Annotated in this window: 91 protein-coding genes and 2 tRNA genes (2 of these 93 cut by a window edge); 47 read left to right on the top strand and 46 right to left on the bottom strand. The window is 66.2% G+C overall.

The features are described from left to right. Both AB4Z32_RS05150 and AB4Z32_RS05145 read left to right on the top strand, forming a co-directional pair. On the top strand, positions 1-1,506 hold the 3' portion of the coding sequence (locus AB4Z32_RS05150; protein WP_441934834.1) for a TonB-dependent receptor. It extends 558 nt beyond the left edge of the window; 1,506 of the gene's 2,064 nt are visible here — the last part of the coding sequence; its start codon lies beyond the left edge, outside the window; its stop codon occupies positions 1,504-1,506. A gap of 23 nt (positions 1,507-1,529) precedes the next feature. After that, positions 1,530-2,282, top strand: a complete 753-nt coding sequence (locus AB4Z32_RS05145; protein ID WP_441934833.1) for a 2OG-Fe dioxygenase family protein — start codon at positions 1,530-1,532, stop codon at positions 2,280-2,282. 301 nt (positions 2,283-2,583) lie between these two features. Here the strand turns inward: AB4Z32_RS05145 and AB4Z32_RS05140 are convergent, their stop codons facing one another. Next, a complete protein-coding gene (locus tag AB4Z32_RS05140) occupies positions 2,584-3,831 on the bottom strand; it encodes a DUF1501 domain-containing protein (RefSeq protein ID WP_441934832.1) in 1,248 nt (415 codons plus the stop codon). Between the two features lie 22 nt (positions 3,832-3,853). Next, a complete protein-coding gene (locus AB4Z32_RS05135) occupies positions 3,854-5,422 on the bottom strand; it encodes a DUF1800 domain-containing protein (RefSeq protein WP_441934831.1) in 1,569 nt (522 codons plus the stop codon). Positions 5,423-5,571: 149 nt separating this feature from the next. On the opposite strand from AB4Z32_RS05135, the gene AB4Z32_RS05130 reads away from it, so the two are divergent. Together AB4Z32_RS05130 and AB4Z32_RS05125 are read left to right on the top strand one after the other, a co-directional pair. Next, complete coding sequence (locus AB4Z32_RS05130; protein WP_441934830.1) at positions 5,572-6,693, top strand: efflux RND transporter periplasmic adaptor subunit; 1,122 nt, start codon at positions 5,572-5,574, stop codon at positions 6,691-6,693. A 10-nt stretch (positions 6,694-6,703) separates the two neighbouring features. Further along, the gene (locus AB4Z32_RS05125) at positions 6,704-9,817 is read left to right on the top strand and encodes an efflux RND transporter permease subunit (protein ID WP_441934829.1); all 3,114 of its coding nucleotides are present in this window, start codon (positions 6,704-6,706) and stop codon (positions 9,815-9,817) included. Positions 9,818-9,970: 153 nt separating this feature from the next. Here AB4Z32_RS05125 and AB4Z32_RS05120 read toward each other — a convergent pair whose 3' ends face one another. The 4 genes from AB4Z32_RS05120 to pepN form a co-directional block, all read right to left on the bottom strand. After that, a complete protein-coding gene (locus tag AB4Z32_RS05120) occupies positions 9,971-10,753 on the bottom strand; it encodes a DUF883 family protein (protein ID WP_441934828.1) in 783 nt (260 codons plus the stop codon). A gap of 291 nt (positions 10,754-11,044) precedes the next feature. Further along, positions 11,045-11,120, bottom strand: a tRNA-Thr gene (locus AB4Z32_RS05115). Positions 11,121-11,184: 64 nt separating this feature from the next. Then, a complete protein-coding gene (locus tag AB4Z32_RS05110; protein ID WP_441934827.1) occupies positions 11,185-12,186 on the bottom strand; it encodes a class 1 fructose-bisphosphatase in 1,002 nt (333 codons plus the stop codon). Between the two features lie 23 nt (positions 12,187-12,209). After that, the gene (pepN, locus tag AB4Z32_RS05105; RefSeq protein ID WP_441934826.1) at positions 12,210-14,864 is read right to left on the bottom strand and encodes an aminopeptidase N; all 2,655 of its coding nucleotides are present in this window, start codon (positions 14,862-14,864) and stop codon (positions 12,210-12,212) included. A gap of 211 nt (positions 14,865-15,075) precedes the next feature. Here pepN and AB4Z32_RS05100 point away from each other — a divergent pair, with 211 nt between their 5' ends. Then, the gene (locus AB4Z32_RS05100; RefSeq protein ID WP_441934825.1) at positions 15,076-15,717 is read left to right on the top strand and encodes a DUF4136 domain-containing protein; all 642 of its coding nucleotides are present in this window, start codon (positions 15,076-15,078) and stop codon (positions 15,715-15,717) included. 163 nt (positions 15,718-15,880) lie between these two features. Here the strand turns inward: AB4Z32_RS05100 and AB4Z32_RS05095 are convergent, their stop codons facing one another. Genes AB4Z32_RS05095 through AB4Z32_RS05080 form a run of 4 tightly spaced genes read right to left on the bottom strand, consistent with a single transcriptional unit; the run spans position 15,881 to position 18,338 of the window. Further along, positions 15,881-16,027, bottom strand: a complete 147-nt coding sequence (locus AB4Z32_RS05095; RefSeq protein ID WP_441934824.1) for a hypothetical protein — start codon at positions 16,025-16,027, stop codon at positions 15,881-15,883. Between the two features lie 5 nt (positions 16,028-16,032). Then, positions 16,033-17,007, bottom strand: coding sequence for a quinone oxidoreductase family protein (locus AB4Z32_RS05090; RefSeq protein ID WP_441934847.1), 975 nt, complete (start codon positions 17,005-17,007; stop codon positions 16,033-16,035). Positions 17,008-17,028: 21 nt separating this feature from the next. Further along, positions 17,029-17,406: a methylglyoxal synthase gene (locus tag AB4Z32_RS05085; protein ID WP_441934823.1), complete on the bottom strand. Its 378-nt coding sequence runs from the start codon at positions 17,404-17,406 to the stop codon at positions 17,029-17,031. Positions 17,407-17,414: 8 nt separating this feature from the next. Beyond that, positions 17,415-18,338 carry a DMT family transporter gene (locus AB4Z32_RS05080; RefSeq protein WP_441934822.1) on the bottom strand — a complete coding sequence of 308 codons (924 nt, stop codon included), beginning with the start codon at positions 18,336-18,338 and terminating at the stop codon, positions 17,415-17,417. A gap of 108 nt (positions 18,339-18,446) precedes the next feature. Here AB4Z32_RS05080 and AB4Z32_RS05075 point away from each other — a divergent pair, with 108 nt between their 5' ends. From AB4Z32_RS05075 to purD, 3 genes are all read left to right on the top strand, one after another. Further along, a complete protein-coding gene (locus AB4Z32_RS05075; protein ID WP_441934821.1) occupies positions 18,447-19,217 on the top strand; it encodes a DUF2182 domain-containing protein in 771 nt (256 codons plus the stop codon). 73 nt (positions 19,218-19,290) lie between these two features. After that, positions 19,291-20,016, top strand: a complete 726-nt coding sequence (locus AB4Z32_RS05070; RefSeq protein ID WP_441934820.1) for a YebC/PmpR family DNA-binding transcriptional regulator — start codon at positions 19,291-19,293, stop codon at positions 20,014-20,016. Between the two features lie 23 nt (positions 20,017-20,039). After that, positions 20,040-21,308 (top strand): phosphoribosylamine--glycine ligase, encoded by a 1,269-nt coding sequence (purD, locus tag AB4Z32_RS05065; protein ID WP_441934819.1) that lies wholly within the window; start codon positions 20,040-20,042, stop codon positions 21,306-21,308. Positions 21,309-21,411: 103 nt separating this feature from the next. Here purD and AB4Z32_RS05060 read toward each other — a convergent pair whose 3' ends face one another. Continuing rightward, the gene (locus AB4Z32_RS05060) at positions 21,412-21,720 is read right to left on the bottom strand and encodes a GIY-YIG nuclease family protein (protein ID WP_441934818.1); all 309 of its coding nucleotides are present in this window, start codon (positions 21,718-21,720) and stop codon (positions 21,412-21,414) included. A 169-nt stretch (positions 21,721-21,889) separates the two neighbouring features. Here AB4Z32_RS05060 and hemF point away from each other — a divergent pair, with 169 nt between their 5' ends. The 7 genes from hemF to AB4Z32_RS05025 all read left to right on the top strand — a co-directional run bounded on the left by hemF (position 21,890) and on the right by AB4Z32_RS05025 (position 28,311). After that, entirely contained in the window at positions 21,890-22,801 is a 912-nt protein-coding gene (gene hemF, locus AB4Z32_RS05055) for an oxygen-dependent coproporphyrinogen oxidase (protein WP_441934817.1), read from the top strand. Next, the gene (locus AB4Z32_RS05050; RefSeq protein WP_441934816.1) at positions 22,798-23,457 is read left to right on the top strand and encodes a nicotinate-nucleotide adenylyltransferase; all 660 of its coding nucleotides are present in this window, start codon (positions 22,798-22,800) and stop codon (positions 23,455-23,457) included. Before hemF ends, AB4Z32_RS05050 begins: the two co-directional genes overlap by 4 nt. After that, entirely contained in the window at positions 23,457-24,182 is a 726-nt protein-coding gene (gene rsfS, locus AB4Z32_RS05045; RefSeq protein ID WP_441934815.1) for a ribosome silencing factor, read from the top strand. Before AB4Z32_RS05050 ends, rsfS begins: the two co-directional genes overlap by 1 nt. 22 nt (positions 24,183-24,204) lie before the next feature. Next, complete coding sequence (gene rlmH, locus AB4Z32_RS05040; protein WP_075793150.1) at positions 24,205-24,675, top strand: 23S rRNA (pseudouridine(1915)-N(3))-methyltransferase RlmH; 471 nt, start codon at positions 24,205-24,207, stop codon at positions 24,673-24,675. A 23-nt stretch (positions 24,676-24,698) separates the two neighbouring features. After that, the gene (locus tag AB4Z32_RS05035; protein WP_441934814.1) at positions 24,699-25,319 is read left to right on the top strand and encodes a Maf family protein; all 621 of its coding nucleotides are present in this window, start codon (positions 24,699-24,701) and stop codon (positions 25,317-25,319) included. A 101-nt stretch (positions 25,320-25,420) separates the two neighbouring features. After that, positions 25,421-26,899, top strand: a complete 1,479-nt coding sequence (gene rng / locus AB4Z32_RS05030; RefSeq protein ID WP_441934813.1) for a ribonuclease G — start codon at positions 25,421-25,423, stop codon at positions 26,897-26,899. Between the two features lie 308 nt (positions 26,900-27,207). Beyond that, a complete protein-coding gene (locus tag AB4Z32_RS05025) occupies positions 27,208-28,311 on the top strand; it encodes a glycosyltransferase family 9 protein (protein WP_441934812.1) in 1,104 nt (367 codons plus the stop codon). 6 nt (positions 28,312-28,317) lie between these two features. Here the strand turns inward: AB4Z32_RS05025 and AB4Z32_RS05020 are convergent, their stop codons facing one another. The 7 genes from AB4Z32_RS05020 to AB4Z32_RS04990 form a co-directional block, all read right to left on the bottom strand. Further along, positions 28,318-29,136, bottom strand: coding sequence for a substrate-binding domain-containing protein (locus AB4Z32_RS05020; RefSeq protein WP_441934811.1), 819 nt, complete (start codon positions 29,134-29,136; stop codon positions 28,318-28,320). 16 nt (positions 29,137-29,152) lie between these two features. After that, on the bottom strand, positions 29,153-29,845 hold the full coding sequence (locus AB4Z32_RS05015; protein WP_441934846.1) for an energy-coupling factor ABC transporter ATP-binding protein: 693 nt from the start codon (positions 29,843-29,845) through the stop codon (positions 29,153-29,155). A 23-nt stretch (positions 29,846-29,868) separates the two neighbouring features. Then, on the bottom strand, positions 29,869-30,570 hold the full coding sequence (locus AB4Z32_RS05010) for an ABC transporter permease (RefSeq protein ID WP_441934810.1): 702 nt from the start codon (positions 30,568-30,570) through the stop codon (positions 29,869-29,871). Between the two features lie 125 nt (positions 30,571-30,695). After that, positions 30,696-31,565, bottom strand: a complete 870-nt coding sequence (locus tag AB4Z32_RS05005) for a formate dehydrogenase accessory sulfurtransferase FdhD (protein ID WP_441934809.1) — start codon at positions 31,563-31,565, stop codon at positions 30,696-30,698. A 4-nt stretch (positions 31,566-31,569) separates the two neighbouring features. Further along, positions 31,570-34,374: a formate dehydrogenase subunit alpha gene (gene fdhF, locus AB4Z32_RS05000; protein WP_441934808.1), complete on the bottom strand. Its 2,805-nt coding sequence runs from the start codon at positions 34,372-34,374 to the stop codon at positions 31,570-31,572. Next, complete coding sequence (locus tag AB4Z32_RS04995) at positions 34,371-36,095, bottom strand: NAD(P)H-dependent oxidoreductase subunit E (RefSeq protein WP_441934807.1); 1,725 nt, start codon at positions 36,093-36,095, stop codon at positions 34,371-34,373. Before AB4Z32_RS04995 ends, fdhF begins: the two co-directional genes overlap by 4 nt. 135 nt (positions 36,096-36,230) lie before the next feature. After that, complete coding sequence (locus tag AB4Z32_RS04990; RefSeq protein WP_441934806.1) at positions 36,231-37,925, bottom strand: OFA family MFS transporter; 1,695 nt, start codon at positions 37,923-37,925, stop codon at positions 36,231-36,233. Positions 37,926-38,055: 130 nt separating this feature from the next. On the opposite strand from AB4Z32_RS04990, the gene AB4Z32_RS04985 reads away from it, so the two are divergent. Both AB4Z32_RS04985 and AB4Z32_RS04980 read left to right on the top strand, forming a co-directional pair. Then, positions 38,056-39,177: a substrate-binding domain-containing protein gene (locus AB4Z32_RS04985; RefSeq protein WP_441934805.1), complete on the top strand. Its 1,122-nt coding sequence runs from the start codon at positions 38,056-38,058 to the stop codon at positions 39,175-39,177. Next, positions 39,174-40,685, top strand: a complete 1,512-nt coding sequence (locus AB4Z32_RS04980) for a class I adenylate-forming enzyme family protein (RefSeq protein ID WP_441934804.1) — start codon at positions 39,174-39,176, stop codon at positions 40,683-40,685. Before AB4Z32_RS04985 ends, AB4Z32_RS04980 begins: the two co-directional genes overlap by 4 nt. Here the strand turns inward: AB4Z32_RS04980 and AB4Z32_RS04975 are convergent. Next, on the bottom strand, positions 40,682-40,918 hold the full coding sequence (locus AB4Z32_RS04975; RefSeq protein ID WP_441934803.1) for a hypothetical protein: 237 nt from the start codon (positions 40,916-40,918) through the stop codon (positions 40,682-40,684). The two genes, AB4Z32_RS04980 and AB4Z32_RS04975, sit on opposite strands and share 4 nt — an antisense overlap. A 165-nt stretch (positions 40,919-41,083) precedes the next feature. On the opposite strand from AB4Z32_RS04975, the gene AB4Z32_RS04970 reads away from it, so the two are divergent. Both AB4Z32_RS04970 and AB4Z32_RS04965 read left to right on the top strand, forming a co-directional pair. Continuing rightward, positions 41,084-43,336, top strand: a complete 2,253-nt coding sequence (locus tag AB4Z32_RS04970) for a family 1 glycosylhydrolase (protein ID WP_441934802.1) — start codon at positions 41,084-41,086, stop codon at positions 43,334-43,336. A 212-nt stretch (positions 43,337-43,548) separates the two neighbouring features. Further along, the gene (locus AB4Z32_RS04965) at positions 43,549-44,493 is read left to right on the top strand and encodes a VirK/YbjX family protein (protein WP_441934801.1); all 945 of its coding nucleotides are present in this window, start codon (positions 43,549-43,551) and stop codon (positions 44,491-44,493) included. A 219-nt stretch (positions 44,494-44,712) separates the two neighbouring features. Here the strand turns inward: AB4Z32_RS04965 and waaF are convergent, their stop codons facing one another. From waaF to AB4Z32_RS04950, 3 genes are read right to left on the bottom strand one after another with little or no spacing between them, the layout of a single operon-like run. Further along, the gene (gene waaF / locus AB4Z32_RS04960) at positions 44,713-45,750 is read right to left on the bottom strand and encodes a lipopolysaccharide heptosyltransferase II (RefSeq protein ID WP_441934800.1); all 1,038 of its coding nucleotides are present in this window, start codon (positions 45,748-45,750) and stop codon (positions 44,713-44,715) included. Next, complete coding sequence (gene msbA / locus AB4Z32_RS04955; RefSeq protein WP_441934799.1) at positions 45,747-47,477, bottom strand: lipid A export permease/ATP-binding protein MsbA; 1,731 nt, start codon at positions 47,475-47,477, stop codon at positions 45,747-45,749. Before msbA ends, waaF begins: the two co-directional genes overlap by 4 nt. After that, a complete protein-coding gene (locus tag AB4Z32_RS04950) occupies positions 47,470-48,450 on the bottom strand; it encodes an O-antigen ligase family protein (protein ID WP_441934798.1) in 981 nt (326 codons plus the stop codon). The genes msbA and AB4Z32_RS04950 overlap by 8 nt, the downstream gene beginning before the upstream one ends. Positions 48,451-48,766: 316 nt before the next feature. Between AB4Z32_RS04950 and AB4Z32_RS04945 the strand changes: the two genes are divergently transcribed. Continuing rightward, the gene (locus AB4Z32_RS04945; protein WP_441934797.1) at positions 48,767-49,588 is read left to right on the top strand and encodes a glycosyltransferase family 2 protein; all 822 of its coding nucleotides are present in this window, start codon (positions 48,767-48,769) and stop codon (positions 49,586-49,588) included. A 221-nt stretch (positions 49,589-49,809) separates the two neighbouring features. On the opposite strand, the gene AB4Z32_RS04940 is transcribed toward AB4Z32_RS04945, so the two are convergent. The 3 genes from AB4Z32_RS04940 to AB4Z32_RS04930 form a co-directional block, all read right to left on the bottom strand. Continuing rightward, positions 49,810-51,360 (bottom strand): methyl-accepting chemotaxis protein, encoded by a 1,551-nt coding sequence (locus AB4Z32_RS04940; RefSeq protein WP_441934796.1) that lies wholly within the window; start codon positions 51,358-51,360, stop codon positions 49,810-49,812. 178 nt (positions 51,361-51,538) lie between these two features. After that, positions 51,539-55,033 (bottom strand): DNA polymerase III subunit alpha, encoded by a 3,495-nt coding sequence (gene dnaE / locus AB4Z32_RS04935; protein ID WP_441934795.1) that lies wholly within the window; start codon positions 55,031-55,033, stop codon positions 51,539-51,541. Between the two features lie 52 nt (positions 55,034-55,085). Continuing rightward, on the bottom strand, positions 55,086-56,210 hold the full coding sequence (locus AB4Z32_RS04930; protein WP_441934794.1) for an acyltransferase family protein: 1,125 nt from the start codon (positions 56,208-56,210) through the stop codon (positions 55,086-55,088). 136 nt (positions 56,211-56,346) lie between these two features. Between AB4Z32_RS04930 and AB4Z32_RS04925 the strand changes: the two genes are divergently transcribed. Beyond that, positions 56,347-57,219 (top strand): sulfurtransferase, encoded by an 873-nt coding sequence (locus AB4Z32_RS04925; protein ID WP_441934793.1) that lies wholly within the window; start codon positions 56,347-56,349, stop codon positions 57,217-57,219. Between the two features lie 77 nt (positions 57,220-57,296). On the opposite strand, the gene AB4Z32_RS04920 is transcribed toward AB4Z32_RS04925, so the two are convergent. The 6 genes from AB4Z32_RS04920 to AB4Z32_RS04895 all read right to left on the bottom strand — a co-directional run bounded on the left by AB4Z32_RS04920 (position 57,297) and on the right by AB4Z32_RS04895 (position 66,703). Then, positions 57,297-57,911, bottom strand: a complete 615-nt coding sequence (locus AB4Z32_RS04920; protein ID WP_441934792.1) for a DUF4214 domain-containing protein — start codon at positions 57,909-57,911, stop codon at positions 57,297-57,299. Between the two features lie 217 nt (positions 57,912-58,128). Beyond that, positions 58,129-59,517, bottom strand: a complete 1,389-nt coding sequence (locus AB4Z32_RS04915; RefSeq protein WP_441934791.1) for a TolC family outer membrane protein — start codon at positions 59,515-59,517, stop codon at positions 58,129-58,131. A 2-nt stretch (positions 59,518-59,519) separates the two neighbouring features. After that, positions 59,520-60,872, bottom strand: a complete 1,353-nt coding sequence (locus tag AB4Z32_RS04910; protein ID WP_441934790.1) for an HlyD family type I secretion periplasmic adaptor subunit — start codon at positions 60,870-60,872, stop codon at positions 59,520-59,522. Positions 60,873-60,875: 3 nt separating this feature from the next. Next, positions 60,876-62,714 carry a type I secretion system permease/ATPase gene (locus AB4Z32_RS04905; RefSeq protein ID WP_441934789.1) on the bottom strand — a complete coding sequence of 613 codons (1,839 nt, stop codon included), beginning with the start codon at positions 62,712-62,714 and terminating at the stop codon, positions 60,876-60,878. Between the two features lie 249 nt (positions 62,715-62,963). Further along, positions 62,964-64,976: a DUF4214 domain-containing protein gene (locus AB4Z32_RS04900; protein WP_441934788.1), complete on the bottom strand. Its 2,013-nt coding sequence runs from the start codon at positions 64,974-64,976 to the stop codon at positions 62,964-62,966. Between the two features lie 371 nt (positions 64,977-65,347). Then, positions 65,348-66,703, bottom strand: coding sequence for a FecR family protein (locus AB4Z32_RS04895; protein ID WP_441934787.1), 1,356 nt, complete (start codon positions 66,701-66,703; stop codon positions 65,348-65,350). A 197-nt stretch (positions 66,704-66,900) separates the two neighbouring features. Between AB4Z32_RS04895 and AB4Z32_RS04890 the strand changes: the two genes are divergently transcribed. The 14 genes from AB4Z32_RS04890 (at position 66,901) to AB4Z32_RS04825 (ending at position 87,505) form a co-directional block, all read left to right on the top strand. Then, a complete protein-coding gene (locus tag AB4Z32_RS04890; RefSeq protein ID WP_441934786.1) occupies positions 66,901-68,820 on the top strand; it encodes a CHASE2 domain-containing protein in 1,920 nt (639 codons plus the stop codon). Then, a complete protein-coding gene (locus tag AB4Z32_RS04885; protein WP_441934785.1) occupies positions 68,817-70,067 on the top strand; it encodes a tetratricopeptide repeat protein in 1,251 nt (416 codons plus the stop codon). The genes AB4Z32_RS04890 and AB4Z32_RS04885 overlap by 4 nt, the downstream gene beginning before the upstream one ends. A 16-nt stretch (positions 70,068-70,083) precedes the next feature. Further along, the gene (locus tag AB4Z32_RS04880) at positions 70,084-70,827 is read left to right on the top strand and encodes a Crp/Fnr family transcriptional regulator (RefSeq protein ID WP_441934784.1); all 744 of its coding nucleotides are present in this window, start codon (positions 70,084-70,086) and stop codon (positions 70,825-70,827) included. 135 nt (positions 70,828-70,962) lie between these two features. Next, positions 70,963-71,769 (top strand): ABC transporter permease, encoded by an 807-nt coding sequence (locus AB4Z32_RS04875; RefSeq protein WP_441934783.1) that lies wholly within the window; start codon positions 70,963-70,965, stop codon positions 71,767-71,769. Continuing rightward, the gene (locus tag AB4Z32_RS04870) at positions 71,769-72,992 is read left to right on the top strand and encodes an ABC transporter ATP-binding protein (protein ID WP_441934782.1); all 1,224 of its coding nucleotides are present in this window, start codon (positions 71,769-71,771) and stop codon (positions 72,990-72,992) included. Before AB4Z32_RS04875 ends, AB4Z32_RS04870 begins: the two co-directional genes overlap by 1 nt. Further along, a complete protein-coding gene (locus AB4Z32_RS04865) occupies positions 72,989-74,260 on the top strand; it encodes an FkbM family methyltransferase (protein WP_441934781.1) in 1,272 nt (423 codons plus the stop codon). The genes AB4Z32_RS04870 and AB4Z32_RS04865 overlap by 4 nt, the downstream gene beginning before the upstream one ends. A gap of 2 nt (positions 74,261-74,262) precedes the next feature. Then, a complete protein-coding gene (locus AB4Z32_RS04860; RefSeq protein WP_441934780.1) occupies positions 74,263-78,381 on the top strand; it encodes a glycosyltransferase in 4,119 nt (1,372 codons plus the stop codon). Positions 78,382-78,430: 49 nt separating this feature from the next. Then, the gene (locus AB4Z32_RS04855) at positions 78,431-79,462 is read left to right on the top strand and encodes a glycosyltransferase family 2 protein (protein WP_441934845.1); all 1,032 of its coding nucleotides are present in this window, start codon (positions 78,431-78,433) and stop codon (positions 79,460-79,462) included. After that, the gene (locus tag AB4Z32_RS04850) at positions 79,459-79,836 is read left to right on the top strand and encodes a GtrA family protein (protein ID WP_441934779.1); all 378 of its coding nucleotides are present in this window, start codon (positions 79,459-79,461) and stop codon (positions 79,834-79,836) included. Before AB4Z32_RS04855 ends, AB4Z32_RS04850 begins: the two co-directional genes overlap by 4 nt. After that, positions 79,833-80,711: a GNAT family N-acetyltransferase gene (locus AB4Z32_RS04845; RefSeq protein WP_441934778.1), complete on the top strand. Its 879-nt coding sequence runs from the start codon at positions 79,833-79,835 to the stop codon at positions 80,709-80,711. The genes AB4Z32_RS04850 and AB4Z32_RS04845 overlap by 4 nt, the downstream gene beginning before the upstream one ends. Further along, positions 80,701-81,492 carry a PIG-L deacetylase family protein gene (locus AB4Z32_RS04840; protein WP_441934777.1) on the top strand — a complete coding sequence of 264 codons (792 nt, stop codon included), beginning with the start codon at positions 80,701-80,703 and terminating at the stop codon, positions 81,490-81,492. Before AB4Z32_RS04845 ends, AB4Z32_RS04840 begins: the two co-directional genes overlap by 11 nt. Next, complete coding sequence (locus AB4Z32_RS04835) at positions 81,489-83,570, top strand: DUF7024 domain-containing protein (protein ID WP_441934776.1); 2,082 nt, start codon at positions 81,489-81,491, stop codon at positions 83,568-83,570. Before AB4Z32_RS04840 ends, AB4Z32_RS04835 begins: the two co-directional genes overlap by 4 nt. Positions 83,571-83,572: 2 nt before the next feature. Then, positions 83,573-85,678 carry a DUF7024 domain-containing protein gene (locus AB4Z32_RS04830; protein WP_441934775.1) on the top strand — a complete coding sequence of 702 codons (2,106 nt, stop codon included), beginning with the start codon at positions 83,573-83,575 and terminating at the stop codon, positions 85,676-85,678. Positions 85,679-85,810: 132 nt separating this feature from the next. Beyond that, positions 85,811-87,505 (top strand): histidine kinase famiy protein, encoded by a 1,695-nt coding sequence (locus AB4Z32_RS04825; RefSeq protein WP_441934774.1) that lies wholly within the window; start codon positions 85,811-85,813, stop codon positions 87,503-87,505. A 140-nt stretch (positions 87,506-87,645) separates the two neighbouring features. Here AB4Z32_RS04825 and AB4Z32_RS04820 read toward each other — a convergent pair whose 3' ends face one another. Then, positions 87,646-89,124, bottom strand: a complete 1,479-nt coding sequence (locus AB4Z32_RS04820) for a DEAD/DEAH box helicase (RefSeq protein ID WP_441934773.1) — start codon at positions 89,122-89,124, stop codon at positions 87,646-87,648. Between the two features lie 314 nt (positions 89,125-89,438). Between AB4Z32_RS04820 and AB4Z32_RS04815 the strand changes: the two genes are divergently transcribed. Beyond that, a complete protein-coding gene (locus AB4Z32_RS04815) occupies positions 89,439-90,122 on the top strand; it encodes an EF-hand domain-containing protein (RefSeq protein WP_441934772.1) in 684 nt (227 codons plus the stop codon). Between the two features lie 2 nt (positions 90,123-90,124). Here AB4Z32_RS04815 and AB4Z32_RS04810 read toward each other — a convergent pair whose 3' ends face one another. Together AB4Z32_RS04810 and AB4Z32_RS04805 are read right to left on the bottom strand one after the other, a co-directional pair. Next, complete coding sequence (locus tag AB4Z32_RS04810; protein WP_441934771.1) at positions 90,125-90,862, bottom strand: anti-sigma factor family protein; 738 nt, start codon at positions 90,860-90,862, stop codon at positions 90,125-90,127. After that, on the bottom strand, positions 90,859-91,380 hold the full coding sequence (locus AB4Z32_RS04805; RefSeq protein ID WP_441934770.1) for an RNA polymerase sigma factor: 522 nt from the start codon (positions 91,378-91,380) through the stop codon (positions 90,859-90,861). Before AB4Z32_RS04805 ends, AB4Z32_RS04810 begins: the two co-directional genes overlap by 4 nt. 69 nt (positions 91,381-91,449) lie before the next feature. Between AB4Z32_RS04805 and AB4Z32_RS04800 the strand changes: the two genes are divergently transcribed. Then, a complete protein-coding gene (locus AB4Z32_RS04800) occupies positions 91,450-92,739 on the top strand; it encodes a S8 family serine peptidase (RefSeq protein ID WP_441934769.1) in 1,290 nt (429 codons plus the stop codon). Positions 92,740-92,850: 111 nt separating this feature from the next. Further along, positions 92,851-93,900 carry a hypothetical protein gene (locus AB4Z32_RS04795; protein ID WP_441934768.1) on the top strand — a complete coding sequence of 350 codons (1,050 nt, stop codon included), beginning with the start codon at positions 92,851-92,853 and terminating at the stop codon, positions 93,898-93,900. Between the two features lie 29 nt (positions 93,901-93,929). Here AB4Z32_RS04795 and AB4Z32_RS04790 read toward each other — a convergent pair whose 3' ends face one another. Together AB4Z32_RS04790 and AB4Z32_RS04785 are read right to left on the bottom strand one after the other, a co-directional pair. Continuing rightward, a complete protein-coding gene (locus AB4Z32_RS04790) occupies positions 93,930-94,547 on the bottom strand; it encodes an LON peptidase substrate-binding domain-containing protein (protein ID WP_441934767.1) in 618 nt (205 codons plus the stop codon). Positions 94,548-94,589: 42 nt separating this feature from the next. Beyond that, positions 94,590-95,066: a cupredoxin domain-containing protein gene (locus AB4Z32_RS04785; protein ID WP_441934766.1), complete on the bottom strand. Its 477-nt coding sequence runs from the start codon at positions 95,064-95,066 to the stop codon at positions 94,590-94,592. Positions 95,067-95,174: 108 nt separating this feature from the next. On the opposite strand from AB4Z32_RS04785, the gene AB4Z32_RS04780 reads away from it, so the two are divergent. After that, positions 95,175-97,451 (top strand): CHASE domain-containing protein, encoded by a 2,277-nt coding sequence (locus AB4Z32_RS04780; protein WP_441934765.1) that lies wholly within the window; start codon positions 95,175-95,177, stop codon positions 97,449-97,451. A 14-nt stretch (positions 97,452-97,465) separates the two neighbouring features. Beyond that, a complete protein-coding gene (locus AB4Z32_RS04775) occupies positions 97,466-98,725 on the top strand; it encodes a cytochrome P450 (RefSeq protein ID WP_441934764.1) in 1,260 nt (419 codons plus the stop codon). A gap of 8 nt (positions 98,726-98,733) precedes the next feature. Here AB4Z32_RS04775 and AB4Z32_RS04770 read toward each other — a convergent pair whose 3' ends face one another. Continuing rightward, entirely contained in the window at positions 98,734-99,183 is a 450-nt protein-coding gene (locus AB4Z32_RS04770; protein WP_441934763.1) for a glycine zipper 2TM domain-containing protein, read from the bottom strand. 190 nt (positions 99,184-99,373) lie between these two features. On the opposite strand from AB4Z32_RS04770, the gene AB4Z32_RS04765 reads away from it, so the two are divergent. Further along, entirely contained in the window at positions 99,374-100,039 is a 666-nt protein-coding gene (locus AB4Z32_RS04765; protein ID WP_441934762.1) for an endonuclease III domain-containing protein, read from the top strand. Between the two features lie 61 nt (positions 100,040-100,100). Here the strand turns inward: AB4Z32_RS04765 and AB4Z32_RS04760 are convergent, their stop codons facing one another. Further along, positions 100,101-100,559 carry a nuclear transport factor 2 family protein gene (locus AB4Z32_RS04760; protein ID WP_441934761.1) on the bottom strand — a complete coding sequence of 153 codons (459 nt, stop codon included), beginning with the start codon at positions 100,557-100,559 and terminating at the stop codon, positions 100,101-100,103. A 181-nt stretch (positions 100,560-100,740) separates the two neighbouring features. On the opposite strand from AB4Z32_RS04760, the gene AB4Z32_RS04755 reads away from it, so the two are divergent. Beyond that, positions 100,741-101,820 carry an RNA-guided endonuclease InsQ/TnpB family protein gene (locus AB4Z32_RS04755; RefSeq protein ID WP_441934760.1) on the top strand — a complete coding sequence of 360 codons (1,080 nt, stop codon included), beginning with the start codon at positions 100,741-100,743 and terminating at the stop codon, positions 101,818-101,820. Beyond that, positions 101,784-102,125, top strand: coding sequence for a zinc ribbon domain-containing protein (locus tag AB4Z32_RS04750; protein ID WP_441934844.1), 342 nt, complete (start codon positions 101,784-101,786; stop codon positions 102,123-102,125). The genes AB4Z32_RS04755 and AB4Z32_RS04750 overlap by 37 nt, the downstream gene beginning before the upstream one ends. Positions 102,126-102,290: 165 nt before the next feature. Here the strand turns inward: AB4Z32_RS04750 and AB4Z32_RS04745 are convergent. From AB4Z32_RS04745 to AB4Z32_RS04720, 6 genes are all read right to left on the bottom strand, one after another. Continuing rightward, a tRNA-Ile gene (locus AB4Z32_RS04745) sits at positions 102,291-102,369 on the bottom strand. Positions 102,370-102,489: 120 nt separating this feature from the next. After that, on the bottom strand, positions 102,490-104,697 hold the full coding sequence (gene rpoD / locus AB4Z32_RS04740) for an RNA polymerase sigma factor RpoD (RefSeq protein ID WP_441934843.1): 2,208 nt from the start codon (positions 104,695-104,697) through the stop codon (positions 102,490-102,492). Between the two features lie 249 nt (positions 104,698-104,946). Further along, a complete protein-coding gene (dnaG, locus tag AB4Z32_RS04735; protein ID WP_441934759.1) occupies positions 104,947-106,749 on the bottom strand; it encodes a DNA primase in 1,803 nt (600 codons plus the stop codon). Between the two features lie 163 nt (positions 106,750-106,912). Further along, positions 106,913-107,362: a GatB/YqeY domain-containing protein gene (locus AB4Z32_RS04730; protein ID WP_441934758.1), complete on the bottom strand. Its 450-nt coding sequence runs from the start codon at positions 107,360-107,362 to the stop codon at positions 106,913-106,915. Between the two features lie 136 nt (positions 107,363-107,498). Continuing rightward, on the bottom strand, positions 107,499-107,711 hold the full coding sequence (gene rpsU / locus AB4Z32_RS04725; protein WP_005665410.1) for a 30S ribosomal protein S21: 213 nt from the start codon (positions 107,709-107,711) through the stop codon (positions 107,499-107,501). Between the two features lie 117 nt (positions 107,712-107,828). After that, positions 107,829-109,055 (bottom strand): NAD(P)/FAD-dependent oxidoreductase, encoded by a 1,227-nt coding sequence (locus tag AB4Z32_RS04720; RefSeq protein ID WP_441934757.1) that lies wholly within the window; start codon positions 109,053-109,055, stop codon positions 107,829-107,831. Between the two features lie 113 nt (positions 109,056-109,168). Here AB4Z32_RS04720 and AB4Z32_RS04715 point away from each other — a divergent pair, with 113 nt between their 5' ends. Beyond that, positions 109,169-110,623 carry a hypothetical protein gene (locus AB4Z32_RS04715; protein WP_441934756.1) on the top strand — a complete coding sequence of 485 codons (1,455 nt, stop codon included), beginning with the start codon at positions 109,169-109,171 and terminating at the stop codon, positions 110,621-110,623. Positions 110,624-110,625: 2 nt separating this feature from the next. Here AB4Z32_RS04715 and ybiB read toward each other — a convergent pair whose 3' ends face one another. Then, the gene (gene ybiB / locus AB4Z32_RS04710) at positions 110,626-111,600 is read right to left on the bottom strand and encodes a DNA-binding protein YbiB (protein ID WP_441934755.1); all 975 of its coding nucleotides are present in this window, start codon (positions 111,598-111,600) and stop codon (positions 110,626-110,628) included. A 142-nt stretch (positions 111,601-111,742) separates the two neighbouring features. Between ybiB and AB4Z32_RS04705 the strand changes: the two genes are divergently transcribed. The 3 genes from AB4Z32_RS04705 to AB4Z32_RS04695 all read left to right on the top strand — a co-directional run bounded on the left by AB4Z32_RS04705 (position 111,743) and on the right by AB4Z32_RS04695 (position 114,885). After that, positions 111,743-112,801 (top strand): 3-deoxy-7-phosphoheptulonate synthase, encoded by a 1,059-nt coding sequence (locus AB4Z32_RS04705; RefSeq protein ID WP_441934842.1) that lies wholly within the window; start codon positions 111,743-111,745, stop codon positions 112,799-112,801. Between the two features lie 102 nt (positions 112,802-112,903). Then, positions 112,904-113,941, top strand: coding sequence for a tRNA (adenosine(37)-N6)-threonylcarbamoyltransferase complex transferase subunit TsaD (tsaD, locus tag AB4Z32_RS04700; protein WP_441934754.1), 1,038 nt, complete (start codon positions 112,904-112,906; stop codon positions 113,939-113,941). 98 nt (positions 113,942-114,039) lie between these two features. Then, positions 114,040-114,885, top strand: coding sequence for an endonuclease/exonuclease/phosphatase family protein (locus AB4Z32_RS04695; RefSeq protein ID WP_441934753.1), 846 nt, complete (start codon positions 114,040-114,042; stop codon positions 114,883-114,885). Here AB4Z32_RS04695 and AB4Z32_RS04690 read toward each other — a convergent pair. Further along, on the bottom strand, positions 114,882-115,343 hold the 3' portion of the coding sequence (locus AB4Z32_RS04690; RefSeq protein WP_441934752.1) for a DsbA family oxidoreductase. 189 nt of this gene lie beyond the right edge of the window; the window shows 462 of its 651 coding nt (coding positions 190-651); the start codon falls outside the window, past its right edge; its stop codon occupies positions 114,882-114,884. The two genes, AB4Z32_RS04695 and AB4Z32_RS04690, sit on opposite strands and share 4 nt — an antisense overlap.

Raw genomic sequence — 115,343 nt, 5'->3', positions numbered from 1 at the left:
GCGTCCAGCGATGCGGCCGGCGGCGCCCTCACCTATGCGCTGGAACTGCTGCACAACGATGGTCCCTTCACCCATCCGGACGATTACCAGAAGGTGAACGGCGTGCTGCGCTACAGCCGCGGCTATGCGAACAATGGCTGGAGCGTCACCGCGATGGCCTATCGCGGCCGCTGGAATTCCACCGACCAGATCCCCGAACGCGCGGTGGACGACGGCCGCATCGGCCGCTTCGACCTGGTCGACGATACCGACGGCGGCGAGGCGCGCCGCTACAGCCTGTCCGGCGTGTGGCGCCAGACCTCGGCCGACTCGATGTCGAAGGTGAGCGCCTACCTGATCCGCAACCAGCTCGACCTGTGGTCGAACTTCACCTACTACATGGAAGACCCGCTGCATGGCGACCAGTTCGCCCAGCCGGACCGCCGCGTGACCGGCGGCTTCAACGCCCTGCACACCTGGCATGCGCACCGCACCGACACGGTCACCTCGGACCTGAGCGTCGGCCTGCAGGCCCAGAGCGACAATATCTTCAACGGCTTGCAGCACACCCAGGGGCGCCAGACCTTGGAGACCACGCGCCAGGACCACATCGTCGAGACCAGCCGCGCCGCCTGGATCGAGAGCGCCACGCGCTGGGGCGAGTTCTTCCGCGCCATCGTCGGCCTGCGCGCCGATCACTACCGCTTCCGCGTGAAGAGCGATTTGGCCGCCAACTCCGGCAGCGCCGGCGACACCCTGGTCAGTCCGTCGATGAACCTGGTGTTCGGCCCGTGGAAGAGCAGCGAGCTGTATCTGAACTATGGCCAGGGCTTCCACAGCAACGATGCGCGCGGCACGGTCGCCACCATCGATCCGAAGACATTGGCGGCGCTCGGCCAGTCGCCGGGCCTGGTGCGCTCGCGCGGCATGGAGATCGGCCTGCGCCTTGATGCGATTCCGAAGATGCAGACCGCGCTGTCGCTGTACCGCCTGGATTTCGATTCGGAGCTGAGCTATGTCGGCGACGAAGGCACCACCGAGGCCGGCTCACCCAGCCGCCGCTACGGCATCGAATTCTCGAACTACTACAAGCCGGTGAAGTGGCTGTCGATCGACTTCGACGCCGCCTTCGCGCGGGCCCGCACGCGCGACGTGGAGCCGGGCGAGGACCGCATTCCGGGCGCGGTCGAAGGCGTGGGCCAGCTGGCCATCACCGCCAGCCAGCTCGGCAAGAACGGCGCCTGGGAAGGCGCGCTGCGCCTGCGCTACTTCGGCCCGCGTCCCCTCATCGAGGACAACAGCGTGCGCTCGCATGCCAGCACCACGCTGAACGGCCGCATCGGCTATCGCATCGCCAGGGACCTGCGGCTGGAGCTGGAAGGCTTCAACCTGGCCAACAAGAAGGTCTCGGCGATCGACTACTACTATGCGTCGCAGCTGCGCGGCGAGAGCGAGCCGCGCGAGGACATCCACTTCCATCCGCTCGAATCGCGCTCCTTCCGCCTTACCCTCATCAAGAATTGGTAGGCAAAAAGTGCTACGCTAGCGGGATGACTACACCGCAACCACCCTATACCGACCCGTCGCGCATCGCCGATGCGCTGCGCACGGACGGCTATGCGCTGCTGCGTCCGCAAGACGTGGCAAGCCTGGCCGGCTGCTCCCTCGACGAACTGCAGGCCCTCGCGCCGAGCTGGGACCGGCTGGAACTCGACAACTACCTGAAGGACGGCGGCCGCTACCGGCGCCGGCGCCACTCCTGCTTCGTCGACGACGGCGGCGCGCTCACGCAGAGTCCCCACCGCGCCCACTGGCAGCCGGTCGAATACAACGCCCTGCACGGCGGCATGCACCGCCTGTTCGTACCGATCGAACCCGGCACCGCCGAGCAGCCGGCCTGGAACAAGCTGCTGCGCTCACTCGGCGCGGTGTGCTCGACGGTGAAGGGCGAGCAGACCTGGTATGTCGAGGCGCACCAGTTCCGCATCGACACCGCCGACGGCATCGGCCGCCCGACGCCGGAAGGCGCCCACCGCGATGGCGTCGACTTCGTGGCCGTGATCCTGATCGGCCGCGAAAACATCAAGGGCGGCGAGACCCGCGTGTTCGAAGCCGAGGGCCCGAAAGGCCAGCGCTTCACCATGCTGGAACCCTGGACCATGCTGCTGCTCGACGACGCAGCCGTGATCCACGAATCGACGCCGATCCAGCCGCTGGGGGAGCATGGACATCGGGATACCCTGGTGCTGACCTGGCGGGCCGGGGCGTTCCAGGGCGATGATGTGGAGACCACGGGAGCGTAAGCCACCACGAAACGCAAGACCGTCGTTCCCGCGCAGGCGGGAACCCAAGTTCTGTCCGCGCTGACGATACGCATGCAAACTTGGATCCCCGCCTTCGCGGGGACGACGGTTTGAATCGCGGGGACGTCGTCTTTAAAGCTACGGGCAAAAAAAACCCGCTACCTTGCGGAGCGGGCGGAATCCAGATTCCGGAGAAAACTGGAGGAGACGGTTCAACTATAGCGCCATTTATTGTGCACCGCAATACGGTAAAACTACGATAGCGCGTTGACCTCGTCCTCCAGTGGGACCGCTCCTACAATCAGGCCTTGAGCACGCGGAAGGACGCCGCTTTTTGCGGCATTGCGGGAAAGACCTGGCTCAGCTGCTTATCGCTCAAAAGTAAATGCTGTTCGGCGATTTGCGCCAGGACCGAACGGAAATCGGTCGTCACCGGCAAATCGCGGCCTTCGTTCAGCGCAGCCTCTTCCAGGCCCTGCCAGTCGCCGTAGACCCGGCCGCCGCTGACCTTCCCTCCCATTACCCACATCACGTTCCCGTGGCCATGGTCGGTGCCGCCGGTGCCGTTCTCGCGCGCGGTGCGGCCGAACTCCGACATCACGACCACCACGGTATCGTCGAACAGGCTGCCCAGGCGTTCGGCCAGCACCGCCAGGCCCTGGCCCAGCGGCGCCAGGCGGTTCGCCAGCTGGCCGGTGCCGGCGCCCTGCGCCACGTGGGTATCCCAGCCGCCCAGCGCGACGAAGGCCATCTGGATCTTCGGATCGTTGCGCATCAGCGTCGCCAGGCGCGCGGCATCGTCGGGGAAGCCGTTCGGCAGCGGCGCGCCGCGATCGGCCGCCTGCATCTGCGGCGTCTCGGCGGCGGCCATCATCACTTCGCGGTGGGCCTTGCGGCCATCCTCGTAGGCGCGGCCGAAGCGCGGGTGGCCGGCGTAGAGCTGGTCGAAGGCGGCGCCGATGGCCGGGCGGTCGAGGATGTCGGCACGGGTAGCCGAGGCCACGTTCGGCAGGTTGACGGCCGCGGCCTGGCCGGCCAGGATGCGCGGCATGACGGGGCCGATGCCCAGCAGGCGGCTCGGCGTGGCGGTCCCCGGCAGGGCCGTGACCAGGCGGTTCATCCAGCCATCCGGCGTGCTCTTGCGGCCGGGCGTGGCCGATTCCATGTAGTCCTGGGCGTCGAAGTGCGAGCGGGTGGCGTCGGGCGAGCCGCTGGCATGCACGAAGGCCAGCTTCTTCTGCTGCCACAGCGGCTGCAGGCTGGCCAGCGCCGGATGCAGGCCGAAGTAGCCGTCCAGGTCGAGCGCACCATTCTCCATACCGGGGCTGGCCAGGCCGATGCCGGGACGCAGGCGCAGGTAGTTCTCGTCGCCCACCGGCGCCACCACGTTCAGGCCGTCCACCGCCCCACGCAGCATCACCACCACCAGCTTCCTGCGGGTCGGGCTGTCGGCGGTGCCGCTGCCTGTGACCGCCCAGGCGTGGCGGCCCAGCGGCAGCATGATGCCGGCGCCCAGCGCCAGCGTGTTCAGGAAATCCCTGCGTTGCATGGTCGTTCTCCAGGTATCGAGGTTAGTGCTGCATGAAGTCGGGACTGCCCAGCAGCATGGCCGCGCGCAGATTGTCCGGGCTACGCGCGATGGTGTCGGCGGTGCGCGGCGACAGCGAACCCGCCAGCGTGGCCCGCAGACTGGCCGCATCCAGCGGCACCGGCGGTGCGGGCGGCGTCGGCGGGGGCGGCGCGAACATCGCCGGGGAGGCGTCGCTGCCGGCCAGGTTCTGCATCGGCGGGGCCGGCGGCGGCGGCGCCAGCAGYGGCCTGGTCGCCAGCGGCAGCCGGCCCTGGGCCAGCGCGGTGGCGAAGGCGATGCGGCGCGTCAGGGCGTCCGGGTTCAGCCAGGCCTCCTGGGTATTCTTGTAGCCGTCCGGGGTCTGGCAGCCGTACAGCGGCATGCCGAGCTGGTTCATGGTGTTCACCAGCGGACCGACGTTGACCAGCGGCGCACTGCCGGCGCGCGCGGCCGAGACCACGAACTGGTAGGGCGTCTTGAACTTGGCGCCGGCGGCCTCGCTGTCCATGAACTCGCTGCTGGAGAACAGGGTCTTCAGCACGGCGCGAATATCGCCCTGGCTGGCCAGCCAGGTCCGGCTCATGCGCTCGACCAGGGCCGGCGGCGGCGTATCGCTGACGAAGTACTGGGCCAGCTGGAAGCTGATGTGGCGCGCGGTGGCCGGGTGCATGGCCAGCACGTCGAGCGCGTATTCGCCTTCGTCCTGGCCAGTAGGCAGAATCTCGTGCCCGAGCCAGGTCTTGGCGCCCTTGTCGTGGCGGCCGGCGTCGAAGCGGAAGGTTTCACCCATGCGCACCAGGCGGCGCTGGTCGAAGGTCCAGCCGGTCAGCATGCGCGCCAGCTCGGTCACGTCGCGCTGGGTATAGCCGGCGTCCACGCCCAGCGTGTGCAGCTCCATCAGTTCGCGCGCATAGTTCTCGTTCAGGCCTTGCGCTCTGCCTTTCGCATTCGGCCGCGGCGTCGAGGAGACCACGTTATCGAGGTAGAACAGCATTGCCGGGTGCTTGGCGGTGGCGCCCAGCAGGGCGCGGAAGGAACCCAGTGCGTAGGGACGGATAGCGTCGCGCTCATAGCTGGCCACCAGGGCGCGGTCGATGCCCTTGCCGGCGAAGACGTTGAAATGGTTGAACCAGAAGTCGACCATCACCTCCTCGAGCTGGCGCGGACTCTCGACCGCGCGCAGCAGGCGCGCCTCGGCTTCCTCGCGGGTGGCGCGTCCCTGCTCGATGCGGCGGCGCTGCTTGGCGCCTTCTTCCTCGTTGCGCACTTCCTTGCGCAGCTCGATGTAGTCGCCCAGGGCCGTGCCGGCGCTGCGCTTGACGGTCTCCAGCGCATCCAGGCGCGCCGACAATTCCGGCGGCATCGGGATGCTCTCGGGGTGCAGCTGCTCATCGATGTACTGCTGCGCACCCATGCGCTGGACGCGCTCGATGTCGCCCGGACGCGGACCGAAGGCCAGGCGGTTCAGCACATGCACCGCCTGCTGGTCGGGCGCGAGCGGCGCCGCGTGGAGCGCCGGTGTGAAAAGCAGGCTTGCTGCGAGGATGGCGAGCAAAGGACGGCTGGTCATGGTGAACGCTCCGGAGGTTTATCGAACAATCATCTCTACCAGGAAGTGTAGATAGGACTGCCTCTTTGCAAAAGTAAGGATTTGTAACCGCAGTCGCCGTACATACACGAGGCGCCGCGCCGCCTTCCTTTTGCTACACTGTCGTGACCATGACCAGACTCCGCCCCCTCCTCGTTCTCCTTCCGGTGGTCGTGCTGGCCGGCCTGGCCGGCGTCCTCGCCACCGGCCGCGCCGCCGACGACAAGAAGGCGGCGGCACCCCGTCCGGCGCTGACCGTCACCACGGCGCGCCCCGCCAGCGCACGCCTGCCGCTGCGCCTCGCCGCCAACGGCAACGTCGCCGCCTGGCAGGAAGCCGTGATCGGCAGCGAGTCGAACGGCCTGCGCCTGCGCGAGGTGCGCGTCAACGTCGGCGACGTCGTCAGGAAGGGCCAGGTGCTGGCCGTGTTCGACGCCGACGTCGTCAACGCCGACCTGGCCCAGGCCAGGGCCGCCCTGCAGGAAACCGAAGCAAATGCCGCCGCCGCTCAGGCGGACGCCGAGCGCGCGCGCGCCCTGCAAAGCTCGGGCGCGATGAGCGCGCAGCAGGTCACCCAGTACATCACCGCCGAGCGCACCGCCAACGCACGGGTGGCAGCCGCGCGCGCCACCCTGTCGCAACAGCAGCTGCGCCTGAAGTACACCCAGGTGGTGGCGCCGGACAGCGGCGTCATCTCGGCGCGCAGCGCCACCGTGGGCGCCGTCGCCGGCGTGGGCACGGAACTGTTCCGCATGATCCGCCAGGGCCGGCTGGAGTGGCGGGCCGAGGTCACGGCGGCCGAACTGCCGCGCATGAAGCCTGGCCTGAAGGCCGAGGTCAGGACCGCCGGCGGCGCCGTCGTCAAGGGCACGGTGCGCACGGTGGCCCCGACCGTCGATCCGCAGACCCGCGTGGCCCTGGTCTACGTCGACCTGCCGCCCAGCCTGTCGCCTGACGCGCCATTGAAGGCCGGGATGTTCGCCGGCGGCCGGTTCGAACTGGGCGAGTCCGATGCGCTGACGGTGCCGCAGCAGGCGGTCGCGGTGCGCGACGGTTTCGCCTATGTGTTCCGCCTGAATCCGGACAACCGCGTCAGCCAGGTCAAGGTCACCACCGGACGCCGCCTTGGCGAGCGGGTCGAGGTGGTGGCCGGGCTGCCGGCGGATGCGCTGGTGGTGATCAGCGGCGCCGGCTTCCTCAACGATGGGGATTTGGTGCGCAACGTGGTGCCGGTCGCCATGCCGGCGCGCTGAAGGGACGGCGATGAATTTCTCGGCCCTTTCGATCCGCAACCCGATCCCGGCGATCATGCTGTTCGTCCTGCTCACGCTGGCCGGCATCCTCGCCTTCCGCGCCAACAAGGTGCAGGACTTCCCGGACATCGAGCTGCCCATCGTGACCGTCACCGCCACCCTCGACGGCGCCGCCCCGGCCCAGCTCGAGACCGAGGTCGCGCGCAAGATCGAAGACTCGGTGGCGACCCTGCAAGGCGTCAAGAACATCTACACGCGGGTGCTGGACGGCGTGGCCACCGTCACCGTCGAATTCATCCTCGAGAAGGACTTGTCGGACGCCGTCAACGACGTGCGCGACGCCGTCTCGCGGGTGCGCGCCGACCTGCCGGCCGAGATGCGCGACCCCAGCGTGACCAAGACCATCACCGCCGGCCGCGTGGTGCTGACCTTCACCGCCGAGGCGGCGCAAGCCAACGGCAAGCCGGCGCTGGATGCGCCCGACCTCAGCTGGTTCATCGACAATACCGTCTCCAAGCGCCTGCTCAGCGTGCCGGGCGTGGGCGCGGTCAAGCGCGTCGGCGGCGTGTTCCGCGAAGTGCGGGTCGAACTCATTGAAGCGCGGATGGCGGCGCTGCGGGTATCGGCCCTGGACGTCTCGCGCCAGCTGCGCAACGTGCAGCGCGAAGAGCCTGGCGGACGCGGCGACGTCAGCGGCGCCGAGCAGTCGGTGCGCACCCTGGCCACGGTGCGGACGGCCCAGGAGCTGGCTCGCATGGAGATCCCGCTGCCGGACGGCCGCCATGTGCGCCTGAACGACATCGCCACGGTATCGGACAGCATCGCCGAGCCGCGCGCCCTGGCCGAGCAGGATGGCCACACCGTGGTCGGCTTCGAGATCTTCCGCACCCGCGGCGCCGGCGAGACCGAGGTCGCGGAGGGCGTGCGCGCCGCCGTGCGCGAGCTGCAGGCGAAACATGGCAACGTGGTGCTGCGCGAAGTGATCGACAATGCCCGGCCGGTGCAGGAAAACTTCGACGCTTCGATGGAGATGCTGTACGAGGGCGCGATCCTGGCCGTGCTGGTGGTGCTGTGGTTCCTGCGCGACTGGCGCGCCACCATCGTCGCCGCCACCGCCCTGCCGCTGTCGGTGATCCCGGCCTTCCTCGGCCAGTACCTGTTCGGCTACACCCTGAACATGGTGACCCTGCTGTCGCTGGCGCTGGTGGTGGGCGTGCTGGTCGACGACGCCATCGTCGAGATCGAGAACATCTCGCGCCACCTCCGCATGGGCAAGACGCCGATGCAGGCCGCGCTTGAAGCGGCCGACGAGATCGGCATGGCGGTGATCGCGACGACCTTCTCGCTGGTCGCGGTGTTCCTGCCGACCGCCTTCATGAGCGGCATCCCCGGCAAGTTCTTCAAGCAGTTCGGCTGGACCGCGGTGCTGGCCATCCTGGCCTCGCTGCTGGTGGCGCGCCTGCTGACGCCGATGATGGCGGCCTACTTCCTGAAGCCGGCCAGGCAAACGGAAGAGAAGGACGGCCCCATCATGCGCCGCTACATGCGCGCCATGCAGTGGTGCCTGCGCCACCGTGGCCTGACCATGCTGGCGGCGGCCGCGTTCTTCGCCGCCTCGATCTCGCTGGTGCCGCTGCTGCCGACCGGCTTCATCCCGGCCGGCGACCGCGCCCAGACCCAGATCAAGGTCGAGCTGCCGCCCGGCGCGACCCTGGAGCAGACGCGCGCGGTAACCGAGCAGGTGCGCCAACTGGCCCTGCGCGACCCGCTCATCAAGACCGTGTTCAGCTCCGTCGGCGGCGGCTCCAGCGGCGACGTGTTCGCACCGGGCGCCGCGGCCGAAGCGCGCCGCGCCGTGCTGACCGTCACCACCGTGCACCGCGACGACCGCAAGGAATCGCTGGCCCGGATCGAATCCCGCCTGCGTGCAAGACTCATGGACATCCCGGGCGCACGCTTCACGGTCGGCCCGCCGGAATCCGGCGTCAAGATGCAGCTGGTGCTGCGCAGCGAGGATCCGGTGGCCTTGACGGCCGCCGCGCGCCAGGCCGAACGCGAACTGCGCACCCTGCACGGCATCGGCAACGTCAGCTCGAGCGCGTCGCTGGTGCGGCCGGAGATCATCGTGCGTCCGGACTTCGCGCGCGCCGCCGACCTGGGCGTGACCGCGGCCAGCATCGGCGAGACCGTGCGCGTGGCCACCGCCGGCGACTACGAGCAGGTGCTGGCGAAAATGAACCTGTCCGAGCGCCAGGTGCCGATCCGCGTGAAGCTGCCGGACGCGGTGCGCGCCGACCTCGATGCCATCGGACGATTGACGGTGCCGGGCAAGAACGGCCCGGTCCTGCTGGCCAACGTCGCGGACATCACGATGGAAAGCGGCCCGGCCCAGATCGACCGCCTGAACCGCAGCCGCAACGTGACCCTGGAAGTGGAGCTGAACGGCCGCTCGCTGGGCGAGGTGAACACCGAGGCGCGCGCCCTGCCCGCCCTGCGCAAGCTGCCGGCCTCGGTGACGATCGCCGAGCTGGGCGACGCCGAAGAGATGCGCAAGCTGTTCGCCAGCTTCGGCACGGCGATGCTGATCGGCGTGCTGTGCATCTACGGCGTGCTGGTGCTGCTGTTCACCGACTTCCTGCAGCCGGTGACGATCCTGGCCGCGCTGCCGCTGTCGATCGGCGGCGCCTTCGTGGCCCTGCTCCTGACCCACGATGCGCTGTCGATGCCGACCATGATCGGCCTGATCATGCTGATGGGGATCGTGACCAAGAACTCGATCCTGCTGGTCGACTACGCGATCCTGGCGCGGAAGGCGGGCATGAACCGCTTCGACGCCCTGGTGGACGCCTGCCACAAGCGCTCGCGCCCGATCGTCATGACCACGATCGCGATGGGCGCCGGCATGCTGCCGCTGGCCCTCGGCCTGTCCGGCGACCCGAGCTTCCGCTCGCCGATGGCGGTGGCCGTGATCGGCGGCCTGATCACCTCGACCCTGTTGAGCCTGCTGGTGGTGCCGGCGGTGTTCACCTATGTGGACGATGCCGAGCACTGGTTCGGACGGATGGGGAGGAAGTTGCGGAAGCAGCCGCGGCAGCGGGCGCGTGAGGAAAGCGCGGTCAAATGAACGTCGCTCCCGCGCAGGCGGGGGCCCAAGTTGGCCGGCGCTACCGAAACGCGTGCAAGACTTGGGTCCCCGCCTCCGCGGGGACGACGTTCTGAAGCCAACAAAAAAGCCGGCCCACGGGCCGGCTTGCTCACCTACCAATCGATCTAACGATCAATAATCGCGACGGCCACCACCCAGGATCTTGGCCAGCAGGAAGCCCACACCCGCAGCAATCGCCACGGCGGTACCCGGGTTCTGGCGCACGTATTCGCGGCCCTGGTCCATGTACTGGCCATAGGCGTCGGTCAGCTGTTCCTTGCGCTGACCCAGGCTGTCGCCCGCGCCGCTCAGCATGCCCTGCAGCTTGTCCACGCCGGCGTGGGCGGTCGTTGCCAGGCGGTCGACCACCGGCTGCACGCTGTTGACGGCCTTGTCGACCATCGGCTTGGCGGCGTCCGCGGCCTGGTCGATCTTGCCGTGCAGGTCCTGGGCCTTCTGGTCGACCAGGTTTTGTGCCTTGTTCGCCATGTCCTTCATGTCGCCGCCGGTGCCGGAACCGGTGGCCGAGCCGGTGCCCATGCCGCTCTGGCTGCTGCCCGACGAACCAGTGGGACCCATGCTGGAGCCGCCGCGGTTGAGGTTGGACGAGCCGGTCGAACCGGTCGAACCGGTCGAGCTGTTGGTGCCGCTGGCGGTCGAGCCGCTGGCGCTCATCGCACCCATCGAGCCGACGCCCTGCGACGAGGTCGAGGTCGACGACGAGCCGGCATTGCTGATGCCGCCCACGGCGCCGGTGCTCGACGCGGTCGCGCCGCCGGTGCTCGAGCCGGTCGAACCCATCTGGTCCTTGCCCTGGTTCGGCTGGCTGCTCTTGTTCAGGCTACCCGAGCTGTTCGAGCTGCCCTGATTACCTGCATTGCTACCTTTTGCTTCGCTCGGCTTTTGATTATCCATGATGTATTCCTCGTAAAATTTTGACGAACGCGGAGTAGACCGATACTCGACCATCAACACATTGACCCTGAACACTTTCAGGAGTTCCGCGCATAGGGATGATCCATTTCGGGTTTCGCTGGGTAGGGCCGCGATGCCGGTTCGACACCGGTTGCGCAGCGTCGCGATAGAAAAAATACAACTTACGGTCGATGGGGACTGTGCGCTGACTAACAGAGCTGTTGGATCGTGGAGAAAGGGAGCGTTGGAAAGCAAAAAGGCACCCCGATGGGATGCCTTTTACGCCAAAACTGGTGCCGCTGACCGGAATCGAACTGGTGACCTTCGCATTACGAATGCGCTGCTCTACCGACTGAGCTACAGCGGCGGGAGCCGTATTCTAACAAACAACTTCGTCAACTGGCTAGCCCGGCTCGGCAATTTTGTCCAGCTTACTCCTGGTGGTAACTGGTCACGCGCTCGACCTCGCTCTTCGAGCCGAGGAAAACCGGCACGCGCTGGTGCAGCTTGGTCGGCGGAATGTCGAGGATGCGCTGGCGGCCGTCCGTAGCGGCGCCGCCGGCCTGCTCGACGATGAAGGCCATCGGATTGGCTTCGTACATCAGGCGCAGCTTGCCCGGCTGGCTGGAATCGCGCAGGTCAGCGGGGTACATGAAGATGCCGCCGCGGTTCAGGATGCGGTGCACGTCGGCCACCATGGAGGCGATCCAGCGCATGTTGAAGTCCTTGCCGCGCGGACCGGTTTTACCGGCCAGCATTTCGGAGACGTAGCGCTGCACCGGCGGATGCCAGTGGCGCTGGTTCGACATATTGATCGCGAATTCCTTGGTCTCTTCCGGAATCTGCATGTCCTTCTGGGTCAGGACCCAGGAACCCATCTCGCGGTCCAGGGTGAAGCAGTTGACGCCGTCGCCGGTGGTCAGCACCAGCATGGTCTGGGGGCCGTAGACGGCGTAGCCGGCCGCTACCTGCTTGGTGCCCGGCTGCATGAAGTCGGCTTCGGTCGGGGCGGTCATGCCTTCCGGCGCCTTCAGGACCGAGAAGATGGTGCCGATCGAGACGTTGACGTCGATGTTCGAGGACCCGTCCAGCGGATCGAACAGCAGCATGTATTCGCCCATCGGGTAGCGGTTCGGGATCGGGTGGATCGATTCCATCTCTTCCGAGGCCATGGCCGCCAGGTGGCCGCCCCATTCGTTGGCTTCGAGCAGGATCTCGTTCGATATGACGTCGAGCTTCTTCTGCACCTCGCCCTGGATGTTCTCAGTGTTGGCGCTGCCCAGGATGTCGCCGAGGGCGCCCTTGCCGACCGAGTGGCTGATGGTCTTGCAGGCGCGCGCGACCACCTCGATCAGGAGGCGCAGCGAGGCCGGGATGTTGTTGTGGAGGCGCTGCTCCTCAACCAGGTATTGGGTCAGGCTGACACGTTTCATGGACTTCCTTTGGTTTGTAATAGTTAATTGGCGAGTGCTTTGCTGACGACTTCACGCACGTCGTTCGACAGCTTGCCCTGGCCGGCCACCTGCTGCAGCGCCTTCTTCATGTGCGCCTGCAGGGCCGGCGAAAAGCGGCGCCAGCGGTCCATGGCGCGCGACAGGCGGCTGGCCACCTGCGGGTTGAGCGCATCCAGGGCGATCACCTGCTCGGCCCAGAAGGCGTAGCCGCTGCCGTCCGGGGCGTGGAACTGCACCGGGTTGTTGACGCAGAAGGCGGCGACCAGGCTGCGCGCGCGGTTCGGGTTGCGCAGCGTGAAGGCCGGGTGCTTCATCAGCTCGCGCACGGCCGCCACGTCGGTGGTCGGGGCCGATGCCTGCATCATGAACCACTTGTCGACCACCAGGGCCTCGCCCTGGAACTCGTCGTAGAAGCGCTGCAGCGCATCGCGGGCGCCGGGTGCGCGCGCATGCACGAGGGCGCTCAGGGCGGCCGCGCGGTCGGTCATGTTGGTGGCTTCGTCGAACTGGCGCTGGGCCAGGGCGATCGATTCCTCGTCCGGGGCCGCGCACAGGTAGCTCAGCGCCAGGTTCTTCAGCGCGCGTTTGCCGATCGAGGCGGCGTCCGGGCTGTACTCGCCCGGGGTCTGGTTGGCCTGGTACTGGGCCAGCAGCTCGGTGCGCAGGCGGGCGCCGATGTCGGCGCGCACGAACTGGCGCGCGGTATGGATCGCCAGCGGATTCACCACGTCGAGCTGGTCGGCGATCATGGTTTCCGAGGGCAGCAGCAGCGCCTGTTCGCGGAAGGCCGGATCGAGACTTTCATCAAGCAGCATCTTGCGCATCGCTTCGACGAAGACGTCGTCCAGGTCGAGCGCGTCCGGACCGCCGTTGGCGCCGGCCATGCCGGTCAGCTTGAGCAGGCGGCCCATGGCCAGGCGCTGGCCGGCTTCCCAGCGGTTGACCGGGTCGCTGTCGTGGCTGAACAGGTGGACCAGTTCGGCGTCGCTGTAGCCGTGCTTCAGGATCACCGGGGCCGAGAAGTCGCGCAGGATCGATGGCGTCGGCTGTTCCTGGACGTCGGTGAAGACGAAGGTCTGGTCGGCATCGACCAGCTCCAGCACGGCCGTGGTGCCGGGCTGCTGGCCGTCGATGGTCAGCGGCAGGTCGCGTCCATCCTTGCCCAGCAGGCCGACGGCCACCGGAATGTGGAAAGGCAGCTTGTCCGGCTGGCCCGGGGTCGCCGGGCAGGACTGGATCAGGCGCAGGGTATAGGTTTTCGCCTGTTCGTCGTAGCGGGTCTCGGCCTGCACGATGGGCGTGCCGGCCTGGCTGTACCAGCGTTCGAACTGGGTCAGGTCGCGGCCGTTGGCGTCGGCCATCGCCATGCGGAAGTCGTCGCAGGTGACGGCCTGGCCGTCGTGGCGGTCGAAGTACAGGTCCATGCCCTTGCGGAAGCCTTCGCGGCCCAGCAGGGTCTGGAGCATGCGGACCACTTCGGCGCCCTTCTCGTACACCGTAACGGTGTAGAAGTTGTTGATCTCGACGAAGGAGTCCGGGCGCACCGGATGGGCCATCGGGCCGGCGTCTTCCGGGAACTGGGCCTGGCGCAGGGTGCGCACCTGGTCGATGCGGGTGACCGCGCGGCCGGTGTCTGTGCCGATCATGTCGGCCGAGAATTCCTGGTCGCGGAACACGGTCAGGCCTTCCTTCAGCGACAGCTGGAACCAGTCGCGGCAGGTGACGCGGTTGCCGGTCCAGTTGTGGAAGTATTCGTGGCCGACCACGGCTTCGATGCCCTGAAAGTCGAAGTCGGTGGCGACGCGCGGATTGGCCAGCACGAACTTGGTGTTGAAGATGTTCAGGCCCTTGTTCTCCATCGCGCCCATGTTGAAGTCGCCGACGGCGACGATCATGAAGCGGTCGAGGTCGAGCTCGAGGTCCCAGCGCTCCTCGTCCCAGCGGATGCTGCGCTTGAGCGACTGCATCGCGTAATCGGTCTTGTCGAGGTTGCCCTCTTCCACCCACACCTGGAGTAATGCCGTGCGGCCGTCCTGGAGCTTGAATTTTTCCTCCTGGCAGACCAGGCGCGCGGCCACCAGGGCGAACAGGTAGGACGGCTTCTTGAACGGGTCTTCCCACTTGGCGTAGTGGCGGCCGTCGGGCAGCTCGCCCTCTTCGATCAGGTTGCCGTTCGAGAGCAGGACCGGATATTTGTCCTTGTCGGCGCGCAGCATGACCATGTACTTGGCCATCACGTCCGGACGGTCCGGGAACCAGGTGATGCGGCGGAAGCCCTCGGCTTCGCACTGCGTATAGAAATTGCCGTTCGAAACGTAGAGGCCGCTGAGCGTCGTGTTACTCTCGGGAACGCAAATCGTCTCGATCTCCAGCGTGACGCTGTCCGGCGTGTTCGGGATGCGTAATACCGTGCCGTCGATCGTGTAATCGCCCTCGGCCAGGGTTTTGCCGTTCAGGCGGATTGCCACCAGTTCAATATCCTCGCCGTACAATTCGATGTCGCGCCGGCTGCTGTCCGGATTGCGGCGCATCGTCATCCGGTTGGCGACGATGGTGCGGGCGGGATCGAGGTCAAAACCGAGCTCCACGGTGTCGACCTGGTAGCTGGGGGCAGTGTAGTCCTTGCGGTAGATGGTCTGGGGCGTATCGGTGCGCATGGTTGGGGTCCGCGAACGATGGTGGAATGAATGCTTATTTTACCAATAGCGGCGGCATGCTTCGATTCCACGTTCGTCTGCGGTTTTTATATGTATCGCACTGTAGCTGCCGTAACCGCCCGTAAATGTATTTCTGAAAATTGAACAGCAGGCGTAAACTGTATTCGTGAAGAATTCCGATTGAAACAAAGATAGTCAGATGGAGCATGTCATGAAACGCATAATGATCGCGGCGGCGGCATCCTTGAGCCTGCTGCTGGGCGGCTGCGCGACCACGATCCGCAGCGACGTCACCACCTTCCACCAATGGCCGGCCCAGATCGCCGACAAGAGCTACGCCTTCGAGGCCCCGGCCCCGCAGGACAACACGCTCGAGTTGCAGAACTACGAGAACCTGGTGCGCGACCAGCTGAGCCGCCTCGGCTTCCACGAGGCGCCGCAGTCGGCGGCCCTGAAGGTGGCGGTGCGTTTCGTTACCGTCGACGTGCCGACCCAGGTGCTGTATCCGTCCTATGCGCCCTTCTATCCCTATTCGGCGCGCTTCGGCTACGGCGGTTTCCGCCGCCGCTACTGGGGCGGCGGCTGGTACAACCCATTCTACGACCCGTTCTGGGGCCCGGTGCCGCGCTACGACGTGGAAGAGGAACACCGCTATCACCGCCAGCTGCAGATCTCCATCAGCTCGGCGACCGACAGCAAGCGCCTGTTCGACGTGACCGTGCGTAACGTCAGCAAGACGATGTCGACCCCGGCGGTGATGCCGGCGCTGGTGCAGAGCGCCTTCGAAGGCTTTCCGGGGCCGAATGGCGGGGCGCGGGTGATCGAGTTGAAGCAGGAGCCGCGCAAGGGTTGAGTTTCAGCCCTTGAATGAAAACGGGACGCGCTGCTCGAGGGCAGGCGTCCCGTTTTGTTTGCCCGTCGTTCCCGCGATTACTCGTCGCTCCCGCCTGCGCGGGACGACGCATTGAAGCTGCGGGAACGACGTACTGAAGCTGTGGGCCGCCGCACACTTCACTTCAGGCCAAATACCTCTCCGAAAAAAACGTAATCGCCACAATCAGCAAAACCGCCAGCGCCAGCACCGCCAGCAGGCGGCCAAAGCGCGGGCTGTCGTCCTGCTGGGGCTCGATCGGGGGTTCGTTGTCGTCGCTGAACTCTCTCATGGCTGTCATGGCAGAAGGATGGTCTTGCCGGTGGTGCGCCGCGATTCCAGCGCGATGTGGGCCTGGGCTGCGTCCGCCAGCGGGAAGCGCTGGTGGATCTCGATCTTGATCTTGCCGCTGGCGACCATCTGGAACAGGTCGGCCGCCATCGCTTCCAGGTCTTCGCGCTTCGCCGCATAGGTCTGCAAGGTCGGGCGCGTGATGTAGAGCGAGCCGCGCGAGACCAGTTCGGAGAGCGCGAAGGGCGGCACCGCGCCGGACGAGTTGCCGAAGCTGACCATCAGGCCCAGCGGCTGCAGGCAGTCGAGCGAGCGCAGGAAGGTGTCCTTGCCGACCGAATCGTAAACCACCGGCACCTTCGCCCCGTTCGTGATCTCCAGCACGCGCTGTACCACATCCTCGGTGTTGTAGTTGATGACGTGGGCCGCGCCATGCTGCCGGGCCAGTTCCGCTTTCTCGTTTGACCCCACCGTGCCGATCAGGTTCACGCCGAGAGCGCGCGCCCACTGGCAGGCGATCAGGCCGACGCCGCCGGCCGCCGCGTGGAACAGGATGGTGTCGCCGGCCTTCAGCGGATAGGTACGGCGGAACAGGTACTGCACCGTCAGGCCCTGCAGCATCATCGCGGCGCCGGTCTCGAAGTCGATCTCGTCCGGCAGCTTGACCAGGGTGTCGGCCGGCATCACGCGCAGCTCGCTGTAGGCGCCGTTCGGACGCGCCGCATAGGCCACGCGGTCGCCCGGCCGCACATGGGTCACGCCCTCGCCCACCGCCTCGACCACGCCGGCGCCCTCCTGCCCCAGGCCGCCTGGCAGCGGGGCCGGATACAGGCCGTTGCGGAAATAGACGTCGATGAAGTTCAGGCCGATCGCATGGTTGCGCACGCGCGCTTCACCGGGGCCGGGCTCGCCGACCTCGACCTCGGCCAGTTCCATCACCTCGGGACCGCCGGTACGCGCGTAGCGGATCGCTTTTGCCATTGCCATTCTCGTTCTCCTTTGTCAGGACAGTTCCATCAGCCGGGACAGGACCAGGCGCGCGCTCGAGACATTCGTCGCGCATGGGATGTTATGGACGTCGCAGGCGCGCACCAGGGCGTTGATGTCGGGTTCGTGCGGCTGCGGGGTCATGGGGTCGCGCAGGAAGATCACACAGTCGATCTCGCCGTTGACGAGGTGGGCGCCGATCTGCAGGTCGCCGCCCAGCGGGCCCGAATGCATGCGCGTGACATCGAGGCCGAGCTCGTTGTTCAGGCGGCCGCCGGTGGTGCCGGTGGCGGTGAGCGTGCAGCGGCCCAGGAACTCCCGGTACTCGGCGGCGAGCGCGATCATGTCGTCTTTTTTCTTGTCGTGGGCAATCAGGGCAATGCGTGGTTTCATTTTTTCCCTCAGGTTCTTTTCAGCGACAGCATATAGATTCCCGCCAGCACCAGCCCGGTCCCGGCCAGTTGTACGGTCGTGATCGGCTCACCCAGCAGCGCCCAGCCCAGGAACAGCGTCGACACCGGGCCGATCATGCCGGCCTGCGAGGCGGTCGCGGCGCCGATGCGCTGTACCGCGATCATCGTCATGAAGACCGGGAAGATGGTACAGAATATTCCATTCACGAGCGAGAGGCCGTAGACCTGCAGCGGCTGGATCAGCAGCGACGCCGGGCGCAGGATGAAGAACTGGGCGATGCAGGCCACGCTCGAGACGCACATCGCGTAAGCCACCAGGCGCAGCGAACCGATGCGCCTGACCATCTCGCCGGTACCCAGCAAGTAGATCGCATACGCCACCGCCGAGCCCAGCACCAGCAGGGAACCGGTGACGATGCTGCCGGCGCCGCCCTGCAGGTCGTGCACGAACACCAGCACGATACCGCAATAGGACAGGCCCAGCGCCAGCCATTGCGCGCCGCCGATGCGGCGCTTCAGGAACACGGCGGTAATCAGGAGCACGAAGGTCGGCGTCAGGAACAGGATCAGGCGCTCCAGCCCGACCGAGATGTATTGCAGGCCCAGGAAATCGAGGTAGCTGGACAGGTAGTAGCCGATCAGGCCCAGGCCCACCAGGCGCCAGCGGTCGACGACGGACAAAGGCGGCTGGGTACGCATCTTCCAGATCGCCACACCCGCAAATACCGGAAGCGAGAACAGCATTCTGAAGGCGATCAAGGTTACTGCATCGATGTGGTAGCGATACAGCAGTTTGGCGACGACAGCTTTGGTGGAGAACAGGACGGCGCCGGCAATGGCGATGGCGAGGCCGCCGATCAAGGCCGGACGTGGGACCGGCGCAACGGAAATGTCGATTGCAGATTTGCTCATCGAAAGATTGTAGTGCGAATCCGGATTTCCGGCTGAGGGCGGCTGCGAACGCCGCAAGGTGGTAGTGGTCCAACCGCCGCTGACCCACTTCAACGAGGAGATGTTCATATGAGCACTGCTGGCGGCGTCAAGCGCAGCGGCTCCGAACGCACCGTCGTATTGGCCCTGCTGGGCCTGCTCGCGGCCCTGTGCTGGGCCTACCTGCTGTACCGTGTCGGCCGCATGGCGCCGCTCGGCCTCGGTGCCGCCGGCAAGACCGCCGCCGCCCCTTGGCACGCCGGCGACCTCGGGCTGCTGTATGCGCTCTGGGTGGTCGTGATCGCGGCGATGATGCTGCCGGCGGCGGCGCCCTCGGTGCTGCTGTACGCACGCGTCAAGCGCCTGCGGCGCGAACGCTGGGTCTATGCCGGCACCCTGGTGTTCATGCTCGGCTACCTGTTCGTCTGGTGTTGCTGCGCGCTGGCGGCGGCGCTGGCGGCCTGGCTGCTGCACGATACCGGCGCGCTCGACGAGAGCATGGCGATCGCCGACCCCACCGTCGGTGCGCTGGCGCTGGCGGCGGCCGGGGTCTACCAGTGGACGCCCGCCAAGCACATCAGCCTGGACAACTGCCGCACACCGCTGGCCTTCGTCCTGACCCATTGGCGGCGCGGCACCTGGGGCGCGTTCCGGATGGGCATCGCCGATGCCCGCTATTGCACCGGCTGCTGCTGGCTGCTGATGGCGCTGGTGCTGCCCTTCGGCGTCCTCAACCTGCCCCTGATCTGCGGCCTGATCGCCCTGATCCTGGCCGAAAAACTGCTCCCCGGCGGACACCTGCTGGCCTGCGCCACCGGACTCGGACTGGTGGCCTGGGGCACCGCGCTGTTGTTTCCCTGACAGTTTTTGAGCAAGGGCGCTATGATAAAATGTCGAGGATTAAATCCATACCGTCTAAGGGAATCTCGACATCATGGCTGGACACAGCAAATGGGCCAATATCAAGCATAAGAAGGCCGCCACCGACGCCAAGCGCGGCAAGATCTGGACTCGTCTCATCAAGGAAATCACGGTTGCAGCCCGTATGGGCGGCGGCGACATCGCCTCGAACCCGCGCCTGCGCCTGGCAGTCGACAAGGCCGCCGACGCCAACATGCCGAAGGACAACGTCACCCGAGCGATCCAGCGCGGCTCGGGCGGCCTCGAAGGCGTCAACTACGAAGAAATCCGCTACGAAGGCTACGGCATCGGCGGCGCCGCGATCATCGTCGACTGCATGACCGACAACCGCGTCCGCACCGTGGCCGAAGTGCGCCACGCCTTCAGCAAATACGGCGGCAACATGGGTACCGAAGGTTCGGTGTCCTTCATGTTCAAGCACGTCGGCCAGTTCCTGTTCGCGCCGGGCGTGGAAGAGGACAAGCTGATGGAAGCCGCGCTGGAAGCCGGCGCCGACGACGTCATCGCCGACGACGAAGGCGGCTTCGAAGTGCTGTGCGACCCGAACGCCTTCGCCGGCGTCAAGGACGCGCTGGAAAAGGCCGGATTCAAGGCCGATTCCGCCGAAGTCATCATGAAGCCGGACACCGAAACGGTGTTCACCGGCGAAGACGCGCAGAAGATGCAGAAACTGCTCGACGTCCTGGAAAACCTGGACGACGTGCAGGAAGTGTATACGAACGCCGTCATCGAAGAGTAAGCAAGGACCCACGAAAGGCCCCCATGAAAATCCTGGTAGTCGGCTCTGGTGGCCGTGAACACGCCCTGGCCTGGAAACTGGCCCAATCCGACCGCGTCCAGACGGTCTACGTGGCGCCCGGCAACGGCGGCACGGCGCACGATGCGCGCCTGGTCAACATCGACATCACGGATCCGGCCGCGCTGGCCGACTTCGTGGTCGCCGAGCACGTCGCACTGACCCTGGTGGGTCCGGAAGCGCCGCTGGCGGCCGGCATCGTCAACCTGTTCCGCTCGCGCGGGCTGAAGGTCTTCGGCCCGACCCGCGAGGCGGCCCAGCTGGAAAGCTCGAAGGACTTCGCCAAGGCCTTCATGGAGCGCCACGGCATTCCGACCGCGAAGTACCAGACCTTCTCGGACCCTGTCCAGGCCCATGCCTGGATCGACGCCAACGGCGCCCCGATCGTCATCAAGGCCGACGGCCTGGCGGCCGGCAAGGGCGTGGTGGTCGCGATGTCGCTGGAAGAAGCGCACCAGGCGGTCGACCACATGCTGTCGGATAACCGCTTCGGCGATGCCGGCGCCCGCATCGTGATCGAGGAATTCCTGGCCGGCGAGGAAGCCAGCTTCATCGTCATGTGCGACGGCAAGAACGTGCTGGCACTGGCCACCTCCCAGGACCACAAGCGCCTGAAGGATGGCGACCAGGGTCCGAACACGGGCGGCATGGGCGCCTACTCGCCGGCGCCGATCGTGACGCCGTCGATGCATGCGCGCGTGATGCGCGAAATCATCAATCCGACCATCCAGGGCATGGCCAGGGACGGCATCCCCTACTCCGGCTTCCTGTACGCCGGCCTGATGATCGACGCCGCCGGCAACCCGAAGACGCTGGAATTCAACTGCCGCATGGGCGACCCGGAAACCCAGCCCATCATGGCGCGCCTGAAGAGCGACTTCGTGACGGTGCTGGAACACGCCTGCAACGGCACGCTGGACGCCGTGGAACTGGAATGGGACCGCCGCACCGCGGTGGGCGTCGTGATGGCCGCCGCCGGCTATCCGGACGACCCGGTCAAGGGCGACGTCATCGACGGCATCCCGGCCGAAACGCCGGAATGCATCACCTTCCACGCCGGCACCCGCCTCGTCGACGGCACCCTGCAAACCTCGGGCGGCCGCGTGCTGTGCGTGGTGGGCCTGGGCGACAGCGTCAAGATGGCCCAGAAGCAGGCCTATGAAACCGTGGAGAAGATCCACTTCAATGGGGCGCAGTATCGGCGCGACATCGGCTGGCGCGGCGTCAAGCAGTAAGTTTTCCGCGCACCAAGAAGACGGGACGTTTGCCAAGGCAGCGTCCCGTTTTTTTGGCACCACCGTCGTCCCCGCGAAGGCGGGGATCCAAGGACCAGCCAAACTAAGCCGTAATGTCAGCGTAGAGATCACGCCAATCAGGATTCATTTTCTGGACCAGATTCACCTTCCAATCCCTGTTCCAACGCTTGATCAGTTTTTCTCGACGCGCTGCTTCCATGATGTAGGTATGCACCTCATACCAGACGAGATGTGTCAGTCGATATTGCTTCGTGAATCCATCGAAAACGCCTTCACGATGCTGCCAGACGCGCTTCAGCAGATCGGTTGTGCTGCCGACATATAAAGTTCCATAAGGGCGATTCGTCAGGATGTAGACATAGCTGTGCTTTTCCATCATTGCCGAACCCATGATTAAAACACCGATGTTCCGTTTACATGGCTTGCGCAGCCATGCGTCCCCTCAATAAGAACTTGGGTCCCCGCCTTCGCGGGGACGACGGTGGCGCGGGAATGACGATTCAACAGCCAGTGGTGTACAATCCCCGATCCATTTTTTTTCCAGCCACCACCTCACCCACATGTCCACCCCGAACCCTGCCGCCGTCAAGGCCTGGCTGCTCGATCTGCAGGCGCGCATCGTGCAGGCGCTGGAGGAAGTCGATGGCAAGCCGTTTTTGCGCGACACCTGGGAACGTGCCGAGGGTGGCGGTGGTGTTTCGCGGCTGATCGAAGAAGGTAATGTGTTCGAGCGCGGCGGCTGCAATTTCTCTCACGTGCAAGGCAAGAGCCTGCCGCCGTCGGCGATGGCCGCGCGGCCGGAACTGGCGGGGCGCGCCTGGGAAGCGATGGGGGTGTCGCTGGTGCTGCATCCGCGTAATCCCTATGCGCCGACCGTGCACATGAACGTGCGCTTCTTCGAGGCGACGCTTGATGGCAAGGAGCCGGTCTGGTGGTTCGGCGGCGGTATGGACCTGACGCCCTATTACGCCGAGGAAGGCGATGTGCGCCACTTCCACCAGGTCTGCCACGATGCGCTGGCGCCTTTCGGCGAGGACCTGCATCCGCGCTTCAAGCGCTGGTGCGACGATTATTTCTACCTGAAGCACCGCAAGGAAGCGCGTGGCGTCGGCGGCATCTTCTTCGATGACTTCAACGAGATCGGTTTCGACCAATCCTTCGCGCTGGTGCAAAGCGTGGGCAAGGGTTTCCTCGATGCCTATCTGCCGATCGTCAAGGCGCGCAAGGACCAGCCGTATGGCGAGCGCGAACGCGACTTCCAGGCTTACCGCCGCGGACGTTACGTCGAGTTCAACCTGGTCTGGGACCGCGGCACCCTGTTCGGCCTGCAGTCGGGCGGGCGCACCGAGGCGATCCTGATGTCGATGCCGCCGATCGTGAAGTGGCGCTACGACTGGCACCCGGAACCGGGCAGCCCCGAGGCGAAGCTGTACAGCGACTTCCTCGTCCACCGGGATTGGCTGGCCCCGTGATCCGCTGCATTGCCCTGCTGGGAGGCAGTTTCGACCCGGTACATGACGGCCACGTCGCGCTGGCCGAACTGTTCGCGCACCTGCTTCATCCGGACGAACTGCGCATCATGCCGGCCGGACGGCCGTGGCAGAAGAAGGCCGGCCTGGAAGCCGGCGATGCCGACCGCGTCGCGATGCTGGAACTGGCGTTCGCACATGCGGCCTGTCCGGCCATCGTCGACCTCCGGGAAATCGAGCGCGACACCCCGACCTACACGGTCGAGACCCTGCGCGAACTGCGCGCCGAACTCGGACCCGATGCCTCGATCGTGTTCCTGATGGGCGCCGACCAGTTGCAGAAGCTGGACAGCTGGATCGACTGGAAGGACTTGTTCGCGCTGGCGAATTTCGGCGTCGCCGCGCGGCCGGGCTACCGGCTCGACGCCGCCTTTCTTCCGCCCGCGGTGGCGCAAGAACTGACGCCGCGCCTTGCCACGCCTGAAGAAGTTCGTGCGAGCAAGGCCGGAAAAGTCTGCCTGGCACATACGCTGGCGGTCGATATTTCGGCCACCGAAGTACGTGCGGCTTTAAAGGACAATGCGCCATCAAAGGTAAGCGCGCTCCTTGCGCCGCAAGTGCTAGACTATATTCAACAACATAACTTATACAAGAGCTAATGGATATCAAGAAACTGCAAGCGATCGTCGTCGACGCCCTCGAAGACATCAAGGGCCAGGAGATCGCCCTGTTCGACACGACGAACCTGACCAGCCTGTTCGACCGCATCGCGGTCGTGTCGGGCACCTCGAATCGCCAGACCAAGGCACTGGCTGCCTCCGTCCGCGACAAGGTCAAGGAAGCAGGCGGCGACGTGGTCGGCATGGAAGGCGAAGACACCGGTGAATGGGTGCTCGTCGACCTGGGCGACATGATCGTGCACATCATGCAGCCGGCCATCCGCCAGTACTACCGCCTGGAAGAAATCTGGGGCGAGAAGCCGGTCAAGCTGGGCGCGGCCAAGCGCAAGTCCACCTCCGAAGGCCAGGAAGCCGCCGCCGCCCCGAAGACCAAGGGCAAGCACCTGGCGGCCAACCAGGAGCAGCCGGAAGCCAAGCCGGTCAACGAACGCAAGCCGGCCGCCAAGCGCGCCACCGCTGCATCGAAGACCGCCGGCGAAGCGGCTTCTGCCAAGAAGCCGGCGGCCAAAACGCCGGCCGCCAAGATCCCGACCGGCGCCCGCGTGAAGGTTGCCGTGCCGAAGGCCGTCGCCGCATCCGCTGCCGCCGCGAAAGCCGCCAAGGCCGCCGCACCGAAGCGCGCGACCAAGGCTGCCGCTCCGGCCGCCGAAGGGGCAGCACCGGCCAAGAAGGTCATCCGCCGCATCAAGAAGGCCGACGAATAATCCCGTCGGATAAGTTTCAATAATGCAGTTGATCATTGCCGCGGTCGGCCACAAGATGCCGGCCTGGATCGAGACCGGTTTTGCCGAGTACGTCAAGCGCATGCCTCCCGAGCTGCGCATCGTGCTCAAGGAAATCAAGCCGGTCGAGCGTTCGGGCAGCAAGACCGCGGCCACCGCGATGGCGCTCGAACGCGAGCGCATCGAAGCCGTGTTGCCGAAGGGGGTGCGCATCATCGCCCTCGACGAGCGCGGCAAGGACCTCACCAGCGTCGGCCTGTCCCAGCAGCTGGAAGCCTGGCAGCAGGATGGGCGCGATGTCGCCTTCCTGATCGGCGGTGCCGACGGCCTCGATCCCGAACTGAAAGCCCGCGCCGATGGGCTGATCCGCATCTCGAGCATGACGCTGCCGCACGGAATCGTGCGGGTCATGCTGGCGGAGCAGCTGTATCGTGCCTGGTCGATCACCCAAAACCATCCCTACCACCGCGTTTAGGAAGCGTTCCGGCTTCTTCGAAGATGAAATTTCTCGATAAAAAGATCTACCTCGCCTCGAAGAGCCCACGCAGGCGCGAACTGCTGCGCCAGGTCGGCGTGGAATTCGAACTGCTCAGCCTGCGTACCGATCCCGCGCGCGGCGAGGACGTGAGCGAGGACGAGCATCCCGGCGAGGTGCCGCTCGACTATGTGGCCCGGGTGGCGCGCGAGAAAGGCGCCTTCGCCTGGAAGGTGCTGGCCCTGCGCCGCATGCCGCTGCGCCCGGTGCTGTCGGCCGATACTACCGTCACCATCGACGGCCGGATCCTCGGCAAGCCGGCCAATACCCAGGAAGCCGTGGCCATGCTGGAGAGCCTGTCCGGCCGCACCCACCAGGTGCTGACCTCGGTGGCCCTGCACTACATCGACATCGCCGAGCAGGTGACCCAGGTGTCCAATGTGCGCTTCGCCAAACTGAGCCAGGCCGACATCAAGGCTTATTGCGCCACCGCCGAGCCCTACGACAAGGCCGGCGCCTACGGCATCCAGGGCCTGGCGGCGCTGTTCATCGAACATATCGAGGGCAGCCATTCGGGCATCATGGGCTTGCCGGTGTTCGAGACGGCGCAGCTGCTTCGGAAGGCTGGCGTTAGGTTCTTCTGAACGGGCGCCGGGGTCTCAGGTATTTTGGCTGGAACGGTCGAGCTGTCCACCCTACGCTGGTATGATGGCGCCTTGAACATTTCACGCACGGCCCTAGCCACATGACTGAAGACATCCTGATCAATATCACCCCACAGGAAACGCGTGTCGCGCTGGTGGTACAGGGAGCCGTGCAGGAGCTGCACATCGAGCGCACGCTCACGCGCGGCCTGGCAGGCAATGTCTATTCGGGCAAGGTGGTACGCGTGCTGCCCGGGATGCAATCGGCCTTCATCGACATCGGCCTGGAACGTGCCGCCTTCCTGCACGTGGCCGACATCTGGGAAGCCCGTCCCCACGACAACAATGGCGGCGGCAACGTCAACGCCGCGCCGACGCCCATCGAAAAAATCCTGTTCGACGGCCAGGTGCTGACCGTGCAGGTGATCAAGGACCCGATCGGCACCAAGGGCGCGCGCCTGTCGACCCAGATCTCGATCGCCGGCCGCATGCTGGTCTACCTCCCGCAGGACAAGCATATCGGCATCTCGCAGAAGATCGAGAAGGAATCCGAGCGCGAGGCCCTGCGCGCGCGCATGCAGGGCCTGCTGCCGCCGGAAGAAAAAGGCGGCTACATCGTGCGCACCCAGGCCGAAGACGCTTCCGACGCCGACCTGGCGGCCGACATCGACTACCTGCGCAAGACCTGGGGCGCGATCCTGCAGGGCGCGCGCACCCGTCCCGCCACCAGCCTGCTGTACCAGGACCTGAACCTGGCCCAGCGCGTGCTGCGCGACTTCGTGCACGACGAGACGGCGGCGATCCTGGTCGACTCGCGCGAGAACTACCTGAAGCTGGTCGAATTCGCCCAGGTCTACACGCCCAGCGTGCTGTCGCGCCTGCAGCATTACACCGGCGAGCGCCCGCTGTTCGACCTCTATGGCGTCGAGGAAGAGATCCTGCGCGCGCTGGGCCGCCGCGTCGACCTGAAATCGGGCGGCTACCTGATCGTCGACCAGACCGAGGCGATGACGACCATCGACGTGAATACCGGCGGTTTCGTCGGCGGACGCAATTTTGCCGACACCATCTTCAAGACCAACCTCGAGGCGGCCCACGCGATCGCGCGCCAGCTCCGCCTGCGCAACCTGGGCGGCATCATCATCCTCGACTTCATCGACATGGAGAACAACGAGCACCGCAACGCCGTGCTGGCGGAGCTCAAGAAAACCCTGTCGCGCGACCGCACCAAGGTGTCCGTCAGCGGCTTCTCGGCCCTGGGCCTGGTCGAGATGACCAGGAAGCGCACCCGCGAGTCGCTGGCCCACATCCTGTGCGAGCCCTGCCCGGCCTGCGGCGGCAAGGGACAGGTCAAGACCTCGCGCACCATCTGCTACGAGATCCTGCGCGAGCTGCTGCGCGAGGCCAAGCAGTTCAACCCGCGCGAATTCCGCATCCTGGCATCGCAGGAGGTGGTCGACCTGTTCCTGGAAGAGGAATCGCAGCACCTGGCGATGCTGGGGGACTTCATCGGCAAGAAGATCTCGCTGCAGGTCGAAAAAGGTTATCACCAGGAGCAGTACGACGTGATTCTGATGTGAGCTTTACACGTCAGTTTCGCCAGATGTAACTCATGCATTTGTCATAGTACTCAGATGCTGTTGCTGCTACAGGACAATAGCGTTAAAAATCCCGATAGGGGCAACGCACTTGCCCAGTTTGGACTACAATTTGTGACAATTTGCTGATAATTCGAGAGTTGGCGGTACCGCGGTTTCAAGCGATGGCTTGCTATGAGCGGCCAGCCGACCGCTAGGCGCTGCCAAACGTCCGATCGACGGTTGGCAGGCTTCCTGATTGACCACTGGCGGCGTCGGTTTTTGTGCTGACTAGCGACCCGTAAGAGACAATGAACGACCCACTCATCCCTGCCGATTTGCTGAAGAAGTCGGACAAGATCCTGTTCATCGCCCATCTGGCGTTGGGCGATTATACATATCTGCAGAACTGCTTCCAGGCGTTCGCGCGGGCTTACCCGCACCTGAAGCTGCACCTGTGGGTCGACGAAGTCCGCCGTACCAGCGACTCGTCGCAATGGCCGCATCTTAAAAAGAACGTGCTGTACGACTGGCTCGATGCCTGCGATTTCATCGAGAAGGTCTACAAGCAGAACTACTCGCCGGACCTGTTCGAGGCCTCGATCAAGGAAGCCCGCGAGGAGCACTACCCGATCGTGGTTTCGCTCGGCACCCTGCGCCCGCACTTCTACGCCAACCTGGCCCGCCGCATCAGCCCGGACGGCTTCGTGGTCGGCCTGAAGAAGCCGATGGGCCTGTCCGGCCTGCCGCATTACTTCACCTACCGCAAGCTGGACGCCGCCCTCGATCCGGACGTGGCCGACCGTTCGATCGCGCCCCACATCAGCGACGTGCATGCGGAGTGGTTCCGCCGCCTGGCGAACGTGAACATCCCGCCGGCCGAGCGCATCCCCTTCGTCCACATCCCGGAACGCTTCGTCGAGGGCGCCAAGGCCCGCCTGCACGACTGGGGCTTCGACAAGCGCCAGGGCAAGCTGGTGTTCATCAACCCCTTCGCCAAGACCCGCAAGCGCTGCTGGCCGGTCGAACGCGTGGCCGAACTGATCACCACCATGCGCGGCCAGCCGGAATGGCGCGACGCCTGCTTCATCGTCAACGCGGTGCCGCAGGAAGTCGAGCGCGTGAAGACCATGCTGACCGAGCGCCAGCTGGACCGCACCCAGCTGTTCAGCGCCAACGAGAACTTCTTCCAGCTGCCGGCCATGCTGGCCCAGTGCGACCTGATCGTCTCGGTGGAAACCGCCGTGATGCACCTGGCGAACGCCGTCGGCGTGCCGGTGGTGGCGCTGATGCGCCAGAAGACGCCGGAATGGGCGCCGGTCGACAAGGCCAACAGCACCGTGATCACGGCGCACCAGCGGCGCGATTGGGTGAAGGCGATTCCGGTGCAGGATGTAATGCACGCGCTGGCGTGATCCACCCTACCGTGCGGACGGGAAAAAGAGCTGCTCCCCAGCCGGTTTGAACGCCGCAATCTTCGCCTGCCCCTCCGGCGAAGTAATCCAGTCGATCAGCTGCTTCGCCCCCTTGTAGTTGATGTCCTTGTGCTTCTCCGGATTCACCGCGATGATGCCGTAGGGGTTGAACATGCGCTTGTCGCCTTCGACCAGGATCGCGAGGCCGGTCCTGGCTTTATACGCGCCGTAGGTGGCGCGGTCGGTCAGGGTGTAGGCGTTCATCTCGGCCGCCATGTTCAGCACCTCGCCCATGCCCAGGCCGGCCGACACGTAGTTGCTGCCCTGCGGCTTGGCACCGATCTCCTTCCAGTAGCCTCTCTCCATCACGTCGGTACCGGAATTGTCGCCGCGCGAGATGAACTTCACCTTGGTCGAGGCGATCTTCCTGAAGGCGCCCAGCACGTCGTGCATGCCCTTGACGCCGGCCGGGTCCGAGGTCGGGCCGACCACGATGAAGTCGTTGTACATCACGTCGTGGCGGTCGACGCCCCAGCCGTCAAGCACGAACTTGTCTTCGAGCTGGCGCGCGTGCACCAGGGTGACGTCGACGTCGCCGTTCTTGCCCAGCTCCAGGGCCTTGCCGGTGCCGACCGAGATCACCTTGACCTTGATGCCGTACTTCTGCTCGAAGCCGGGCAGCAGCCAGGACAGCAGGCCGGAATTCTCGGTACTGGTGGTGGTGGACAGGCGCAGCACTTTCGCATCCTGGGCCTGGACCGGCGTAGTGGCGATCCCGAGGGTGGTGCCCAGGACCAGAGCGAGACTGAACAGACGGCGTTGCATGGTGTTCTCCTTGTTGTCAACGAACTTCGAGCTTCCCGTCGCGCAGCTTGAGGCGATGCACGCCGGGCAGGCCAATCAGGTCGCGGTCGTGGCAGGCGATGATGACGCTGCCTCCTGCTTCGACCACGGTGGGGATCAATTCGATCACCTGCTCGCGCGCCTGGCCGTCCAGGTTGGCGGTCGGTTCGTCGAGCAGCAGCAGTTTCGGCGACAGCACCCGGGCGCGCGCCAGCGCCACGCGCTGCCGCTCGCCGCCCGAGAGCCTGGCCGGATCGGCGTCGCGCAGGTGGGCGACGCCGGCCCAGGCCATCGCCTCCTCGACCCTGGCGGCCGCCTGGGCCTTCGGCAGGCCGCGCACGTCCAGGCCGTAGCCGATGTTGTGGGCGACGCTGGTCGAGAACATCACCGGATGCTGGTGCACGTAGACGATGGCTTCGCGCATCGCCTTCGGGTAGGGATGCGGGTTCACTTCCTGGCCCTCGAAGCGCATGCTGTCGACCTCGGCGCGTTCCAGGCCGCCCAGCACGCGCAGCAGGGTGCTCTTGCCGGCGCCGTTGATCCCGGTGAGCACGTAGGCGCTGTGGGTCGCGACCTCCATGCAGCCGATGTCGTACAGCAGGCGCTCGCCGTAGCGCTTGCGCAGGCCCTTCACGCCCAGCAGGGCGCGGCGCCGCTCGCCGCCGCTGCGCACCGCGGTACCCCTGACCATGCCCTGCAGCGAAATCGGCTGGATCATGCCCTGTCCTTCGCCGCATGGGCATCGCCCTGCAGCAGCATCAGCGCGCCGTTCATCAGCAGCGCAATCGATACCAGCACGATGCCCAGCGCGATCCCCTGCGCGAACTCGCCCTTGCTGGTTTCCAGGGCGATGGCGGTGGTGATGGTCCGCGTCTCGCCCTCGATATTCCCGCCCACCATCAGCGCGCAGCCGACTTCCGAGATCACCCGCCCGAAGCCGGACAGCACCGCCGCCATCACGCCGAAGCGGGCCTCATGCAGCACCCGCAGCATCACCTGCAGGCGCGAGGCGCCCAGGGAGATCGCGGTCTCGGCATAGCGCGGATCGATGGCCTGCACCGCGGCCAGGGTGAAGGCCAGCAGCACCGGCAAGGCCACCACGAACTGGCCGGCGACGATGCCCGGCTGCGAGAACAGCCATTGCAGAGACCCCATCGGCCCGTGGCGCGACAGCAGCAGATACAGCAGCAATCCGATCAGCACGGTAGGCAGCGACAACGCCGCCTGCGCCAGCCAGATCGCGATGCGGCGCCCCGGAAAGCGGTGCAGGCCGATCAGGTAACCCAGCAGCACCGCCGGCGGCGTCGCCAGCAGCAGCCCGAACACGCTGGTCTTCAGCGAGACCCAGATGATGCGCCACAGGTCGGGGTCGCCCGTGAACAGCAGCGTGAAGGCGCGCAGGGTCGCGTCGAGCACGTTACATCGTCGTCCCCGCGCAGGCGGGGACCCAAGTTCTGCGGGCGTCACGATCGCGTTGGCAAACTTGGCCCCCCGCCTGCGCGGGGGCGACGTGGGGAATTGTCGCGGGAACGACGTAGTGCTTATGCATAGTGCCGCTGACGCTCCGCCTCCAGCGCGTCGAGGAAATCCGGTTCGAACACCAGCCGCTCCGCCCCCGTCAGCAGCAGGAAATGCCGGCCGCTGCAGCGCGCCAGCAGCGACATGCCGACCTTCTCCGCCACCATATGCCCCATCTGGGTGGTGCCGGAGCGCGACAGCAGGAAGGGGATGCCCATCTGGGCGCCCTTGATCACCATTTCCGAGGTCAGGCGGCCGGTGGTGTAGAAGACCTTGTCCCCGCCCTCGACGCCGTCCAGCCACATCAGCCCGGCGATGGCGTCGACCGCGTTGTGGCGGCCCACGTCCTCGACGAAATACAGCAGCTCGCCCGTGTTCGAGAACAGCGCGCAGCCGTGCACCGAACCGGCCTGCTTGTAGACCGACTGCTGGGTGCGGATGGTCTCGACGATGCGGTAGACGACCGACTGGGTCAGGCGCGCCTCATCAGGAAGACTGATGGAATCAACCTCATCCATCAGCCCGCCAAATATGGAACCCTGGCCGCAGCCGGTGGTGACGACCTTTTTCGCGGTGCGCTCCTCGACGCCGGTAATGCCCTTGCGGGTCACCACCGCCACCGCGTCCACCGACCAGTCGACCTGGATCGATACCACCTCGTCCAGCGAACGTATCAGGCGCTGGTTGCGCAGATAGCCCAGGGTCAGCGCTTCCGGCGCGCCGCCCAGGGTCATCAGGGTCACGAGTTCGCGCTTGTCGACGTAGACGGTCAGCGGGCGCTCGGCCGGAATGTGCAGGACGGAACGGCGTCCACGCTCGTCGATGGCCGTCACCTCGTGGGTGAGGCTGGCGCTTGCCTGGGACAGCAGAGGTCGATAGCGATGCTCGTTCATCTTGCTATTCTGCCACGGCAGCCAGAATCTGGCCGCCACCATAGGAACCCTGGCGTCCCACCTCCCCACCAAGGCGCACCTGGATCGCGCAGTACTTGAACTCGGGGATCTTGCCGAAGGGGTCGAGCGCCGAGTTGGTGAGCCGGTTGATCGCCGCCTCGTAGTAGCAGAACGGCACGAAGATGGCGCCGCGCGGCGAACTGTCGTCGGCGCGCGCATACAGGCTGACTTCACCGCGGCGCGAGGTGATGGTGATGACTTCGCCCGGCTTGCCTCCCATCGCCTCCAGGTCGAGCGGATGCACCAGGGCCACCGGATCGGGCTCGATCGCATCCAGCACGCCGGCGCGCCGGGTCATGCTGCCGGTATGCCAGTGCTCGAGCTGGCGGCCGGTGATCAGGACCATCGGGTACTCGGCGTCCGGACGCTCGTTGGCCGGGATGATGTCGGCCGGGACGAAGCGCGCCCTGCCCTTCTCCTCGCCAAGCCCGCGCGGGAAGTCTTCGACGAAGACCACCGGCTGGCCGGGGTCGCCCTCCGCCGTACAGGGGTAGGTGACGGCGCCTTCGCGTTCCAGCCTGTCCCAGGTGATGCCGCCGATGCTGGGCATCAGCCTGCGCATCTCGTCGAACACCTCGGACACGTGGCCGTAGTTCCACCGCAGGCCTAGCTGCTTGGCCATCTGCTGGATGATCCACAGGTCCTGCCTGGCATCGCCCGGCGCTTGAATCGCCTGGCGGCCCAGCTGGACCACGCGGTCGGTGTTCGTGAAGGTGCCGGCCTTCTCGGCGAAGCTTGACGCCGGCAGGATCACGTCGGCCAGGTAGGCGGTCTCGGTCAGGAAGATGTCCTGCACCACCAGGCAGTCGAGCGCGGCCAGCGCCTCGCGCGCGTGATTCGCGTCCGGGTCGGACATGGCCGGGTTCTCGCCCATGATGTACATGCCCTTGATGCCGCCGGCAAGGATGTCGTCCATGATCTCGACCACGGTCAGGCCGGGCTTGTCGTCCAGCTGGGCGCCCCAGGCGGCTTCGAAGCGGGCCTTGGCCTGCGGGTTGTCGACGCGCTGGTAGTCCGGGTACATCATCGGGATCAGGCCGGCGTCGGAAGCGCCCTGCACATTGTTCTGGCCGCGCAGCGGATGCAGGCCGGTGCCGGGACGGCCGATCTGGCCGGTCATCAGGGCCAGCGCGATCAGGCAGCGCGCGTTGTCGGTGCCGTGCACGTGCTGCGAGACGCCCATGCCCCACAGGATCATCGAGCCCTTCGAGGTCGCGTACAGGCGCGCCACGTAGCGGATGGTGTCGGCATCGATGCCGCAGATCGGCGCCATCGTTTCCGGGCTATAGCCTTCGACGTTCTTCGCCAGCTCGTCGTAGCCGATGGTGCGGCTTTCGATGAAGCCCTTGTCGACCAGGCCTTCGGTGACGATCACGTGCATCATCGCGTTCAGCAGCGCGACGTCGGTGTCCGGCTTGAACTGCAGGTAGCGGTGGGCATGGCGCCCCAGTTCGGAGCGGCGCGGATCCATCACGATCAGCTTGGTGCCGGTGCGGACCGCGTTCTTCATCCAGGTGGCGGCCACCGGGTGGTTCACGGTCGGATTCGCGCCGATCACGACCACGACCTCGGCGCGGGTCACGTCCATCACCGGGTTCGAGACCGCGCCCGAGCCGATCCCCTCCAGCAGCGCGGCCACCGAGGACGCGTGGCACAGGCGGGTGCAGTGGTCGACGTTGTTGCTGCCGAAGCCGGTGCGCACCAGTTTCTGGAACAGGTAGGCTTCTTCGTTGCTGCCCTTGGCCGAGCCGAAGCCGGCCAGCGCGCGCTTGCCATGGGTGTCGCGGATGCGCGCCAGCGTGCCGCCGGCCAGTTCGAGCGCCTCTTCCCAGCTCGCTTCGCGGAACACCTCCATGACGGTGCTCGGGTCCATCGTGAAGTCGCCAGTCTTGGGCACGCCCGCGCGGCGGATCAGCGGTTTCGTGAGGCGATGCGGATGGTGGGCGTAGTCGAATCCGTAGCGGCCCTTCACGCACAGGCGGCCATGGTTGGCGGGGCCGTCGCGGCCCTCCACGTAGAGGATCTTGTTGTCCTTGACGTTGTAGGTCAGCTGGCAGCCGACGCCGCAATACGGACAGACCGAATCGACTTTTTTATCGGGGATGGAGAGCGCCGCATCGCGCGCCGGGCTCAGGGCGCCGGTCGGGCAGGCCTGCACGCATTCGCCGCAGGCCACGCAGGTGGAATTCCCCATCGGGTCATCCTGGTCGAACACGATTTTTGCGTTTTCGCCGCGGAAGGCCAGGCCGATCACGTCGTTGACCTGTTCGTCGCGGCAGGCGCGCAGGCAGCGCGTGCACTGGATGCAGGCGTCGAGGTTGACGGTGATCGCGGCGTGCGTGGCGTCCTGCTGCGGTTCGCTGCGCGTGGCCGGGAAGCGCGGCTTGCCGACGCCGAGCTTTGCCGCCCATACGTCGACTTCGTTATGGCGGGTGTACTCCTTCTCGGGCATGTCCGAGGCCAGCAGCTCCAGCACCATCTTCTGCGCCTTGACGGCGCGCTCGCTGTCGGTGGTGACCTTCATGCCCTGGATCGGCGCGCGGCAGCAGGACGGCGCCAGCACGCGCTCGCCGTCGATCTCGACCATGCAGGAGCGGCAGTTGCCGACCGCTTCCAGTCCTTCGGCATAGCAGAGGCGCGGGATTTCGATGCCTTCGCGGTCGGCGACTTCGATCAGGGTTTCGTGGCGCAGCGCCTGCACTTCCCTGCCGTTGATCGTGAAGGTGACTGTCTGGAGGCTCGCGTTCATGGTTGCACCTGCTGGCTTGCGTTCAAACTGAGTTCATGCGGGAAGTACTTGATCACGCAATCGAAGGGATTCGGCGCGGCCTGGCCCAGGCCGCAAATCGATGCGTCGCGCATCACCTGGGACAGTTCGCCCAGCAGCCCGGTATCCCACTGCGCCTGCTCCATCAGGGCCACGGCCTTGGCGGTGCCGGCGCGGCAGGGCGTGCACTGGCCGCAGGATTCGTCCTTGAAGAAGCGCAGCGTGTTCAGGGCCGCGGCCTTGGCCGTGTCCTGGGTTGAGAGCACCACCACGGCGGCCGAACCGATGAAGCAGCCGTAGGCTTGCAAGGTGTCGAAGTCGAGCGGGATGTCGCCCATCGAGGCCGGCAGGATGCCGCCCGAGGCGCCGCCCGGCAGGTAGGCGTAGAACTGGTGGCCGTCCTGCATGCCGCCGCAGTATTCCTCGATCAGCTCGGTGATCGTGATGCCGGCCGGGGCCAGCTTGACGCCCGGGTCGCGCACCCGGCCCGAGACCGAGAACGAGCGCAGTCCCTTGCGCCCATGGCGGCCGTGGCTGGCGAAGTGTTCCGGGCCCTGCTCGACGATGTCGCGCACCCAGTGCAGGGTTTCGACATTGTGTTCCAGGGTTGGACGGCCGAACAGGCCGACCTGGGCCACGTAGGGCGGACGCAGGCGGGGCATGCCGCGCTTGCCTTCGATCGACTCGATCATGGCCGACTCCTCGCCGCAGATGTAGGCGCCAGCGCCGCGGCGCAGGACGATCTCCGGCATGCCGTCCATGAAGGGCTCGGCGCGTAACAGCGCCAGCTCGGCTTCCAGCATGGCGCGCAGGCCGTGGTATTCGTCGCGCAGGTAGATATAGATGGTCTCGATGCCGACCGCCCAGGCGGCGATCAGGGCGCCTTCCAGGAAGCGGTGCGGGTCGCGCTCGAGGTAGACGCGGTCCTTGAAGGTGCCGGGTTCGCCTTCGTCGATGTTGATTGCCATGAGGCGGGGACCCGCTTCGGCGCGCACGATGCGCCACTTGCGGCCGGCCGGGAAGCCTGCGCCGCCCAGGCCGCGCAGGCCGGAGGCTTCCAGCGCAGTGATCACGCTCTCGACCTCGCGGCGGCCTTCGACGCAGTCGCGCAGCAGCGCATAGCCGCCCTTGCCGCGGTAGGCCGCCAGGCCGTCGTGGTTCTGGTGGATATCGGTGGTTTCCTTCGTCGCCACCTTGGCCAGTACGGTCTCCACGCTCGCGCGCGGCACCGGATGCTGGCCGACCAGGGCCGCCGGCGCCTGCTCGCAGCGGCCGACGCAAGGCGCCGCCAGCACCCTCACCTCGGTGCCGAGGATGGCCGGCAGCTTGTCGAGCAGTGCCTGGGCACCCGCCATCTCGCAGGACAGGCCGGCGCAGACGCGCACGGTGATCGGGGCCGGCACTTCCTCCCCGTCGCGCAGCACGTCGAAGTGGTGATAGAAGCTGGCGACTTCGTAAACCTCCGATTGCGCCAGTTTCAGCTCCTGGGCCAGCGCCGCCAGGTGCCTGGCTGCCACGCAGCCGAACGCGTCCTGGATCCGGTGCAGGTATTCGATCAGCAGATCGCGCCGGCGCGGGCTGTCGCCCAGCAGGTCCTGCACCTCGCGCAGGGCCTGGGGGTCGGCACGCCGGCCCTTGGGCGCCTCGCGCTTGCGCTGGCGGCTGGCGCCCTGCACGGCGATGGGGATGACGGGATGGTTCATGGCGGTATTCCTGTAATGCGTGTTACGTATTTCGATCGATTTGCCAAGGTCCGGTGTCGTGGGGTGGGCACTCCGTGCCCACGCGTGACGGTCAACGTAAGGCAGGCGTCACGCGTGGTCGGAGGACCGCCCACCCTACTTGAAGAGAACGATCGCCTTCTGCAGCGTGATCCACATGCCGATCGCCAGCGGAATGCCGACCGCGGCCCAGGCCAGCAACGTCACCAGCGCGCCGCCCGCGGCGACCGGGGTTGCGGCGATGGCGGCGGCGCCGGATGCGCCTGCCACCACGCTGTCGCCGCCGGCGGCAGCGGCGGCACGGCTGCCGGCCGAGGCGGCGACGTCGCGCTCATGGGCGCGGCGCTTCTCTTCCGCCAGTTCGGCGTCGCTCATGAAGTACTTGTCGGCCACCGGGCGCACCAGCAGGTTGCAGACGAAGCCCAGCACGAGTAAAGCGGCCATCGCGTACATCGCGGTGTCGTAGGCCTGGGCCTTGGCGACGCCGTGCGCGATCTGGTATTCGCGGATGTAGTTGACCAGGTTCGGGCCCAGCAGGCCGGCGGCGGCCCAGGCGGTCAGCAGGCCGCCGTGGATCGCGCCCACCATCTGGGTGCCGAACAGGTCGGCCAGGTAGGCCGGCACGGTCGAGAAGCCGCCGCCGTACATCGACAGGATGATGCAGAAGGACAGCACGAACAGGGCCAGGTGGCCGCCGTGCGCGAAGCTCGGGATCGCCGAGTACAGCACGAAGCCCAGCACCAGGAACACGAAGTAGGTCATCTTGCGGCCGATGTAGTCGGAGCAGGTGGCCCAGGCGAAGCGGCCGCCGATGTTAAACAGCGACAGCAGGCCGGTGAAGCCGGCAGCGATGGTCGCGATCTGCGCCTTCTGCGCGGTGTCCAGTTCGTTGAAGGCGGCGGTCACGCCGATCAGGCGGCCGCCGAACACTTCCTGCAGCAGCGGCGACGCCATCGCCAGGATGCCGATGCCGGCCGAGACGTTCAGGAACAGCACCAGCCACACCAGCCAGAACTGCGGGGTGCTCCAGGCGCGCTTCACGTGCACGTGGCGGTTGGTGATCAGGGTCTTGCCGCTCTTGGCGGGGGCGGTCCAGCCTTCCGGCTTCCAGCCGTTGGCCGGCACGCGGTAGGACAGCGCGCCCACCATCATGAACACGAAATAGATCGCGGCCAGGGCCAGGAAGGTTTCCCACACGCCCACCGAGGTCGGGGTGGCGAAGTGCTTCATCAGCTTGTCGGCCAGCGGTGCGCCGATCATGGCGCCGCCGCCGAAGCCCATGATGGCCATGCCGGTCGCCATGCCGCGGCGGTCGGGGAACCATTTGATCAGGGTGGAAACCGGCGAGATATAGCCGAGACCGAGGCCGATGCCGCCGATGACACCCGAACCCAGCCACATCAGCCAGATCTGGTGCTTGTAGATGCCCAGCGCCGAGATCACCAGGCCGCCGCACCAGCACAGCGCCGAGACGACGCCGGCCTTGCGCGGACCCGCGTGTTCGAGCCAGCCGCCGAACAGCGCGGTGGACAGGCCCAGGAACAGGAAGAACAAGGAGAACATCCAGCCCAGCATCGAGATCTTCCAGTCGCAGGTGGTGGACGTGATCTCGGCGAAAAAGCTCATGTCGGCCGGGCAGGCCAGCGATTCCTTGATGCCGATGGCCTTCGACAGCGGCAGCCAGAACACCGAGAACCCATACGCCATGCCGATGCACAGGTGAATCGCCAAGGCCGCCGGCGGCACCAGCCAGCGGTTGAAGCCGGGTCTGGCGATGGTGTGCTCCTTGTCCAGCTTATCCAGTAATGCCATGTCTCCTCCGTATTTTTTATTCGAACTAATATGTTTTAAAAAGCATATACTTCTGGCTTACTCTTACTGCAATGCCAAGCGTATCATGGCCTCTTTTTGTCAGAAATAGGCTTTATTTAGCATATAAACCATGCTCAAGGTCCACATCCGCCCGCACTGGGAAATCAGTTTCAACAATGACGCGCCGCTCGACACGGCAACCCTGCTGGCGCTGCTGCTGGCGATCCAGGACCAGGGGTCGATCGCGGCGGCGGCCAAGGCGGCCGGCCTGTCCTACCGCTATGCCTGGGGTGTGCTGCGCGAAGCCGAGGAGCTGTTCGGCGAGCCCCTGCTCGAAACCGGGCGCGGACGCGGCACCCGCCTGACCCTGCTCGCGCAAAAGCTGGTGTGGGCCGACCGCCGCATCGCCGCGCGCCTGTCGCCGACGCTGGACAGCCTGGCATCCGAACTCGAGACCGAACTGGGCAAGCTGCGCATGCGCGGCATCGGCATGCACTCGGTGCGCATCGATGCCAGCCACGGCTTCGCGGTGGCCTCCCTCACCGGCTACCTGGACAAGCTCGAGCTGCCGGTCGAGCTGCGCTACCGCACCAGCCTGGATGCGGTGGCCGCGCTGGCGCGGCGCGAGTGCGACCTGGCCGGCTTCCACGTCCCGGAGGGCGAATTCGAAGAAGCGACGGCGCGCCGCTACCTGCGCTGGCTGGATCCGGAGCGGCACTGCCTGGTCCACCTGTGCGAACGCCAGCAGGGCCTGCTGGTCGCGCCCGGCAATCCGCTCGGCATCGCCGGCCTGGGCGACCTGGTGCGCCCTGGCCTGCGCTTCGTGAACCGCCAGGCCGGCTCCGGTACCCGCATGCTGCTCGACATGATGCTCGACCGCGAGGGCATCGACCGTGAAGCGATCAACGGCTGGAACAGCGCCGAGTTCACCCACTCGGCGGTGGCTGCCTACATCGCCAGCGGCATGGCCGACGTCGGCGTCGGTATGCGCACCGCGGCCGAGCAGTTCAAGCTCGGCTTCATCCCGCTGGTACGCGAACGCTACTTCTTCGCCGTCCACCTGGACGCCCTCCAGGACAGCCTGATGGCCCAGCTGCTGGCGATCCTGCGCCAGCCCGGCTATCACCGCCTGGTCGACGCCCTGCCCGGCTACGACGCCAACCGAACCGGCAGCATCGAATCGCTAGCGGAAGCCTTCGGCGCCGCGGGCGCATCGCGCCGGGCCCCGTCCGAAGCGGGAGCGGCAACATGACGCACATCGACGTGGAAGCCCTGCTTACCGCCCTCCCTGCGCGCATCGACGCCATCGTGCGCCGGCATGCGCGGACGGCGCCGGACGCGCCGGCCCTGCGCGAAGACGGCCGCACGCTCGGCTATCGCGAGCTGGAAAACGGCATCGACGCCTGCGCCGCCTGGCTGCGCGACCTGGGTGTGCAGGCCGGCGAGCGGGTGATGCTGGTCAGCGAGAACTGCGTGGCCCAGGTCGCGGCGCTGTTCGCGATCGCCAGCCTGGACGCCTGCTTCGTCAATGTGAACGCGCGCCTGACGGCGCCTGAGCTGGAGACGATCCGCAGCCATTGCGGGGCGCGCGTGGTGCTGTACACGGCCGCCGTCTCTGCCGATGCGGCCGCCCATGCGGCAAGCGCCGGCGCGGGTGCCCATGCGCACGGCGGGCTGGTGGCCAGCGTGCATGCGGACAGCGCCGAGCCGGTGCCGGCCGCCGGATCGCCGGCCGCCCTGGTCTACACCACCGGTACCACCGGTAATCCCAAGGGTGTGATGCTCAGCCATCGCAACCTGCTGTTCGTGGCGGCCGTCTCGAGCCGCCTGCGCGGCCTGGCACCGGGCGACCTGGCGTACGGCGTGCTGCCGGTCTCGCACGTCTATGGCCTCAGCTCGGTGCTGCTGGGGACACTCTACGCGGGCGCCTGCCTGCAGCTCGCGCCGCGCTTCACGCCGCAGGCCATGCTGGAGGCGATCCGCGGCGGCGAACTGACTATCGTGCAGGGCGTGCCGGCCATGTATGCGCGCCTGCTGGAGCTGTGCGCCGCCGAAGGAGGCGGGCCGCAGGGCTCCCCGGCGCCGCTGGCCTCGCGGCTGCGCTTCGCCTACGCCGGCGGCTCGCCGCTCGACCCCACGCTCAAGCGCGACGTGGAGCGTCTGCTCGGCGTGCCGCTGCATAACGGCTACGGCCTGACCGAGGCAGCGCCCACGGTCAGCCAGACCCGCCTGGATGCGCCACGCGCCGACACCTCGGTCGGCCATGCGATCCCGGGCGTCGAGCTGCGGGTCGACGGGACCGACGGCAAGCTGTTCGTGCGCGGTCCCAACGTGATGCTGGGCTACTACCGCGATCCGGCGGGCACCGCCGCCGTGCTGGACGCGGACGGCTGGCTCGACACCGGCGACCTGGCGCGTCAGGGTCCGGACGGCGCCCTCTTCATCGACGGACGCAGCAAGGAGCTGATCATCCGTTCCGGTTTCAAGGTCTATCCGCTGGAGGTGGAGACGGTGCTGAACGCGCACCCGGCGGTGACGCAGTCGGCGGTGATCGGGCGCGCACTGGAGAGTGGCAACGAGGAAGTGGTGGCCTTCGTCCAGCCGGCGGCCGGCACGGCGCTGGCGGCGGACGAGCTGCTGGACTGGGCCGGCGCCCGGCTCGCGCCCTACAAGCGTCCGGCGCGCATCGTCTTCATGGACAGCCTGCCGGCGGCGCCGAGCGGCAAGGTGCTCAAGCACCGGCTCAAATTGCAGGCTTAACGGCGCCGTTTCTTCCAGTCGTAATCGGGTCCGGTCACGTCCACGCCCGGATGCCCGACCACGTCCGGGTGCTCCGAGCACATGGTGATGAAGCGCACCGCCTCGCCCGCGCGCTGGCGTGCGCGCAGCTCTTCCATGAACTTCATGGCGGCGATCATGTCACTCGTATCGAAGGGCTGTGCATGCGGCACGCCGCTCTCGTCCTCGATGGTGGTCCAATACACCATATACATCCATCTCTCCTCTTTCCTCGTCGATTTCGCGGCATTTTCTCATCTTTCCCTCGCCTCCTATACGTAGGACTTGTCCTAAATCGAGTCTATATGTTCGGTGGACCACAAAAGAAGATGGGTCCGCCGACTAGGCTTAGACCTTGGTTCAAAACCGCAGGAAGACTCATGAATCTGAACAACCATATCCAGCCCGCAACATCGCCGCTCCAGCTCTGGGGCGGCCTCGAATGCACCGTCAACCGCGTACGCGACAATTACTTCTCCCAGATGGAACGCAACGGCCATGCAGCCCGCCTGCAGGACCTGGAGCGCTTTGCCTCGCTCGGCATCCGCGCGATCCGCTACCCAGTCCTGTGGGAGCGCACCGCGCCCGACGGCATCGACAGCGCAGACTGGTCATGGCCGGACGAACGCCTGCCCGTACTGCAGCAACTGGGCGTCACGCCCATCGTCGGCCTGGTCCACCACGGCAGCGGCCCGCGCCACACCAGCCTGGTATCGAGCGACTTCCCCGAGAAGCTGTCGGAATACGCCGGCGCGGTGGCGCGGCGCTACCCCTGGATCGAGTACTACACCCCGGTCAACGAGATCTGCACCACCGCCCGCTTCTCCGGCCTGAACGGGGTCTGGTACCCGCACGGCAGCAGCGAAGCGACCTTCGTCCGCGCCCTCATCAATCAGTGCCGCGCGACCGTGCTGGCGATGCGCGAGATCCGCAAGGTCAATCCGGACGCGAAACTGGTGCAGACCGACGACCTGTCGCGCACCTACGGCACGTCCGAAATGGCGGAGTTCACGAATTTTTTCAACGAGCGCCGCTGGCTCGGCTGGGACATGCTGTGCGGCCGGATCGACGAGAACCACGCCCTGTGGGACTACCTGCTGGAATCCGAGGCAAGCGCCGAGGAACTGCTGTGGTTCAGGGAGAACCCCTGCCCGCCCGACATCATGGGCGTCAACTATTACATCACCAGCGAGCGCTGGCTCGACCATCGCCTCGATCGCTATCCGGACAGCCGCCATACCCAGTACCGTGGCGTCCCGCATGTGGACATCGAGTGCCCGCGCGTGCTGGCCACGCCGACCCCGGGCATCGGGCCGCTGCTGCAGGAGATCTGGGAGCGCTACGGTCTGCCGATCGCGATCACCGAGGCCCATATCGACGCCAACCGCGAAGACCAGCTGCGCTGGCTGGTCGAGATCTGGAACGCCGCCAAGAAAGTGCAGCAGAACGGCGCCGACATCCGCGCCGTCACCGTCTGGGCCCTGCTCGGCTCCTTCGACTGGAACTGCCTGGTGACCGAATGCCGCGGCTACTACGAGCCCGGTCCCTACGACGTGCGCGGCCCGCAGCCGCGCCAGACCGCGGTGGCGCACCTGATGCGCGAGCTGTCCACCGGCCGTCCGCTGTCGCATCCGGTGCTGCAGGGCCAGGGCTGGTGGCGCCGTCCGGGACGCCTCTGGGCCAAGCCGGTGGCGACCCGCGAAGCGGTCGCCGACATCAACGACCGCGGCGCCTTCCGCTCGACCTTCCCGCAGCCGATCCTGATCACCGGCGCCACCGGCACCCTGGGCCGCGCCTTCGCCCGCATCTGCGAGCGGCGCAACCTGGCCTGCCACGTGCTGAGCCGCCAGGAGATGGACATCGCCGACCCGGCCTCGGTGGAAGCGGCGATCGTGCGCTACAAGCCCTGGGCGATCGTCAATGCCAGCGGCTATGTGCGGGTCGACGATGCCGAGCGGGAGCTCGAGCGCTGCATGCGCGAGAACGCCCACGGTCCCACCGTGCTGGCGCTGGCGGCGATCCGCCACGCGGTGCGCTTCCTGACCTTCTCCAGCGACCTGGTGTTCGACGGCAGCCTGGGCCGCCCTTATGTCGAATCCGACCGGGTGGCGCCGCTGAACGCCTATGGCCGCAGCAAGGCCGAGGCCGAGCGCCGTGTGCTGGATTCCGACCCGCAGGCACTGGTGGTGCGCACCAGCGCCTTCTTCGGTCCATGGGACGAGCACAACTTCGTGACCCAGGCGCTGGCGGCCCTGTCCGCCGGCCGGCCTTTCGCGGCGGCCGGCGACATGACGGTGTCGCCGACCTATGTGCCGGACCTGGTGAATGCCTGCCTCGACCTGCTGATCGACAAGGAGTCCGGCATCTGGCACCTGAGCAACGGCGAGGCCATGAGCTGGGCCGAGCTGGCCCAGCGTGCCTGCGCCGCCGCCGGCATCGATCCGGCCGGCCTCGAGGTGCGTACGGCTGCCGAGCTCGGAATGACGGCGCCGCGTCCCCTCCACAGCGCGCTGACCAGCGAGCGCGGCCTGATCCTGCCCTCCTTCGGCGACGCCCTGGGACGCTATCTGCGCGAGCGTGAACTGGGCGGGGAAAGCTTCGGCCAGGAAGAGTCGGCGCATTACGCCAGCTGATCAGTTCGTTTGATCAAAAAGCAACAGCCGCGCCAATTTTGGGCGGCTGTTGCTGTTTATATGCTTGACGAATAGCATTGTATTTACCATCGGGACTTCTTTAGTTACACTGTGTTACATAGCGTTACGTTACGCGATTCCGTGTTCACAGCCATGTCCGCCTGCCTTGTCTTATCGATCTCTTTTCCTCTTGCCAGCGCAGGGAGCCCGGAATGAAGCTTTATCGTGAAGAACGGGGCTGGGCCGAACGGCTCATCGCCGCCGCCACGCCGTCCGTCACCCTGGACTCGGCGGTTCCTTCCCACCTGTCGCGCCTGCCGCTGCTGCGCGAGCGGATCAAGATCCGCGTGCGCGCCCTGCTGCATCCGCTGCAGACCCCGGCCTGGCTGCACCTGCTGAATTCCCATCCGGCCTTCTCGGAATACGTGCGCAACTGCCCGCGCTTCCTGTACAAGGTCTACCGCCCGTATAACAGCCAGGCCCTGACGGCCGGGGAAAGGCTGGCGGCGATCCAGGCCCACTACCAGTTTATCTTCCGCCTCGGCCTCGGCCAGACGGTGGCGCGCGCCAGCATCGGGCCGGTGGTGCTGGCGGCTGCCGAAGGCAAGAGCGGCCTGCCCTACGAGATCCAGCTGCGCACGGTGAACATGTTCGACCGCGAAGGCGAACTGGTCATGCAACTGGCCCAGGACGGCAAGGTGATCTACACGGTGGCCTTCACGATCGCTCCGCGCGCCGGCCGTCCGGCCATCAGCATCGGCTGCGTCCAGGGCGGCAAGCTTGACGACGCCCGCGAAGCGATCCGCCTGGCCACCCGTGACCTGCACGGCCTCCGCCCCAAGCAGTTGATGGTGAGCCTGGTGCGCCAGCTCGGCTTCGAATACGGCTGCGAGCGCCTGCACCTGGTCTCGAACCGCAACCGTGTGATCTACACGGCGATCCGCCTCGGCCGCGTGCTGGCGGATTACGACCTGCTGTGGGAAGAGATGGGCGCCGTCAGGAACGCCAGCGGCGACTACGAACTGGAGTGCGCCCCGATAGCGGCGCCGGACCTGGAAAACATCCCGTCGAAGAAGCGCTCGGAAGCAAGAAAGCGCCACGAACTGCTGTGCGGCCTCGCCGAAGGCGTCTGCCTCAACCTGCGCGCCCGCAGCTGACCATCAAATTCGGGGTCATCAAATTCGGGGTCAGAGCACTTTTTTGAGCAATGGCCCCAGATAAACCTTTTGGTCCGGCCGAGGGCCCGAAGGCGCTCCCTTCCGGGCGATGCCGACGCTGCGGTCTGCAAAGGTAGTCCTTGGCGATTGCCCGAGGGCTTTTGCCAAAAAAAGTGCTCTGACCCCGAATTTTTAAAAAGTGCTCTGACCCCGAATTTTTCAGGTGCGGGTCAGGATGGGGGCCAGTTCGTTCCAGACGCGATCCACGCTCATCTTGTTCATGCAGTCGTGATGCCCCAGCGGGCATTCGCGCTTGCGGCAGGGCGAGCATTCCAGGCGCAGGGAGACGGTGCGTGCGATTTCCGACAGCGGCGGCGCGTAGTCCGGATCGGTCGAGCCGTACAGCGCCACCACCGGGCGGTTCAGGGCCGAGGCGATGTGCAGCAGGCCCGAGTCGTTGGAGACCACCGCGCGCGCCTGCGCCAGCAGGGCGATGGCGTCGTCCAGCGAGGTCTGGCCGGCCAGGTTGAGGATGAGGCTGGATGCGGCGCCGGCCCTGGCCAGGACCTGGTCGCAGGCTTCCTGGTCGTTCGGCGATCCGAGCAGCGCCACCTGCACGCCCGGCACCGTGTCCGCCACGCGCGCCGCCAGCTCGCCGTAGTGGGCCGGCGGCCAGCGCTTGGCGATGCCGAACTCCGCGCCCGGGGCGAAGGCCACCAGCGGGCGCTGCAGGTCGATGCCGAGGCGCCGGGCGACGGTCTCGGTTTCTTCGCCGGCCACGATCAGCGAGGGCCGCGCCAGCTGGCCCGGCAGCGGCAGCTCGGGCTCGCGCGCCAGCGCCGCGTAGAACGGCACCATCGAGCGCGGCGGGCTGTCGTCGTGGTGCATCACGTTGACCATCCCGTAGCGCATCTCTCCCTTGTAGCCGACCCGTTGCGGAATCCGCGCGAGCCAGGGGATCAAGGCATATTTCAGGGTGTTCGGCAGCACATAGGCGTCGCGGTAGCCGCGCTTGCGCAGCTGCCGCGCCGTCTTCAGGCGCTCGCCCAGCTGCAGGGCGCGGTGCCGGAACGGCGTCTCCATGATCTGGTCGGCTTCCTGGATGCGGCGCCACACCGGCACCACCTGCGGCGGCGCCAGCACGTCGATGGCGCGCTCCGGGTGGGCCTGCTTGAGCAGGCGCAGCAGGGGCTGGGCCATCACGGCGTCGCCGATCCAGTTCGGCGAGATGACGAGGGTGCGCTCCTGGCCGTTCATGTCGCTTCCGCCGGGGTCGTGAACTGCAGCCGGTACAGGTTGGCGTAGGCGCGGCCCAGCGCCAGCAGCTCGTCGTGGGTGCCCTGTTCGACGATGCGGCCCTGCTCCATCACCACGATCAGGTCGGCGCGCTCGATGGTCGACAGGCGGTGCGCGACCACGAAGGTGGTGCGGCCAGCCATCAAGGTATCGAGCGCGGCCTGCACGGCGCGTTCGGATTCGTTGTCGAGCGCCGACGTCGCCTCGTCGAGGATCAGGATCGGCGCATCCTTGTAGATGGCGCGCGCGATCGCCACGCGCTGGCGCTGGCCGCCGGACAGGCGCATGCCGTTCTCGCCGATCATGGTCTCGACGCCGTTCGGCAGGCGCGCCACCACGTCGTCGAGGTGGGCCGCCTTGATCGCCGCCGCCAGCCGCGCATAGTCGACCTGCTCGGCGCCGTAGGCGATGTTGGCCTTCAGTGTGTCGTCGAACAGCACCACGTTCTGGCCCACCAGGGCCAGCTGGGAACGCAGGCTGGGCATCCGGATGTCCTGGTAGGGCACGCCGTCCAGCAGGATGCGGCCGCTCTCCGGCTCGTAGAACCGCGCGACCAGATTGACGAAGGTGGACTTGCCGCCGCCCGACATCCCGACCAGGGCCACGGTCTGGCCCGGCTCGACGTCGAGCGACACTTCGTCCAGCGCCCGCGCCTGGACGTTCGGGTAGCGGAAGGAAACGCGCTCGAAGCGCACCCGGCCTTGTGCGCGGCCGAGCGAGCGCGTGCCCGGATCGTGCTCGACCGGCTCGTCGATCAGCTGGAACACGGTCTCGGCGGCCGCAATCCCGCGCTGCATGGGGCCGTTCACTTCGGCCAGCGCCTTCAGCGGCGTCAGCAGCATCAGCATCGAGGTGACGAAAGCGGTGAATTCGCCCTGGGTCATGCCGGCGCGCAGGGCCAGCATCACCACCAGCGACAGCGCCAGCGAGGTCGCGATCTGGGTCACCGGCGTGGTGGCGGCAAAGGCGACCGTCATGCGCTGCGAGAAGCCGCGCAGGGCTTCGCTGCGCTGATGGAAGCGCCGGTTCTCGTAGCGCTCGCCGGAGAACACGCGAATCACCTGGTAGCCGCGCGCGGCTTCCTCGACCACCTGGGTCATCTCGGCGGTGACGCGCTGGTTCTCCCGGTTCAGGTGACGCAGGCGCTTGCTGGTGGTGCGCACGATCACCGCGGTCAGCGGCACCACCACGATCGCCACCAGGGTCAGCTTCCAGTTCAGGTGCAGCAGATAGCCCAGCAGGCCGATCACCACCAGCGTGTCGCGCACGAAGGCGACGAACACCGACTGGATCATGTCCACGACCTGGCGCACGTCGGCCACCACGGTGTTGATGATCTTGCCGGTGGACTCCTGCTGGAAGCGCGCCGCCGGCAGGCGCAGCAGGCGCTCGAAGGCCATCGCGCGCAGGTCGTTGGTCATCCGGCTCAGCACCCAGTTGTTGTAGTAGGCGGTGGCGAAGGTGCCGACGCCGCGCAGGACGAACAGCGACACCAGCACGCCGGGAATCCACCACAGCGAGAAGCCGGGCGTTTCGCGGAAGCCTTCGTCCATCAGCAGCTGCAGCGCCTTGGCGACCAGCGGTTGGGTGGCGGCCGTCAGCGCCATCGCCAGCAGCGCCAGGAAGGCGCGCCCGCGATAGGGTTTCAGGATCGCCCAGAGGCGCTTGATGATGACACTGTTATCCAATTTTTTCTTTCGCATTCAGGCAGAAGCCCATGAGCAGGAACACCATGAGCGCGTAAAACAGGCTGCCTTTCACCGACCAGAAGATCACTTCGGTCAGGCCGAAGCTCACGTAGCTGGTCACAACCAATACGCCGGCCAGCGCGACCGCCGCCTGCGGACCGCCGGGCGCGCCGCGCAGCTGACCCGCGAAGAACAGCAGCGGCGCCGCCATCGTCGCCAGCCACAGCGCGAAGCCGACCACGCCGCCGGTCGCCAATTCCTGCAATCCGTCATTATGCAGGTGCGGCAGCGACAATACCACCGGGTCGAGCCTGCCTTCGTGGGCATATTCGGCCAGGCGCGCGCGGCAGGCCTGGAAATCCATCCCCAGCAGCGGATGCTCGGCGATCAGCATGGAAGCGCCCTTCCACAGCTCGAGCCGGGTACCGACCCGGGTAAAGACGTTGCCGCCGTCGACCCAGGTGCGGACGTCGCTCACGCCTTCGTCGAAGCGCGCCTGCATGCCGCTGGCCGGCACGAACCAGGACACCAGCACCACCGCCGCGCCGACTGCCAGCAGGGCGCGCACCCGGGCGCCGCCCAGCATCCGCGCATGGCGCAGGAACAGCAGCGCCGCCAGCGCCAGCGCCAGCCAGCCGCCGCGGCTGCCGGTCAGCAGCGAGGACGCCAGCCCGGCCAGCGCGCCGAAGGCCGCCAGCCTGGACTGCCGCGGCTCGTCGCGCAAGTCGATCGCGGCCGTCACCGACAGCAGCGCCAGCAGCAGCGCCAGGTCGCCGAAGGTGATCGCATTGATCAGGCCGCCCGGGCGGTCGATTCCCAGCACCAGCCGCTGCCAGGCCACGAAGGGCAAGGCCGCCATCGCGCCGGCGATCACGCCCCACCACAGCATGCGGCGCGGCGGCCGCAGCGCCAGTACTGCCGCCAGCGCACTCACCGCAAAGAACATGCGCGCCGGCTTTTCCACCGTGTTCATATTTGCTCCGCGCACCAAGGCACAGCCCAGCACGAACAAGAAGTGCAGCAGAAAGGCTAGCACGACCCAGCGCACCTGCGGCCAATGGCGCGCCAGCGCGTCACGGCACGGCTTGAACGAGATCAAAGCGGTGATCAGGAACAGGAAACTACCAAGACTGACGCCGAACAGGGTGACGAGGCTTAGAAACGGAAACAGGAAGGCAAGGGAGCCGGTCCAGAGCTGCACTGGATCCCTTGGATTCGTCGAATTACTGTTCATTGATGTTCTTGTGGGATACTCTTGCCCCTGAATACAGCAGTGTACATCGGACCATATGCGGCACGCACAGACAATCTCGGTCGTGATCACCACCTACAACCGGCCGGATGCGCTGGCCGCGGTGGTGCGGGCATGTTTCATGCAGAACGACAAGAATTTCGAAATCATTATCGCTGATGATGGCTCGACTGCCAACACGCGTAACCTTGTGCAACAACTCGCGGCGGACGCGCCGATGCCGGTTCACCACGTCTGGCAGCCCGACGAGGGCTTCCGCGCGGCGATGGCGCGCAACCGCGGCACCCTGGCCGCGCAGGGTGAATACATCATTTTCCTGGACGGCGACTGCATCCCGCAGCGCGACTTCATCGCGCGCCACCGGGCCCTGTCGGAACCGGGCTGCCTGGTCTCCGGCAGCCGCATCCTGATGAGCGAGCGCCTGACGCGGCGGGTATTGAACGAAGGCATCGAGATTCCGGACACCGGCCTCGCCACCCGCATGGCCTGGCGCCTGCGCGGCGACCTGAACAAGACGCTGCAGCTGGGCCTGCGCTGGCCCGACCTGGGGCGCGTGCGCAACAGCTTCTCCTGGCGGCGCATCAAGAGCTGCAACCTGGCGGTCTGGCGCAGCGACCTGGAACGCGTGAACGGCTTCGACGAGAGTTTTACGGGATGGGGCCACGAGGATTCGGATCTCGTGGTGCGCCTGTTTCACGCCGGCGTGAAACGGAAGGATGGGGCGTTTGCCACCGAAGTATTCCACCTGTGGCACCGCGAGGCGCAGCGGGATCAGGAGTCCAGCAACCGGAAGGTGGTGCTGGAGCGGGCGGCGGCCAAGGTGACGCAGGCGACCGTCGGATTACGCGAACACGCTTGAGCCGTCGTTCCCGCATTCACCCGTCGTTCCCGCATTCACCCGTCGTTCCCGCATTCACCCGTCGTCCCCGCGTTCACCCGTCGTCCCCGCGCAGGCGGGGATCCAAGTTTTGCTTGAGCTGTCGAAACGCATGCAAACTTGGGGGGATAGTGCCGGGGGCACTATCCCGCCTTCGCGGGGACGACGGTAGTTTGCACGGACGACGGCAACTTTCGAGGTTTTTAGGCAGCCACCCGGAACACACTGACCGTCCGCGCCAGCTTCGCCGCCTGCTCCTGCATCGCTTCCGACGCCGCCGCCGCTTCCTCCACCAGCGAGGCATTCTGCTGGGTCACCTGGTCCATCTGGGCAATCGCCTGGTTGATGTGCTCGATGCCCGTGCCCTGCTCCCGGGTGGCGCTGCTGATCGCGCCGATCATGCTGCTGACGCGGTTCACGCTGGCGACGATCTCCTGCATCGTGGCGCCGGCATCCAGCACCAGCGTCGCGCCGTCGCCGACCTTCTCGACCGAGTCGCCGATCAGTTCCTTGATCTCCTTGGCCGCCTGGGCCGAGCGCTGGGCCAGATTGCGCACCTCGCCCGCCACCACCGCGAAGCCCCTGCCCTGCTCGCCCGCGCGCGCCGCCTCGACCGCCGCGTTCAGCGCCAGGATATTGGTCTGGAAAGCGATGCCGTCGATGACGCCGATGATGTCGACGATCTTGTTGGACGACGTTTTGATCGCTTCCATGGTGTCGACCACGCGCGCCACCACCTCGCCGCCGCGGTCGGCCACACCGGCGGCCGATTCGGCCAGCTGGCTGGCCTGGCGCGCGTTCTCGGCGCTCTGTTTGACGGTGCTGGTCAGCTCCTCCATCGAGGCCGCTGTCTCTTCCAGCGAGCTGGCCTGCTCCTCGGTGCGGCTCGACAGGTCCAGGTTGCCGCTGGCGATCTGGCTCGAGGCCGTCGCGATCAGGTCGGTGCCGCTGCGCACCTGGGTCACGATGCCGGCGAGGGCATCGCGCATGGCTTTCATGGCCGCCATCAGGCTGTCGCGGTCGCCTTCGCGCACGATCACTTCCGTGCCGAGGTCGCCGCCGGCGATGCGCCGCGCCACCTCGACCGCATAGCCCGGATCGCCGCCCAGCGAGGCTTCGATCTTGCGGGTCAGGAGCACGACCACCACGCCCAAGGCCGCGCCGATGAGCGTCAGCCAGATCGCCGATTCGCCCAGATTCCGGTAGAAGGCCTGGTCGAGGTCGTCGATGTACAGGCCGGTCATGATGTTCCAGCCCCAGGGTCGATAGGCCAGGGTGTAGGTCAGCTTCGGCACCGGCTTCTGCGCACCCGGCTTGGCCCACAGGTAGCTGGTGAAGCCGCCGCCGTCCTTCGACGCGTTGGCGGTGGCGATGGCGTCCAGGAAGACCTGGCGGCCTTCCGGATCGCGGGTGGCGCTGGTCTTCGAGCCGACCAGCTCGGCCTTGATCGGATGCATCAGCACCTGCTCGCCGTCGAACACGACCAGGTAGCCGGACTCGCCGTAGCGCAGCGCCTTGATGCGGGCCAGCGCCTGCATCTTCGCTTCCTCGATCGTCAGCGCATGGCTGGCCGCCAGCGCGCCGTATTCCTTGGCGATCGACGCCGCCATCTGGCCGGCATCGGCGAGCTGGGTCTTGCGCTCGTCAAGACGGACTTCGCGGTTGTGCAGGGAGTCGAGGACGAATACCGCGAACAGGCAAAGCAGGCTCAGCAGCAGGGGAAGGAAGAGTTTCTGTCGGAAGGAGAGTTTCATGGTGACGACACGATAAGTTGCCCTGGGACACTATCGCCAAAACCGTGCTGAAACTCGATGACAAGAAATTAAATATGGAAGATATTTTTGTGTTCAGTATCTAAACCGAACGTTGTCGCGCGTGGGCACGGTGTGCCCACCCAGGTTATCGATGCGCACCGTGCCCACGCTCACTGCATCAATACTCGACCGCCACCTCTTTCGCCCCCAGCTGCAGCTCGAGCGCATATTTCAACTCGTCCGACGGCGCCACCCGCCAGCCGTCGCCCAGCTGCACCACGCAGGGAATGCCCTGCGGCGACACGCGCAGGCTGACCGACAGGCCGTCGTGCTGGCGGTAGGGCTGCAGGATCTCGGCCAGCTTGGCCGGGCTGATCGTGCAGGCGACCTCCATCTCCAGCTTGTGGCCGTACTGGATGCGCGCCTCGGCGATGCCGAAGGCCTTCTCGGCGGTGATGCGCAGGCCGCCGTTGAAGCGGTCTTCCGAGACCTTGCCGACCACCAGCAGGAATTCGTCTTCGCGGAAGATGTTCTTGTTGGCCTCGAACAGCTCGTTGTAGATCGTGACTTCGACCACCGAGGTCTTGTCGTCCAGGGTGACGATCAGGATCTTGCCGCGCTGGGTCAGCTGGGTGCGCACGCCGGTGATCACGCCGCACAGCATGCGCGGATCGCGCGACGGCTCCAGGTCCTTCAGCTTGGTCTTGGCGAAGCGCCGCACCTCCTGCTGGTAGGAGTCGAACATGTGGCCCGACAGGTAGTAGCCGAGCGCGGTCTTCTCTTCCGACAGCTTCTGCCGGTCGGTCCAGGGCGTGGCCTTCACATACTCCGGCGGAGCGACCAGGTCGGAGTCAATGCCGCCGAACAGGCTGACCTGGTTCGCCGCCGCAGCCGCCTGGCCGGCCGCTTCCATCGCGAAGCCGACGGAAGCCAGCAGCACCGCGCGGTCGACGCCGAAGCAGTCCATGGCGCCGGCGCGGATCAGGGATTCGATGGTGCGGCGGTTGATCTGCTTGCGGTCCACGCGCAGGCAGAAGTCGAACAGGTCCTTGAACTTGCCGCCGTCCTTGCGCGCCGCGATGATGGCTTCGATCGCGCCCTGGCCGGCGCCCTTCACGCCGCCCAGGCCGTAGCGGATGTTCGACACCTGCTTGCCGGTGACGGAGCGCGGCGGGCCTTCCGGCGTGAAGCGGAACTGCGATTCGTTGACGTCCGGCGGCAGGATGGTCAGCTTGCAGACGTCGATCGAATCCTCGACCAGGATCTTGATCTTGTCCGTGTCTTCCATGGCCAGCGACATGTTGGCTGCCATGAACGCGGCGGTGTGGTGGACCTTCAAATACGCCGTGTGATACGACAGCAGCGCATAGGCGGCGGCGTGCGACTTGTTGAAGCCGTAGCCCGCGAACTTCTCCATCAGGTCGAAGATCTCGTCGGCCTTCTCGGTCGACAAGCCGTCCTTGGCGGCGCCGGCGCGGAAGATTTCGCGGTGCTCCGCCATCTCCTCGGCCTTCTTCTTGCCCATCGCGCGGCGCAGCATGTCCGCGCCGCCCAGCGAGTAGCCGCCGACGATCTGCGCCATCTGCATCACCTGCTCCTGGTAGACCATGATGCCGTAGGTCTCGGACAGGATGGACTCGGTGCGCGGGTCCGGATAGTCGAACTTCTCGCCGTGCTTGCGCTTGCAGAAGTCCGGGATCAGGTCCATCGGGCCCGGACGGTAGAGCGCCACCAGCGCAATAATGTCCTCGAAGCGGTCGGGACGCGCATCCTTCAGCATGCCCTGCATGCCGCGCGATTCAAGCTGGAACACGGCGACGGTCTTCGCCTCCGTCAGCAGCTTGTACGAAGGCCGGTCGGTCAGCGGCAGCGATTCCAGGTTGAAGCCGGCGTCCTGCGGATCGAGCGCGCGGATGTAGTTCACGGCGCGGTCGAGGATGGTCAGGGTGGTCAGGCCCAGGAAGTCGAACTTCACCAGGCCGGCGGCTTCGACGTCGTCCTTGTCGTACTGCGAGACCACGCCGGCGTCGCCGCCCTGGGTGTACAGCGGGCAGAAGTCGGTCAGCTTGCCGGGGGCGATCAGCACGCCGCCGGCGTGCATGCCGATGTTACGGGTGATGCCCTCGACCTGCTGGGCAAGATCCAGCAGCTGCTTCACCTCTTCCTCGTTCTCGAGGCGTTCCTTGAGCATCGGCTCTTCTTCGATCGCCTCGGCGATCGAGACCGGCTTGCCCGGCTTGAACGGAATCAGCTTGGAGATGCCATCGCAGAAGGTATAGCCGAAGTCCATCACACGGCCGACGTCGCGGATCGCGCCCTTGGCCGCCATGGTACCGAAGGTGGCAATCTGCGAGACCGCGTCGCGGCCGTACAGGTCCTTCACGTGCTGGATCACCAGCTCTCGCTTTTCCTGGCAAAAGTCGATGTCGAAGTCGGGCATCGAGACGCGTTCCGGGTTCAGGAAGCGCTCGAACAGCAGGTTGTATTTCAGCGGATCGAGGTCGGTGATCTTGAGGGCGTAAGCGACCAGCGAGCCCGCGCCGGAACCGCGGCCCGGGCCGATCGGCACGCCGTTGTTCTTGCCCCACTGGATGAACTCCGCCACGATCAGGAAGTAGCCCGGGAACTTCATCTTGATGATGGTGTTGTTCTCGAACTCCAGGCGCGCTTCGTAGCGCGGGCGTTCCTTTTCGCGCTGCTCCGGATCCGGGAACAGCTGGACCAGGCGTTCCTCCAGTCCCTTCCTGGTCTCGGCGATGAGAAACTCGTCGATGGTCATGCCCGGGGTCGGGAAGTTCGGCAGCTGCGGCTTGCCCAGCGTGAGCGTAACATTGCAGCGCTTGGCGATTTCGACGGAATTGGCGAGCGCGCCCGGCAAATCCTTGAACAGCTCGGCCATCTCGTCCTGGGACTTGAAGCACATGTTCTCGTTGAAGCGGCGCACGCGCTTGGCGTTGGCCAGCATCTCGCCTTCCGCGATACAGACGCGCGCTTCGTGGGCGATGAATTCTTCCTTCTTGATGAACTGCACCGGGTGGGTCGCCACCACCGGCAGCCCGAGGCGGCCGGCCAGCGCCACCGAGTGGCGCACCTGCTGCTCCTGGTTGGGCTGGCCGGCACGCTGGATCTCGACGTAGAAATGGCCCGGGAAGATGCGCGCCCAGCGCTGTGCGCAGGCCTCGGCCTTCTCGATGTCGCCGTTGTCGATGGCCTGGGCGACGTCGCCGAAGGGGCCGCCCGACAGGACGATCAGGGCGTTCGACTGCGGCACGTCCGGCTCCAGGGTCGATACCGACGTCGCCAGAGCTTCCAGCCACTCGACGCGGATTTCCGCCCTGCCCTTGTACTGGTTGGTGAGCCAGGCCTTGGACAGCAGCTCGCACAGCTGCAGGTAGCCGGTCTTGTTCTTGCAGAGGATCAGCAGGCGGAACGGCTTGTCGCGGTTCTCGTCGTTGGTGATCCAGGCGTCGACCCCGACGATGGGCTTGAGGCCCTTGCCGCGCGCGGCCTTGTAGAAGCGGACCAGGGCGAAGGCGTTGGCCAGGTCGGTCACCGCCAGCGCCGGCTGCTGGTCCTTCACGGCCGCAGCCACCAGGTCGTCGATGCGGACCAGGCCGTCGACGATCGAGTATTCGGAGTGTACGCGCAGGTGGGTAAAAGTCGGGGCAGTCATCCCATCATTTTACCGCGCCCGGCCCGCTGCTGCGATGCCAGGTTTCTTTATGTCATTGTGTTGTGGCAATTTCACCAATCCGCGTCGACTTGTCTTTTCCATAATGACGGCGCATGCGCAGGAAGGGTTCTTCGATCGTGTTATAGCTCAGGGTTGCCAGCAGCCAGGTGGCGACATAGGTGATCAATATCATGATGGCCGCATCGATCCAGCCGTTGCCGACCAGCCTCACCATGCCGACTTGGGTTGCCAGCAAATGCAACAAAGCCATGTGCAAGAGGTAGAAGGAAAAGCTGACCTTGCCGCCATGGCAAAGCACGCGTTCGATGGGTGCCGGAAGGCGTGGCTGGAAGGATACCCAGGCCAGGATGAAGATCGCCCAGCCCAGGCTCTCGATCATCGACCAGAAGATCCAGAACACCGATTTCGGCGTCGCCCCGAAGGGTGCGATACGGTGCAGCGCGGCGGTGTCGCAGACCACCAGCGCAAAGGAAATCAGCAGCAGCCAGGGCGAAAAAGCGTGCAGGCGTCCGCGGATCCGCGGCTGCTGGTACAGCATGGCGGCCAGCATGCCGATCAGGAACTGGTCGAAACGGCCGACGAAGGTGCAGAAATACATCAGCGTGCTGTTTTCGTTGACGGTATAAGCGCTGAGTTTAAAAAAGAACATCAGCAACAGCAGATTGAGCAGATAGCCCGGACCGCGTTCCATGGCAAAGCGCGCCAGGAAGGGGAATACCATATAAAACAGGAATTCCAGCGAAATGGTCCAGGCCGCGCCCGTGATCGGCGTGCCCGAGGTCGGCGCGTGGCCGAGATTGGTCGCGAACACGTACAGCAGGTCCTGGGGCTGGAAATTGTCGCGCCCGATCGAGGTGGCGACCAGGAAGATGGTCAGGAACAAGGGAAAGATGCGCAGCACGCGGTTGCGCACGAAGTCGCCGTAGACGATCCCTTTCTGATGCAGGGCGATCTGCATGAACAGGAAGCCCGACAGGGTGAAGAACAGGCCGACCCCGGTATGCCCTTCCGTGATCAGGCCGGCCCACGGCGTCACCAGCGCCGGCCCGCCGAGGCCCCGGTACTCGAGTTGAAAATGAAACAGGAAGACAATGGTCGCGGCCAGCCAGCGCAATTGATCGATGCGCGGGTTGTACTGCAGATTGAGCGAGTTCATAAGGGCCGGCTGAGGTTGCGCAAAAAATAGCATTTTAATTCGAACTACCGCGAAACTACACCTTATCCACATCCCGGCTGACCTCACGCCGGCACTGTCTTATAATTGCTGGCTGTCTTCCTGTATTTGCTCCCCAATGAACATGCACGTCAATATCGCCGCCTACAAATTCGTCACCCTCGAGAACCTCGAAGAGATGCGCCAGCAATACCAGGCGCTGTGCAATGAGCTCGGCTTGAAAGGCACTGTGCTGCTGACGCCGGAAGGCATCAATATGTTCGTCTCCGGTCCGCGCGAGAACATCGACCAGTACCTGGCCTGGGTACGCAGCGACGCCCGCCTGGCCGACCTGGAATGGAAGGAAAGCCTGTCGGAGGAACAGTCGCACCGCCGCATGCTGGTACGCATCAAGAAGGAAATCATCACGATGCGCATGCCCCTCATCAAGCCGGAACTGGGCCGTGCGCCCTCGGTGGCGCCGAAGACGCTCAAGCGCTGGCTCGACCAGGGACATGACGACGACGGCGTGCCGGTGGTGATGATGGAAACCCGCAACGCCTTCGAAGTGGACGTCGGCACCTTCGAGAACACGCTCGACTACCGTATCGACAAGTTCAGCGAGTTCCCGGACGTCGTCGCCAGGCACAAGGATGAGCTGCAGGGCAAGACTGTGGTGACCTTCTGCACCGGCGGCATCCGTTGCGAAAAGGCCGCAATCCACATGCAGAACATCGGCTACGAGCGCGTCTACCAGCTCGACGGCGGGATCCTGAAATACTTCGAGGAAGTCGGCGGCGACCACTACAAGGGCGACTGCTTCGTCTTCGATTACCGCACGGCGCTCAACCCCAAACTGGAGCCGACCGAAACCGTGCAGTGCTTCGCCTGCCGTGCAGTGGTGACGCCGCGCCAGCAACTGGCGCCCGAGTACGTGGTTGGCGTTTCCTGCCCGCATTGCTTCGACCATCAGGCCCAGGACCCGCAAGCGCAGGGCCAGGCACAGGTTTAAGGTTGCAGAACGACACACCGCCGGTCATGCCGGCGGTGATTTTTTATTTCATTCACGCGGCTTGCGTGAAATAAAATTCAGCCGAACAGCGGATGTGCGGGATCGGCAACGCCGATCAGGCCCACAGGATGGTCTGCCAGACCGGTCGCGGCCTTGACCATGTTCTCGATGGTGATGTCGATATTGCCCGGGTCGACGGCAGCCGCGCCCGATGCCAGGTCGTGGATGGCGGCAAGATAGTCCGATGCCATCTTGAGGCCGGCCGGGGTCGAATACGCCTGCTGCTCGGCGGGCTGGTCCAGGTGTGCCGTGAAGACGCTGGCAGTCGCCACTTTCCCGTTATAGGCGACACCGTCATTGCCCTGGGCGCCACCGGCGATCTGGGTCACGACGTTATCGATGCTGATCGCTTTCTTGTCCAGCAGATTGGCCCAGTAGTCGGCACCGGCAGTCTCGGCGGGGCGTCCGAACAGATGCTGGTACACCGCGTTGACCGTGGCGTGGCTGTCCATGCCCGCATACATCGCCTTGTATTCCGGCGAAGCGGCAAAGCTTGCCGAAATCTGCTGATAGCCGGTCGGATTATTCGCGAGGATATTGGTCCAATAAGCCAGGCCGGCAACGTCCGCCGGACGGCTGAAATATGCAACGTAAAGCTTCTGGACTTCTGTTTGCGTCGTAGTCGCCATCATGGCCTCCTTTTAGATAAGTGTAAAAAAATATACCGTATCCGTCTTTTTGGAGGCGCACTCAACCGTGCAGCATGTTTCGTAAGTTCTTGAAAGAAAAAGATTTTTTCCCAGAAATCCACGTCGCATACGCAGAAGTGTTAAATATCTAACCCAAGCGGGCTGTAAAAAAGACCCCGGTGCTCGCGCAGCGGGGTCTTATATCAGGTATGGCGCAGGATCAGTGGAAGTAAGCCGCCACCTCGCGCACGCTGGAGGCATCCAGCGTTCCGGCCGCGGCGCGCAGGCGCAGCAGGCCGATCAGGTAGGAATAGCGGGCCTGGGCCAGGTCGCGCTGGCTGGTGTACAGCTGCTGCTGGGCATTGAGCAGGTCGAGGTTGATGCGGACACCACCCTTGATGCTCTGCTCCGTGGCCTTCATCAGTTCCTTGCCGGAGGCAACCGCCTTCTCCAGTGCCTCGATCTTGCGCACGCTGGACAGCACGATGCTGTGGGCTTTGCGCAACTCGACCATGACCTTGCTGGTGCGTGCGTCGTAATCCGACTGGGCACGTCCATAGGCGTCGGCGGCCTGGCGCGCGCTGGCGCTGATCGCCCCGCCCTGGTAGATCGGGAGGCTCACCTGCAGGCCGATAGCGCGGTCAACCGTTTTCTGGTTGTAGGTGTTGATCGATGCGGCATCGCTCTTGTCGTAGACGGCAGTGAGGTCGACGCGCGGATAATGCCCGGCCTTCTGCTTGCCGATCTCCAGGCGCGCGGACTCGATCGCCAGGCGCGCAGCCGCCAACTCATGGTTGTGCTCGCGTGCGATTCTGGCCCAGTCCTCGTAGCCGGCGGTCGGCAGCGCGGCCGGATTGAAACCGTCGCGCAGCTTGTCCAGCTGGCCCGGGTCCACGCCAATGATGCCGATCAAAGTTTCGCGCGCGGCGACCACATTGTCTTCGGCCTCGGTCACCTGGGCTTCGGCGATATCGAGCCGGGCCTGGGTTTCCAGCATGTCGGTCTTGGTGCCCTCGCCCTTCTCGAACAGGCGATTATTGACATGCATCTGCTCCTTGTACATGTCGCGCGACACCCTGGACAGTGCCAACTGGTCCTCAGCAAACAAGGCGTCCATGTAGGCGCTGGCCACGCGCACCGCGACGTCGTCGCCGGCCGCCTCGTAGGCGGCTTCGCCCTGCTTCGCCTGCACCTTGCCCTGGCGGTAGCGCGCCACGCCGTCCAGGTTCAGGATCGGCTGGCGCAGCTGTACCGCGCTCGTACGGCTGATGTAGCGCGGCTGCGTCGGCGTCCAGGTCGCCGGAACCGATTGGCCGAAGATATTCGTATAGCCGGGCTGCCAGGTGTTGACGTCGGTGATGTTGCGGCTGGCCGAAAAACTCGCCGACACCTGCGGCAGCAGGTAGGAACGGCCGATCACGCGGTTTTCCTTGGCCGACTCCTTCTCGTAGAAGCTCATCTTGTATGTCGGATCGTTCTTCAGGGCCGCCTCGTAGGCCTGCTGCAGCGTGATCGCGCTGGCCTGGCCGGCCGCCAGCAGGGCCGACATCGCCGCGGCGAGCGCGGCAGCCGTGCGGCGCACGCCGCTCATATTGACTGGTCGCGCCACGCTTACTCCTCGCTCAGCGCCGAGCTGGCACGATCGAATACCGGCTTGAGCAGGTAGTTCATCATCGTGCGTTCGCCGGTCTTGACGAACAGCGACACCGGCATGCCGGGACGAATCGCCATCTTGTGCTTGGCGATCAGCCTGGCGCCTTCCGGCGTCACCTTGACGCGAACCTTGTAGTAGGCATTGCCGGTGCGCTCGTCCAGCGTGCGGTCCGCCGCCACCTGGTCGACCTCGCCCGGGATGTGCGGCGTGCGGTTGGTGTTGAAGGCGGCGAACTGCAGCTCGGTCGGCAGGCCCGGGTGCACGCGGTCGACCAGGTTGACCGGCAGCTGGCCTTCGACCACCAACGGATCATTGGTCGGTACGATGTCCATCATCTTGAAGCCGGGCTGGACCACGCCGCCCGGCGTGAACACGGCCAGGTTGACCACGGTACCGTCGGCCGGCGCCTTGACCTCGACGTTGGCCAGCTCGAACTTCTGGGCCTGCAGGCGCGCCTGCTCCGTCTCGGCCTGCTTCTGCACCTCGGTCAACTGGGTACGCACTTCCTTCTGGTAGTCCTCGACACGCTGCGATTTGCGCAGCATGAGTTCGGCAACCTGGCGTTGTGCGCGCCCGATGTTGCCGATGTCTTCCGAAATCGAGCCGGTCAACTGGGCATAGGTGCGCTCGAGGTCGAGCAGGCGGTTGCGCGCCACATAGCCTTCCTTGGCCAGGTCGCGCATGCCGGACAATTGCTCCTTGAGGAACTCGACCTGCTCTTTCTTGCTCTGACGTGCTTCCTGCAAACCCTGGATCTGGATCTTCAGGCCGGCGATGCTCTCATCGGCGCCCGCCAGCTCATTCTTCAGCGAAGCCTGGCGCGACGCCAGCAGCTGGCTCTGCAATGCCATGATGTCCGCCACGCGCGGGTCGCTGCGGCGCTGCTCGAGCTCGGCCGGGAACTTGATCGCATGCGCGCCGTCGCGCTCGGCGGTCAGGCGGGCCATGATCGCCAGGTCGGTCAGGTAGCCCGAATCGGTCATCTCGACCGCGGCCTTGGCGACGATCGAGTTCATGCGCACCAGCACCTGGCCGGCCTTGACGACGTCGCCGTCACGCACCAGGATTTCCTGGATGGTACCGCCGCTCAGATGCTGCACGGCCTGGCGGTTCGACTCTTTCGCCACGGTGCCGCCCAGCGGCACACCCTTGTCGAGCGGGGCGAACAATGCCCATAACAAGAAGCCGCCGAATCCCAACAGGACGATCAGCCAGCCCACGCGCGCGAACGGGCGCGCATCCGTATTCACTTCCAGCGGCGTGACGTCGTGCGAGACGACTTCTTGCGGCTTATTGGAAATCAACTTCATCGATTACTTTCCTTCTTCGGTGGTAGCGTCGGCCGGGGTATTTCCCTGGGCCGCTGCGGCTTCCTGTGCGCGCTGGGCTGCGGCCTGGGCGGCTGCCACCTGCGCCTGGGCAGCGGCGTACTGGGCCTGGGCCGCGGCCTGGGCCTCGGTCGCCTTCTTGGTCGCCTCCTGAAGGGCGGCGAGTACCTGCGGGGTCGGCCCGAACATGTGGACCGCACCGTCGCGCAGCAGCAGCAACTTGGTGGTCACGTTCACGACACCCGGGCGGTGACTGATCATGACGATGGTCTTGCCGCGCTGGCGCAGGTCGAGCACGGCTGCCAGCAAGGCTTGCTCACCGACATCGTCCAGGTTCGAATTCGGTTCGTCGAGCACAATCAGCGAGGGGTCGCCGTACATCGCGCGCGCCAGGCCGATACGCTGTTTCTGGCCGCCGGAAAGGCCGGCGCCGCCGTCGCCCAGTTTCGTGTCATAGCCTTCCGGGAACTGCAGGATCAGCTCATGGACGCCGGCGCGCTTGGCTGCCTGGACCACCTGCTCGGCAATCACCTCGCCGAAGCGCGCGATGTTTTCACTGATCGTCCCCGCGAACAACTCGACGTCCTGCGGCAGGTAGCCGACATGCGGCCCCAGCTCGGCCTTGTTCCATTGATAGATATCGGCGCCATCCAGGCGCACCTTGCCCATCATGGTCGGCCACACGCCGACCAGCAGGCGCGCCAGCGTCGACTTGCCCGAACCGCTCGGACCAAGGACGCCGAGCACGTCGCCCGGCGTGATTGCGAAGGATACGCCCTTGACGACCGGCATTTTCGCGCCAGGAGGCGCGGCGGTGACACCGTCCAGGGTCAGGACGCCTTGGGGCTTGGGCAGGGCCATGCCGGCCGGACGGGCGGGGTTTGCTTCAAGCAGGGCATCGAGACGTTCGTAGGCGCTGCGGGTGCTGCTGAACGACTTCCAGACGGCGATCACCTGCTGCACCGGCTGCAGGGTACGGCCGAGCAGGATCGAGGCTGCGATCATCATGCCGGGAGTGATCTTGTTATCCAGAACCAGCAATGCACCCAGGCCCAGCACCAGCGAGGACATCGACATCTGCACGAACTTGGTCAGTGCGGAAATCAGCCCCGCCTTCTGGCTGGCGTTGGCCTGCAGGCCGAGGAATTTGCCGTGCAGCTTGAACCAGCGGCTCATCAGGTTCGGCAGCATGCCCATCGACTCGATGACCTCGGCGTTACGCAGGTTGTTCGTGGCCAGGGTATTGGCCTGGATCGACATCGAGTTCGCTTCCGCCAACGGCTCCTTGGTGACGCGCTCGTTGACCACCGCCAGGATGATCAGCAGGATGGTGCCGCCCAGCGCAAAGAAGCCGAGAACAGGCTCGAATAAGAAAATGACGATCAGGTAGATCGGGAACCAGGGCGCGTCGAAAAATGCGAACAAGGCATTTCCCGTCAAGAATTGGCGGAGGCTGGTCAGGTCGGCCAGCGCCTGGCCGGCATTGCCGCCAGCCTGCTTCAGGTTCTGCTCGAATGCCGCGGTGTAGATGCGCTTGTTGAGCACCATGTCGAACTGCGCACCGACGCGCACCAGCACGAAGGAGCGGATCAGCTCGAGGCCGCCCATGAACAGGTAGGCGCCGACGATCAGAAGGCTCAGCATCAACAGCGTGATTTCGTTGCGGCTGCCCAGCACACGGTCATACACCTGCAGCATGTACAGCGAAGGCGCCAGCATCAAGAGATTGATGATCGCGCTGAACGCGCCAACCGTGAAGAAGGTGCTCTTGAAAGACCGCAGCACCAGATCGATTTCGTTGCGTTTTTCTAGCAGTTTTTTCATAGGGCCTTGCGCACTTCAATCATTCCCGATCGCAGCACGCCATGATTCGAAGAAATTTGTCCGGGCACATTATGTACCAGATCTGTTCAAAAATGTGACGTGTATCACACTTTTTACGATATTCGGTCGCGTACTGGTCACAAAACCCTTCAGCTCTGCAGTTACAGGCAGCAAAAGAAAAACCCCGCTGCCTTGCGGCAGCGGGGTTTTCGAAGACAGGCCGGTTGCCCGGCCCGGCATTCGACTGAATTACGACACGGTGATGATGCCGTTGTTCAGGTGCACTTTGGTCGAGTCCACACCGGTCAGGGTGATGGTGACCAGGTCGGTACCGCTGCTCGAAGCGTAGGCCTTCTGCTCCAGAACGATGTTGGTGTCAGCACCGTTCTTGACGATGAAGGCTTCCAGCACGGCGTCGTTACCTTTGGTGGTATCGCCGGTGGTGTTCAGCGTGTACTTGCTGCCCAGGTACAGAGCGTCGTTGCCCAGCAGACCGAAGTTGGTGATGGTCGCGTTGGTCTTGCCTGCCACGAAGATGTCGGCGCCAGCGGTTGCCAGCGGAGCAGCGTGGGCTGCGTCCAGGGTGACCGGCTGCAGCAGGTTGTTGGCGGTGAACGCGTCGGAAGCGGCCTTGATCTGGCCGTTGACTGCATCCAGCTGAGCCTTGCTTGCGTTGGCGGTCGACAGGTCAGCCAGGGCCTTGGTCAGGGCCGAGACTGCGTCGCTATCGGTCTTGACAGAAGCGGTAGCGTCAGCTTGTGCCTTGATCAGCGGGTCTGCATTGTCATCGGTCTTGAACGTGGTAACCAGGGAATTGAAGTCGTTGTACGCTTTGGCTGCGGCAACGGCTGCGTCTTTCTGAGCCTGAGTTGCGCCGGTCTGGGCAGCGATCGATTCAGCCGAAGTCTTGATTGCTTGCAGGCTCGACAGCTCGGTGGTGATCTGAGCCGAAGTCGGGGTTGCACCGGCATCCAGCTTGACGATGGTCATTGCCGAAGCGATGGCCTTCAGGTCGGTCTTGGCCTGGTCGGTCAGGTCGAGGCCGCTGACAGTTGCCTGGGCGGTGGTTTGCGCGGTGCTTGCCGAGGTCAGGGACGCGTCAGCGGCTTCCTTGGCGACGCTCGAAGCCAGCAGAGCGGTGACGCCCGGGTTGGTGGTTTCGGTCACGCCGGTTGCCAGCACCAGGTTGCCCTTAGTGTCGAGGGTGATCAGGCCGGTCACGGTGCCGTCGGCAGCGACGGTCACGGCAGTGTTCTGCGCGTTGAAGGCGCCCAGCTTGGCAGCCAGGTCGATACCGGCAGCCTTGACGGCGGCGTTGGCGTTGTCCACAGCGGTGTTGGCGGCGGTCAGTTGTGCCAGAGCGTCGGTCAGGCCAGCGACCTTGGCGACAGCGGCGTTGGCGTCGGCCAGGGTCTTCTGGTCGGCGGTCAGCTTGGCAGCCAGGTTAGCCTGGGCTTCGCTCAGCAGGGCAGCCTTGACGGTAGCCGAGGTGGTCGATGCACCGTACAGGCCCTTTTCGTTGGCCGGCAGAGCAGCGTCAACCAGGCCAGCGACCTTGGTGGTAGCGGTGGTGACAGCGCCGGTCACGTCAGCGTCGGTCTTGGTGATCTTGCCGTCGGCCTTGCCGTCGAACGCGTCCAGGAAGTTGTTGTGCGCGGTGTTGGCGGCGTCCATGGCAGCCAGGCCGCTCTGCAGGGTGAACGGGGTGCCGGCAGCGTTGACCTTGGCGATGGTTGCGCCCAGGGCATAGGTGTCGGTCGCGGCAGCGAACGAAGCGTTGTCGGTGATGCCCGACAGGAATGCCTTGGCAGCAGCGTTGGCCTTGTCGCCCGAGTAGGCGTTGGTGGTGCCCAGCGCGTTGGTGAATGCCAGCGAAGCGGCAACCTTGTTGTTGTAGGCGGTCAGGTCCGAACCTTGCGCGCCGCCAGCGACTTGGGTCACGACTGCGTCGATGGTGATTTTCTTGGCATCCAGCAGGCCAGCCCAGTATGCCTTGCCTGCGTCTTCTGCAGGACGGCCGAACAGGTTCTGGTAGACGGCGTTGACGACGTCGGCGTTCGACATGTTGGCGTAAGCAGCCTTGTACTCGGCGGAGGCAGCGAAGCTGGCCGAGATCGAGGCCATGGTAGCTGCGACAGCTTTGGCGTCGCCCTTGGCGTTTTCCAGAACGCCTTCGTAGTAGGCCAGACCAGCGGTGTCAGCCGGACGGTTGAAGTATGCGACGTACAGCTTTTGCAGATCGTTGTAGTAGGTGGTTGCCATTTATTGTTGCTCCATGTAGATCGATCGATCGATTATTGTCTCTATTGTTCAGCTGCAGGAATTGCCCTTGCTGTCCAACGGCGGGAATAATGACACGCGGAACATTCAATTAAATGTGATGGCCATCACAAAACTTCAAAAGTCGTTCAAAATTACGACAATTTTTTACATTGTGAACAGATTTAAACGCCGTAGATCTATGTTTTTCCTATGAAATATAAAAATGCTCGAATATCGAGCATGCTTTCCCCCCCCAACCAATGTAACAATTGGTGAGAATTAAAAAATGCATTGCCATGGAAAACTCACACAATATTTCAAACATAAAAAAAGCCCCGGAAAACCGGGGCATTCTTTTCTGATATATCTGTTTAGTTTTTCAACCAGTAGGTTGCACCATTAATAGTGCGTTGCGAATCAATCCGGCCATCGAAGATATAAGACGCGCTGCCCCCCTTGTCGTTACTCAGCAAGCCTTGCACGTTCAGGAAGCCTGGGCGGTCGTTGGCCTGGTCGCCGGCAAGGCGGCCGTCGTCGCGAACCGTGCCGACAGCGCGGAAGGGAATCGATTCGGCGCCGCTGACGATGTCGAAGCCAGTCGCGAAGCTGCGGTTGCCGAAGTCGACGGTCAGTGTCCCGTTGGCCACCGTGGCGGCGACGGCGGTACGGATACCGTAGCCATAATTCGTATTGATGATGGCATCGCTGTCACGCAATGCGAAGCCGACGCTGCCGTTATTCGGTGCGACGAACTCGGCGCCCGGGCTGCGCAGCAGCGCATAATCACCGTTCTGCGCGATCAGGGTTGCCTTGTCCATCTCCTGGGCCAGGTAGATTTTGGGATTGAAGGCTTCGAAGCGCACCCAGCGCCCCCAGATGAGGCCACTGGGAGGCTGCTGCGGCGTAGTCGGCAATTGCGGCTGCTCGGGCACGACCGGCGGCGTCGGCACCGCGGGCGGCGGCAATACCGGTGGCTTGACGGCCGGTTGGTCGACGTTCGCCGCCAGCGCCCCTACTTTCTTGACTTCCAGGCTGGGCCCTGTCGCGGCCCCGCCATCGGCCTTGGCCACCGGCTCATCGTTACGCGGCGGCGACACCAGGTCGGGCGACAGCGGGCTGCCGCTCAGCAGCTGCGGCGCAGCCTGGCCGCGCGTTACCTGCAGCAACTGGCCACGCTGGGCGGCCGACAATTCGCGGCTGGCCGCGCCCTGGCAGGGGCCGACCCCGTCCCGGCTGCAGGCATCGGCAAAACCGCTGACCACCACCGCGCCGGTCAGCACGGCCACGCGCGAAGTCTGCTCGTCGGTGAAGACGGTAAAGTCGGTGCCGCGTACGCCAATCGCCGCCACTGGCGTATTGAAGCGGAAGTTCTGGCGCGCCTGCTTGACGGCCTCGCCCGACTTGCTGCGCGCCACCCCATGCAGCAGCTCGAATTTGACCTGCGTATTGGCCGGGTTCGCCTTATCGATGCGATAGGTGGCGATGCGCGCCTGGCTGCCCGGGCGCAGGATGAACAGGCCGTTGTCGGCAGTCTTTATATAGATGTAGCCGTCGCTGCCCGTAGCCAGCAGCTGGCCTTCCTGCACCGTGCCGCCTTCCAGCGCCGGCTGCTCGCCGACGCTTGCCTTGCCGGCGGCGAAAATGATGCGGCCGGCATCGGCTGCGCTGGCGGACTGGCCGAGGCAGGCAACTGCAAGAACAGCGGTGGCAAGTAGGTTACGCGACATAGTGGGTCCTCTCCTGCCCGCGAGCTTAGCGGGTCCTGCAAGAAATTGGATGTGACAGCGATCACAATTATAATTGAACACTTGAGTCCGCTTGTCACTAAATTGTCTTAACCCATTCTTACAGTGCACATAAGCAACTTTTCAGAGTTATAATTTTTCTTTATTTAGTTACAATCTCCAACGAACCGCTTATCCGCGTGGCAGCCCCTCTCAAACAATCCACTGCTACGCCGCAGTCATCCCGCCGTGCCGCCCTCGTTCGCTGGCTGATCGCGGCGGTGGCGGTGCTGTTGACGGCGGGACTGGAATGGTTCCCGCCATCCCATTTCGCTTTCGTCGCCAACGAATGGATGCGGGACGGTTTCGTGCGCCTGCAGGTCAGCGACGCGCCCGAGTCGCGCGTGCTGGTGGTCGATATCGACGAAACCAGCCTGGCCCGGCTGGGCCCGTGGCCCTGGCCGCGCGAGCGCCTGGCCGACATGGTCGAGATCCTGCTGTCGCATTACCAGGCGCGCGGCGTCGGGCTCGACATCCTGCTGCCCAAGGAAGGCGGCCAGCTGGGCGACACGCGCCTGGCCCTGCTGGCACGGCACGGTCCCGTGGTGCCGGCCCAGGCCTTCGACTTCGACCTGGCCCACGTACGTCCCGAAGCGGTACGCGACGGCGTGCTGGGCGGCGCCATCGACGGCTACACGGACGGCGTCGACGCCACCGGCTACATCGCCAACTATGCGGCCCTGGCGCAGGCGCCGAACATCGGCGCGATCGGCTTCATCCCCGATCCCGACGGCACGCTGCGCCGCGTGCCGATGATCACCCGCTACGAGGGGCGCGCCTACCCGGCGCTGGCGCTGGCCATGGTCAACTGCTGCGCCGGCAAAGGCAGGCTGGCGCTGGCCGATACCGGCTTGATGCGCGTCGGTTTCAAGCGCGACTGGAAAGCCTATACCGTGGTCTCCGCCGCCGACGTCCTCGACCAGGCGATCGATCCGGCCGGGGTGCGCGGGCGCCTGGTGCTGGTCGGCTCTTCGTCGCTCGGCACCGGCGACCGTGTGGCGACGCCCCTGGCGGCCAGCCGCCCCGGCCTCGGCGTACAGGCGGCGATGCTGTCGACCCTGCTCGATCGCCAGGCCGGCGACACGCCGGCGCGCTGGCCGGGCGCCTGGCTGGCGCTGGGCTGGACCCTGCTCACCGCACTGCTGGTGCCGCTGGCCTTCCCCTACCTGTCGGCCATGGCCAGTGTCGCGCTGCTCGGCGTGAGTTCGCTCGCCTGGATCGGCCTGGCCTGGCTCGCCTGCAGCCATGACCCGGACTTCAACACCGTCGCGCCTTTCGCCGCCAACCTGCTGTTGCTGGCGGTGGCCGTGCCCTACCAGTGGCAGCAGACCCAGCGCCGTTCGCGCTACCTGCTCAGTACGCTGCGCCAGTATGTCGCGCCGGCCGTGGTGACGGAACTGCTGCGCAGCGACCTCGAGGATCCGCTGCTGCCGCGCCAGCTCGAGGTCACCACCTTGATCGCGGACATGGAAGGCTATACCGCCCAGGTCGAGACCCTGCCGATCGAGGACGCGGCACGTCTCACGCGCGACTTCCTCGATTGCCTGACCGGCCCGGTGATCGAGCGCCAGGGCACCCTCGACAAGTACACCGGCGACGGCCTGGTCGCCTTCTTCGGCGCGCCGCTTCCACTCGAGCACCATGCGGACCTGGCGCTGGACGCCGCCCGCATGATCGTCGAGCGGGTCGCCAGGTTCAGCGCCGCGCGCGAGCGGGCCGGCCATCGGCCGCTGCGGGTGCGCATCGGCATCGAGAGCGGTCCTGCCATGGCAGGCGATTTCGGCACCAGCTTCCGCAGTATCTACACCGCGGTCGGCGACAGCGTGAACACCGCCTCGCGCCTCGAGCAGGCCGCGCGCGACTATCCGCACGACATCATTGTCGGCCCCGGCACCGCCGCACGCGCACGCGCGCATCGCTTCCTGCGGCTGGGCGAACGCCGCCTGCGGGGCAAGGAACAACTTACCACCGTATTCACTCTTCAGGACAGCATGAACCAAGCGGGCAGCACCACCAGCACCCCGATCGCCGGCGCCGCCGCGGAGGGGCCTGCCGCATGACCAGGCGTTTTACCTTGCCGGCGCTGTTCGCCGTCCTGCTCGCAGGTGCGGGCGCCACGGCGCGCGCGGACACCCCCGAGCAGCAGGCCTATCGCGAAGCCGTGGAGGCGCGCATGTACCAGGAGGCGATGGAAGCGCTGGCCGAAGGCCGCCGCAAGGACGCCTCGGCGATCCTGCGCCGCCTGGTTGCCAACCCCCAGCAGGCAGGCGCCCTGCTCGACCTGGCGCTGACCCAGTGCGGACTGGGCAACGCCGACGAGGCCGAGCGCCTGTTCGCAATGCTCGAGACGCGCGTCCAGCTCACGCCGGACATGCTGATCCTGATCGCAGAGACCCGCGAAACCGGCTGCAAACCCTGGAAGCCGACCGCCACCACGACCCTGACCGTGGGCCGCGGCATCGACCAGAACGTCAACCAGGGCGCCAGCGTGTCGACGCTGGTGGTCGATGCCGGCGTGCCGGTCGAGCTGCCCCTGCTGCCGGACTTCCTGCCGCACCACGACCAGTACAGCGTGCTCGGCATGGAACACATGCGCGAGCTGACGCCCAACGGCAGCATCGCCTACCTGCAGTACCAATGGCGCCGCAACGACAGCCTGCGCCAATACGACACGGCAGTCCTGTTCGGCGGCGTCGAAGTCCCCTGGCGCGTGCTGCGCACGACGGTCAGGACCAGCGTCAACCTGGGTGCGGTCAAGCTGGGCGGGCATCTCTACCAGCGCCTGGGCCAGCTGCAGGCACGCGTCTCGCCCCAGATACCGCTGCCCGCGAATACCCAGCTCAGCCTGATCGCCAGCGCTTCGTGGTACGACTATCCGACGCTCACGCACTTCAATTCGGCCACGCTCGAAGGCCGCGCCCTGTTGTCCTACCGCGACGGCCCGTGGTATGCCGGCGCCAGCGCCGCACTGCTGGACGACCGTGCGCATACCGGCAGGCCGGGCGGCGACCGCCATGGCAACTACGCCAGCCTGCTGGTACGGCGCGCGCTGCCGGCCGGCTTCATCGGCGAGCTGGCCGTCACGCGCCAGAGCTGGAACAGTGAACGGCCCTACGCTCCGGCACTGCTGATCCCTGCCGTGCGCGCGCAGCGGACCGCGGTCGTGCGTACCGCCTTGTCTTATCGGTTTGCCAAGGACCAAACGCTACAACTGGAAGCACGCGCCGTTCAAAATAAAGAAAACATACCGATCTTTCAGTACAATGACCGGGTTTTGCAGCTGAGCTGGCAATGGCAGCTGCCTTGAAGCAGGAAACCCATCGATGACCTCCGCGAGCAAGCTCTCCGCCCGGACCGACGCCGCGACGGCGGCCGAGGTGCAGGCACAGATCCAGATCAACCTGCGCAAGATCCCGCTGCTGTCCGAGCTGAGCGAAGAGGACATGCGGCGCGTAAACATGGAAATCCGTATCCGCCACTTCAACCGGCGCGAAGTGGTCCTGCACAAGGGCGGCAGCGGCGACGCCCTGCTGTTCCTGCTCTCCGGCCAGCTGCAGGTGGTCGACATCACCGAGGACGGCCGCGCGATCGGCCTGCGTATGCTGGCGCCGGGTGATTTCTTCGGAGAAATTGCTCTCATCAACGAATCGACCCGCTCCGCCTCCGTGGTGGCGACCAGCGACGTGCTGGTGGCCTTCCTGCCGGCGGCCACCGCGATGCACCTGTTTTCGCATTCGCCCAGTGTGGCCAAGCAGATGCTCAAGCACCTGGCGCAGAAGATCCAGCGTGATTCGGAATTCCGCGCCGTGCTCAGCATCAACAATACGGCGCGCCGCATCTATACGTATTTATCGCTGCTGCAGAAGAAGCCGGAAGACGGCGGTTCGCCGGCCGTCGTCGAAAACCTGCCGACCCACCAGGACATTGCCAACATGATCAATACCAGCCGCGAAACGGTCACCCGCGCGCTGCTGACCCTGGTCCAGCAGGGGATCGTGCAAAAGGAGGCGAACCGCCTGGTGATCCTCGATCCACAAGCCTTGCAAAAGCTGATTCAAGGGCCCTGATTGGCGACATCCTTGCCAAACTTGCTTACAACTGTACCAATTGTGTGGCAATACCGTAGAGTATAATTTTGCGCTCGAACGGCCTTGCCACTATATGAAGAAACACCTCACGCACATTTCCGTGCCTGCTGCGACATGATCGCGCCGCCGATGCTGCGGGGCCTGTGGGCTTACCGCGGCTTCGTACTGGGCAGCGTCAAGCGCGAATTCCAGTCGAAATACATGAATGCGATGCTGGGGGCGCTGTGGTCGCTCCTGTCGCCGCTCGCCATGATCGTGGTGTATACCGTGATCTTCTCCGAAGTCATGCACAACAAGCTGCCCGGCGCCGGCGGCAACGCGCCCTTCGCCTACAGCATCTACCTGTGCGCCGGCATCCTGACCTGGGGCCTGTTCGCCGAAATCGTCGCGCGCGGCCAGAACATGTTCATCGAGCAGGCCAACCTGATCAAAAAGATCAGTTTCCCGCGCATCTGCCTGCCGCTGATCGTGGTACTCAACGCGCTGGTCAACTTCGGCATCATCTTCGGCCTGTTCACGCTGTTTCTGCTCGGCTCCGGCACCTTCCCGGGAGCGGTCTTCCTGGCCATCGTTCCGGTGCTGCTGATCCAGCTGCTGCTGGCGATCGGCATCGGCATGATCGCCGGCGTGCTCAACGTGTTCTTCCGCGACGTCGGCCAGTTCGTGACGATCGCGATGCAGTTCTGGTTCTGGTTCACGCCAGTGGTCTATCCGGTCACGATCCTGCCGCCCGACGTGCGCGCCCTGCTCGGCTGGAATCCGATGGCGCGCCTGATCGAGGCCTACCAGCAGGTGCTGGTGAAAGGCGTGGCGCCCGACTGGGCCGCGCTGTTGCCGGTGCTGCTGCTGTCGCTGCTGCTGTGCGCGCTCGGCCTGCGCCTGTTCCGCCGCCGCGCCGGCGAAATGGTGGATGAACTCTGATGGGCCGGATCGTCGTTTCCAACCTCGGCAAGGCCTATCGCCAGTACCCGACGCGCTGGTCGCGCCTGGCGGAATGGGTGCTGCCCGGCGCCGGGCCGCGCCACAAGCTCAAGTGGGTGCTGCGCGACATCGGCTTCACCGTGGAGCCGGGCGAAGCCGTGGGCCTGATCGGCATCAACGGCGCCGGCAAGAGCACCCTGCTCAAGCTGATCACCGGCACCACGCTGCCGACCACCGGCGCCGTCCACATGGAGGGCCGCGTGGCCGCCCTGCTGGAACTCGGCATGGGCTTCCATCCCGACTTCACCGGGCGCCAGAACGTCTTCATGGCGGGCCAGCTGCTCGGCATGACGGTCGACGAGATCCAGCAGCTGATGCCGGAGATCGAAGCCTTCGCCGAGATCGGCGACTACATGGACCAGCCGGTGCGCGTCTACTCGAGCGGCATGCAGATGCGGGTCGCCTTCAGCGTCGCCACCGCGCGCCGTCCGGACATCCTGATCGTCGACGAAGCGCTGTCGGTGGGCGATGCCTATTTCCAGCACAAGAGCTTCGACCGCATCCGCAGCTTCCGCCGGCACGGCACCACGCTGCTGCTGGTCTCCCACGACAAGCAGGCGATCCAGTCGCTGTGCGACCGCGCCATCCTGCTCGACGGCGGCCGCCTGGCCAAGGAGGGTCCGCCGGAAGAGATCATGGATTACTACAACGCCATGATCGCCGAACGCGAGAACGAGACCGTGCGCCTGAATGCGACCCCGGAGGGCAAGGTGCAGACCGTGTCCGGCACCGGCGAGGCGACCGTCGCCGACATCGCCCTGCTGGACGAGCACGGCGAGCGGATCGAAGTGGTCGACGTCGGCGCGCCGGTCACGCTGGAGGTGCGCGTGCTGGCCAGGGCCCCGATCCCGCGCATGGTGCTGGGCTATATGATCAAGGACCGCCTGGGCCAGCCCATGTACGGCACCAACACCCACCTGAAGGAACTGCCGCTCGATGACGTCGGCGCCGGCGAGGAAATCGTCTTCCGCTTCCGCTTCCCGATGAACCTGGGGGCGGGCACCTATTCCGTCGCCACGGCGATCGTCAGCACCGAGACCCACCTCGTCAACAACTACGAATGGCGTGACCTGGCGCTGGTGTTCACGGTGATGAACATGCGCCGGCCGCATTTCGAGGGCTCGGCCTGGCTCGACCCCGACATCGACATCCAACGCCCATGAGATTCATTTCCTACGCCCAGAACAACGAAGACGTCCTGCTGTGGCGCGCCCTCGGCCACGTGCAGGACGGCTTCTACATCGACGTCGGCGCCAGCGACCCCGAGGAGCATTCGGTCACCCGCGCCTTCTACGACGCCGGCTGGCACGGCATCAACATCGAGCCGCTGCCGGCCCATATCGAAGCCTTCCGCGAACAGCGCCCGCGCGACATCAACCTGGCGCTTGCCGCCGGCAGCAGCGAGGGCAGCCTGACGCTGTACGACGTGCCGGCGGTGCGCGGCTGGGCCTCGCCCGAAGCGGCGATTGCCGAACTGCACCGCGCCGAAGGCCACACGGTCGCCGAACTGACGGTGCAGGTACGCACCCTGGCCTCGATCTGCGCCGAGCACGTGCGCGGCGACATCCACTTCCTGAAGATCGACGTCGAGGGCTTCGAGGGCGAGGTCCTGCGCGGCATGGATTTCGGGCGCTGGCGCCCATGGGTGCTGGTGATCGAAGCGACCCTGCCGAACAGCCGCGAGACCAACCACGAGGCATGGGAACGGCTGGTCACCAGCCAGCGCTACCGCTTCGCCTGGTTCGATGGCCTGAACCGCTACTACGTGGCCGAGGAACACCAGGAACTGATGCGCCACTTCGGCATCCAGCCGAACGTGTTCGACGACTACATCTCCTGGCACCTGGACCGCGCCTGGATCGCCAACGCCGCCGCCGGGCGCGCGCTGCACGAGCGGGAGCAGGAAATCGACGCCGTGCGCGCGGAACTGCACGACATGATCCAGTTCGCCGACGCGCTGGAACTGGAAAAGCAGGATGCGCAAGCCGAGATCGCCCGCCTGAGCGGCGAGCTGGCGCAGGCCCATGCCAGCGGCCAGCAGGCCACGCTGTGGGCGCGCGACCTGGAGCAGCGCCTGATCGCGACCCTGAACAGCACCTCGTGGCGCATCACCGCGCCGCTGCGCTTCATCGCGCGCCGCGGCCCGGACAGCATGGCGGGGATCGCCCGCCGCAAGGCCAAGGGCGCCGCGCGCCGCGGCCTGCGCTGGCTGACGTCGCGCGAGGCGCTGCGCCGCGCGGTGCTGCCGCTGGTGATGCGTTCGCCCCGCCTGCAAGCACTGGTGGCGCGCACCCTGGCCGCCGCCAAACGCGCCTCCGCCGACGCCGCGGCGCCGGCCAGCGCCGTGCCGCCCGCCCTGCGTGAACTGCCGCAATCGGCGCGCGAGGCACTCGACCAACTGCGCAGCGCCTACGCACCGCGCCAGGAATGACAATGCGCCTGATTATCGATTTCAACGCGCCGCAGACGGCGCCTTCGTCCGACACGGCCGCCCTGCGCGCGCTGGCCCGCACCCTGCTGCGCGACAGCGGCCCCCACGAGGTCCACGTGACGGTCTGCGGCCGCGACCCGGCCGACGCCGACGCCCTGCGCCATGCGCTGGACGGCCTGCTGCCGCCCGGCCGCTTCCACATCTACGCCCAACCGGCGGCCGGCGACCCGTGGCGCCGCCATGCCGCCGCCGCGCTGCGCGCCGGCTTCCTGGCCTCGCTGGCGCCGGACCGCATTCTCGACACGGCGCAAGCCGCCGGCCTCCAGGCCGCGGGCAGCGACGACGCGGCCGCACTGTGGCGCGCGATCGAGCGGCTGCCGAGGGTAGCCGCCACCGCGATGCCGGCGGCCGCAGACGGTGCCGCCAAGCCGACGCTGGCGCTGGTGTCGCCCCTGCCGCCCGAGCACTCGGGCATTGCCGATTACAGCGCCGAACTGCTGCTCGAACTGGAGCGCCATTACGAGGTCGAACTGGTGCTGACCCCGGGTGCGACGCCCGACGGATCGCTGCAGCGCTTCGTGCAGCGCGACGTCGCGTATTTCGAACGCCATGGCGCGTCTTACGACCGGGTGCTGTACCACTTCGGTAATTCGAATGCGCACAAACACATGTTCGCGCTGCTGCGGCGCCATCCCGGCACCGTGGTGCTGCACGACTTCTTCCTCAGCGGGGTGCTGGACAACATGGAGCGCGACGGCGACGTGCCGGAAGCCTTCCTGCAGGCGCTGTACGCGTCGCACGGCTACACCGGGCTGCGCGACCACCGCGAGCAGGGCCGCAACCCCACGATCTGGCAATACCCCTGCAACAAGGAGGTGCTGGACCGGGCCGCCGGCGTGATCGTCCACAGCGACTTTTCGCGCCGCCTGGCGGAGCAGTGGTACGGCCCCGGCAGCGCCGATGACTGGCGCACCATTCCGCTGCTGCGCGGCCAGGTGGCGCCCGGCGCCGACCAGGACGCCGCGCGCCGCGCCGCCCGCGAACGCCTGGGCATCGAGCCCGGCGACTACGTCGTCAGCAGCTTCGGCATGCTCGGCCAGACCAAGCTCAACCATCGCCTGCTGGATGCCTTCCTGGCGTCGCCGCTGGCGGCGGATCCGCGCTGCCGCCTGGTGTTCGTCGGCGCCAACGACCCCGGCACCTACGGCATCGAGCTGCAGCGCAAGATCGCCGGCAGCGGCGCCGCCGCGCGCATCCGCATTACCGGTTTCGTCAGCGCCGCCGACTACCAGGACTGGCTGGCCGCCAGCGACTGCGCGGTGCAGCTGCGCGCCCAGACCCGCGGCGAAACCTCGGCCTCGGTGCTGGATTGCCTGATGCACGGCCTGCCGGCCATCGTGAATGCCCATGGCGCCGCCGCCGACCTGCCGCCCGACACGCTGTGCATGCTGCCCGACCAGTTCGAGGACGCCGAGCTGAGCGCCGCCCTCGCCTCGCTGCACGCCGAACCGGGCCGCCGCGCCGAGCTGGCCGCGGCCGGCCGGGATCACATCGCGCGCCAGCACGCGCCGGCCGCGGTGGGCGCGCTCTACCATGACGCGATCGAAGCCTTCGCCCGCGACAGCGCGCCCGCGCAGCGGCGCCGGCTGGTTGCCGCGCTGAGCGCGCCCGGCACCCCGCGTCCACCCGACGAGGCGGCGCTGGTCGAGACCGCCGCCATGATGGCCGCGAACGCCCTGCCGGCCGCGCCGCGCCAGCTGCTGGTCGACATCTCGGCGCTGGTGCAGGCCGACTACAAGACCGGCATCCAGCGCGTGGTGCGCAGCATCGTGCTGGCGCTGATCAAGGAACCGCCGCCCGGCTACCGGATCGAACCGGTGTACAGCGAAGGCGGCAACCACTGCTACCGCTATGCGCGCCGCTTCACCTGCGGCATGCTGAACGTGCCGCCGCTGGCGCTCGAGGATGCGCCGATCGAAGCCCGCGCCGGCGACCTGTTCCTGGGCCTGGACCTGGCCTCCAGCCTGACCACCCAGAACCAGCCGCAGCTGCAGGCCCTGCGCGGCAAGGGCGTGAAAATCTGGTTCACGGTGTATGACCTCTTGCCGCTGCTGCGGCCGGACTGCTTCCCCTTCGGCTCCCAGAAATACTACGGCGACTTCATCGACACCATCGCGCTGGTGGCCGACGGCATCGTGACGATCTCGCGCGCCGTGGCGGACGAGCTGGCCGCCTGGCTGGCGCAGCGTCCGAACCGCCGGGTGGCGCCGCTCAAGCTGGCCCATTTCCACCTCGGCGCCGACATCGACGCCAGCGCGCCGACCAGCGGCCTGCCCGACAACGCCGCCCACACGCTGCAGGCGCTGCGGAACGCGCCGAGCCTCCTCATGGTCGGCACCCTCGAACCGCGCAAGGGCCAGGCCCAGGCGCTGGCCGCCTGCGAGCTGCTGTGGGCCAAGGGCGTGGCGGTCAATATCGTCATCGTCGGCAAGAACGGCTGGCTGGTCGACGCCCTGGCCGAGCGCCTGGCGTCGCATCCCGAGCGTGAAAAACAGCTGTTCTGGTTCAACGGCGTCTCCGACGAGATGCTGCTGAAGCTGTACGAGCGCAGCTCGGCGCTGCTGGCCGCGTCCGAAGGCGAAGGCTTCGGCCTGCCGCTGATCGAGGCGGCCCAGAAGGGCCTGCCGATCATCGCGCGCGGCATTCCCGTGTTCCGCGAAGTGGCCGGCGAACACGCCTTCTACTTCGAGGGCACCCAGCCCCAGGACCTGGCCGCGGCCATCGAGGAATGGCTGGCGCTGCACGCGGCCGGCAAGGCGCCGGCCTCCACCGGCATGCCGTGGCTGACCTGGCAGCAGAGCGCCCGCCAGCTGATGGACGCCGTCGTCCACGACCGCCATCACGCCAGCGTGGCCGCCGACCGGATGGCGGCGCAGCTGCTGGTGGACATTTCGGCGATGGTGCGCGAAGACCTCAAGACCGGCATCCAGCGCGTGGTGCGGGCCCAGCTGCTCGCGCTGCTGAAGCTGCAGAACCGGGACCGCCAGGTGCTGCCGGTCTACCTCAGCGACGAAGGCGGCCGCTGGCATTACCGCTACGCGCGCCGCTACCTGCACGAGCTGGGCGGCACCGACAGCTACGGCGTGCACGACGACGAAGTCCAGGTCGCCCGCGGCGACGTGTTCTACTGCCCCGACCTGTTCCCGGGCGCGGTGAACGAGGCCGCAAGGATCGGGCTGTACGGGCGCTGGCGCGACATCGGCGTGCGCATCTGCTTCATGGTGCACGACATCCTGCCGGTGCTGCGCCCGAACTTCTTCCCGCCCCGCGTCGAGAAGGTATTCGGCGACTGGCTGCGCACTGTCGGCAAGGAAGCCGACTGCCTGGTCTGCATCAGCGCCGCCGTGGCCGAGGAAACCCGTGCCTGGCTCGCCGCCAAGACGTCGGCCCGCGCACTGCCGCAGTTCGCCGTGCTGCACCACGGCGCCGACATCGACGCCTCCAGGCCGAGCACCGGCCTGCCGGAAGATGCCGCTGCCGTGCTGGCCGCCATCTCCGCCGCGCCGACCTTCGCCATGATCGGCACCATCGAGCCGCGCAAGGGCCATGCCCAGGCGCTGGACGCCTTCGAGCGGCTGTGGGCGCAAGGCCTCGACGTCCGCCTGGCGATCGTCGGCTCGGAAGGCTGGAAAGGCTTGCCGGACAACCAGCGCCGCACCATTCCGGCGCTGATGGCGCGCCTGCGCGAACATCCGGAGCTGAACCGCCGCCTGTTCGTGCTGCACGGCGCCAGCGACGAATACCTCGACCGCATCTACGCCGCCAGTACCTGCCTGCTGGTGGCCAGCGAAGGCGAAGGCTTCGGCCTGCCGCTGATCGAGGCCGCGCGCCATGGCGTGCCGCTGCTGGTGCGCGAGCTGCCGGTGTTCCGCGAAGTCGCCGGCGAGCACGCCAGCTACTTCAGCGGCGACAGCGGCGCGGCCCTGGCCGCGGCCATCCAGGACTGGCTGCGCCTGCAGGCCGCAGGCCGGGCCCCGGCGTCGACCGGCATCGCCTCGCGCACCTGGGCCGACAACGCCGCCGAACTGATGGCGATCCTGTTCCCGCCGCAGCGATCCTGAGGCGAACTGACGTATCCTGACCACCATGAACGCACCCGCAGACCCCACCATGAATACGCTCGACACCCCGGTTGCCGGCACCCCGGCAGCCCTGGCCGCGCCGGTCGCGGTCGTGATTCCGAGTTATCGCGTCACCCGCCACATCCTCGGCGTCATCGCCGGCATCGGTCCGGAGGTCGCGCGTATCTATGTAGTCGACGACAAATGCCCTGATGGCTCGGGCGCCTTCGTGCGCGCCAACTGCCGCGACCCGCGCGTGACCGTCATCGAGCACGAGCAGAACCAGGGCGTGGGCGGCGCCGTCATGACCGGCTACCGCGCCGCCATCGCCGACGGCGCCGCCGTGATCGTCAAGGTCGACGGCGACGGCCAGATGGACGCCAGCCTGATCCCGCAATTCGTCGCGCCCATCCTGGCCGGCGAGGCCGACTACACCAAGGGCAACCGCTTCTTCAACCTGGAGCGGATCGGCTCGATGCCGCCGATGCGCCTGTTCGGCAATGCGGTGCTGTCCTTCCTCACCAAGCTGTCGTCCGGCTACTGGGACCTGTTCGACCCGACCAACGGCTATACGGCAATTCACGCCGATGCCGCGCGTTACCTGCCCTTCGACAAGATCAGCCGCCGCTACTTCTTCGAGACCGACATGCTGTTCCGGCTGAACACGCTTGGCGCGGTGGTCACGGACGTACCGATGGACGCCGTCTACGGCGACGAGGTCAGCAACCTGAAGATCTCGCGCATCGTCACCGAGTTCGCGGCCAAGCACGTGCGCAATTTCTTCAAGCGCCTGTTCTATAACTATTACCTGCGCAATATGTCGCTGGCCTCGATCGAGCTGCCGCTGGGCGTCGCCAGCCTGCTGTTCGGCTCTGTCTTCGGCATCGTCCACTGGATCGGCGCCGAGCGCCACAACCTGGCCACGCCGGCCGGCACCGTGATGCTGGCCGCCCTGCCGGTCATCATGGGCGTGCAGCTGATCCTGGCTTTCCTGGCCTACGACATCGCCTCGGTGCCGCGCAATCCGCTGCACAAGAAGATCCTGTTTCGCAAGCCGCAGGCCGCAGGCCCAAGCTCATGAGCCATTCGCGCCAGTTCGCTACCTTCGTCGCCGGCGGCCTGTTGTGCGCCCTGGTGGATATCGGCATCATGCAATTGCTGCTGCGTGCCGGCGCGCATTTCACCGGCGCCACCACCGCCGGCTTCCTGGCCGGCCTGCTGGTCAACTACGCCTTCCACAGCCGCGTGACCTTCGAGGCCGCGGCCAGCGCCTCGAGCTTCGCGCGCTACCTGTGCGTGGTCGGCCTGAACTACCTGCTGACCATGGGCTGCGTGTCGCTGGCGGTGTCGCTGGCCGGCATGCCGCTGCTGGGCAAGATCGTGTCGCTGCCGCTGGTCTCGATCAACGGTTACCTGCTGAGCAAGTTCTGGATTTTCAGGAAGAGCACGCCATGAGCACGAACGAACTGCGTTTTGCCCCGGTCCGGACGGACGCCGACGCCATGGCGCGCTACGGCGAGCTGTTCAGCGCCTGTTTCCCGATGACCGACAAGTTTACGCCGCGCTACCTGGAGTGGCTGTACGTCGAGAATCCGGACGGCCGCGCGGTCGGCTACGACGCCTGGGACGGCGACCGCCTGGCCGCCCACTACGTCTGCATTCCGGCCTGCGCCTGGGTCGAGGGCAGCGAGGTGCCGGTGCTGCTGTCGCTGAACACCGCCACCCATCCGGACTACCAGGGCAAGGGCCTGTTCACGACACTGGCGGCGAAGACCTTCGAGGCTGGCGCCGCCCAGGGCTTCGACGGCGTCTACGGCGTTGCGAATGCCAACAGCACCCCCGGCTTCGTGCGCAAGCTTGGCTTCCAGCTGGTGCGCCCGCTGGAGGCGCGCATCGGCATCGGCGGCCTGCGCCATGGTATGAAAGCCCCCTCGTCCGCGCTGTCCTTCGAGCGCAGCTGGAGCCCGGCCGCCCTGCGCTGGCGCTGCGCCAACCCGCACAATCCGGTGTTCATGCGCATTGGCGGCGCCAAGCTGCGCTTCCACGCGGCGGCCAGCGGCAACAAGCTGCCGGCCTATGCCGAACTGGCTGCGGACGGCATCGCGCTGTCCGATCTGGAACAGGCACGGCCGGCGCCGCCGCTGTCGCCGCTGCGCCTGTTCATCGGCCTTGCGCCGGACGCTTCCAGCAGCTACTGGAACTATGCCAGCATCCCGATGTCGCTGCGCCCGTCGCCGCTGAACCTGATCTACCGCTCGTTCGCGCCGCGCGTGTCCGGACTGGATCCGGCCCGAATCGCCTTCTCCTTCCTCGACTTCGATGCCTACTGAGCGCGCGCGGCCGACCGCCCTGTTCCTGTTCGCCCACCAGGACGACGAATTTGGCGTGTTCCAGCGCATCGCCGACTGCCGCGCCCAGGGCCTGCGGGTCGCCTGCGCCTACTTCACCGACGGCGCCACGCCGAAGGCCACGGCGGCCCAGCGCAACCTGGAATCGCTGGCGGTGCTGGCGCGCCTGGGCGTCGAGGGCGAGGACGTGGTTTTTGCCGGCCAGCAGCTCGGGATCGGCGATGGCCAGCTGCCGCAGCACCTGGAGCGCGCCGCGCGCTGGCTCGGCGGCTGGCTCGACGGCTTCGACGACATCGACTCCCTGCACGTCACTGCCTGGGAAGGCGGACACCACGACCACGACGCCCTGCATGCGCTGGCGGTGACGCTGGCGGCGCGGCGCGGCCTGCTGGCGCGCACCTGGCAGTATTCGCTGTACCAGGCCGCGGGCCTGCCCGGGCCGCTGTTCCGCGTGCTGGCGCCGCTGCCGCAGAACGGTCCGGTCCGAAGCACGTCAATTCCCTGGCGGGCGCGCCGAACCTACCTGGGCCATTGCCTGTCCTACCCCTCGCAGCGCGGCACCTGGATCGGCCTGTTTCCCTTCGTGCTGCTGCACTACCTGCTGCGCGGCACCCAGTCCCTGCAGCCGGTCGACCCGGCGCGCCTGGACCAGCGCCCGCACCCGGGCCCCTTGTACTACGAAAAACGCAGGTTCTTTAGCTGGGACCGCATGACCGGCGCACTCGACGCCTGGCGTAACAACCATCCTGAAGAGACAAAATGAAGAGAGAGAACATCGTTGTGACGAGCTCGCCCGGCGTGCGCCGGCATGTCTTCCCGCTGGCTTTCGGCCTGGCGCTGGCGTTCATCGGCTGCTGGCTGGTGCTGCGCACCCAGGGCATCAATCCGACGGTGTTTGCCGACGAGTGGTACTACAGCAAGATGGCGCGCCTGCAGCCGCTGGCGGAGGCCATCGTCCCCTCCTACCTCTACCTGTGGCTGTTCGGCGCCACCAATGCCTGCGGTACCGAGTTCCTGCAATGTGCGCGCGCCGGCAATGCGCTGGCCTTCGTTGCCGCCGCGCCCTTCGTCTACCTGATCGCGCGCACGGTCACCACGCGCAACATCGCCGCCGCGATCGCGCTCCTGGCCACCCTGGCCCCGCTGAACCTGCACACCAGCTACTTCATGCCGGAGTCGCTCTACTACTTCGGCTTCTGCGTGCTGAGCTGGGTCGCGCTGACCCGCGGCCACTGGCACTGGGCGCTGCATGCGCTGGCCTGCGGCGTCCTGCTCGGCCTGATGAGCCAGGTGAAAGTCCACGCCGTCTTCCTGCTGCCGGCCCTGCTGCCCTTCCTGGCCTACGCCCGCTGGATGAAGGGTAAGGCCTGGCTGGGCAGCGCCGTGCTGTCGATGGCGGTCGCCGCCGCCGCCATGTTCGCGGTCAAGTTCGGCCTCGGCTACCTGCTCGCCGGGGAAGCCGGCCTCAGCCTGTTCGGTCCCTTCTACGGCGGCGGCGCCAACGCCGTCGGCGCCCGCGACAAGCTGCAATTGTTGAAGCCGGCCTTCGTCATCGGCCGCGCCCACCTGATGCTGCTGGTGCTGGCCTTCGGACTGCCGCTGGCGCTGCTGGTGCAGAGCGTGCTGCGTCCCAGCAAGCGCGCCGAGGCCGGCCAGGCCGACCTGGTCGGCATCTACACGCTGCTGATGCTGGGCGCGGGCGCCGGCATGACCATCTTCTATACCGCCACCCTGGCCGCCCCCGGCAGCACCGAAGGCCTGCGCGTGCACGCGCGCTACTACAGCTTCGTGTTCCCGCTGCTGTGGGTGGTCGCCGCGGCCGCGCTGGAACGCCGCAGGGAAGCGCCGGCGGCGCTGCGCTGGACGCTCGCGCTGCTACTGTCCGCCGTGCTGGCGGTCGCCATCGTCAAGCTGCCGTCCTACACCATCCATGCGGTCGACGGCGCGGAAACCTACGCCCTGCGCCTGACGCTTCCCGGCGGCCAGATCGTGCTCGCGCTGCAAGTGCTTGCGCTGCTGCTGTGGGCGGCCGGCCGGGACTCGGCGCTGCGCCTGTTCCTGTTCGTCCTCACGCCCTTGTACATCGCCAGCGGCATCGCCAGCAATGACAGGCAGCTGGCTGCGTTCAGGGACGATCGCGACGCCGACATGGCCGGCAAGGCCGCCGCCCGCCTGGTGCCGCCGGCGGAGCGCGGCCTGGTCACGGTTGCCGGCGCGGACGTGGGCCAGATCATGCGCGCCCAGTTCTATGTCGACAGCAAGGATTCGGCGATGCTGGAACTGATGCCCAATGCCCCGATCGAGCCCTACCAGGTGCCGGTACACAACAAATGGCTGCTGGTCTTCGGCAACCACGCCTTGCCGCCGGGCCTGGCACCGGTCGCCCAGAATGATTCTTACAAGCTGATACGCATAAACAACGAGCGCCGCATCATCGGCAGCGCGCACCTGAATCAGCCGCCCAATCCGGGCAGCCTGCTGGCCGGGGTCGAAGGTTTGTCCAGCATCGAAGAATTCGGACGCTGGTCCGATGCCAAGCAGGTCGTGCTGCACTTCAATGCGCCCCTGCCGAAACATACCGTCATCGTGTTCAAGGCCTGGGCCTACGGCGACAACACCGAGCGTCCATTCACCATGCGTATCGGCGACAGCAGCGTGCCATTCCGCCTGAGCGGTTCGCCGCAGGAAATCGGCCTGCACTTCGACACCGACGGCACCCAGCGCAGCCTGACGATCGAGGTGCCGCATCCGGTATCGCCGCAGGAATACGGCGATCCGCGCGATCCGCGCAAGCTCGGCATCGCGCTGGCGGACATCGAGATCTCGACGCCGGCGAACTGATCATGGACAGATTTCCGACCACGCCGCCGGCCGCCACGACCCCGCTCCGCCGCCGCCTGCTCCCGGCCGCCGGCCTGCTGGCCTTGTGCGGCGCCGTCTTCGTCTGGCTGCTGCTGCGCAACCAGGGCCTGAATCCGGCGATCTTTTCCGATGAGTGGTACTACAGCAAGATGTCGCGCCTGCAGCCGCTCGGCGACGCCATCGTGCCTTCGTATCTCTACCTCTGGCTGTTCCGCGCCACCAATGCCTGCGGCGACGGCTTCCTCGATTGCGTGCGCATCGGCAACGAACTGTTCTTCGTCGCCTCGGCGCCCTTCATCTACGCGGTGACGTGCCGGGTGGCGTCCAGGCCGCTGGCGCTGCTGGTCGCCATGGTGGCGCTGCTGACGCCCCTCAACATCTACACCTCCTTCTTCATGCCGGAGGCAACGTATTACTTCGGCTTCGCCGTGCTGAGCTGGGTGGTCCTCGCCTGGCGCGAGCGCGATACGCTCGGCAACGCGGCGCTGCAGGGCCTGGCGGCGGGCACCGTGCTCGGCCTGATGAGCCTGGTAAAAGTCCATGCCCTGTTCCTGCTGCCCGCGCTCTGCCTCTACCTGGCCGCCGCCGGCTGGCTGGCGGGCCGGGCGCACTGGCTGGCCAGGGGCGCGCTGGCCGCGCTGCTGGCGGCGGCCGTGACGCTGGCGATCAAGTTCGGCCTCGGCTACCTGTTCGCCGGCAACGAAGCCCTGAGCGTGTTCGGCAGCTTCTATACCGGCACCGCCAACGCGCACGCGCGCCGGCCGCTGCTCGAGCTGCTGCGGGCGGCATGGACCAGCGGGTCCGGCCACCTGATGGCGCTCACGGTGCTGCTGGCGCTGCCGCTGGCCCTGCTCATCCAGGCCGTGGCCAGCCGCAAGACCCGCCAGCAAGCCAGCCCTGTGCTCCTGCAGCTCCAGCTGTACGCCCTGCTGATGCTGGGCGCGGCGGGCGGCATGACGGTGATGTTCACGGCATCGATCGCGGACGTCGCCCCGACCGAAGTGCTGCGCCTGCATCTGCGCTACTACAGCTTCGTGTTCCCGCTGCTGCTGGCCGTTGCCGCCGCCGCGACCGGCGCACCTCGCGCGGATGCGCCGCCCGCGCGCGCCTGGCCGGTGGCCCTGCTGCTGGCCGCCGTGCTCGCCTGCGCCGTCTGGAAGCTGCCGGGCTATGCCACCAATGCCGTCGACGGCCCGGAGATCCACGCCGTCGGCATCGACCGCCTGCCCGGCCGCATCGCGGTCGGCATCGAGCTGCTGGTGCTCCTGCTGTGGGCGCGCGGCAGCCGCCTGGCCGTGCCGCTGTTCCTGTTCGTCGCCGTGCCCTGGATGACGGTGCAGGGCATGCTCGGTACCGCCGCCTATCTGCACAACATCGATCCGAATTCGCAGCCGGATGCGGCCGGCAAGTTCGCCCATCGTTACGTGCCGGCGGCGGAGCGCAACCAGATCACGGTGGTCGGCAACGACGTCCTGCAGGTAATGCGCGCCCAGTTCCATGTCGACGCCCCGGACACCGGCATGATCGACCTGCCGCCGGATACACCGCTGCAGCCTTACCATATGCCTCTGCGCAACAAATGGCTGCTGGTGATCGGCCACCATCCGCTGCCGCCCGGCGTGCAGCCGGAGGTCGCCACGGCCGGCTACACGCTGGCGCGGATGGACACGCGCCGCCGGGTGATCGGCGTCACCCGTTTCAAGGAGCCGCTTCCCTCCGGCCCGGTGGAGGCCGCCGAGGGCCTGTCTCACCTCGAGTCCTGGGGGCGCTGGTCGGAAGCCAAGCGCATCGTGCTGCATTTCTCCCGCCCCTTGCCCGAACACGTCAATGTCGTGATCAAGGCCCAGGCATTCGGCCCGAATACCGGCCTGCCGTTCACGATGCGCATCGGCGGCGAAGAGCAGAGCTTCCGCGTCCAGGACCTGCCCCAGGACGTGACCCTGCGCTTCAGCACCGACGGCAGGCAGCGCAGCCTGGAAATCGAGGTCCCGAAGCCGACCGCGCCGCACGACGTCAGTCCCTCGATCGACACCCGCCCGCTGGGCCTGGGCCTGACCGACATCGAGATTTCCACGCCCGACGCGTAGCCGGCAAGGCGCCGCGTGGGTGCGTCGGCTAACAGTACATGCCGCCCGGCTTCTCTAGAATTGCCATGGTCAATGTATTAACGGCCGGGCGCCTTGTCTCCACAACGCCATGGCGCCCACAAGGACTCTGCGATGACGACCGGAAGCAGCAAGGAAGAAGGGCTGGAGAAACCACTCGACCGGCAGGGCGGCCAGAGCGCCGGCGTGCCGGCCGAGGGCGAAGTCGAAGGCAATGCCTACAGCCCGCTCGGCACCGCCGGCGTCAAGCACTGGCAGGCGACCTACATCACCGAGGACGGCCTCCAGGACCGCGGCAACATCTTCTTTGCCGCCGTCGAGATGACGCGCATGCCGATGGTCGTCACCGATCCGCGCCAGCCCGACAATCCGATCGTGTTCGCCAACGGCGCCTTCTTCGACCTCACCGGCTACACGGATGAGGAGGTGATCGGCCGCAACTGCCGCTTCCTGCAGGGCCCGCAAAGCGATCGCCGCACCGTGGAAGAGGTGCGCAATGCGCTCAAGGAAGAGCGCGCGGTCGCGGTCGACATCCTGAACTACAAGAAGGACGGCAAGCCATTCTGGAACGCCCTGTTCATCGGTCCGATCTTCGACCAGGACGGCAAGCTGCTGTATTTCTTCGCCTCCCAGATGGACATCACCGAGCGCCGCACCACGCAGGAAGCCTATCTGCAGGCGCAGAAGATGGAAGCGATCGGCCAGCTGACGGCCGGCATGGCCCACGACTTCAACAACCTGCTGCAGGTCATCAACGGCAATCTCGAAGTTGCCTTGATCAGCCTCGACCGCCCGGAGGTGGCGCGCGCGCAGCTCGGACGCGCCCAGCGCGCCGCCATGCGCGCCGGCAAGCTGACCCAGCAGCTGCTGACCTTCGCGCGCAAGCAGCGCCTCGAACCGAAGCCGGTCAACATCAACAACCTGGTGGTGGATTTCTCCGAGATGCTGGTACGCACCCTGGGCGGCAAGATCGAGCTGCGCCTCGACCTGCGTCCCGGGCTGCCGGTCTGCATGCTGGACCCGACCCACCTCGAAATGGCCCTGCTCAACGTCCTGATCAATGCGCGCGACGCCATGCCGGACGGCGGCGAGGTGACGGTCGCCACCGCGATCGTGCGCGGCGAGGACCGCCTGAAAGTGCATGGCCTGCCCCACGGCACCTATATTTCCCTGTGCGTGATCGACCACGGCCCCGGCATGGCGCCCGAGGTGTTGCGCCGCGCGACCGAACCCTTCTTCACCACCAAGGGCCCCGGCACCGGGCTCGGCCTGGCGATGGTGCACGGCTTCGTCCAGCAGTCGCACGGCCGCCTCGAGATCGACAGCCACCCCGGCGAAGGCACCAAGGTCACGATGATCTTCCCGGCCGCCGACAGTGCCGCCAGCCGCGCCGACGCCGCGGCGGGAGCGAACGATGCCGCTGCCGACCAGGCCGAAGCCGCCCGGAGCAAGCCCTGCGTGCTGGTGGTCGAGGACAACGACGACGTGCGCGAGCTGGCCGAACAGGTCTTGGGAATGGAAGGCTATGCGGTGCAGTCGGCGGGCAGCGGCGAACAGGCGATGCACCTGCTGCGCGAAGGCGCCCGGGTGGACCTGCTGTTCACGGACGTGATCATGCCGGGCGGGATGAACGGGCTGGAACTGGTCGAACAGGCCCGCGCCCTGCGTCCGGGACTGCCGGTGCTGGTCACGACCGGCTACATGGACGAACTGCCGCAGGGCGGGCGCGGCGGCGGGCTGGACATCCTGGCGAAGCCTTACCGGCAGGATGATTTACTGGAGCGGGTCAGGCAGGCGTTGGAACGCTAGCGCGTAAACGTCGTCCCCGCGAAGGCGGGGACCCAAGTTCTGCGTGCGTCATCGAAACGCATACAAACTTGGATCCCCGCCTTCGCGGGGATGACGTGCGAATGTAGCGGGCCCTACCGACCTGACCGCCCTTCGAATGTTTACTGCTTCGGCAACCCACCCAACAAAGCCGCCAGCTTCTGCTTCGGCTTGGCCGAAGCCACCTGCACCGCTTCGGCCGGGTCCTTGCGCGGGACGGCAGCGGGCTCGTAGGGCTTGAGGAACCACGGATCGATCTTCTCGCGGCGCGGGGCGCCCGGGCCGCGCGGGCCGCGTTCGCTGCGTTCGCTCCGCTCGGCGCGCTCGCCACGGTCGCTGCGCTCGAAGCTGCGGCCATCGGCCTCGCGGCGGCCGCCGCCGCGGCGTTCGCTGAAGCGCTCGCCGCTGCTCGAACGGCCCGGCGCGAAGCCGCTCAGTTCGGCGCGCGTGATGGTCTGCTTGATCAGCTTCTCGATGTCGACCAGCAGGCGCTCGTCCTTGTCCGAGTAGACCGACAGCGCATCGCCGGTGGCGCCGGCGCGGCCGGTGCGGCCGATGCGGTGCACGTAGTCCTCGGCGTTGTACGGCAGGTCGTAGTTGATCACGCACGGCAGGTCGGTGATGTCGAGGCCGCGCGCGGCGACGTCGGTCGCGACCAGCACGTCGATCTCGCCCTTCTTGAAGGCGTCGAGCGCGGCGATGCGTTCCTGCTGGGTCTTGTCGCCGTGGATGGCCGAGGCCTTGATGCCTGCCTGCTCCAGGTAGCGCGCCAGGCGCGAGGCGCCGATCTTGGTGTTCGAGAACACCAGCACCTGCTTCAGGTCGCGCGAGCGGATCAGGTGCTCGACGACGTCGCGCTTCTGCTCTTCCGCCACCTTGTACAGCACCTGGGTGATCGCGGTATTCGTGGCATTGCTGCGCGCGACCTCGATGGTCAGCGGATCGGTCAGGAAGCTGGCGGCCAGCTTCTTGATCTCGGGCGAGAAGGTGGCCGAGAACATCAGGTTCTGGCGCTTCTTCGGCAGCAGGTTGATGATGCGCTGCAGGTCGGGCAGGAAGCCCATGTCGAGCATGCGGTCGGCTTCGTCCATCACCAGCATCTGCACCTGGGCCAGGCTGATGTTCTTCTGTTCGACGTGGTCGAGCAGGCGGCCCGGGGTCGCGATCACGATCTCGACGCCGCGGCGCAAAATCTCGGTCTGCGGCTTCATGTCCATGCCGCCGAAGACGACGGTGGAACGCAGCGGGGTGTGCTGGGCGTAGGCCTTGACGTTCTCGGCGACCTGGATCGCCAGTTCGCGGGTCGGGGTCAGGACCAGCGCACGCACGGCGTGACGGGCCGGCGACATGCTGGTATTCGCATGCGGCAGCAGGTTCTGGATGATGGGCAGCGAGAAGCTCGCGGTCTTGCCGGTGCCGGTCTGGGCCGCGCCCATGACGTCGCGGCCCTGCAGGACGACAGGAATGGCCTGGGCCTGGATCGGGGTCGGGTGGACATAGCCCTGGTCCGACAGCGCGCGCTGGATCTCAGGCGCCAGACCGAAATCGGCGAAGCGCACGGTCGGCGCGCCGCCAGCATCATTGGTGGTCGTTTCAGACATTTCTTCTTTCGGGCGTTAACAATTGCGCTCTACGCCGGGCTGCGACCTGGCATGGCCAACGCGGGAAACTCCGGGGTGACGGGACGCGCCTGGTGCGGCGGTGGCGGCTTGGACGGACGTAGAGATACTAAACCGCGCTCAATTTACCTCAAATCCACACCTCTGTATATGAAATCCTGTACTTTTGGGCCCCGATTTGCGGGCATTTACGCGATTTTCTCTTTACATTCCTTTACCTGGCTTTACCTTTTCCGCCCTCCCCCACTGGGGCTTGCGTCCGATAATTGATGCAGTGCATTAATAAAGGAAGCAATATGGTCGCAAGCATCAGCAGCAACAGCAACAGCGTGTCGAACTGGGCCGACGCCATCTTTTCCAGGCTCGATACCAGGAACCAGGGCTATATCGACAAGACCGACCTGCAGGACGCCCTGTCGAAGGTCGGCGGCAAGGACAAGGCCGGCGGCCAGTCGGTGAACGTGGACGACACCTTCAGCGCCCTCGACGGCGACAACGACGGCAAGATCACCAAGAGCGAACTCACCGACGCGATGACCAAGCTATCGGACCAGCTCAACGCGCAGTTCGACGCCTCGCGCGCCGGCCGCGGCGGCGGCGGACAACCACCGGCGGGTCCGCCGCCCGGCGCCCAGGGTGGTGGCGGCACAAGCGGTACGAGCGCCACCGACAGCAGCAGCAGCAGCGACTACATCGCCGCCGCCGACACCGACGGCAACGGTAGCGTCAGCGAGGCCGAAAAAGCCGCCTACGACAAGAAGCTGGCAACTGCCCAGTCCGACGGCGGCGGCAGCGGCGCCTCGGACGGCACCCGGCACGCCCGGCACCAGAAGGATCCGGTGCGCGAACTGGCGCACGCCATGCACCTGCTGAAGGCCTATGCGGAGAACAGCGGCGGCAGCAATGGCTCGACGGCTTCGACCGGCAGCACCGATGGCGCGAGCGATACGGGCAACGTCAGCGTCAGCGTCGAAGCCTGATATCAGCGGCGCTGCCAGCCGTGTTCGCGCGCCGCGCGCTCGGCGGCGGCATCGAGCGAAGCGCCGGCGATCCGCTGGTCGATCGCATCGAGCACCGCGGCCGGCATGTCGCTGCCGGCCTGGCGGTAGCCGGCCTGTTCCGGCGCCTGGCCCTGCGCCAGCACCGGAATCCGCCAGCTTCCGGCCTCCCGGCAGGCCAGGCCCGCGGTCGCCCCCAGTTTGAAGCTGCGGCAGTATGCCCCTTCTTTCGTCTGGAAGCTGAGGCCAAGGCGCAGCTGTCCCGCCGGCGCGTCCGACGCCAGCCGCTGCGACAGGGCATCGGCCAGCTCGCCGCGCGCCACGAGTTCGCCGCCCTGCTGGGCGATGGGCGAGGCCTCGCCGCTGCGCAGCTGTTGCCAGCCCAGCGCGCCGGCCAGTACCCCGGCCGCAAGCGAGGCCGCGATCGCGCCCCACTGGGGCCAGGCCCAGCGCGCCGGTAGCGGACGCGCGTTCGCCTGCGCCAGCACGTCCACGCGCACAGGGCTGCGTGGCGCGAGCGCACCCGCTTGCAGGCGCTCGGGCACCGGCTCGTCGAGCACGCCGGCAAACGCGGCAAAGACATCGGCGCGCAAGACCCGATGCCGCTCGACCGCCGCCGCCACCCGGGGATCGTCGCGCATGGCCTGCTCGACGCGCGCGCGCTGCTCCGGCGCCAGTTCGCCGTCGGCATAGGCCATCAGGGTTTCATTATCAACATTCATGTCGGTTTCCTTGCCCGGTCGGACAACAGTTCCTGCAGGGCTTCCCGGGCGCGGGCCAGCCGGCTGGTCAGGGTGCCGATCGGTATATCCAGAACTTCCGCCGCTTCCTTGTACGGCAAACCGTCGACCAGCACCAGGCCGATGACCATCCGGTGATCGTCGGACAGCAGGCTCACCGCCTTCTCGACTGCCATCCGCTGCTGGTGCGCGGCCGCGTAATCGTCGCCCACGTGCTCGCCCTCCTCTTCCGGAGCAAACAGCTCGCTGCGGCGCGCACGCGAACGGACTTCGTCGATCCAGGCGTTCTTCACGATGCGGAACAGCCAGCTGTCCAGGCGCGTGCCCGGCTGCCATTGCTCGGCGCGGGTCAGCGCGCGCTCGACGGCGATCTGCACGAGGTCGTCCGCGTCTTCACGGTGGAAGGTAATGGAACGCGCGAACCGGCGAAGGCGCGGCAACAGCGCGGCGATGTCGTTTTCCAGGTCGGCGCTCATGGTCATCATGATAGAACGGTTCAAGCAGGGATTTTCTTCCCTGCCCCGTTCGTTTTATTTTTCAGGACAACTCATGCATATTATCATCGGCCCATGAAGCGCATTTATTTCCTGATCGCACTCAGCATCGTTTGCAATGCCGCCTCGGCACAGCTGCGCCTGCCGTCGCTGGGACTGCCGCCCGGCCTTGGCCAGCTCGACACGCTCCACGCGCCGGTGCAGCGGCTCGCCGACCGCATCGACCTTCCCGACCTGCGCGCGCTGCGCCTCGACACGGTCGGCAAACTGCTGCGCGAGCATCCCGACGTGCTGGAAGCCGATCCGCATGGCGAGCCGGCCGTCCGGGCCCAGATCCTGGCATGGTCGCCTTCCGCAGCCGGTCTCGAGGCGGCGCGCCAGGCGGGCTTGCGGGTGCTGGCCGAGGAGCGTTTCGAGGAACTCGGGCAAAGCCTCGTCGTGCTGGGTGTGCCCGCGGGGAGCGCCACCGAGGCACTGCTGGAACGCCTGCGCGCGCTCGACCCCGAAGGACACTATGACTTCAACCACGTCTATACAGGCAGCGGCGCGGCGCCCGCCGCGGAGCTTCCGCGCGCGTCCGTGCCATCCTCCACGGACGGCAGCCCGGCAAACGAGGCTAGGCTCGGGCTGATCGACAGCGGCATCGATACCGGCCACCGCGCCTTGCGCGATGCCAGGATCCGCGCCTGGGGCTGCGATGGCGTGGCGCATCCCGATGCGCATGGCACGGCGGTGGCCGCGCTGATGGTCGGGCGCGACGAGCGCTTCCGCGGCGCCCTGCCCGGCGCCCAGCTGTTCGCCGCGGACATCTACTGCGCCAGCCCCACCGGCGGCTCTGCGGGACAAATCGCGGCGGCGCTCGGGTGGCTGGCGCGCGAACAGGTCGGCGTGATCAATATGAGTCTGGTCGGTCCGCCCAACCAGGCCCTCGAGCGCATGGTGGCGGCGATGGTCGCGCGCGGACACCTGCTGGTCGCCGCGGTCGGCAACGACGGACCGGCTGCGCCGCCGCTCTACCCGGCCAGCTATCCCGGCGTGGTCGGGGTGACGGGAGTCGACCGCCGTGGCCGGCCGTTGCCGGAAGCGGCGCGCGGTCCGCAAGTGCTGTTCGCGGCGCCCGGCAACAACATGGCCAGCGCCAGCCCCGGCGAACCGCCTTACCGCCCGGTGCGCGGCACCTCGTTTGCGGCCCCCATCGTCGCCGGGCTGCTGGCGCCGGCACTGCCCCGGCCGGACCGCCGGCAGGCGCGCGATGCCGTCACCGCGCTCGCGCACCGGGCCGGCGACGGCACGACCGTCAGCAATGCATTCGGCTACGGCATCGTCGGCGCCGACTTGCGTACCGATCCGGCGCAGCTGCGCTAGCGGCAAAAAAATTTTTGGATTTTTTTTGGGAACGATGGAATAAACGGCTGAGCAGGATCGTTTTCCTGATAACGGCGGCGGACAGTCCCCGCCAACTCAAGGAGAACAGACATGAACACCAAAACGATCGCCCGCCACATCGCCCTCATCGCTTCCATCGGCTTTGCCGCCTCGGCGCACGCCCAACTGCTCGGCGGCGGCCACCTCGGCGGCTCCATCGGCGGCATGCTGGGCGGCGGCGGACAATTCCGCTCCATGGGCGTGCCGGTCACGCGCGTCGACAGCCTGGCGGAAGCGCGCCGCACCGTCCGCGTGCCGGATACCGACAGCGTGCGCAACGGCGCCGCGCTTGTCGGCAATGCATCGGGCAATGCCTCGGGCAAGGCGGCCGGCAACGCCGGCGCCGGCGCGCTCGGCAAGAGCGTCGCCGGCGAAGCGTCCGGCGCCCTGAGCGGCGCCGTTTCCACAGCCGCCGGCCAGAGCGCCACTGCGGCGGCACCGGCCGCAGGCAGCGCCCTGCCCGCCAGGACGATCGCCGGCGAAGCTTCCGGGACGCTGTCCGGCAGCGCCGCCGCGGCACTGCGCCAGACCGCTTCGGCCGCCGCGGGCGCGGGCAATCCGGCGACGGCGCCGCAGGCCGGCGTGCCGGCGGCTCCCAAGCTTCCTGCCATGCCTGCCATCTCCGCCGCATCCGCCGCACAGGACGCACAGCAGGGCGGCGCTGGCCTCGGCAGCCTGTCGTCCGCTGCCGGCAAGGCGCAGGCCGGCCAGCTCGCCGCCATGGGACACGGCGGCCAGGACGGTAACGGCGACGTGGCGCTCGGCGGCCGGGGCACGGGCGCCGCGAAGAACGCCGCCACCCAGGGCGCGAAAACCCAGCTGGCCACCACCCGTGGCTACGGCGCCGCCAGCACCGCGAACACGAAACATACCCTTCATTCCGCTCACCAGGGCACGGCAAGCGGCAGCAAGCAGGCGCCGGCCCCGGCAAGCAGCACCGGCGGCACGCACGGCGGCGGCGGCCTGGCCGGCAGCGGCAGCGCAAATGGAAACGGCAGCGGCAGCGTGGCCGGCAATAGCGGCGCGGGCAAGGGGGGCGCCGTGAGCGCCAGCCTGTCGATCGGGGGCAGCGCTTCGGCGAACGCCGGCGGCGGGCAATAAACAGGCGGGCCCGGCCAGTCCGGGCCGGTTCAGGACGTGATCAGACCGTGCTCGTCGAGCACGTCGTGCAGCAGCTCGAGCCGGATCATCGGGTTGTCCAGCATTAGCATGTTCTGCTTCTGCTGGTTCGGCAGCGGCAGCAGTTCGCACCAGCGGTTGGCGACCCAGCCGCAGTCGTCCAGGCGGAACGGCGGCTGCACCGGCCAGCGGCTTTGCGGCACGTCGTGCAGCGAGGCCAGCACGCGGTCGAGGGCGTCGGCCGCGCCCTTCAGGTCGGACGGGATGCGCACCGCGTGGTCGTCTTCCAGCAGCTCGGCCTCGGCCATCCACAGGCCATTGCTGCGGCGCTCGGTGGAGAGCAGCCGGAAGCGCGAACCGCCGCGGCATACCACCTGCAGCAGGCCCGGGGTCGAGGCCGTAGTGTCCTGCACCGACGCCAACGTCCCCAACGCCACGAAGCGTTCCATTCCTTCCGGCGTGCGCACTTCCTGTCCCTGGGTCAGCAGCACGACGCCGAAGGGCGCATCCTCCGTCAGGCAATGGCTGATCATGTCGAGGTAGCGGACCTCGAAGATCTGCAGCGGCAGCACGCCATCCGGAAACAGGACCGTGCTGAGTGGGAACAGCGGTAAGGAGATCGTGGCCATGCGCGCATCATGACAGATTCGCTTCGCGGGACGGAGCACGATTCAATCGTCCGGACCCCGCAAGGGAAGATCGCGGACAACGTCGAGCAGCGCCGCCAGGCGCCAGCGCAGACGGGCCCAGCCGGGGTCCGGCTGGGGCAGCACCTTCACCGTCACCTTCGAGCCCGGCGCGACGTCGCAGGCGAAGGGATAGTCGCCGGCCTGCTCGAACGGCAGGCGCACCTCGTGGCCCGGCAGCACCAGCACTTGGCCGAACACGTGCGGCGCCAGGTCGCGGTTACGCAGCAGCAGGACGTCGCGCACGCCCAGCGTCAGCCGCAGCTCCGCGGGCACCAGCACGGGCCCGGCCTGGCCGCGCAGGACCGCCGCCCCATGCGGAAATTCCAGCAGGCGTTCGCGCGTCGGATAGTGCAGCGGCGCCAGCGCGGCCCACAGCAGCGCGGCGAACAGGACCGCGGCCAGGGCCCACTGCAGGCGGCGCGGCAGGCTGGCATGGGAGAGGAAGGGCAAGGCAGGCATGGGCGTCGTGGAATGGTGTCGACATTGTAGCCGGAGCAACATCGGCACGCCATCGGCGCCGACTGTTGTGCGCCTTGCCACAGCATGGACGGGTATTCTCTTGCCACCATGACGCTTTTCGATCAGTCAACCAATGCCGCCTCGTCACGCAGCCCGGCTTCCGTCCCGCTGCTCCTGGCCGCGCTGGTCTTCCTGGCGTCGCTGATCGTCACCTACGTGGTGGCCAACAAGGTCGAACACAGCGCCGAGAACGAGCTCGAGGCCATCTTCAACTACCGCGCCCGCGACCTCACCGCCAGCGTGGTGCGCCGCCTGGCGGTCTACGAACAGGTGCTGCAGGGCACGCGCGGCTTCCTGCGCGGCTCGGTTGACGTCAGCCAGCGCGATTTCGCCGACTACTACGCCATCCTCAGGCTCAACGAGCGCTTTCCCGGCATCGAGGCGCTGGGCATCGCCGCCATCATTCCGCCGGCCCGGCTCGAGGCCCATGTCGCCGCCATGCGCGCCGCGGGCTTCACCGAGTACGAAGTCAAGCCGCCGGGGCCGCGTCCGCTGTACACCTCGGTCACCCACATCCAGCCCTTCGAAGGCCGCAACCTGCGCGCCTTCGGCTACGACATGTTCAGCGAGCCGGTGCGGCGCGCGGCGATGGAGGCGGCGCGCGACAGCGGCGCGGCGGTCGCCACCGGCCGCGTCACGCTGGTGCAGGAGGGCGCGAACAGCGCGCAGCCCGGCTTCCTGATGTACGTGCCGGTCTACCGCCGCGGCGAACCGCGCGCGACCCTGGAGGAACGGCGCGCCGCCATCGCCGGCTGGGTCTATGCGCCCTTCCGCATGAACGACCTGATGCGCGATCTGGGCGGCGAGCATGCGAGCGACCTCGACGTCGAGATCTACGACGGCCGCCAAGCCGTCGACGCCGCCCTGCTCTACCGCTCGCCGGGCGCCCGTCCCGCGCATGCGCGCGCGAGGTTCACCCACACCGACGTGGTCGATACCGCCGGCCGCACCTGGACCCTGGCGATCCGCTCCGCGCCGCGGCTCGAGGCCACCCTCGACAAGCGCCCGACGGCGGCGATCGCGGCGACCGGCATTGGCCTCGGCCTGCTGCTCAGCCTCGTGGTGTGGCTGCTGGCGACCGAGCGCCGCCGCGCCCTGCAGCTGGCCGGCGGGATGACGCTCGAACTGCGCGAATCGCGCGACCGCATCGATGCCGACCGCCGGCGCGTCCGCCTGATCCTGCAGAACGCCTACGACGCCTTCCTGGCGGTGGGCCCGGACGGCCGCGTCACCGACTGGAATGCCCAGGCCAGCAAGCTGTTCGGCTGGAGCGAAGAAGAAGCGCTCGGCCGCGAAGCCGTCGAACTGATCACGGCGCAGGAACAGCGCGAGCGCTGGCGCACCCATTTTGCCGCCTTCACCGCGCGCGGCGAATGCGCGCTGCTGGCCCGGCCCACCGAGATCACCCTGGCGGACCGCCACGACCGCAGCTTCCCGGTCGAGATCGCGGTCACCGCCCTGCCCTCGGGCGGCGGCTTCGGCGCGGTCGCCTTCGTGCGCGACATCCGGCCGCGCAAGGAGCAGGAGGAGCGCGAGCGCGAGCGCCAGCAGCGCCTGGTCGATGCGCGCGCGGCGCTGCATCGCTCGCAGAAGCTGGAGGCGGTCGGCAAGCTCACCGGCGGCGTGGCCCACGACTTCAACAACATCCTGCACATCATCAGCGCCAACGTGCAGCTCATGATGCGCAACGAGGAGAACAGCCGCAAGCGCCTGCTCGGCATCATGGACGCGGTGGAACGCGGCAAGAAGCTGACCACGCAGCTGCTGGCCTTCGCGCGCCGCCAGCCGCTGCACCCGAGCGTGGTCGCCCCGGCGCAGCTGATCGAACGCATGGACAGCCTGCTGCACCGCGCGGCCGGCGACGCCATCGAGATCCGCTTCGACATCTCGCCGGAACTGTGGAACACCCTGGTCGACCCCAACCAGCTCGAGAACGTGCTGCTGAACCTGGTGATCAATGCGCGCGACGCCATGAACAACCAGGGCCGCATCACGATCGCCCTCGACAACATCGGCGTCGAGGAAGGCAGCGCGCTGGCCGTCAACAACATCCGGCCGGGCGAGTACGTGAGGATCGCCGTCAGCGACACCGGCAGCGGCATGCCGCCGGAAGTGATGGAACGCGCCTTCGAACCCTTCTTCAGCACCAAGCCCGAGGGCAAGGGCACCGGCCTGGGACTGTCGATGGCGCACGGCTTCGTCAAGCAGAGCGGTGGCCATATCCGCCTCGCCAGCGTGCCGGACCAGGGCACCACGGTCACCATCTTCCTGCCGCGCGCGCTGCAGGACAAGCCGGACCCGTTGTACATCCCGACCCCGCACTGAAAGGAATGATTCCGATGCGCCCCAACAGCCCGATTCCTGCGGACGGCGGCTTCGACCACACGCTGGCGCTGCTGTCCGAAGGCTACCGCTTCCTGACGGGACGCTTCGAGCGCTTCGGCGCCGACATCTTCACCACCCGCCTCATGCTGCGCAAGGCGCTGTGCGTGCGCGGCGAGGATGCCGCGCGCATGTTCTACCAGCCGGGACGCTTCACGCGCCGGCACGCGCTGCCGCCGACCACGATGGCGCTGCTGCAGGATGTCGGCAGCGTGATGGCGCTGGACGGCGAGGCCCACCGCAAGCGCAAGGCGATGTTCATGTCCTTGTTGGGGCCGCTGGAGCGCCAGCGCCTGGTGGGACTGGCGGTGGCGCAGTGGCGCGCCCGGTTCGCGCACTGGGCCAGCCTGCCTTCGGTGGTGGTGCACCAGGAAGCGGAACTGGTGCTGTGCCGCGCGGTATGCCAGTGGGCCGGCATCCCGGTCAGCGCCGACGAGGCGCGCGAACGCACCGCGGAATTGTCGGCGATGATCGACGGCGCCGCATCAAGCGGGCCGCGCACCTGGAAGGCGCTGATGCTGCGCCACCGCACCGAGCGCTGGGCACGCGCCCTCATCGACGCCGTGCGCGCCGGACAGGCGCAGCCGCCCTTCGACAGCGCGCTGAATGTCATCGCGCGCCACCGCGACGCCGACGGCCGCCCGATCGACCGCAAGCACGCGGCGGTGGAGCTGATCAACTTCCTGCGCCCGACCGTGGCGGTGGCGCGCTACATCGCGTTCGCGGTGCTGGCCATGCACGAGCATCCGGCGTGCCGCGAGCGCATCGCCGCCGGCGACGACGCCTGGCTGACGATGTTTGCGCAGGAAGTGCGGCGCTACTACCCCTTCCTGCCGGCGATCGGCGGACGGGCGCTGCACGATTTCGACTGGCACGGGCTGCACATCGCGAAAGGCACCTGGGTCCTGCTCGACCTGTACGGCACCGACATGCATCCGGCAATCTGGGGCGACCCCGGCGTGTTCCGGCCCGAGCGCTTCGAGCGCCACGAGAGCAGCGGTTTCGACCTGGTGCCGCAAGGGGGAGGAGATCACTATGCGGGCCACCGCTGCCCCGGCGAGGCGGCCACGGTCGATCTGCTGAAATCGGCGGCGAAGCTGTTCGCCACCGAGATTGTTTACGAAGTACCGCCCCAGGACCTGACGATCGATCTGGGGCGGATTCCGACCCTGCCGGCCAGCGGCATGGTCATCGGGAAGGTAAGGCCGCGAGCCTAGACGCGGACTCAGTCGCGGATCAGGCGGCCCTGCTGCACGCGCACGCGCTCGCCGTTGCCGAAGCGCGGACGGCCCTGCTCGGTGAAGGTGCGGTAGCCGCCGGCGGCCATCTTGACGCGGACGTCGGTGTAGGTGACCTTGTTCATGTTGCGCTCGACGCGGTTGCCGGCATAGGCACCGCCGACAGCGCCGGCGATGGTGGCGAGGGTGCGGCCATTGCCGCTGCCGACCTGGTTGCCCAGCAGGCCGCCGACCACGGCGCCGCCGCCGGCACCGAGGCCGCTGCCACGCTCGGCCGCGCGTTCATAGGTATGGGTCGAGACCACGGTGCCGCAGTTATGGCATTGCGCGGACGCGTGATGGTTCGGTGCGGCCTGGGCGGCCAGCGGTGCGGCGCCGGCCGCGGCGAAAGCGGCGATCATGGCGAGGCGGGAGCCGTATGCAGAGATGTTTTTCATGATGTTCCCCTTTTTGTATGTTGTGTTAAGCATGGGCACAGGTTAACGGTGGCGGCCTGTTCCGGAAAGAGTAAAACCGTATCAAATGCAAGCGGTTGTAACGGGACCATTATTCAAACGATGAGCCGTGCGCCCGATTTGGGCGCCTCCTGCGTATCCTTGGGCCATCCACCGAGCGGAGGCCGGGTATATGGAAAAGCGACCGTTCGACGTCGGCATCGCATTCGAACGCATCGAAGAAGCGGTACGGCCCTGGCCGAAGGCGGCGCTGTTCCAGCTGGCCGAGGAAGGCCATACCTCGGTCTTCGAGCAGCTGCTGGCCTGCATGATCTCGATCCGCACCTACGACGAAGTGACCTTGCCGGTATCGCGCAAGCTGTTCGCGCAGGCCCGCACGCCTGCGGAGGTTTGCCGCTTGTCCTGGGAAGAACTGGACGCCTTGATCAGTCCCAGCACCTTTCACGAGCGCAAGGCGCAACAGATCCTGGCCATCGCGCGCGAAGTGGAAGAACAAGTCGGCGGCATCCTGCCCGGCGACCGCGAGGTGCTGCTGTCCTTCGCCGGCGTCGGCCCCAAGTGCGCGAACCTGGTGCTGGGCGTTGCCTGCGGCACGCCCGTGATCAGCGTCGACATCCACGTGCACCGGGTGACCGGGCGCTGGGGCTATGTTTCGGCCACGACGCCGGAAAAGGCATTATTGGCGCTTGAGAAGAAGCTGCCTCAGCAATACTGGATCGACATCAACCGGCTGCTGGTGCCGTTCGGGAAGCACATCTGCACCGGGAACCGTCCGCGTTGTTCGACTTGCCCGGTGCTGGACATGTGCCGGCAGGTGGGGGTGACGGCGCACCGGTAAGCGCCATCACGACGAAGCGGCCACGCCCGGAGGCGCGGCCGCATGGCTTGAACATGCAGTGTCAATGGATGGCCGGACGCGTAGCGCCCTTGCCGGCAGCGGCGCCGGCACCGGCACCCCGCGGTTGGTAGGCCTGGGCGGCCTTGTTGCTATCGAAGTACTCCTTGAAGCTCGCGATCTTGCCGCCCGCGATGCTGAACACGTGGCACCAGTCATCGCTGTATTCGGCGCCCGTTGCCTTGACGGTATAGGCGCCGTGGCCGAGCACGACCACCTGGTCGCCCTGCCCGATGAAGCGGTCAGGCTTGAATTCGCGCGGTTCCTGGCACTCGGCCAGGATGCGGAAGAAGTCGGACACCTGGGCCAGGCCGTGGCGCTTGCCGGTGAACGGGATGCCTTCCACTTCCGGAAGCTCCCATTCGATGTCCTGCGCAAGCAGGCTCAGCAGGGTCTGGATGTCGCCCTTGTCATAGGCGGCGTACGCCTGTTTGAGCAGGCTGATGTTTGCTTGCTCGCTCATGATCCCCTCCATGGTTGTCGGATGATCGGACTTTCAGTATCGGTTTTTTGGAGGGAAATGCAATGGTGGGCGAGTAATTGGGGAGAAAAAGCCACGGCCAGCACAAGCATGGCGTCTGATGCTGAACTAACGATGTCATTCCAAATCTAACGATTCATCTTCTTGGCGCTTCCCTCCCGACATGCTGCTGGCACATCGCATCCGATTGGACCCGACTCCCGTCCAACGCGAGTACTTTACTCGTGCCGCAGGCACGGCGCGCCGCGTGTGGAATTGGGCCCTGGCCGAGTGGCAGCGCCAGCTTTCAGCTGGCCAGCGTCCGAACGCGATGGCGCTGAAAAAACAGTTCAACGCAATCAAGTATTCTGATCCAGCTTGGCTCGACGCCAACGGGCAGCCATGGCTGCGCACCATCCATCGCGATGCACATTCGCAACCGTTCGCTCATCTTGCCGTGGCCTGGAACCGGTACTTTGCGGCAATGAGAGAACATAAGCGTGCCTATAGGCCTGTATTCAAGAAGAAAGGACGCTGCCGCGACAGTTTCTATGTCGCCAACGACAAGTTGCGCCTGGAAGGCATGGCTGTGGTACTACCGAAGGTCGGGCGCGTGACATTACGTGAAACATTGCGATGGCCCGGCAAGATCATGGGTGCAAACGTTAGTCGGGACGCCAATCATTGGTTTCTAGCGCTGCAGGTTCTGGTGCCGGAACAGGTCGCTTGCCTGTGCCGTAGAAGCGATGGTGTTACCGGTGTCGATCTGGGCGTTAGCACTGCCGCCACTCTGTCCAGTGGAGAGAAGATTGCCGCCCCGCGTCCACTCAAAGTATTGCTGCGACGCCTGCGCATCCGAAGCCGGCGCTTGTCACGAAAGTTAGAAGCCGCCAAGGCTAGTGCCGGAATCACGGGAAGTATCCTAAAAGGCACACGACTCCCGGTATCAAAAACCCAAATCAAGTGCACCCGTGCGCTGGCACGACTGCATGCACGCATCGCCCACGTGCGCGCAGACTTCATGCACAAGCTCACGACCCGCCTCTGCCGTGAAAACCAAACGGTAGTGATCGAGGACCTGAACGTAAGCGACATGCTGGCCAACTCACGGCTTGCACGCGCAATTGCCGACGTGGGCTTTCATGCCTTCCGTCGCCAACTCGAGTACAAGAAAATACGCTACGGTACGACTTTGGTACTGGCCGACGGTGGTATCCGTCGAGCAAACTGTGTTCAAAATGCGGTCAACGCTACGGAAGCTTGAACTTGGGCAGCCGCGTCTGGGTATGCCCCAGTTGTAATGCACGGCACGACCGCGACGTCAATGCAGCTATCAATCTACAACGGCTCGCAACCAGCGCCCTTCACGCGCAGTCTGCGCTACCCGTGGCGAGTCCGGCGGCGACGTCGGACACATTTGTCGGCATGATGCTGGCGAAAGTCGGGAAAGTGACGCCTGTCAGGTACGAGTACGGTCAGCAAGACGGCTCGGGGCAGGAAGAGAATAGCACTCATGTTGAGCGTATTCTTGAAAGCAGTCGAACCGGGCACCAACAAACTAATACTTAAGGGGTGCTCTTTGCCCTAATAAAAAACCGCAGTGTGATTTACTGCGGCTTGGTATTGAAGCGGGATCAACTGGGCAGTGGAGAGGCGCGCGCGATGGATTTCGCGGAACTTACGCCATTTGCGGAACTCGTGCAACTCCAGAAAATGACGTAAGTCATTGATTACTGGTAGGCCTCCCGTGAGTCGAACACGGCACCAACGGATTATGAGTCCGCTGCTCTAACCAAGCATGAGCTAGAGGCCCGAAACTGGTACAACCTAAGACGCTAAAAACTCGCCACTCGAGGATAGTGTCGAAACATCGATAGCCCGAAGTGGCGAGAGCATATTGCCTTTACTGTAGTGCCGTCAAGTCTGGCGAAGATCAGCTGCTGCCCTCGAGGAAGCTCTTCAGCTTGTCCGAGCGCGACGGGTGGCGCAGCTTGCGCAGGGCCTTGGCTTCGATCTGGCGGATGCGCTCGCGGGTGACGTCGAATTGCTTGCCGACTTCTTCCAGCGTGTGGTCGGTCGACATCTCGATGCCGAAGCGCATGCGCAGGACTTTCGCCTCGCGCGGGGTCAGCGAATCCAGCACGTCCTTCACCACGCCGCGCATCGAGGCATGCAGGGCCGCGTCGGACGGCGCCAGCGTGTTGTTGTCCTCGATGAAGTCGCCCAGGTGCGAATCGTCGTCGTCGCCGATCGGGGTTTCCATCGAAATCGGCTCTTTCGCGATCTTCATGATCTTCCGGATCTTGTCTTCCGGCATTTCCATCTTGATCGCGAGGGTTGCCGGATCGGGCTCGGCGCCGGTCTCCTGCAGGATCTGGCGCGAGATCCGGTTCATCTTGTTGATCGTTTCGATCATGTGCACCGGAATACGGATCGTGCGCGCCTGGTCCGCGATCGAACGGGTGATGGCCTGGCGGATCCACCACGTCGCATAGGTCGAGAACTTGTAGCCGCGGCGGTATTCGAACTTGTCGACCGCCTTCATCAGGCCGATATTGCCTTCCTGGATCAGGTCGAGGAACTGCAGGCCGCGGTTGGTGTACTTTTTCGCGATCGAGATCACCAGGCGCAGGTTGGCCTCGGTCATCTCGCGCTTGGCCTTGCGCGCCTTCATTTCACCGGCCGCCATCTGGCGGTTGATGTTGCGCAGGTCCGGCAGCGGCAGCACGACGCGCGCCTGCAGGTCGATCAGGCGCTGCTGCAGCTCCTTGATCGTCGGGATATTGCGGCCGAGGATGGCGCTGTAGGCGTGGCCGGCGTTCACTTCGCCGTCGACCCAGTCGAGGTTCGTCTCGTTACCCGGGAAGACCTTGATGAAGTGGGCGCGCGGCATGCCGCAGCGGTTCACGGCCACGTCCAGGATCTGCTTCTCGATGTGGCGCACTTCGTCGACCTGGCCGCGCAGGGTGTCGCACAGCTTCTCGACCACCTTCGCGGTAAAGCGGATGCCCAGCAGCTCGGCCGAGATCGCATCCTGGGCCTTGACGTAGTCCTTCGAGTTGTAGCCCTGCTTCTCGTAGGCCTTGCGCATCTTGTCGAACTGCTGTTCGATCGTGTGGAACTTGTCGAGGGCGGAGACCTTCAGCTGCTCGAGCTGCTCGGCGGAATAGCCGGCCGCGCCGGAACTGGCGCTGGCTTCTTCTTCCTCTTCCTCTTCTTCCTCTTCCTCTTCTTCCTCGTCGTCTTCATCGGTGTCGGACGAGGTCGGCGCGACCGCGGTCGGCGAGGTTTCCTCGGATTCGTCCGCGTCGACCATGCCGTCGACGATCTCGTCGATCTTGATCTCGTCGTTCTCGATGCGGCGCGAGGCGTCGATGATCTCGGCGATCGTCACCGGGCAGGCGGAGATCGCCTGGATCATGTCGCGCAGGCCGTCTTCGATGCGTTTCGCGATCTCGATCTCGCCTTCGCGGGTCAGCAGCTCGACCGAACCCATTTCGCGCATGTACATGCGGACCGGGTCGGTGGTGCGGCCGAAATCGGAGTCGACGGTCGACAGCGCGGCTTCGGCGGCGGCTTCGGCTTCGTCGTCGCTGGTGACGGTGGCGACATTGTCGGACAGCAGCAGGGTCTCGGCGTCAGGGGCGTGCTCGTAGACGGCAATGCCCATGTCGTTGAAGGTGCCGATGATGCCTTCGATCGCTTCCGGATCGACGATATTGTCCGGCAGGTGATCGTTGATCTCGGAATAGGTCAGGAAGCCGCGCTCCTTGCCCGACTTGATCAGGGCCTTGAGCTTCTGGCGGCGGATTTCGAGCTCTTCTTCGCTCGCTTCGGTATCCGACGAGAACGCGTCTTTCAGCAGCGCTTTTTCCTTGGCTTTGCGGTCCTTGGCCTTGGCCTTGTCCGCAGCCTTCAGTTCGGCGCGCTCGACCGCGTTCAGCGCGGCGACTTCGTCGTTCTCGGGCGTGAATTCCTTGGGCTTGCGACCACGCCGTCCGGGTACCTTGACGGCCGGCAGCACGTAGCCCGACGTATCGATCGCGGCGAGTGCTTCCGCGTCGGTCGTCTGGCTCACAGGCGCAACACCCGCAACGCGGGCTTCCGCCTTGTCTTGAGAATTGTCCGCCTTGGCGGACATCCTGATGGATTTGGTAGCCACTTTGGGTTCGGGTTTCTTGGTTGGCACAGGCGCTTTCGAAGTCACAACGACCTACTTTACTAAGTTAAAGATAAAGTTTTGTTACCCGCTTTTACTGCCCACTAACTGAAACTCCACGCCGCGTTTGAGACGAAAAATCGTTTCAAAGCTTGCAATAGTTAGCGTTTTATTATAGCACGCACCCCCATATTTTCCAGTCGAGAACACCCATGTCGCCTAGTAGGTGCATCAGGCAAATTTTGCGGGGGTGTCGTTCGCGGCTTCGCGCATCAAGAGGTCCTGCTGTGCTGTGATTTCACGATAGCGGGCACTCACCTGATCTGGGGTCAAGCCGGAAGAAAACAACTGGTTCAACTCCTGTTTTAAGACATCCATCTTGATTTGCCGCACAGCACTTATGATCCACACGCGGTCCGTGTCGATATCCGATTCGGGTTCCGAAGCGATCTCGGCGACCAGGTGATCGAACTCGGTGCTGGCTTCCTTCAACTGCTGGGACAAGGCCGCGAAGCTGGCGTTCGCTCCCAGCGCCTGGGCCTGGGCCACCAGCCAGCGCAGGCGGTCGGCCGGCTCGGCGCCGAAGTGATCGAAGGCGCGCAGCGCGGCTTCGTCGAGGTCCAGGGCCAGCGAAGGATGGGCCACCAGCATGCGCATGATCTGCAATTCCAGCCCGACCGGCTCCGGACGCCCCTGGCGCGGCGGCGCCTTGCGCGCGACCGATACCGGCTTGGACAGTTCGAACAACGCTTCGATCTCCGCCGGGGTTGACTGGGTCATGCTGGCCAGGCCGCGCACGATCTGCAAGCGCAGCGCGGTCGGCGCCATCGCCTGCAGCAGCGGCTTGGCCTCGAACTGGGCATGCGCCCTGCCCTCCGGCGTGTCGAGGTCGTGCTCGGCCGTGATTTCGCGCAGCAGGAAGGACGACAGCGGCATCGCCTCGTCGATCTCGCGGGCAAAGGCGTCGCCGCCGAACTCGCGCACATAGCTGTCCGGGTCGTGTTCCTGCGGCAGGAACAGGAACTTGATGGTCTTGTCGTCCGTCACTTGCGGCAGACAGGCTTCCAGCGCGCGCCGGGCGGCGCGGCGGCCGGCCTTGTCGCCGTCGAAGCTGAAGATCACGTTGTCGGTCTGGCGCAGCAACTTTTGCACGTGGGTACTGGTGCAGGCCGTGCCGAGCGTCGCCACCGCCTGCGGGAAGCCGAGCTGGGCCAGGGCGACCACGTCCATATAGCCTTCCGTCACCAGCACATAGCCGGCGTCGCGGATCGGCTGGCGCGCCTCGAACAGGCCGTACAGTTCCTGGCCCTTGTTGAACAGCGGGGTTTCCGGCGAGTTCAGGTATTTCGGTTCGCCGCCATCCATCACGCGGCCGCCGAAGCCGATCACCTGGCCCTTGGTGTTGCGGATCGGGAACATCACGCGTTCGCGGAAGCGGTCGTAGCGTTTCTTGTTGCCGCCGTCCTCGTCCACGCGGTCGATCACCAGGCCGGACTCGACCAGCGCGAGAGCCTCGTAGTCCTTGAACACCGAGCGCAGATTGTCCCAGCCTGCCGGCGCATAGCCCATGCCGAAGCGCGCGGCAACCTCGCCCGTCAGGCCGCGGCCCTTCAGGTAGGCGATCGCGTTCGGCGCCTGGCGCAGCTGGGCGCGGTAGTAGTCGCAGGCCTGGTTCAGCGCATCGGTCATCGCCAGAGACTGGGCCTGCTGGGCGGCGCGCTGGGCCGGCGGAATCTTGTCGTCCTCGTTCGGCACGACCATGCCGACGCCTTGCGCCAGGTCCTTGACCGCGTCGACGAAGCCCATGCCCGAGTATTCGATCAGGAAGCCGATGGCGGTGCCGTGCGCGCCGCAGCCGAAGCAGTGGTAGAACTGCTTGGTCGGGCTCACCGTGAAGCTGGGCGACTTTTCATTGTGAAAAGGGCACAGACCCATGTAGTTGGCGCCGCCCTTCTTCAGTTGGACGTAACGGCCGACCACATCGACAATATCAACGCGGTTGAGCAGATCGGTAATGAATGATTGCGGAATCACTAGATAGATAACAGTGTTTGTCTAAACGCAGACTATACCGCAGCGCTCGCTACAGGTTGATTTGCAGCAAGGCAACAGGGCATTGCCACCCTGAATCGGAGAAAGCTGACGCGGCCGTGGCAAAGACACCTCAGCCGCGCCAGCCGGCAAGCGCATCGACTAGTTACGCGCCCGCCAGCGCCTTCTTCACTTGTGCCGACACGGCCGTCATATCGGCGCGGCCTGCCAGCCTGGGTTTCAGGATACCCATCACTTTGCCCATGTCCTGCGGACCGGCGGCGCCGGAAGCAGCGACTGCGGCTTGCACTTCGGCGGCGATTTCCTCGTCCGACAGGCCGGCCGGCATATAGGCGGTCAGGATGCCCAGTTCCGCCTTTTCGATATCGGCCAGGTCCTGGCGGCCGCCGGCCTCGAACTGGGTGATCGAATCCTTGCGCTGCTTGATCATCTTTTCGACGACGGCGGTCACCTGGGCATCGTCCAGCTCGATGCGCTCGTCCACTTCCTTGCGCTTGATTTCGGCAAGGACGAGGCGGATGGTGGCCAGACGTCCGCTTTCCTTGGCGCGCATCGCGGCTTTCATGTCGTCGGTCAGTTGTGCTTTCAAGCTCATGGATTCTCCGTGTTCTTTTTGGATTGGGAAAAAGGCAAAACCCGCTGCGGTATCGACCGGAGCGGGCTTCGACATATTCAGGCCTCGAAAGCCGGGACTGGCACAGGCCGTCGCCGGATCAGGCAGCTGAATGGAATTAGTACAGCTTCTTCGGCAGCTGTTGGCTGCGGATGCGCTTGTAGTGACGCTTCACGGCGGCGGCCAGCTTGCGCTTGCGCTCTGCAGTCGGCTTCTCGTAGAACTCGCGTGCGCGCAGTTCGGTCAGCAGACCGGTTTTTTCGATAGTGCGCTTGAAGCGACGCATAGCGACTTCGAACGGCTCGTTTTCTTTAAGGCGGATAGTGGTCATGTAAAAATGAAACCGTTGGATTTAGGGAAGAACGAAATTCTAACAGCTTTTCAAGATGCGTGGTAGGTTTTCTCATCATGCCCCAGGCATGTGCCTGAATTGCCACACGTGGGGAAATCACTCGATGCTGGCGCCCGCCACATACCCGGAAGCCCAGGCCCACTGGAAGTTGTAACCGCCCAACCAGCCCGTCACGTCGACCGTCTCGCCGATGAAATACAGGCCCGGCACCTTGTTCGCCATCATCGTCTGCTGCGACAGTTCGCGCGTATCGACGCCGCCCAGGGTCACCTCGGCCTTGCGATAACCTTCCGAACCGGTCGGCACGATGGCCCAGCGGTTGATCGCATCGCCCAGCTTGCGCAGTTTGGCGTCGGCCATGTCAGGCAGGCGCGCGTCCGGGGCAAAGCCGTTGGCGATCAACAAACCTTCGGCCAGGCGCGCCGGCAGCCATTGCGACAGGATATTGCCGAGCTGCTTCTTCACGCTCGTCTTGGCAGCGATCAGCTCTTCGGCCACGTCAAGTTCGGGCAGCAGGTTCAGCACGATGGGCGTGCCCGGCTGCCAGTAGCTGGAAATCTGCAGGATCGCCGGGCCGGACAGGCCGCGGTGGGTGAACAGCAGGTCTTCGCGGAAGTGGCCGAATTTAGCTTCCCCTTTGGCGCCCTTCCCTTTCCTCGACCCCGTCTCGACCTCGACCTCCAGCGCAATGCCCGCCAGCGGCACGAAGGGCTGCCAGCTCGGGCCATCGAAGGTCAGCGGCACCAGGCCGGGGCGCGGCTCGATCAGCTTGAGGCCGAACTTCTTCGCGATGCGGTAGCCGAGGTCGGTGGCGCCGATCTTCGGGATCGACAGGCCGCCGGTGGCCACCACCACATTCGCGGCCCCGATATCGCCACTGTCGGTGCCGACGATGAAGGCGCCGTCTTCCAGCTGCTCCACACCGCTCACCTTGCAGGGCATGCGCCACTCGACGCCGCCGACCTCGCATTCGGCCTTCAGCATGCGGATGATCTGTTCCGACGAGTCGTCGCAGAACAGCTGGCCGCGGTGCTTCTCGTGGTGGGCGATGCGGTATTTTTTTACAAGTGTCAAAAAATCCTGGGCCGTGTAGCGCGACAGTGCGCTGCGGCAGAAGTGCGGATTCTCCGACAGGAAGTTCTGCCAGCCCGCATTGATGTTGGTGAAGTTGCAGCGGCCGCCGCCGGAGATGCGGATCTTCTCGGCCAGCTTGGCGGCATGGTCGACCAGCAGCACGCGCTTGCCGCGCTGGCTTGCTACGGCCGCGCACATCATGCCGGCCGCGCCCGCGCCGATCACCACCACATCGTATCGTCTTGCCATACCAACCGTCCCGCCCTGCCGACAAAAGACGAGATTGTAAGCCGGCAGGCCCATCCACGCATACATATCCGATTTTGAACACGGCGGCTCGACGGGACGTTATGCTTTCCGCCATGAACATCGTCCAGCGCTGCTTCCTGACCGCCGCCACGCTCCTGTCCATCGACGCCAGTGCCCAGGCTGCCGAACTCGGCGTGCTCGCTCCCGTCATCCAGGGCAAGGTCGTCCTGATGCGTCCCGCTCCCGGCAGCGCCGGCCCGGCGCCGGTGGTGACCCGGGTCCGCGACGGCCGGCTCTACGAGGCCCTGCAGCGCGAAGCCGCCAGCGGCACGACCGCCGCCGTCCTCGCCCTGGACGAGCTGGCGATGAAGACCGCCGGCGCACCCGCCGGCACCACCTGGCTGTACCTGTCGCAGGAAGACGGCGGCTTCGCGCGGCGCGGCTTCTGGCTGCGGGAAGGCGGCGCCACCCGCTGGGTCGACGAAGCCATGGTCGACCTGGTGGTCGATGCCGGCAGCGTGGACGACGGCAGCTTCGAAGAGATCTTCGCCCACGAACTGGGCCACGTGATGCTGCGCCGCCTGCTCCCTGGCCTTCCCGCCGGCTATTCGCGCACGCCCCACCACAGCTTCAGCGTGACCGACCAGCAGACCGCCTTCGACGAAGGCTGGGCCACCCACTTCCAGGGCCTGGCGCGCCTGCTGACGCAGAACGCCCGCCTGCGCGCCCAGGACGCCGGCCTGGAAGGCAAGGCGGACACCGCGCTATGGCTCAGCAACCTGGACCGCACGATGCGCATCGACGGCATGCGCCGCAACTGGTTCGTCTACCGGCAAACGGCGCGGCCGAGCATATCCGCGCAAGCCTTCGACCTCTCGCCGTCCTTCGACCCGGCCCGATTGAAGAGCGCGGCCCAGATGCTGGCCAGCGAAGGCGCCTTGTCCACCTTCTTCTACCGCCAGCTGGCCACGCCCGATGCGGCGGCCCTCGGCGCGCGCTATGCGCCGATGTTCCGTGCCCTGCATGCGATGTCGCGGGAAAAGCTGGACGCCGCGACACCGCTGCTGCCGCTGCTGGCGCGTACGCTGGCGCGGGAGGCGCCCGAAGATGGAAAACGCTTCATCGCCGTCCTGGCCGAGACCAGCCACGGCGCGCTGGTCTCGCCTGCACTGGCGGCCGCGAGCCAGGCCGGCTTCGCGCCCGCGCTGGCCGGCGACGGCGAGGCCTTCGTCCCCATGCTCAAGCCCTTGCGCACCCGCTTCGCGCAGGCCGTCGCCGAAACGCAAGCGCAGCCGGAGCGCCTGGCCCGCCACGTCAAGCCGGCGATCTGGCTGCTGGCCTCGCCCACGCTGGCAGTCGACCTGAACACGGCCGAGCGCCCTCACCTGCTGGCCCTCGGTCTGGACGAGAAGACGGCCGGTCGCGCCCTCGCCAGCCGGCGCAAGGATGGCGATTTCAGTAGCCTGGAAGATTTCAACACGCGTGTGAAAGCGGCGCCGGCGGCCGCACGCAGGCTCGCCGCTCAGCAGGAAGCGCTCAAGAAACTCGGCCCGAACCGGCGCGACTGAGTTCAGGCTGCGCGCAGCGCCGCCGACACCCGCAGGCAATGCGCCACCTGGGCCGCAATCGGCGCCGGCACCGGCTGTTCGCCGCGCAGGGCGCGCTGGATCCAGTCGGCGGTGGCGGCCGCGTCGCGCCCTTCCGGCGCCGGCGCCAGTTCATCCGCCGGCGGATCGCGCTCGGCCAGCAGGGTCTGCGTGCCGGCATGGAACCAGTCGATCTGCTGGGCGCGGTTGGCGTTCGCCACCGTCTCGCCCTCGGTGCCGCGCATCAGGAAGGCGTCGCCGCGCGCGGCCGGCGCCGCGTTCCGGAAGTACTCGGTCAGCATCGCCAGGTATTCGGGGTGGGTGTAGGAGACCAGGCGCAGCGCCGGCCCTTCGAAGGGCTGCAGGATCTTGACCAGCGTGTGCGTCGAATTGCGCACGCCGAGGATGCGGCGCAGCGAGAGCTGGTGGGCCAGCCTGGGCGCCAGGGTCTCGATGGGCATGAAGCAGGGCTTGCGCTTGCTGAAGGCGTCCAGCATGTCGGCGGTGGAACCGGTCGGGCCAATGCCCATCTCGGCCAGGATCTCGGCGGTGGTCACGCGTCCCGGGTCCTGCTGCACGCCGTGGATCAGCACCGGCACGCCTTCGCGCGCCAGCAGCAGGGCCAGCAGGGGCGTCAGGTTGGCCAGCTTGCGCGCGCCGTTGTAGCTGGGAATCAGCACCGGCGCATACGGTCCCGGCGGCGACGGCAGCGGCGTGAAGGAGCGCTCCGCCGCATCCATGAAGCCGGCGATCTCGTCCACCGATTCGCCCTTGATGCGCATCGCCAGCAGGATCGCGCCCAGTTCCAGGTCGGATACGCGGCCGTCCAGCATGGCGCCGTACAGCGCGCCGGCATCCTCGCGCGACATGCTGCGCGCGCCCTTCACGCCGCGGCCGATCTCCTTGATGAAATGGGCGGCCCGGAAGGGTGCGAGATCGGGTTCGTGATTGGTCGTCATGGCGATAGCATACCGCAGGCGCTTGGCGCGAATGCATCGGCGCCCGGCGAATTTTTCTCGCATTGCAGTGCAACATATGCGATTTCCGGCTAGACTGGTCCTCTTCCAACGACAACAACGCCCGGAAAATCGTCTAGCCATGCTGATCACGCCCGATATCGAAAATACCAACGTTACCTCGTTCGCGACCATGCCGTCCCCGGTCGAGCTGCACCAGAAGCTGCCGCTGACCGACACGGCCTTCACCACCGTGATGAAGGGCCGCGAAACCCTGCGTAACATCCTCGACCGCAAGGACAAGCGCCTGTTCGTGGTGGTCGGCCCCTGCTCGATCCACGACCCGGTCGCCGGCCTGGATTATGCGCGCCGCCTGAAGGCGCTGCAGGCCGAAGTGCTTGATACGATGGTGCTGGTGATGCGCGTGTATTTCGAAAAGCCGCGCACCACGACCGGCTGGAAGGGCTATATCAACGATCCCTTCATGGACGATTCCTTCCGCGTCGACGTCGGCATGGAACGCGCCCGCCAGTTCCTGCTCGACGTCTGCGAGATGGGCCTGCCGACCGCCACCGAAGCCCTCGATCCGATCTCGCCGCAATACCTGGGCGATTTGATCGCCTGGACCGCGATCGGCGCGCGCACCACCGAATCGCAGACCCATCGCGAGATGTCCTCGGGCCTCTCGACGCCGGTCGGCTTCAAGAACGGCACCGACGGCGACGTCAGCATCGCCGTCAACGCCGTGCTGTCCTCGTCCAGCCCGCACTCCTTCCTGGGCATCAACGGCCAGGGCGGCGTGTCGATCGTGCGTACCCGCGGCAACGCCTACGGCCACGTGGTGCTGCGCGGCGGCGGCGGCCGTCCGAACTACGATTCGGTGTCGGTGGCGATCGCCGAACAGGCGCTCAGGAAGGCCAAGCTCCCGGCCAACCTGGTGGTCGACTGCTCGCACGCCAACAGCTACAAGAAGCCGGAACTGCAGCCGCTGGTCATGTCGGACGTGATCCAGCAGATCAAGCACGGCAACCAGTCGCTGGTGGGCGTGATGATCGAATCGAACATCGTCAGCGGCAACCAGCCGATTCCGGAAGACCTGTCGCAGCTGCAGTACGGCTGCTCGGTGACCGACGGTTGCATCGGCTGGGAAGATACCGAGGCGATGCTGCGTGGGGCGCACAAGGAACTCTTGCAGCGGCCTTGACGTTCGCATAACGCTGGCGTCCGCGTGGGCACGGTGTCCTCGCCGGCCGCGTCCACCCTACGTTACAATGGCGGATTGTGCTTTCCCACTTCCGCTATTCCCATGATTGTCCTCGGCGTCGAATCCTCCTGCGATGAAACCGGCCTGGCTCTGTACGACACGGAGCGCGGGCTGCTGTCCCATGCCCTGCACTCGCAGGTTGCGATGCACGAGGAGTACGGCGGCGTGGTGCCGGAACTCGCCTCGCGCGACCACATCCGCCGCGCCCTGCCGCTGCTCGAACAGGTGCTGGCCCAGGCCAACCTGCCGAAGGAGCGCATCGACGCCATCGCCTATACCCAGGGTCCGGGCCTGGCCGGCGCCCTGCTGGTCGGCTCCTCGGTGGCCTGCAGCCTGGCGCTGGCGCTGGATAAGCCCGTGCTCGGCGTGCACCACCTCGAGGGCCACCTGCTGTCGCCGCTGCTGGCCAGCGAGCGCCCGGAATTCCCCTTCGTCGCCCTGCTGGTCTCGGGCGGCCACACGCAGCTGATGCGGGTCGACGGCGTCGGCCGCTACACGCTGCTGGGCGAAACCCTGGACGACGCCGCCGGCGAAGCCTTCGACAAGTCGGCCAAGCTGCTGGGCCTGGGCTATCCGGGCGGACCGGCGATCTCGCGCCTGGCGGAATTCGGCGATCCGGAAGCGTATAAACTGCCGCGGCCGATGCTGCACTCGAAGGATTTCAACTTCAGCTTCTCGGGCCTCAAGACCGCCGTGCTGACGGTGGTGAAGAACAGCCGCTCCGGGATCGCCAACATCTGCGAGCAGGACAAGGCGAACATCGCGCGCGGCTTCGTCGATGCGATCGTCGACGTGCTGACCGCCAAGTGCGTGTCCGCGCTCAAGCACACCGGCCTGAAGCGCCTGGTGATCGCCGGCGGCGTCGGCGCGAATCGCCAATTGCGGGAGTCGCTGAACGCGGCGGCGGCGAAGAAGAAGTTCAAGGTCTACTATCCGGAGCTGGAGTTCTGCACCGACAACGGGGCGATGATCGCCTTCGCCGGCGCGCTGCGGCTGGAGCGCAATCCGGCGGCCGCGAGGCATGACTACGGCTTCAACGTGCGTCCGCGCTGGCCGCTGGACGAGATCGAAGCCGCCTGAGAAATGTGAACTTGCAAGCTTGATATTGATCCTAACGTGTGACCTTTCGGCCCGAATAGATGGCAATATCGGGCAGTCGAGTTTTACGGAGGTATCGAATGCGCATCGTCAGCTGGAATATTCACTGGGGCTGCGGGAAGGACGGGCGCATCCGGATCCACGCCATCATCGACGTGCTGCGCAAGCTGAATCCGGACGTGATCTGCCTGCAGGAAGTCGCGGCAAACCACCCGGAACTCGAGGGCAGCGCCACCGCCAGCCAGTTCAAGCAGCTCGGCGGAGCGCTCGGCGGCTTCCACATGATCGAACAAGCGCCGAGCGAAATCTACCGTAACAACCTGCCTCGCCAGTTCGGCAATATCCTGCTGTCCAAGTACCGCATCACCCAGGCCCAGCGCCACATGCTGCCGTGGCCGGCCGCGCCGGAATACCCGTCAGGCATGCCGCGCGGGCTGATCGAAACCGTGCTCGACGCGCCCGGCGGCAAGCTGCGCGTGCTGACCACCCACCTCGAGTACTATTCGCCGCCGCAGCGCCGCGCCCAGGTGGCGCGCATCCGCGAACTGCATGCGGAAGCCTGCGCGCGGGCCGCGATCTACCAGCCCGAGCCCGATCTCGACCCGCCCTTCCAGCTGGGCTTCCGGCCCGGCACCGCCATCTATTGCGGCGACTTCAATTTCACGCCGGAGTCGGAGGACTACCGCGCACTGCTGGCACCACCCGGCGATGGCGTCCTGCCCCTGGTGGATGCCTGGAAGGTCCGCCACGGCGCGATGGCGCGGGCGCCGACGGCCGGGCTGCACGGCTACCCGTGGCCCGACCGCGCGGAGTGCTACGACTACTTTTTCGTGACCGAGGACCTGGCGCCGCGCGTCGTGGAGCTCAACGTGCAGTCCGAGACCGCGGCCTCGGATCACCAGCCGGTCGTACTCGATTTGACCTAGACCGTTTCTTCCTGCTGCGCCAGCTGGCGCAGCGCCTGCTCGAACACCTCGGGCGGCTGGCCGCCGGAAATCAGGTGGCGCTCGTTGATGACGATCGCCGGTACCGAACGGATGCCGGCGCGCTGCCAGTAGTACTCGCGCTGGCGCACCTCGTCGGCAAAGCTGTTCGACTCCAGCACGGCGCGCGCCTGCTCCTGGTCGAGCCCCGCCTCGCCGGCGGCCCGCACCAGCACTTCGCGCGAACTGGGGTCCTCACCTTTCGTGAAATAGGCTTCGAACAGCTTTTCCTTCAACGCGCGCTGGCGGCCTTCGCCCTGGTTCTCGGCCCAGTGCAGCAGGCGGTGGGCGTCGAAGGTGTTGTAGATGCGGCCACGCTTGCTCATGTCGAACGTGAAGCCGACATCCGCGCCACGCTGGCGGATCATCTCGCGCGACTGCTCCTGCTGGGCCGGCGTGGA

This window comes from Massilia sp. 2TAF26, assembly GCF_052115005.1.
In the GTDB taxonomy this organism is placed as follows: Bacteria; Pseudomonadota; Gammaproteobacteria; order Burkholderiales; family Burkholderiaceae_D; genus Telluria.
Note: the sequence above shows the minus strand (reverse complement) of the source record. Positions and strands in the feature narration are given on the sequence as shown.

What these genes read in the sequence shown, in the direction of transcription:
- AB4Z32_RS05145 (WP_441934833.1), top strand. Translation starts at nt 1,530, where the DNA reads ATGACTACACCGCAACCACCCTATACCGACCCGTCGCGCATCGCCGAT.
- AB4Z32_RS05140 (WP_441934832.1), bottom strand. Translation starts at nt 3,831, where the DNA reads ATGCAACGCAGGGATTTCCTGAACACGCTGGCGCTGGGCGCCGGCATC.
- AB4Z32_RS05130 (WP_441934830.1), top strand. Translation starts at nt 5,572, where the DNA reads ATGACCAGACTCCGCCCCCTCCTCGTTCTCCTTCCGGTGGTCGTGCTG.
- AB4Z32_RS05125 (WP_441934829.1), top strand. Translation starts at nt 6,704, where the DNA reads ATGAATTTCTCGGCCCTTTCGATCCGCAACCCGATCCCGGCGATCATG.
- AB4Z32_RS05120 (WP_441934828.1), bottom strand. Translation starts at nt 10,753, where the DNA reads ATGGATAATCAAAAGCCGAGCGAAGCAAAAGGTAGCAATGCAGGTAAT.
- AB4Z32_RS05110 (WP_441934827.1), bottom strand. Translation starts at nt 12,186, where the DNA reads ATGAAACGTGTCAGCCTGACCCAATACCTGGTTGAGGAGCAGCGCCTC.
- pepN (WP_441934826.1), bottom strand. Translation starts at nt 14,864, where the DNA reads ATGCGCACCGATACGCCCCAGACCATCTACCGCAAGGACTACACTGCC.
- AB4Z32_RS05100 (WP_441934825.1), top strand. Translation starts at nt 15,076, where the DNA reads ATGAAACGCATAATGATCGCGGCGGCGGCATCCTTGAGCCTGCTGCTG.
- AB4Z32_RS05095 (WP_441934824.1), bottom strand. Translation starts at nt 16,027, where the DNA reads ATGAGAGAGTTCAGCGACGACAACGAACCCCCGATCGAGCCCCAGCAG.
- AB4Z32_RS05090 (WP_441934847.1), bottom strand. Translation starts at nt 17,007, where the DNA reads ATGGCAAAAGCGATCCGCTACGCGCGTACCGGCGGTCCCGAGGTGATG.
- AB4Z32_RS05085 (WP_441934823.1), bottom strand. Translation starts at nt 17,406, where the DNA reads ATGAAACCACGCATTGCCCTGATTGCCCACGACAAGAAAAAAGACGAC.
- AB4Z32_RS05080 (WP_441934822.1), bottom strand. Translation starts at nt 18,338, where the DNA reads ATGAGCAAATCTGCAATCGACATTTCCGTTGCGCCGGTCCCACGTCCG.
- AB4Z32_RS05075 (WP_441934821.1), top strand. Translation starts at nt 18,447, where the DNA reads ATGAGCACTGCTGGCGGCGTCAAGCGCAGCGGCTCCGAACGCACCGTC.
- AB4Z32_RS05070 (WP_441934820.1), top strand. Translation starts at nt 19,291, where the DNA reads ATGGCTGGACACAGCAAATGGGCCAATATCAAGCATAAGAAGGCCGCC.
- purD (WP_441934819.1), top strand. Translation starts at nt 20,040, where the DNA reads ATGAAAATCCTGGTAGTCGGCTCTGGTGGCCGTGAACACGCCCTGGCC.
- AB4Z32_RS05060 (WP_441934818.1), bottom strand. Translation starts at nt 21,720, where the DNA reads ATGGGTTCGGCAATGATGGAAAAGCACAGCTATGTCTACATCCTGACG.
- hemF (WP_441934817.1), top strand. Translation starts at nt 21,890, where the DNA reads ATGTCCACCCCGAACCCTGCCGCCGTCAAGGCCTGGCTGCTCGATCTG.
- rsfS (WP_441934815.1), top strand. Translation starts at nt 23,457, where the DNA reads ATGGATATCAAGAAACTGCAAGCGATCGTCGTCGACGCCCTCGAAGAC.
- rlmH (WP_075793150.1), top strand. Translation starts at nt 24,205, where the DNA reads ATGCAGTTGATCATTGCCGCGGTCGGCCACAAGATGCCGGCCTGGATC.
- AB4Z32_RS05035 (WP_441934814.1), top strand. Translation starts at nt 24,699, where the DNA reads ATGAAATTTCTCGATAAAAAGATCTACCTCGCCTCGAAGAGCCCACGC.
- rng (WP_441934813.1), top strand. Translation starts at nt 25,421, where the DNA reads ATGACTGAAGACATCCTGATCAATATCACCCCACAGGAAACGCGTGTC.
- AB4Z32_RS05025 (WP_441934812.1), top strand. Translation starts at nt 27,208, where the DNA reads ATGAACGACCCACTCATCCCTGCCGATTTGCTGAAGAAGTCGGACAAG.
- AB4Z32_RS05020 (WP_441934811.1), bottom strand. Translation starts at nt 29,136, where the DNA reads ATGCAACGCCGTCTGTTCAGTCTCGCTCTGGTCCTGGGCACCACCCTC.
- AB4Z32_RS05015 (WP_441934846.1), bottom strand. Translation starts at nt 29,845, where the DNA reads ATGGTCAGGGGTACCGCGGTGCGCAGCGGCGGCGAGCGGCGCCGCGCC.
- AB4Z32_RS05005 (WP_441934809.1), bottom strand. Translation starts at nt 31,565, where the DNA reads ATGAACGAGCATCGCTATCGACCTCTGCTGTCCCAGGCAAGCGCCAGC.
- fdhF (WP_441934808.1), bottom strand. Translation starts at nt 34,374, where the DNA reads ATGAACGCGAGCCTCCAGACAGTCACCTTCACGATCAACGGCAGGGAA.
- AB4Z32_RS04995 (WP_441934807.1), bottom strand. Translation starts at nt 36,095, where the DNA reads ATGAACCATCCCGTCATCCCCATCGCCGTGCAGGGCGCCAGCCGCCAG.
- AB4Z32_RS04990 (WP_441934806.1), bottom strand. Translation starts at nt 37,925, where the DNA reads ATGGCATTACTGGATAAGCTGGACAAGGAGCACACCATCGCCAGACCC.
- AB4Z32_RS04985 (WP_441934805.1), top strand. Translation starts at nt 38,056, where the DNA reads ATGCTCAAGGTCCACATCCGCCCGCACTGGGAAATCAGTTTCAACAAT.
- AB4Z32_RS04980 (WP_441934804.1), top strand. Translation starts at nt 39,174, where the DNA reads ATGACGCACATCGACGTGGAAGCCCTGCTTACCGCCCTCCCTGCGCGC.
- AB4Z32_RS04975 (WP_441934803.1), bottom strand. Translation starts at nt 40,918, where the DNA reads ATGTATATGGTGTATTGGACCACCATCGAGGACGAGAGCGGCGTGCCG.
- AB4Z32_RS04970 (WP_441934802.1), top strand. Translation starts at nt 41,084, where the DNA reads ATGAATCTGAACAACCATATCCAGCCCGCAACATCGCCGCTCCAGCTC.
- AB4Z32_RS04965 (WP_441934801.1), top strand. Translation starts at nt 43,549, where the DNA reads ATGAAGCTTTATCGTGAAGAACGGGGCTGGGCCGAACGGCTCATCGCC.
- waaF (WP_441934800.1), bottom strand. Translation starts at nt 45,750, where the DNA reads ATGAACGGCCAGGAGCGCACCCTCGTCATCTCGCCGAACTGGATCGGC.
- AB4Z32_RS04950 (WP_441934798.1), bottom strand. Translation starts at nt 48,450, where the DNA reads ATGAACACGGTGGAAAAGCCGGCGCGCATGTTCTTTGCGGTGAGTGCG.
- AB4Z32_RS04945 (WP_441934797.1), top strand. Translation starts at nt 48,767, where the DNA reads ATGCGGCACGCACAGACAATCTCGGTCGTGATCACCACCTACAACCGG.
- AB4Z32_RS04940 (WP_441934796.1), bottom strand. Translation starts at nt 51,360, where the DNA reads ATGAAACTCTCCTTCCGACAGAAACTCTTCCTTCCCCTGCTGCTGAGC.
- dnaE (WP_441934795.1), bottom strand. Translation starts at nt 55,033, where the DNA reads ATGACTGCCCCGACTTTTACCCACCTGCGCGTACACTCCGAATACTCG.
- AB4Z32_RS04930 (WP_441934794.1), bottom strand. Translation starts at nt 56,210, where the DNA reads ATGAACTCGCTCAATCTGCAGTACAACCCGCGCATCGATCAATTGCGC.
- AB4Z32_RS04925 (WP_441934793.1), top strand. Translation starts at nt 56,347, where the DNA reads ATGAACATGCACGTCAATATCGCCGCCTACAAATTCGTCACCCTCGAG.
- AB4Z32_RS04920 (WP_441934792.1), bottom strand. Translation starts at nt 57,911, where the DNA reads ATGATGGCGACTACGACGCAAACAGAAGTCCAGAAGCTTTACGTTGCA.
- AB4Z32_RS04910 (WP_441934790.1), bottom strand. Translation starts at nt 60,872, where the DNA reads ATGAAGTTGATTTCCAATAAGCCGCAAGAAGTCGTCTCGCACGACGTC.
- AB4Z32_RS04905 (WP_441934789.1), bottom strand. Translation starts at nt 62,714, where the DNA reads ATGAAAAAACTGCTAGAAAAACGCAACGAAATCGATCTGGTGCTGCGG.
- AB4Z32_RS04900 (WP_441934788.1), bottom strand. Translation starts at nt 64,976, where the DNA reads ATGGCAACCACCTACTACAACGATCTGCAAAAGCTGTACGTCGCATAC.
- AB4Z32_RS04895 (WP_441934787.1), bottom strand. Translation starts at nt 66,703, where the DNA reads ATGTCGCGTAACCTACTTGCCACCGCTGTTCTTGCAGTTGCCTGCCTC.
- AB4Z32_RS04885 (WP_441934785.1), top strand. Translation starts at nt 68,817, where the DNA reads ATGACCAGGCGTTTTACCTTGCCGGCGCTGTTCGCCGTCCTGCTCGCA.
- AB4Z32_RS04880 (WP_441934784.1), top strand. Translation starts at nt 70,084, where the DNA reads ATGACCTCCGCGAGCAAGCTCTCCGCCCGGACCGACGCCGCGACGGCG.
- AB4Z32_RS04875 (WP_441934783.1), top strand. Translation starts at nt 70,963, where the DNA reads ATGATCGCGCCGCCGATGCTGCGGGGCCTGTGGGCTTACCGCGGCTTC.
- AB4Z32_RS04870 (WP_441934782.1), top strand. Translation starts at nt 71,769, where the DNA reads ATGGGCCGGATCGTCGTTTCCAACCTCGGCAAGGCCTATCGCCAGTAC.
- AB4Z32_RS04865 (WP_441934781.1), top strand. Translation starts at nt 72,989, where the DNA reads ATGAGATTCATTTCCTACGCCCAGAACAACGAAGACGTCCTGCTGTGG.
- AB4Z32_RS04860 (WP_441934780.1), top strand. Translation starts at nt 74,263, where the DNA reads ATGCGCCTGATTATCGATTTCAACGCGCCGCAGACGGCGCCTTCGTCC.
- AB4Z32_RS04855 (WP_441934845.1), top strand. Translation starts at nt 78,431, where the DNA reads ATGAATACGCTCGACACCCCGGTTGCCGGCACCCCGGCAGCCCTGGCC.
- AB4Z32_RS04850 (WP_441934779.1), top strand. Translation starts at nt 79,459, where the DNA reads ATGAGCCATTCGCGCCAGTTCGCTACCTTCGTCGCCGGCGGCCTGTTG.
- AB4Z32_RS04845 (WP_441934778.1), top strand. Translation starts at nt 79,833, where the DNA reads ATGAGCACGAACGAACTGCGTTTTGCCCCGGTCCGGACGGACGCCGAC.
- AB4Z32_RS04840 (WP_441934777.1), top strand. Translation starts at nt 80,701, where the DNA reads ATGCCTACTGAGCGCGCGCGGCCGACCGCCCTGTTCCTGTTCGCCCAC.
- AB4Z32_RS04835 (WP_441934776.1), top strand. Translation starts at nt 81,489, where the DNA reads ATGAAGAGAGAGAACATCGTTGTGACGAGCTCGCCCGGCGTGCGCCGG.
- AB4Z32_RS04830 (WP_441934775.1), top strand. Translation starts at nt 83,573, where the DNA reads ATGGACAGATTTCCGACCACGCCGCCGGCCGCCACGACCCCGCTCCGC.
- AB4Z32_RS04825 (WP_441934774.1), top strand. Translation starts at nt 85,811, where the DNA reads ATGACGACCGGAAGCAGCAAGGAAGAAGGGCTGGAGAAACCACTCGAC.
- AB4Z32_RS04820 (WP_441934773.1), bottom strand. Translation starts at nt 89,124, where the DNA reads ATGTCTGAAACGACCACCAATGATGCTGGCGGCGCGCCGACCGTGCGC.
- AB4Z32_RS04815 (WP_441934772.1), top strand. Translation starts at nt 89,439, where the DNA reads ATGGTCGCAAGCATCAGCAGCAACAGCAACAGCGTGTCGAACTGGGCC.
- AB4Z32_RS04810 (WP_441934771.1), bottom strand. Translation starts at nt 90,862, where the DNA reads ATGAATGTTGATAATGAAACCCTGATGGCCTATGCCGACGGCGAACTG.
- AB4Z32_RS04800 (WP_441934769.1), top strand. Translation starts at nt 91,450, where the DNA reads ATGAAGCGCATTTATTTCCTGATCGCACTCAGCATCGTTTGCAATGCC.
- AB4Z32_RS04795 (WP_441934768.1), top strand. Translation starts at nt 92,851, where the DNA reads ATGAACACCAAAACGATCGCCCGCCACATCGCCCTCATCGCTTCCATC.
- AB4Z32_RS04790 (WP_441934767.1), bottom strand. Translation starts at nt 94,547, where the DNA reads ATGGCCACGATCTCCTTACCGCTGTTCCCACTCAGCACGGTCCTGTTT.
- AB4Z32_RS04785 (WP_441934766.1), bottom strand. Translation starts at nt 95,066, where the DNA reads ATGCCTGCCTTGCCCTTCCTCTCCCATGCCAGCCTGCCGCGCCGCCTG.
- AB4Z32_RS04780 (WP_441934765.1), top strand. Translation starts at nt 95,175, where the DNA reads ATGACGCTTTTCGATCAGTCAACCAATGCCGCCTCGTCACGCAGCCCG.
- AB4Z32_RS04775 (WP_441934764.1), top strand. Translation starts at nt 97,466, where the DNA reads ATGCGCCCCAACAGCCCGATTCCTGCGGACGGCGGCTTCGACCACACG.
- AB4Z32_RS04770 (WP_441934763.1), bottom strand. Translation starts at nt 99,183, where the DNA reads ATGAAAAACATCTCTGCATACGGCTCCCGCCTCGCCATGATCGCCGCT.
- AB4Z32_RS04765 (WP_441934762.1), top strand. Translation starts at nt 99,374, where the DNA reads ATGGAAAAGCGACCGTTCGACGTCGGCATCGCATTCGAACGCATCGAA.
- AB4Z32_RS04760 (WP_441934761.1), bottom strand. Translation starts at nt 100,559, where the DNA reads ATGAGCGAGCAAGCAAACATCAGCCTGCTCAAACAGGCGTACGCCGCC.
- AB4Z32_RS04755 (WP_441934760.1), top strand. Translation starts at nt 100,741, where the DNA reads ATGCTGCTGGCACATCGCATCCGATTGGACCCGACTCCCGTCCAACGC.
- rpoD (WP_441934843.1), bottom strand. Translation starts at nt 104,697, where the DNA reads ATGTCCGCCAAGGCGGACAATTCTCAAGACAAGGCGGAAGCCCGCGTT.
- AB4Z32_RS04730 (WP_441934758.1), bottom strand. Translation starts at nt 107,362, where the DNA reads ATGAGCTTGAAAGCACAACTGACCGACGACATGAAAGCCGCGATGCGC.
- rpsU (WP_005665410.1), bottom strand. Translation starts at nt 107,711, where the DNA reads ATGACCACTATCCGCCTTAAAGAAAACGAGCCGTTCGAAGTCGCTATG.
- AB4Z32_RS04720 (WP_441934757.1), bottom strand. Translation starts at nt 109,055, where the DNA reads ATGGCAAGACGATACGATGTGGTGGTGATCGGCGCGGGCGCGGCCGGC.
- AB4Z32_RS04715 (WP_441934756.1), top strand. Translation starts at nt 109,169, where the DNA reads ATGAACATCGTCCAGCGCTGCTTCCTGACCGCCGCCACGCTCCTGTCC.
- ybiB (WP_441934755.1), bottom strand. Translation starts at nt 111,600, where the DNA reads ATGACGACCAATCACGAACCCGATCTCGCACCCTTCCGGGCCGCCCAT.
- tsaD (WP_441934754.1), top strand. Translation starts at nt 112,904, where the DNA reads ATGATTGTCCTCGGCGTCGAATCCTCCTGCGATGAAACCGGCCTGGCT.
- AB4Z32_RS04695 (WP_441934753.1), top strand. Translation starts at nt 114,040, where the DNA reads ATGCGCATCGTCAGCTGGAATATTCACTGGGGCTGCGGGAAGGACGGG.